Consider the following 111,953-nt stretch of genomic DNA (forward strand, 5'->3'; position numbering starts at 1 on the left):
AACTTCGATGTCATGCCCGAGCTGCACTGGGTCTTCGGCTACCCGCTGGCGATCCTGGCCATGCTGCTGCTCGCGTTCGTGCTTTACTCGGTGTTCAAGCGCAACAAGTGGCTGTGACCGGCTGAGCCCGTGACGGGCCGGGTCACGCGGCGGCGTGCTGCGGGGCGTGGCTGTTCCCGTTCCCGGGCTCCGGGCCGTCGGCCGGCGGCAGGACGGCGCGGTTCCTGAAGTGGCCGGCGGCCATCAGCACGATGCCGAGCGCGATCCATCCGCCGAGCACCAGCCAGGGCTGCAGGGTCGAGGCATCCGGGAAGTAGGAGAGGTCGCGCATCAGCGTGGCGCCCGCTCCCGGCGGGAAGAACTGGCCGATCGCGCCCCAGGGCTCGGGCAGGAACTCCCAGGGCTGCGTGGCGCCCGAGATCGGGTTGCCGATCAGCATCGCGAGCACGGCGCCGATGCCGATCCCCTTGGCGCCGAGGATCGAGGTGAGCCCCACGATCAGCGCGCTGACGGCGAGAACGGATGCTGCGACCGCCAGCGTGTTCAGCACCGCGTCGCCCTGCAGCACGCCGAACCAGGCCTGGCCGATCGCCACCACGATCACGGCGCCCGCGACCGAGTAGAGCACCACCGTGGCCAGCCGGCGCCAGACGCCGACCACGAGCAGGCTCACGACGACACCGCCGATCACGCCGCCGATGACGAGCGGGAACGACAGCGTGGTGAGGCCGGCGCCGCGCGGATCGCTGCTCGCGAGCGGCACGACATCCGTCACCGCGATGGTGGGGACGGCATCGGCGGCGACTCCCTGGGCGGCGAGCTGCTGATCGAACGCCCGCTGCAGCTGCTCGGCGAGGCCGGTGAAGATCTGGCTCACGACGACGCCGTTCGCCGAGGCGGTGAGCACCTCGGGCACGGATCCGGAGGCGTCGACCGCGCCGAAGGCGTCGCGCGAGCGGATGGCCGCCTCGGCCTCGTCGCGGGTCTCGACCCGGCTGACGGTGAAGGTGTCGCCGGCGCTCTGCTCGAGCTGGTCGGCCACCGCGTCGGCCGTGGCGGAATCGCCTGCGACGACGACCGGCACGGCGTGAACGCTCGAGGTGACCGAGGGCCAGGAGAAGGCGAGCACGAAGATGCCGACGATCAGCGAGGCGCCGATGCCGATCAGGGCCACGCGGCTCCACGGGGTGTGCGGACGGGACATGCTCTTCTTCTCTCTTCAACCATAAAAAACGAATAACCGTTCTTTATTGTGAGGTGGCCCGCTACCCTTGTCAAGAACGGTCATTCGTTTTTGGAGTGGAGCATGCCGAAAGTCACCGACGACCATCGCGCCGAGCGCCGGCGCCAGATCGCCACGGCCGCGCTGCGCTGCTTCGCGCGCAAGGGGTTCGAGGCCACGTCGATGGCCGACATCATCGCCGAGTCCGGGCTGTCGGCCGGCGCCATCTACTTGCACTACGCCAACAAGCAGGAACTCGTCGCCCACGTCGTCCGCGACGTGCTGCGGGGCCGGGGGCGCGACCTCGAGGGGTTGTCCACCCGCGACCCGCTGCCGCACCCGGACGAGGTGGTGCGCACCTTCGTGGGGGGCATGACCTCCGAGCTCGGGGGCAGCGCCATCCTGGTGCAGGTGTGGGCGATCGCCGCGCGCGAGCCCGAGCTCGCGTCCATGATCGCCGAGTTCATCGCCGAGCTGCGGCGGCTGTACGCCTCGTACTTCCGCGCCTGGTTCGTGCGGGCCGGGGTCCCGGATGCCGCAGCCTCCGCCCGCGCCGACGCGATCGTCCCCGTGGTGGTCGGCATCTGCCAGGGCTACCTGCTTCAGGCCGCGATCGCTCCGGGCTTCGACCCCGAGCAGTACCTCGCGGCGGTCGCGCTGCTCGACTTCGCGGCGCTCCCCGCATCCTGATCACCCCGTCTCTGCGCCGACCCGTCACTTGGTCCCGCTTACAGGGCCTCAAAGCGGGACCAAGTGACGGGTCGACGAAGGTGGGTAGCCTTGCGGGGTGCCTGACGAGAATCCCCAGCCCATGCCGAGTGCCAGCGAGGGCTCGAGCGCGAGCCTCGAGCTGAGCGCGGGGGGCGTCGGGCCGTGGGCGGGCGAGCTGCCGTCGGGGGCGGATGCGGCGCGGTACGACCCCGAGCTGCTCGAGCGCGGCGACACCCGCAACGTGATCGACCGCTACCGCTACTGGCGGATGGACGCGATCGTGGCCGACCTCGACGAGCACCGGCATCCGTTCCACGTGGCCATCGAGAACTGGCAGCACGACATGAACATCGGCTCGATCGTGCGCAGCGCCAACGCCTTCGCCGCCGACACCGTGCACATCATCGGCCGCAAGCGCTGGAACAAGCGCGGCGCGATGGTGACCGACCGTTACCAGCACGTGTCGAACCATCCGGATGTCGCGACCTTCGTGGCCTTCGCGCGCGAGGCGGGCCTGCCGATCATCGCGATCGACAACGTGCCCGGCTCGGTCGTCATCGAGACCTTCGCGTTCCCGGCGCGCTGCGTGCTGCTCTTCGGCCAGGAGGGCCCGGGCCTCTCGCCCGAGGCGCTGGCGGCGGCGGATGCCGTGGTCGAGATCTCGCAGTTCGGCTCCACCCGTTCGATCAACGCGAGTGCCGCCGCCGCGGTCGCCATGCACGCCTGGATCACCCAGCACGTCCCCTTCGCTTAGTCCATCCCATACCGCAGGATGTCGCGCCCATACCGCAGGATGTCGCGCCAGCCTCTGCTGAGGCGGTGCCGGAGCATCAGGGGGTGAGCACACCGCGCAGCTCGGACCAGACCTCGCGCTGCAGCTCGGGGAGGGAGCGCTGCTCGCCCGGGGCGAGCCAGCGGGCGAAGGCCACGCCGAACACGGTGACGCCCGACTGGGCCGCGAGCGCGGCCTGCGCCTCGGATGCACCTCGGGCGCGCAGGGCCTCGGCGATGCCCTGCGCCAGCCACACCATCTTCAGCGACTCGCGCTCCTGCAGGGGGGCGTTCGCGTCGATGATGCCCTGTCGCACGCGCGAGTAGGGCCGCCGTTCGTCGGGGAAGAAGGATGCCGCGGCCGTGTGCAGCGCGAACTCCACCGTCTGCACCGGCGAGGCGTCGGCGGGTGCGGCCGCGACGCTCTCCACGAAGACGGTCTGGAAGAAGTTCTGGCCGTCGAACAGCACTTCGCGCTTGTCGGCGAAGTGCCGGAAGAAGGTGCGCTCCGTGAGGCCGGACGCCTCCGCGATCTCGGCGGCCGTCACCGCCTCGAAGCCACGCTCGGTGAAGAGCTCGATCGCGGCCGCGCGCAGACGGTCGCGAGCACCGGGTTCCCATCGCACCATGTGTTCAGCATAGCGGTGGTGACAGCGACATCAGGTGTACAGTCATGTCTGTCACTGACGTCGGTCACTGACATCGCATTCCCCTGACCCCCATCGAACGAAGAGAGACATCATGCGCGTATTCGTCACCGGAGCATCCGGCTGGATCGGCTCCGCCACCGTCGACGAGCTGCTCGCCCACGGCTACGAGGTCACCGGCCTCGCCCGTTCCGACGCCTCGGCCGCCGCCCTCGAGGTGAAGGGCGCCGCCGTTCTGCGCGGCGACCTCGACGACCTCGAGAGCCTGCGCACCGGCGCGGCGGGAGCCGAGGCGGTCATCCACCTCGCCAACAAGCACGACTGGTCGAACCCGGCCGAGTCCAACCGCGCCGAGCGCGCCGCCGTGCAGGCCCTCGGCGACACCCTGGCCGGATCGGGCCGGCCGTTCCTGCTCGCCGCCGGAGTCGCCGGCCTCGCCCAGGGCCGGCCGTCGACCGAGAACGACCGGTCGCCGTTCAGCGGCCCGGATGCGCCGCGCGGAGGCACCGAGAACCTCGCGCTGGACTACATCGACCAGGGCGTGAAATCGATCAGCCTCCGCTTCTCGCCGACCGTGCACGGCGCGGGGGATCACGGCTTCGTGTCGTACCTGGTCGCCACGGCACGCGAGAAGGGCGTCTCGGGTTACGTGGGCGACGGCGCGACGGGCTGGGCGGCCGTGCACCGCTCCGACGCCGCGCGGATGATCCGCCTGGGGCTCGAGAAGGCCCCGGCGGGCGCGCTGCTGCACGCGGTGGCGGAGGAGAGCGTCTCGTCGAAATCGATCGCCGAGGCGATCGGCCGCGGTCTCGGGCTGCCGGTGGCCTCCGTCGACCCGGCCGACGCCGTCGCGCACTTCGGATTCCTCGGCGCGTTCTTCGCCATGGACCTCTCGTCGTCGAGCAGCATCACGCGAGACCTCCTCGGCTGGGCGCCCGAAGGTCCGACCCTGCTCGAGGACTTCGCGGCGGGAGCCTACTTCCCCGTCTGAGTCCCTGCGCGATCCGTCCGAGTCCCTGCGCTGTCCGACCGATTCCCTGCGCCGTCCGTGCGCGTCTCCGCGCCATCCGTGCGAGTCTCCGCGCCATCCGTAAGAGTCTCGGCGCCCAGCGCGCCGGCGATGGTCTCGACCACCGCGTCCGGGGTCGAGGCGACGCCGATCGCGACCCCGGCCTCGCCCGTCCCGAGCGGCTCCAGCACCGCGAGCTGCGAGCCGAGCAGGGCGGGCGGCATGAAGTGGTCGACGCGGGCCGAGAGGCGCTGTGCGAGCAGCTCGGATCCGCCGAGCAGCTGCACGAAGAACGACCCGGCGCACTCCGCCGCCAGCAGATAGCGGTAGACGCGCCGCAGCGCCGAGCACGCCACGACCACGCCGCCCGAGTCTCCCGCGGCGTGGTCGGCGGCGCGCCCGACGGCCTCGAGCCAGGGCGCCCGGTCGGCGTCGTCGAGGGCGATACCGGCCGACATCTTCTCGATGTTGGCGAGCGGATGCAGGTCGTCGGCATCCAGGAACGGCCACCCCAGGCGCGCCGCGAGCAGCGCCCCCACGGTGGATTTTCCGGAGCCGGAGACCCCGGTGACGAAGACGGCGCGAACGGGCATACCTCCATCCGACCACACCGCGGGCGTCCGGGCCCGCCCGCTCAGCGGATGTTCGCTCGACCGTCCTCGGCTTCGCGAACGACCGGCGCCGCCGATTCGGCCGCCGATCCCGGCGTCGGGTGCGCGATCCGGGGGCCCTTCCGGCCGCGCACGCCCAGCGTCGCCACGAGCACACCCGCGATCACGACGGCGCCGCCGACGAGGTCGCCGAGGTTCGGCACCTCGCCGAGCACGAGCCAGGCCGCGGTGAAGCCCGCGACCGGCACGAGCATCGAGAACGGGGCCACGCGGCTGGAGGGATTGCGCTTCATCAGCGTGGTCCAGATGCCGGAGCCCACGACCGTGCCGATCAGCACCGTGTACGCGAGGCCGAGCACGGCGGGCAGCGCCTCGAGGGTGAAGCTGGTGGCGAGTGACTCGCCGATCCGCTCCGGACCCTCCGCCACGAGGGCCAGCGCGATCATCGGGATCGGCGGCACCACCGACATCCACATCGTCATCCCGAGCGGGCTCACCGGGTTCGCCTGCCGGCTGCACACGTTGCCGAAGGCCCAGCCGAGTGCGCCGCAGAGGGTGAGGATCACCGGGAGCAGGGCGGACACGCCAGCCCGTTCCGCCGCGATGATGCCGAGACCGGCCACCGCCACGGCGATGCCGATGGCCTGAACCAGGGTGAGCTTCTCGCGCAGCCACACGGCGGCGATCACCACGGTGAACGGGGCGGATGCCTGCAGCACGAGCGAGGCGAGCCCCGGCGGCATCCCGGCCTCCATGCCCGCGTAGAGGAAGGCGAACTGCAGGATGCCGAAGCCGAGTCCGTAGCCGAGCAGCCAGCGCACCTTCACCCCGGGCCATTTCACGAACAGCACGGTCGGGATCGCCAGCAGCAGGAACCGCAGCCCCACCAGGAAGAACGGCGGGTACTGCTCGAGCGAGAAGTGGATGGCCACGAAGTTCACGCCCCACAGCACGGCGACCAGGGCGGCGAGGAGTCGGTCGCGGAGGGGCATGTCCCCACCCTCGCCTGCCGCTTCCCCCCGCACAAGCGGGCGTTGCTTCACCCTCGATGTGGCTGCGCTACACCCCGCTCGCCGCCCCGCCGCTCCCCGCCCGACCCCCCGCCCCCGCCCCACTTCGCCGACCCGTCACTTCGTCCCGCTTTGCCGGGTCCAAAGCGGGACAAAGTGACGGGTCGGCGGCGGCGTGCGGGTGTCTAGACTCGAGCGGTGAGTCGATATGGGCGTTCAGGTGGTCGGACCGTGGTGCTCGCCGGCGTGATCGATGTGGTGCTGGTGCTCGTCTTCGTGGCCATCGGGCGGCGCAGTCACGACGAGGACTCGGCGCTCGTCGGCTTCCTCACCACGGCGTGGCCGTTCCTGGCGGGCGCAGCTGTGGGCTGGCTGCTCGCGCGGGCCTGGCGGGTGCCGCTGCGCGTGGCCCCGGCCGGTGTCGTGATCTGGGGCGCATCCGTGGTGCTGGGGATGGTGTTCCGTCTGCTCAGCGGCCAGGGCGTGCAGCTCTCCTTCGTGATCGTCACCGCGATCGTGCTCGGCGTCTTCCTCGTCGGCTGGCGCGCCCTCGCCCTCCTCGTGCGCCGCCTGCGCTCCCGCGCCCGCCCCAGCACCCGCTAAAGCGCACCCGCACCCGCTCCCGCCCCAGCACCCGCTCCCGCCGGCGCGCGACCGCCGGTGGCGACTTGGCAGAAGTCGCCACTTTTTGCGGCCACTTGCCACAAGATGTGGCAAGTCGCGAGAGCCGGGGTGCGTGAACGCGAGCGCGGGCGCTCGGGGAACGCACGGCGGCCGTCCAGCGCGCGAACCTAGGATGTGCGGATGAGCGGCACGCAGGAGGCGCAGGCCACGCCCGCCACGCAGCGGCCGGGCCGGCCTGCGCGGTCCACGGGCGTCACCGTGTGGGCAGCCGTTTCCGGCGTCGTCGCCGCGGTCGTGGTGCTCGCCGTGGCCGAGGTCGTCGCGGTCTTCGCCGGGTCGGAGACCAGCCCCCTCTTCGCTGTCGGTTCGTTCGTGATCGACCTCGCACCACCGGGTGTGAAAGACCTGGTCATCAGCCTGTTCGGCACCGGCGACAAGGTCGCCCTGCTGGTGCTGCTTGGCATCCTGGTTCTCGCCCTGGCCGCCGCGGCCGGCATCCTGGAGCTCCGTCGCCCGCCGTTCGGAACCGTCCTCCTCGTGCTCGTCTCCGGCATCGCCGTGCTCGCCGTCACCACCCGCAGCGGCGCGAGCGGCTTCTCGGCGCTGCCGACCGTGCTCGGCATGGTCGCCGGTGTGCTGGTGCTCCGGATGCTGCGGTCGAGACTGCGCACCTGGCAGCAGGATGCGGAACGCAGCCCTGCGAATCCGGCCCCGATGGCGACCCAGATCGCGCTCGACCGCCGGCGGTTCCTCGTGGCGGCGGGTGCTTTCGGCATCGGCTCCGCCTTCGCCGGCCTCATCGCCCGTTCGATGAACGCGACCGCCGGAGCCGTGAGCGCCGCGCGCGACGCGATCCTGCTGCCGCGCGCCGCCGCCCCGGCCGCCGCGGTCCCGGCCGGCGCCGACCTCGGCCTGGACGGCCTCACCCCCTACGTCGTGCCGAACACCGACTTCTACCGCATCGACACCGCCCTGCAGGTGCCGCAGGTCGACAGCGCCGGCTGGACGCTGAAGATCACCGGCGAGGTCGAGAACGAGATCGAGATCACATTCGACGAGCTGCTCGCGCTGCCCCTCGAAGAGCATCTCGTCACCCTCAGCTGCGTCTCGAACGAGGTCGGCGGCGACCTCATCGGCAACGCGCTCTGGCTGGGCTACCCGATCCGCGAGTTGCTGGCCCGGGCGAAGCCGCGCGCGGGCGCCGACATGGTGCTCTCCACGAGCGTCGACGGTTTCACCGCCGGAACCCCGCTCGACACGCTGCAGGATGCGGATCGCGTCGCGATCCTGGCCGTCGGCATGAACGGCGAGCCGCTCCCCGTGGAGCACGGCTTCCCGGTGCGGATGGTGGTGGCGGGCCTTTACGGCTATGTCTCGGCCACGAAGTGGGTGTCCGAGCTGAAGGTCACCACGTTCGCGGCCGACGAGGGTTACTGGACCCCGCGCGGCTGGTCGGCGCTCGGCCCCATCAAGACCGAGTCGCGCTTCGACGTGCCCAAGAACGGCGTGTCCGTCGCATCCGGAACCGTCCCCGTCGCGGGCGTCGCGTGGTCGCCGCACACCGGCATCACGGCGGTCGAAGTGCGCGTCGACGGGGGCGACTGGATGCCCGCCCGCCTCGCCGAGACCGCCGGCGTCGACACCTGGGTGCAGTGGGTGCTCGACTGGGACGCCCAGCCCGGCCAGCACCTCCTCGAGGTGCGCGCCACCGATGCCACCGGCTACACCCAGACCCCCGACAAGGCCCCGCCGGCCCCCGACGGCGCCACGGGCTGGGCCACCCGCACGATCACCGTCACCTGACCCGGATCGGTGCCCCCATCTCGCACGTGGTCGACCTGGATAAAGTGAGTCTTTGTCGCTAATCTGAGGAGATGGACATCTTCGCGGCGATCGTATGGCTGCCGCTCTGGGCCTCGCTCCCCCTGAGCTTCGTAGCCATCATCCTGGTCGCTCGCTGGCTGGCCCGTCGGCGCAGTCGCCCCGGGCGACTCCGTGACGGGGTCGACGGCACGGGGCGGATCGTGTCGGTGACCACCTACGGCCGCGGTGGCTCGAGTCAGGGCCTGGTCACCATCGACCTCGTGGTGGAAGCACCCGGGGTGCCGGCGACGGCCGTCCGGTACCAGCGGATGATCATGGTGCCGCGGTGGCCCGAGCCCGGCGACATCGTGCCGGTCTCGATCGATCCTCGGAAACCGGAGCGGTGCGTCATCCTCTGGGGCGAACTCCCCGATCCGCAGACGCTCGGGCGGGAGAGGGCCGAGCGGCTCGCCGACGACCTGCGCCACGGGCGGGCCGGATCGTCGAGGTCGGGGCCGGCCGCTTCGGCGCCGGACGGGTCGAGCCTGTTCGGATCGAGCCTGTTCGGGTCGGGCCTGTTCGAGTCCACGACGGGAACGAGGGCGCCGGCGCGATCGACCGATTGGAGCATCCGTTTCGACACGGGCGGGGCCACTGCGACGGGGCCCGACGGGGTGAGCCGGCGAGTGGATTCGCTCGACGGACTCGATCCGCTCCTGGCCCGAACGGTGCGGAGGGTGTGGGACGAGGCGAACGCCGCGAACCGCGCTTCCTCGTTCAGCGGTCTCTCCTCGTCGGAGCAACAGAAGATCACCGACACGATCGAGCGCCTCGGGCACCTCTTCCGCTGAGAGGCTCAGCCGATGAGGGAGGGGCGGAGGTCGCGCAGGGTGCGGTGGCGGGTGAGGCGGCGGGCTCCGAGGTAGCTGACGAGCAGGGCGCCGATCAGCCAGAAGACGAGCGCACCGGCATCCGCCCCCGCCAGGGAGAGGTTGCCGCCGTACATCAGCTGCCGGATGCCGTCGACCGCGTGGCTCATCGGTAGCACCTGGTGCAGCACCTGAAGCGGCCCGGGCAGCGTCTGCCACGGGAACGTCCCGCCCGCCGTCACGAGTTGCAGCACCATCAACACGAGCCCGAGGAACTGCCCGACGCTGCCCAGCAGGATGTTCAGCGCCAGGATGATCGACGCGAACGTGGCCGAGGTGAGCACCATGAACCCGATCATCCACCAGCCGTGCTGCACCTCGTAGCCGAGCGCCAGCGTGATGATGCCGAACACGGCCGCCATCTGGATTCCGCCGAGAATAGCGGGCGTCACCCAGCCGGCCGTCGTCACGAGCGCCGGCTTCTTCAGCGCCGTGACCGCGCGGCGGGAGAGCGGCTTCACGATCAGGAACAGCGCGTAGATGCCGATCCAGGCCGCCAGGCTGATGAAGAACGGGGCCATGCCCGCGCCGTAGTTGCTGGCCTTCGTGACCGCGCTGGTGTCGAGCGCGACCGGGTCGGAGATGGTGGTGGCCGCGGCCTCGCGCTGGTCGGCGGTCTGGTCGGGCACCTCCTCGAGGCCCGAGGAGAGGCCGTCGCGCAGGGTCGTGGTTCCGGATGCCAGCTGGTTCACGCCGTCGGTGAGCGAGAGCGATCCTTCGGCCAGCTGGGTCAGGCCCGAGGAGAGCGCGGACGATCCGGATGCCGCACTCGCGATGCCGTTCGAGAGCGCCGGCGCCGCATCCGCCAGCTGCTGCGTGCCCGCTGCGAGCTGCGCACTGCCGGCGGCGAGCTGCGCGATCTGCGCATTGGTCTGCTGCACAGTGGTGTTGCCCTGGTCGATCGCGGTGCCGACCTTGTCGAGCTCGGCCAGCACGGCCGCCTTCTGCTCGGGCGTGAGCGTGGAGTCGTCCAGCAGCGCCACGATGTCGGCACGGGCGGCCGGAACCTGGCTCGCGGCATCCTGAACGGCCGTCGCCACCTCGTTCGCCTTCGTGGAGAGCTGAGCGTTGCCGGCCGCGACCTGCTGGGCGCCATCGTTCAGCTGCGCCGTCTGCGCGGGGAGGTCGGCCGAGCCGGCGGCGAGCTGCTGCAGCCCGTCGTTCAGCTGCAGGGCGCCGACGTTCGCGCTGCCCGCCCCTTGCGCGAGTTGCAGGGCTCCGGATGCCGCGGAGGAGGATCCGTCGGCCAGCTGCCCGGCCCCGTCCACCGCCTCGGTGAGGTTCGAGCGCACGGTGGCGAAGCCGTCGAGCAGCTGCAGCGCGGCCTCCTTGCCGACGCGCTCGGTGATGGAGGCGCGCACCTTCTCGGCCACCTGGCCGGCGATGGTGGTGGCGAGGAAGCTGTTCGTGTCGTTCGTGGTGAGGGTGACGACCGCCTGCTGCGGGGCGTTGCCGCTGGCCGAGGTGAGGGCGTTCGAGAAGTCGGGGCCGAGGCTCAGGATGAAGTCGAATTCGCCGTCTCGTACGCCCTCCTCCGCCTGCTCGGCCGTGACGACGTGCCAGCCGACCGAGGCGTCTTTCAGCAGCTGCTCCTGCACGTCCTGGCCGTAGTTGACGGGCTTGCCGTCGAGGGTGCTGCCGGTGTCTTCGACCACGAGCGCGACCGGGACGTCTTTGAGGTTGCCGTAGGGGTCGTTGTTGGCCCAGAGGTAGAGGCCGGCGTAGAGCACGGGGACGAGCATGAGGGCTACCAGGGCCAGTTTGGCCATGCTGGTGGCGGTGAGGCGCTTGAGCTCGGTTCTGACGAGGGTGAGGATCTTCATTTCGACAGCTCCTCGAGGGTGTCTTGGGTGTCAGCGGGGGTGGTTTCGGGCAGCAGGGGCAGCACGATTTCGGCGGAGGGGGCGCCGCAGACTACGGCTACGGCGAAGTCGCGGGCGGCCAGGTCGGTGGCTACGGCCAGCCAGTCGCGGGGGTCGCCGCCGTGGCGGTCGGGGGAGGTGATGACGAGGGCCTCGACACCGCGGCGGAAGGCCGCGAGCTCGGCGAGGAGGCGGAGGCGGATGGCCGGGGGGACGTCGTCTATGCGGGCCTTGGCGTAGGCGGTGGCGCCGGCATCGGCGAGGGTCTGGGCGATCGTGGCGCGGCTGGTGGAGCGGCCGGCGTAGAGCAGTTCTTCGCGGACGACCGTGGTGAGGGGGAGGTCGGCGGCGGGGGCGCTCACCTCGGGGGCGTCGACGAGGGCGACGCGCTCGCGGAGGAGGGCGGGGTCGTCGGCGCCGTCGAGGGTGATTGTGCCGGCGTCGGGGCGCATCCGTCCGCTCAGGATGAGGGCCAGCACGACCGGGCGGTCGCCCACCTCGGCCTCGGCGACGGTGACCCGGCCGGTCTCGTACGAGACGGTGGTGTCGGGGAGCGGGATGCCGTCGTGGCCCTTGGCGATGTTCGTGGCGACGATTCTCATCTCGGGTCCTTGTCGTTGTCGTTGTCGTTGTTGTTCGTGGGGCGCTGGGGCGGATCGTGTGGACGGCTCTGCCCGAGGACGCCCACCACACCGGAGCCATCCACACGATCCGCCCCAGCTCGCGTGCCGGGTTCGGCGGGGAGGGCGTGGATGACGGCGGCGGCGGCTTGCCAGGAGAGGCCGGCGACCGAAAGGCCGACCGCCATGACCAGCCGGCGGGCCTCGGCCTCGGAGAGCTCGGAGCGCACGGCCTCGTCGAGCACCGCGATGGCCGCGTCCTCGATCAGGCGGGCGAGGCTCGGCTCGGGTACGTCGGTGCGGAAGAAACCGGCCGCGATGCCGCCGGCGACCGCGTGGCGCAACGAGCCGCGCACGGGGGCGAGCGCATCCGCCACCGTCTTCTCGAGCGGGCCGTGGATGGCGAGCTGGGCGAGCACGCGCACCTGCTGCACCTCGGTCCAGAGAGCGGCCCCGATCAGGGCGAGATGGATGCGCGGATCGGGGTCGTGTACGCCGGCCAGCGCCGCCGAGATGCGGGTTCCGCCCCGCACCAGCAGCTCGGCGAGCAGCTCGTCGCGCGAGGCGAAGTGGCCGTAGATCGAGCGGCGGGACAAGCCCGCCTGCGTGGCCACGGCATCCAGCGACGCCTCGGGATCGGCGCGGAACACCACGCCCGCCGCAGCGAGGATGGCCTCCCGGTTCTCGAGGGCGTCTTTGCGCGCCGGTCGCGCGCTTCGGAGAGCAGTGGTCACGAGCCCTATCGTACTAAGTTGCACACAACCGTGCAACTTATCGCGATCGCGTGACGAATCGCCCCTGGGATGCGTCTCATCTGTGTAAGCACCTCGGCGGCGGAGCGACCCGAAGACCTGGCCCGAACGCCCCGATCGAGGTAGACAGAGATCATCATCACGGAAGGAGCGCACCATGAGCGCTGGAGACAAGATCAAGAACGCCGCGGAAGACCTCGCCGGTAAGGCCAAGGAAGCCGTGGGCAACGTCACCGACAACGACAAGCTCGTCGCCGAGGGCAAGGCCGACCAGGCCAAGGCCGACGCCAAGAAGGCCGGCGAGAACGTCAAGGACGCGTTCAAGCACTAGAACCCCCGCACCGTCACAGAGAACGTCCCGCTCGGGCGTCTGTGCCGTGTGGCCGTCACCTGAGGGTGGCGGCCACACTTCTGCCCGCACCATCCACGATCACATCCACAGAAAGAGACACACACTCATGGGCTTCTTCGGCTTCCTCCTGCTCGGACTCCTCGCCGGCGCCATCGCCAAACTGATCCTGCCCGGAAAGCAGGGCGGCGGATGGTTCATCACGCTGCTGCTCGGCGTCGTCGGCGCCCTCCTCGGCGGGTTCCTCGGTGGCATCCTGTTCAACGCTCCGCTGCAGGACTTCTTCTCGATCCAGACCTGGCTGCTCGCCATCGGCGGATCCATCATCGTGCTGCTGATCTACGGCCTCATCGTGGGTCGCCGCCGGGCCTGACGACCAGCCCGGCCGCTACTTTCTGACAGGTGTCGGAAAGTAGCGGTAGGCTGGGCGGTGGTCCCACCGGTGCGACGCCGATCTCCCGCGACCTCGACGTGCACACGCACCGTGCGTCACTTGCGAGAAAGGCATCCCATGACCACCACCGCCCACGCCGCCGTCCTGCGCGGCCTCGACTCCCCGTTCTCGTTCGAGGACGTCGTGCTCGACGACATCCGCCCGAACGAGCTGCTCGTCAAGATCGTCGCCACCGGCCTCTGCCACACCGACCTCGCGGTCGTGCACGGCCACATCCCGGCCGCCCTCCCCACCGTGCTCGGTCACGAAGGTGCGGGCATCGTAGAACAGGTCGGCTCGAGCGTCACCGACTTCGCCGTGGGCGACCACGTGGCGGTGTCGTTCGCCTCGTGCGGGCACTGCGCCAACTGCCTGGTGGGCCGCGAGGCGTACTGCCTCAAGTTCATGCAGCTGAACGTCGCCGGCGTGCGTGAAGACGGATCCGGCACCATGACCGCCCCCGACGGCGGCGAGATGCACGGCGCGTTCTTCGGTCAGTCCTCGTTCGCCTCGCACGCCATCGTGGCCGACCGCAACGCCGTGAAGGTGGCCGACGGCATCCCTCTGGAGATCGTGGGACCGCTCGGTTGCGGCATCCAGACCGGAGCCGGCACCGTGCTCAACTCGCTCGACGTGCCCGCCGGTTCGAGCATCGTCGTGAGCGGAACCGGAGCTGTGGGCCTCTCGGCCATCATGGCCGCCAAGGTCGCCGGCGCCACCACGATCATCGCGGTCGACGTGCTGCCCGAGCGCCTCGAGTTCGCCACCAAGCTCGGCGCCACCCACACGGTGAACGGCCGCACCGACGACGTCGTCGCGCGCATCCTCGAGATCACCGACGGCCTCGGCGCCGCCTACGGTGTCGACACCACCGCCGTGCCGCAGGTGGTCGAGAACGTCATCAACGCCACGCGCTTCGGTGCGACGATCGCCCTGCTGGGCGTCGGGAAGCCGGATGCCGTGCTGCCGCTCGGCCTCGTCTCGGGCGCCGGCAAGACGCTGGTGGGCGCGATCGAGGGCGACTCGGTGCCGCAGATCTTCATCCCGCAGCTGCTGGCGCTGTTCGAGGCCGGCGTGTTCCCGTTCGACCAGCTGATCACCCGCTATCCCTTCGATCAGATCGAGCAGGCGATCGCCGACACGCAGTCGGGTGCCGCGGTGAAGGCCGTGCTCACCCTGCCGTGACCCCGCCGCGACTTCGGCGCGACTCCGGCGCGACCCGCGTGCTGGCATGCTGAAGCGATGACCGCCCGGGACCCCCGCACCGCCCGCACCGTGGCCGCGCTCGAGGCGGCGCTGCGGGAGTCCCTGCGCGAGCATCCGCTCGACACCCTCACGGTGAGCGCGCTCTGCCGCGCCGCCGGGGTGCAGCGCACCTCGTTCTACACGCACTTCGAGAGCGTGGCCGAACTGCTCACGGCGATGCTCACCGAGGGCATCGACGCCCTGCTCGATGTTCCGGATGCCCCCGGCCTCGGCATCGCCGACCTCGCCGACGAGTTCCAGCGCACGCTCGTGGCGGCGTTCGAGCTGGTGGTGACCGAGCGACTGCTGTTCCGCGCCGCTTTCGCGTCGGATGCCTCGGCACCCCTCCGCCGCTCCCTCACGACGATGTTCGACGCCCGGCTCGACCGCGCCCTGCAGATCTGGGCCACCCACGGTGCGGCTCAGGATGTCGACGCCCCCGTCGCCCGAGCGTTCGCGGCCGGCGGCCTCACCGCCTCGGTCGAGGCCTGGGCCCTCGCCACCTCCACCGACGCCGAGGCCCGAGCCGCCGCCGTGCGCGACCAGATGGCCCCCTGGTGGCCGCGCGTGGCCTGACGGCGGGCGCGCCGTGCACCGGTCGAACTAGTGAGATCCACCCCTCCGCCGCCCGCACCGTCGCGAACGTGCTCTGTCGCTGCTAGGGAGTGTCGCGCACGCGGCCATGCCCGGGGGCGGAGTGTCCCGTGATGGGGCAGACTCGAGGCGTGACACCTGTCGACCCCAGAGACCCGGCGGGGCCGGAGGGCCCTGACGAGCTGGACGGGCGTGACGGGCTGGACGAGCCTGACGAGCCTGACGAGACGCCGGACCCGCAGACGCCGCCCGAGGATCGCATCCCCGACCCGGGGCCGCAGCACACCGCGCTCTGGGTGCTGCTCTCGCGCTGGCTGCTCGGGCTCGAGGCCTGGCTGCGCTCGCACGGCGGGTCCGGCCTGCGCTTCGGGCTGCGCGCCTTCTGGGGGCTCGTGGCCCTGGCCGGTGTGGTGCTGCTGATCGGCCCCGTGATCAACAAGCCGCTCACGCTCGACGACATCACCGACTCCACCTCGAGCGTCTCCGACACCTGGATCGCCCGCCAGTTCACGGTCGACTACCGCGTCGAGCGCACCGCCGAGGGGCGGATGGACGTGCAGGTCGAGGAGAAGATCACGGCGCTGTTCCCCGAGGGCGACGACGAGTCGGGCATCCAGCGGGCGATCGCCACCAACTACCAGGGGCACGCCCTGAACCCCTCCGGCATCGAGGCGACGTTCGACGGCGAGCCGATCGAGGTGGGTCGATCGGAGGACGCCGAGCAGCTGCTGCTGACGATGAACGCGGACGGCGCGGACGGCGGCACCGCCCTCCAGGGCGACCACGACATCGTGCTGCGCTACACCCTGCACGACCTCGCCTTCGCGTCGACGGACGAGGCGACCGGCCGCGAGGTCGACCTGCTGCGCTGGGACGTGTTCGGTCCGTCCTGGCCGCAGGGCCTCGCCGGCCTCGACGTCACGGTCACCATCCCGAAAGACGTCGACGACCAGCTCGTCCGCCAGCCCCGGGGCAGCCTCGCCTGGCTCATCATCGGCACGGGCGAATGGCTCGATCCCGAACCGGTCGCGGTGACCGGGTCGGCGGATGACGTCTCCTACCGCTTCACGAACGAGCAGAACATCCCGCCGCACGCCAACGCCGGCTTCACGATGTCGTTCGCGCAGGGCACCTTCACGATGCCGCCGCAGACTCCGCTCTTCTGGCTGCAGACCTTCGGGCCGCTGGCCCCGCTCGCGCTCCTGCTGCTCACCCTGCTGTTCGCCCTCGCCGCCCGCGCCGTGGCCTGGGGCGACGCCCGCGGCCGCCCCTGGTTCGTGGCGCAGTACGACCCGCCGAAGGGCGTGTCGGCGCGACTCGCGGCCCAGGTGCTGCGCCGGGAGCGGGTGGCCGAACTGGCTGCCGCGCTAGAAGACGCCCAGAAGGGCGGCGGGGGTGGCGGCAAGAGCCGGGAGAGACGACGCGGGAGGCTTATCGCCGCCGCGAAGGTCGCGCAGCGTGCCGGGCGGATCGGCGACCTGCCGCGAGCACTCACGCGGGCGGCGACGGCGCCCGAGCGTCGCCGGCAGCTGCAGGAGGGACTGCGGCGCATCCCGCGCGGCTTCGTGCGCGACTTCTTCATCGCCGCTCCGCTCGCCCTCACAATCGTGCAGTGGGGTCTGGTGCGGCAGTTGTCGTTCCAGGCGAAGCTCTCGGTGGTGTGGTGGCCGGTGGCGTTCGTGCTGCTGTCCTCGGTGCTCTCGATCGTGATCATCGCGATCGCGCTCTCGGCGCGGCCGCTCACCCGCCGGGGTGCGCTGCTGAAGCAGCACCTGCGCGGCATCGACGTCTACGCCGAGCGCACGCGCCTGCTCGAGCGCGCCCGCTCGAGCGACCGCCTGCTGCCCTACGCGGTGCTGCTCGCGCCGCCGCGTGAGGCCGGCCGGCGGGTGGTGAGCCTGATCGAGGGTGAGCTCGGCGAGGCGGGCGCCTCGCGCTCGTGGCGCACGCCGTCGTTCCTGACGATCCCGCGCATCCTGATCCGGCTGCTCTCGCTGCTGGTCGTGGCCGGTGCGGTCGTGGCGGTGGCGACCCTGCCGAACCCCTTCCCGCGCTCGGTCGACTACCAGTCGTACTGGGGCGACATCTCGGGGACCCTGTACACGAAGGTGCAGGCCTTCGACGCCGTGGCCGAACTCTCGCGCGACGACCAAGGGCGTGGCCGCCTCGACGTGACCGAGACGCTCACCGTCTCGTTCGACGCCGAGGAGGAGGGATCGCAGGTTCCGCAGTTCGCGCAGCAGTGGCGCAACAGCCTCGACGGACAGTCGCTCGGTCTCGCGGTGAGCGCGGTGACGATCGACGGTGACGACGTGCCGTACACGACGGCTCCGGATGCCGACACCCTCCTCATGACGACGCAGCTGCCGCGCGTGCTCCAGGGTTCGCACGACGTGCGGATCGAGTACTCGTTGGCCTCGCCGGTGGTGGCATCCGAGGGCGCCTTCGGCGACGTGGTCGACCGGATGCGCTGGGCGGCCCTGCTGGAGGGCTGGGAGAACGACTCCGCTTGGGGCGACGACCCCGCGCCCTCCCCGCTGACCATCGAGCTGCGGGTGCCCGACGCGCTCACTGCCGAACAGACGGCCGGCGGATGGATCACGCTCGACACCGATTCCTCCGAGCACCCGCGCGAGTGGGCCCCCTCGGTCATCCCCTTCGGCGCGTACGAGCCGAGCCCCGGCGCGACCATCGTCTCCGAGGAGTCGCAGTCGGCGCAGGATGGCTTCACCACGTACGCCCTCGACCTGAAGGAGGACGGCGACTCGGGCTACCCCTTCGAGCTCACGGTCGACGACCTAGGAGCGAGCCTCGACTTCCCGGCGGGCACCTTCACCGGCTCTGACGAGGAGGCGTTGCGGTCCCTGCAGCTGAGTACCGCGGTGCCGATCGCCTCGGTGCTGACCCTCGCAGGCATCGCGGTGCTGCTCGGCCTCGCCGGAGCCGTGGCGGGCCTGCGCCGCACCCCGCGCGCCTTCACGAAGGGCGTCTTCCGCGACCTCGTGCGCTGGCTCGCGCCGGCCACCGCGCTCGCCGCCGTCATCTTCTTCTTCTGGATGACGATCGACATGCCCGCCGACGAACCCTCGTTCTCCCCGCTCGGCCTCTCGGCCGTGGCGGGGGCTGCCGCCGCCATCCTCTCCCTCGTGCTCACGCGAGCGTCGAGGGCTCGCTAGCGGTCAGCAGTCGCCCATCGATGAGACCGGTCTGGGCATCCCAAGGTAAACTAGTCACAAACACACCTTTCGATGTGTAGATAATTTACGTAGACGAGTAGGGGTGACCATGGAAGTGATCATCGTCGAGACATCGGATGAGGCCGGGGAACTGGCCGCCGGCCTTGTCGCGGATCATGCCCGCACCGATCCCGAGTTCGTGCTCGGCCTCGCGACAGGATCGAGCCCCGAGCCGCTGTACCGTGCGCTCTCCCGCCGGGTCGCCGAGGGGCTCGACCTCTCCAGGGCCCGGGGCTTCGCCCTCGACGAGTACGTGGGCATCCCCGCCGGGCATCCGGCGAGCTATCACGAGGTGATCCGTCGCGAGGTCGTCGTGCCGCTGGGGATGGAGCAGGCCCGCGTGCGTGTACTCGACGGGCTGGCCGCCGATGTGCACGCGGAGTGCGCCGATTTCGAACGCGACATCCGTGCCGCCGGCGGAGTGGCGGTTCAGATCCTCGGCATCGGGACCGACGGTCACATCGGCTTCAACGAACCGACGTCGTCGCTGTCGTCGCGCACCCGCATCAAGACCCTCACCGCGCAGACCCGCGAGGACAACGCGCGATTCTTCGACTCGATCGACGAGGTGCCCCGGCACTGCCTCACGCAGGGCATCGGCACCATCCTCGAAGCACGCCGGCTCGTGCTCCTGGCGAGCGGTACGCAGAAGGCGAAGGCCGTGGCGGCGGCGGTCGAGGGGCCGCTCACCTCGTTCGTGCCCGGGTCGGCGCTGCAGCTGCACCCCCACGCGACCGTGATCGTCGACGCGGCGGCCGCCTCCGAGCTCGCGCTCGCCGACTACTACCGCGAGGTCTACGCGGCGAAGCCGTAGAGCGGATGGCCCGGGCCGGGCGGCGTGGCCGATCCGCCCGGCCGCCCTGTCCGCCCAGGGACGCGCGACCCGCTCAAGACGCCCGAGCCGCTCAGGCCGCCCGACGCGCGTGCGGGATCGCGGCCAGCAGCTCCTGCGTGTACGCCTCCTGCGGCGCCCCGAAGATCTGCTCAGGGGTGCCGCTCTCCACGAACCGGCCCCGCTGCATCACGTGCACGATGTCGGAGACCATGCGCACCACTGCGAGGTCGTGGCTGATGAAGAGGTAACTCAGGTCGAGCTCGCGCTGCAGCTCGGCGAGCAGGTCGAGCACCTGCGCCTGCACCACCACGTCGAGGGCCGAGACCGCTTCGTCGAGCACCACGAGCTTCGGCGCGAGCGCCAGGGCGCGGGCGATGGCGACCCGCTGGCGCTGGCCGCCCGAGAGCTCGTGCGGCAGGCGGTCGGCGAGGGCCGGCGCGAGACTGACCTGGTCGAGCAGCTCGGCCACCCGGGCCCTGCGGGTTCCCGCGTCGCCGATGCGGTGCACGGCGAGCGGCTCCGCGATCGACCGCTCCACGGTGAAGCGCGGGTCGAGTGAGGCGTAGGGGTTCTGGAACACGGGCTGCACCCGTCGCCGGAACTCGAACAACCCCCGGCGGTCGAGCGACACGACGTCGGTGCCTTCGAACAGGATGCGGCCGGATGTCGGGGCCTCGAGTGCGAGCACGAGGTTCGCGGTGGTCGACTTGCCCGACCCCGATTCGCCGACGATCGCCACCGTCTGCCCGCGCGGGATGGTGAACCCCACCGAGTCGACGGCCGTGAAGTCGTTCTCCGCCCCGCGCCCGCGGAGGGCGAACACCTTCGTGAGGTCCTCGACCTCCACCAAGGGGTGGTCGGTGCCGGCGCCCGGCTCCCCGGCCGCGCGCTCGGAGACGAGCGCCCGCTCGCGCGGCGACATCCGCTCGGCCGCGAGGCTCGGCACCGAGGCGATCAGCTGCTTCGTGTACTCGTGCTCGGGGTTCGACAGGATGCTCGACGAGTCGCCCGCCTCGACGATCTCGCCGCGTCGCATCACCACGACCCGGTCGGCCCGCTCCGCCGCGAGGCCGAGGTCGTGGGTGATGAGGAACACGGCGGTACCCATCTCCTCGGTGAGCTGGGCGAGCTGATCGAGGATGCGGCGCTGCACGGTTACATCGAGCGCCGAGGTGGGCTCGTCGGCGATCAGCAGGCGCGGCCGGCAGGCCAGCCCGATGGCGATCAGCACGCGCTGCCGCATGCCGCCCGAGAACTCGTGGGGGTACTGAGCGGCGCGCTTCTCCGGCTCGGGGATGCCCACCATCTCGAGCAGTTCGATGGCCCTCGACCTTGCCGCCTTGCCGGTCACCTTGCCGTGCACGGTGAGCGCCTCCTCGATCTGGTGGCCGATGCGCTGCAGCGGGTTGAGGTTCGACATCGGATCCTGCGGCACGAGCCCGATCTGCGCGCCGCGGATCGACGTCATCTCCCGCTCCCGCAGCGAGGCGAGGTCGCGGCCGGCGAAGAGCACCTGACCCGAGGTGATGCGTCCGTTGCCGGGCAGCAACCGGTTGATCGCGGCGGCCGTGGTCGACTTGCCCGACCCCGATTCGCCCACCACCGCCAGCGTCTGGCCGCTCTCGAGCTCGAGGTCCACGTTGCGCACGGCGGCGAAATCGCCCGCACTCGTGCGGAAGCTGACGGACAGGTCGCGGAGCGACAGCAGAGGGGCGGAGGAGGTCATGGTGCTCTCTATTCTCATCTCGTCGTCAACCCGCGGCTGCGGGCGACTCGTCTGCGGGCTGATCGGGGGTGGGATGCGGGGGAGCGGGGTGGGTGCCGGTCTCCGCGCGCCGCGCTCGCGGGGGAAGGGCCTCCGAACGGGCGTTCCGCCAGACACGGGTCGCCCTCTCCCAGAGGTCGGCGTTCGGCACGGGCTCGCCCGGCGCGAGCAACCGGTTCGTGGCGATCATCACGGCCACGGATGCGTCGGGCACGAAGCCGACGGCGACCCCGGTGAACCCCGGGTGGCCGAGGACCGTCACCGGTCCCTCACCGAGATCCGACTCGGAGCGCCGGAAGCCGATCGCCTGCTCGGGGTCGGCGGACGCCGCGAAGAACTGCTCGGCGACGGCGGGGTTCCAGAGATCGTCGTGGTCGCGGTAGTCGCTCAGCGCCGTGGCGAAGGCGAGCAGGTCCCGCGGGGTCGAGAACAGCCCCGCGTGGCCGGAGACCCCGCCGAACGCGTGGAACGCGTTGCCGTCGTTCACCTCGCCCACGAGCAGCTGCTCCCGCCACGACCCGAAATCCGTCTCGTCGAACGGCACCGGGTACGGGATGCCGGTGCGCACCATCCGTCGTTCGACCTCGTCACCCCACGAGGAGGCCGCGGTGCCGCCGCGTTCGGTGTCGACCGGATGCGCATAGCCGGTGGAGGTCAGGCCGAGCGGGGCGAAGACGAGGCGCGATGCCGCATCCGCCAGTCGTTCACCGGTGACGCTCTCGATCACGCGGCCGAGCAGCATGAAGCCGAGGTCGGAGTAGAGCCGCGTCGTTCCCGGGGCCGCGGTCAGAGGCAGCGCCGCGGCGAGCTCGAGGGCATCGGTCGAGGGATGCGCGGGCCCGCGAGGGCGGGTCGCACTCGGCGACGCAGCGTCAACATACAGCGGCCACCACGGCTGCAGACCGCCGCGGTGGGTGAGCAGGTCACGGAGGGTGACGTCGCTCTTGGCTCCGCCCGAGAACGGGGGAACGTAGCGTGCGACCCGGTCGTCGAGCGAGACCGAACCCGCCGAGACGAGGCGCAGCAGACTCGTGGTGGTGGCGAGCACCTTGGTGACGGAGGCGATGTCGAACGCGGTCTCCGGGGTCATCGGCAGGGAGGTCGCCGAAGCGGTCGTCGGCGGAATCCGGGAGCCGGCGCAGCCGAAGGCGTCTCCGGCCGGAGTGTGCAGGCCGAGCACGACGCCGGGGACGCCGGTGGAGAGCAGGTGCTCGGCGCCCGACTGCAGCACCGATTCGGCGGTCATCGCACGCCCCCCTCGGCGACGACGGGCTCTCGCAGCGAGACGATGCCGGCACCGGCTGACGGTGCGAGCACGATGGTGTCGCCGTCGTATCCGGCCCCGCCCTCGACGGCCGCGCCGGCGAGCCAGAGACCGGCGTCGAGGTCGTGAGCAGGGCCGCGGATGCCCGTGTCGCGAGCGGAACTGGCGTCGAGAGCCGACGCGAGGCCGGCGGCGGCTCCGATGCCCACCGTCGACTCCATCATGCAGCCGACGATGACGGGCACGCCGGCCGATGCGGCCAGCTCGGCCATCTCGCGTGCACGGGTGAGACCGCCGCTCTTGGCGAGTTTCAGGTTGACGGCGTCGGCGGCTCGGCGACGGATGATCTCGCGGAGGTCTTCGGTGTCCCACACCGATTCGTCGGCGAGCACGGGGGTGTCGACGAGATCGGTCACTCGGGCCAGATCGTCCAGTTGGCGGGCGGCGACCGGCTGCTCGACGAACTCGAGGCCCACGCCGGCGTCCTCCCAGCCCCGGGTGAGGGCGATGGCCCGGTCGGCGGTCCAGGCCTGGTTGGCGTCGACCCGCAGACCGATGCCCGGGCCGATCGCGTCGCGCACGACACGCACCGCCAGATCGTCGTCGCCGCCGGCGCCGACCTTGACCTTCAGGGTGCGGAAGCCGGCCGCGACGTGGCGCCGGGCGTCGTCGGCCAGCCGTCCGTGATCGGGCGTGGCGGACAGGGTCATGTCCGAGGTCACCGACCCGGACATGCCACCGAGGAACTCGAACAGCGGCGCACCGGCGCACTGCGCGGCGAGATCGTGCAGGGCGCAGTCGACGCCCGATCGCGCACTGGCGTTCTGCACCACACTGCCGGCCACCGCGTCGCCGAGATCGGCGAGATCCATCGGGTCGCGGCCGAGTACCGCGTCGCCCACCGGGCCCGTGACGGCCGTTTCGACGCTCGCCGGGCTCTCGCCCGTGACCCGCCAGCTGACGGGCGACTCGCCCCAGCCGCTCCGGCCATCCGAGTCGACCAGCTGCACCAGCACGGTCTGCAGCGTGGTCGCCGTGCGCACCGCGGTGACGAACGGCCGCCGGAGCGGAACCGAGACGTGGTGCACGACGACGCGCTCGATCGTGCTCACGAGCTGCTCCTCGCGGATCCGGCGAGCGAGGATGCGAGAGCCCGCTTCTGAAGGAGCGTGCCCGCGGTCACCGCCGCCACGAGCATCATGGCGGCGATCATCGCGGGAGCGAAGGGCGACAGGGAAGCCGAGCCCGGCGCGAGGGTCGCGGCGAGCGGGATCGCAGCCCCGCCGGCCGCGCCGAGCGCGACGAGACCGGAGGCGACCGGCACCGAACGCGCTGCCGAGAGGCCTGCCAGGCCGAGGCCGAGCAGGAGGGCGTAGCACGGGCCGGCGAAGAACACCCCCGCGGCCAGCAGCACGATCGCCGCCGTCGGGGCGGTGCCGCTCGTGAGGGTGGCCGCGATCAGGGCTGCGGCGAGGCCGGCCGTCGCGACCAGCGTCACGGGGCGCGGCGTCCAGCGCCGGTCGGCGAGCGCGCCGGCGAACCGCCCGAGACTGATCAGCAACCAGAACGCGGAGGTGCCGAGCGCGGCGACAGCGGCGCTCGTGCCGAGCTCGACGGAGACCGTGGCGGCCGACCACCCCGACAGGATGGTCTCGACCCCGACGTAGCAGAACACGGCGACCGCCATGAGCGCCGTTCGGAGAGGCAGGGCCCGGCCGCCAAACGCCGCGGACTCGTCTAAGCCGCCTCGGGCATCCTCGACGACGCAGCGACGGATCACCAGGGCGACCACGACCTGCAGCACGGCGGCGACGGCGGCCACCAGACGGACGGCACCGAACGACGACGAGACCAGCACGACGACCGGCGTGACGGTGGCCACGAGTGCGACGGCGAGAGTCAGCCGCACGAGCAGGCCCGGAGCGGTCTCCGCGGCGAGCACCTTCGCACTCGCGGTGCCCGCGACCTCGACGAGCCCGAATCCGAACCCCGAGAGCCCCGCGGCGACGATGAACCAGAGCGGCGACGGCGACGCCGCCACGCCGGCCAGGCCGAGCGCCTGCAGGAGGGCGCCGACCAGGATGATCCGCGGCAGTGCGAATCGCATCCGGAGCAGAGGTGCCCCGAGCACGCCGGCCAGCACTCCGAAGAACACCGCGGGGATCGCCGGTGCCACCTCGGCGATCGACACCGAGAACTCCAGCGCCATCGACGGGAGGATGGCCGGCACCGTGGCCGCCGTCACCCCGAGCCCCGCGAACGCGAGCAGCACGCCACGCCGGGCACCGGTCGCCGCGTCGGTCGGGAGTGCTGTCGCCCTGCTCACGGCCGGCGCCCCTCGGGGGTGCTCGGGCGGGAGGGGACGGGTCGCGACATCCGCAGTTCGACCTCGCCGTAGGCGGCCTCGACCCGGGTCGTGCCGTCGTCACGCCAGCCCTGCGAGCGGTAGAAGTCGATCGAGGGGCGGTTCGCCGCGAAGACCCAGAGCCGGGCCTCCTGCGCCGAGGTGGCCGCGATGGAGTCGACGGCCGCGCCGAGGAGCAGCTTTCCGAGCCCGCGGCCCTGTGCGGTGGGCGAGACGTAGAGGGATTCGACGACGGCGACCCGAACGCCGTTCTCGACCGTGGGCTCGAGCGCGTGCCGGGTCATCCCGAGGACGGTGCCCGGAGCGTTCTCGTCCTCGGCCACGAGGATCCGGCTGGCCGGTGTGGCGAGCGCCGTCGACCAGAGGATCCGGGCGCGATCCTCGGGCATCGAGCCGGTCAGCTCCGGCGGGAGCACCTCGGAATAGCTCTCTCGCCAGCACGCCAGGAACACCTCGACCATCGCGTCGAGGTCGCCCGGCGTCGCGTCGCGCACCGTGACGGTCACCGGCCCTCCGGCGTCGGGACGGTTCCGGAGCGCAGCGTCAATCCGGTGAGCGCGCCGACGACGGGCTCCGGCAGCCGCAGAGCACCGGTGCCGGGGGTGATCGTGCCGAGGATGCGGGCCTCGCGGGCCCCCGTGGCCGTGGGCACCGTCGAGGGCACGCCGTGCAGGGTGCACCAGCCGATGAGGGCGAAGGCGATGGCCTCCTTGTCGTCGGTCGGTGCGCCGAAGTCGTCCGAGGCGACCAGGCTCACGGCCGGGAGCCGCGCGGCGAGACGGCTGATGAGCTCGCGGTTGCGCCATCCGCCACCGGAGACCACCAGGGTCTCCACGCCGTGGGCCGAGACGTCTTGGGCGACCGTCGCCGCCGTGAGCTCGGTGAGCGTCGACACGAGATCGGCGGTGCCGACGTCGCGGCCGAGGGTCTCGAGCGCGGAGTCGACGTAGGCGGCGTTGAACAGCTCCTTGCCGGTGCTCTTGGGGGCGGGCAGCCGGTAGTACGGCTCCGCGAGGAGCAGCTCGAGCAGCTCGGCGTCCACGGTTCCGGCGGCGGCGATGCGGCCGTCGACGTCGAAGCCCGACGGATGCGCGCCGCGCGTCACGACGACGGCGTCGATGAGCGAGTTGGCCGGCCCGATGTCGTAGGCGATCGATCCGCCCGCGGCGTCGTCGGGACCCTCGACGACGGTCATGTTCGAGATGCCGCCGAGGTTCAGTGCCGCGGTGCGACCGGGCGCCGCCCGGAGCAGCAGCTCGTCGAGGAAGGACACCAGCGGCGCGCCCTGACCGCCCGCCGCGATGTCACGGATGCGCACGTCGGAGACGACCGGAACCCCGGTGGCCTCGGCGATCCAGGCCGGCTGACCGATCTGCAGCGTGCCGAGCGCGCGGCCGCCCTGCACCCAGTGGAACACCGTCTGCCCGTGCGAGGTGATCACGTCGACGGGCGCGTCGAGCCCGGCGCAGACCGTCGCGGCCGCCTCGGCGAAGGCCTGGCCGATGAGGGTGTCGAGTTCCGCCATCTCGGCGAGCGTCGTCGAGGCCGGGGGGAGGGCGGCGAGGATGCGCGCGCGCAGCTCCGGACGGTACGGAACGCTGGTCGAGTGCACCAATACTCCTGCGAGGGCGCCCCCGTCGAGGAACTCGAAATCGACCACGGCGACGTCGATGCCGTCGTGGGAGGTGCCCGAGATCATGCCGAGAGTCCTCATGCGCCGGCCTCCCCGGCCGATCGGCCGACGGAACGGGCCGCGGATGCGCCATCCAGGGCCTCGCGCAGCCGCCCGTCGGCGGCCTCCAGCACGCGGCGGGCCTCGTCGAGAGCGAGCCCGCTGCGCAGGCGCACGACGGCGGCCTTGAGGTCGAAGCCCGAGTCCTCGAGCATCGCGGCGGCCTGGTCGGCGGAAACCTCGGCGATCGTGGCCACGATCCGCACCGCCCGCGCCCGGAGCTTCGCGTTCGTGGCCCGCACGTCGACCATCAGGTTCCCGTACGTCTTGCCGAGGCGGATCATCACGATCGTGGAGAACATGTTGAGCACCAGCTTCTGCGCGGTGCCGGCCTTCAACCGGGTCGAGCCGCTGATGAACTCGGGGCCCACCACGACCTCGAGGCCGAACTCCGCAGCCGTACTGAGCTCGGTGTCGACGTTGCACGACAGCCCGACCGTCACGGCGCCGCGCCGCCGGGCCTCCTCGACCGCCGCGACGACGAAGGGGGTGCGGCCGCTCGAGGCGATGCCGATCACGCTGTCGTTCGGGCCGACGGCCGCGTCCGCGATCGCCTGCCGGCCGGCCACGGGGTCGTCCTCGGCTCCCTCGATCGGCGACACGATGGCCTCCGGGCCGCCGGCGATGATGCCGAAGACCTGCTCGGGCGGCGTGCCGAAGGTGGGCGGGCTCTCCGAGGCGTCCAGCACCCCGATGCGGCCCGGGGTACCCGCTCCGACATAGATCAGCCGGCCGCCCGTGGTCGACATCCGCTCGGCCACCGCTTCGAGCGCGGGCACGATGCGGGGGAGTTCTGCGGCGATGGCGGCCGGCACGGTCGAGTCGGCCTCGTTCATCAGGCGCGCGAGGTCGGCGATCGGCAGGCGGTCGATCTCCGAGTAGCGCTCGTCGACGGCCTCGGTCGTCAGGCGGCCCGTGGGGTCGCCGTCGAGTCCGGTGGGGTTCATCGTGTACCTCTGTTCCGTGGGTCGAGCGTGTCGCGCAGTCCGTCTCCGAGGAGGTTCAGTCCGACGATGAGCAGCACGAGCACGGTGCCCGGGGCGATCATCGTCCAGGGGGCGACGTAGAGCAGGGTGCGGGCGTCGTAGATCATCGAGCCCAGGGACGGTGCGGGCGGCGGGGTGCCGAGTCCGAGGAAGCTCAGCGACGCCTCGGTGAGTACGGCCCAGGACAGCGAGAGCGTGACCTGCACGATGATGATCGACGTGATGTTGGGCAGCACGTGGGTGACCATGATGCGGGAGCGGCGCATCCCGGTGCTCGTGGCCGCCCGCACGAACTCGATCTCCCGCAACGACAGCACGGGACCGCGGGTGACCCGCACAAAGATCGGCACGTAGACGATGGCGATGGCGATGGCGACGGTGAGCCAGTTGCGCTCGAACACCGACGCGAGCGACAGGGCGAGCAGCAGCGGAGGGAACGCGAAGAGCACGTTGGTCACCCCGCCGATCACGGTGTCGGAGACTCCGCGGTAGAACCCCGCCACGAGCCCGGCGGCGGTTCCGACCAGCGCCGAGATGGCGACCGCCACCACCGCGATCACGGTGGAGTTGGCCACTCCGGCGGCCACCCGCGAGAACATGTCGCGACCGAACTGGTCGGTGCCGAACCAGTGGGCGGCACTCGGCGGCATCAGCCGCGCGGCCGGATCCTGAGCGGCCGGATCGTAGGGCGTGAGCCCGAACAGTGCGAGCAGGGCCACGATCACGAGCAGCGTCGTGACGACGACACCGATCATCGCACTGGGACTGCGGAGGATCGCGCGCACACGATTCGATCGGAGTCCGGTCGCCGCGGGGATGCCCGCGGTCTGCACGACGCCGCTCATGCGGCACGCACCCGAGGATCGATGACCCGGTAGAGCAGGTCGGTGAGCAGGTTCACGAGCACGAAGACGAGAGCGATGACGAGCACGGTGCTCTGCACGAGGGCATACTCCTTCTGTTGGATGCCGATCAGCACGAGGCGGCCGATGCCGGGGAGCGAGAAGATCTGCTCCACCACCACCGCGCCGCCGAGCAGATAGCCGAACTGCAGGCCCGTCATGGTGACGATCGGCACCATCGCGTTGCCGAGCACGTGCGAGACCGCGAGCCGCCGGGGCGGCACCCCTTTGGCCTTCGCCGTGCGCACGAAGTCGAGCGAGCGCACCTCGAGAAGGGCCGTTCGGGCGGTGCGCATGATCGGGGCCGCGATCCCGAAGCCCAGCACGAGCGCGGGAAGCAGCATCTGCTGGAGGTTGAGCAGCGGGTTCTGCAGCAGCGTGGCGTACCCCTGCCCGTTCGGGTTGAACATGAGGGTCGAGGCCAGCACGCTCAGGAGCGTGGTGCCCAGCAGGAAGGCGGGCACGGAGAGCCCGGCGAGGCCCACCACCTGGCCCACCCCGTCGCGGAACGAGTCGGGCTTGGAGGCGGAGAGCATCCCGAGCGGGATGCCGATGACCAGGGCGAGCACGATCGAGATGATCGCGAGCTCGATGGTGACGGGGAGCGCCTGGGCGATCAGGTCGCCGACGCTCTGCTGCGCCCGCGACGAGAACCCGAGGTTGCCCGTGAAGATGTTGCCGAGCCAGCTGAAGAACTGCACGACGAGCGGCTTGTCGAGCCCGTAGTACGACTCGAGCGCGGCCTGCTGGGAAGGGGTGAGCGCGGCGGCCTCGGTACCGAGGCCCGCCGTGATCTGGTTGCCCGGGATGGCGCGGAGCATGATGAAGACGAAGATCGCCACTCCGAGGAGGGTGAGCAGGGCCTGCACCACGCGGCGCACGACGCCGTTGCGGGTGACTTTCTGTAGGAGCATGTGTTGGTCCATCCGTGGGTGGGGATACGACGGCTCGGCCGCATCCCCACCGGATCAGATCAGGCCGGTGTCAACCGACGGTGGTGGTCCGCAGGTACTGCAGCGATCCGTTGGCCATCGGCACGAAGCCCTGCACCGTGGAGTTGGTCGCGGTGTACGAGTAGCTGGTGAACATCCAGATCCAGGCGGCGTTGTCCTCGAGGTCGGCCGAGATCTCGTCGTAGATCGCCTTCCGCGCATCGGGGTCGGAGGTGGCCTTGCCCTCGGCGAACAGCTGGTCGAGCTCGGGCGAGCTGTAGCCCGCGACCTTGTTCAGGTTCCCGGTGCTGGTGAAGTAGCGGCCGTACATCCCGTCGGGGTCGGGCCGTCCGCCGTTCAGGGCGACCGCGGCGTCGAAGTCGCCGGCGACCCAGCGGTCGACGTAGGCGCCCGACTCGAGCACCTCGAGGTTCAGCGTGATGCCGGCGTCGGCGAGCTGCGACTGCAGGTTCTGGGCCTCGTTCACGCTCGTGGCGTACTCGCCCTGCGAGACGATCGTGTCGATTGTGACGCCACCCGACTTGCCGGCCTTGGCAAGGTAGTCCTTCGCCTTGTCGAGGTCGCGCGTGGGGCACGGGCGCGCATCCGGGTCGGACTTGTAGGCGGGCGACGTGATCGGCCCGGTCACCTCGCCCTCGCCGAGCGCGGCGGTCTGCAGCACCTCGTCGCGGTCGACCGCGCACTGGATGGCCAGCCGCACGTTGACGTCGGAGAGCACGTCGCGGCTCGCGTTGAGCTGCAGCGCGTGGTAGCTCAGCTGCGGCGTCTTCGTGATGCCGACCGTGCCGGTCTCGGCCGTCTGAGCCACCAGCGGGTCGTCGAACACCGCGAACTGCACGTTGCCCGACTGCAACGCCGAGACGATCGAGGTCTCGTCGGGGATGACGCGGAACTCCACCGAGGCGAGGGTGGCCGCGTCGCCCCAGTAGTCGTCGAAGCGCGAGAGCGTGAGCGACTGGCTGGCCGTGCGGTCGTCGAACTTGAACGGGCCGGTGCCGTTGGGCGTGGTGTTGAGCGTCTGCTCGGTGTCATCGGAGGAGAGGATGGCCATGTTCACGCTGGCGAGCCCCGCGAGCAGGCCCGCATCGGGCGTGGCGAGGTGGAGCACCACGGTGCCCGCATCCGGAGCGTCGACCGAGGTCACCGACGCCAGGGTCGCAGCGGCGACCGCGGCGGTGGCCTCGTCCTTGATCTTGTCGAGCGACGACTTCACGTCGGCGGAGTCGAACGCGCTGCCGTCGTCGAAGGTGACCCCGTCACGGAGGGTGAACGTGACGGTCAGGCCGTCGTCGGACACCGTCCACGACTCGGCGAGACCCGGAACCACGTTGAGGTCCTGGTCGAACTCGGTGAGCGTGCCGTAGATGTTCTGCAGCACGTTCACCGACTGGAACTGGGTGGCCTTCCAGGGGAAGAGCGTGTCGGGGTCGCTGGTCACGCCGACCACGAGTGCGCCGTCGGTGCTCGTCGACGACGACGAGGTGCTGGTGGGGCTGCTGGCGGTGCAGCCGCTGATCATGAGCGTGATCGCGGCCGCGGCACTGGCCGCCGCGATCCAGCCCGCGGGCCGGGAACCGTGTGACATGACTACTCCCTTGTGGATTCCTGATCGGATGTCTGGTGGTGCGCTGGGTGCGAGAGCCGACGGCGACCCGAGCAGGATCACGGGATGTCGACTTCGAGATCAACCGTACGGCACATACTTACACAGAATATTTCCGATGCGTAACTTAATTCCGTAAAATTGTTTCGTCGGGGAGAAGCGGTGAAGTAGTGTGGCCGACATCGACCTCGGAGGAGTTGGGGAATGACCACAGAGGCCACGTCGCGGCCGGAGTCGCGCACCGTCCTGGTGGCCATGCGTGCCGCGATTCCCTCCCTACCGCCGTCTGAGCGCCGCGTCGCCGAGGTGTTCCTCGACGATCCGACCGCAGCATCCGCCCTCTCCATCGCCGAACTCGCGGACGCCTGTGCGGTGTCCACGACGTCAGTGGTGCGGTTCTACCGTCGAATCGGCTACACGCGATTCAAAGACCTGAGGATGGATCTGACCCGAGAGATCACACGGGAGACCTTGGAGAACTCCTCGTTCTCCGCGGTCTCCGGCGACATCGACCGGGCCGACACGCTCGAGGACATCGTGTCGAAGGTGGCCCTCAACGAGACGCTGTCGATAAGCGACACCGTGAAGACACTCGACATCACCGCTCTCGGCGAGGCCGTGCAGGCCGTGCTCGGCGCCCGCCGCATCGACATCTTCGGGGTGGGCGCCAGTTCGGTCGTCGGCCTCGACCTGCAGCAGAAGCTCTCCCGCATCGGCCGCACCGCCCTCACCTGGCCCGACGCCCACGCCGCCTGGACCGCCGCCACGGTGCTCGGCGAGGACGCGACCGCGATCGCGATCTCCCACTCGGGCAGCACCGTCGACACCATCGACTTCCTGGCGCTCGCGGCGGCATCCGGAGCGAAGACCATCGCCGTGACGAACTTCGACTCGTCGCCGCTCGCTGCCCGGGCCGACGTGGTGCTCACCACCGCCGCCCGCGAGACGCGCTTCCGGTCTGGGGCGCTGGGCAGCCGTATCGCGCAGCTGATGGTGATCGACTGCCTGTTCACCGGGGTCGCCCAGGCGTCGTACGACGAGTCGATCGGCGCGCTACGGAAGACCTACGAGGCCGTGCGCGGTCGCACCGTCGGCTGACAGGTCACATCGCCATGCTGGCGTAGTGGGGCAACTCGGCCAGCCTTTTGCTGTAGTCGAGTCGACTCTCATCGCCGAGTCTTCGCAGCATCACGCCGTCGTCGCGGCCGGTGGTGCCACCTGTGCTCCTGAAGCCTCACAATATGCAGGTAGCTCGCGCATGGTGGCGGGGGCCAGTTGGTAGTAGCCCACGATCACGATGCCGGCGAAGGCCGCCAGCACACCGCTGAGCACGTAACCGGTGATGGCGGGGGCGCTACGGCACACTGTCGTGGATCTTGACATTTCATCATGTTCGAGCGTACCTTTCTGCTACCCCCGTATGGGGGGGCAGTCGAAGGGAATGATCATGCAGAAGATGAGAATCCTCGCTGCAGTTGCAGCACTCCTGATGGTCGGTGCCGCGACCCTGCAACCGGTGATGGCGCAAGCGCACCAGTCAGACGTAGCCGCATCGAGCGACCAGGCGACGATCGACCTACTGACCAAGTTCGGAGTGCCACCGCACCAGCAGATGGCGCTGCTGGAGGTAGCCGCCTCGGGCGCTCCGTGGGATGTCTATCGCGAAGGCGCGGTCCCTTCCCTTGTCGAACGCGCCTCGATAGACGGCGTGGAGTACCAGATCAGGCGGTTCCCTGACGGCTCGTTCTCCGCTGTCGGTGTGGAGACTCCAATCGAATCACGCGGAACAGCACCGTCTTCGGCTGAATCCGACCCGGCAATCACGCAGTGCACCTACACGACCGGGTCAGGCCACCAGAGCGTCACCGGATGTCAGATCGATGGCGTGTGGGGAACCATCGTCGTCGGTGCAATCGGCGTCGGCTACACCCTGGTGGATGGTGGTCTCGACCGCATGACCGACTATGGCTACGGCTATCAGCAATGCCTCATCCCGACCAGCTGTTCATCGCCGAGCCTCGTCATGAGTCAGGACATCGAAGGCAGCACCGCGGCTCACGGCCGCTGGCAGGCCGACGTCTCGGCGCCCTGGGGCTCGTGGAACGTCTGGATTCAACTCAACGTCGGCGATGACTCCGCCTGGCAATCCAACTCGTGAGAAGAGAAGACACATGAATGAGACGGTCTCACCAGTAGTTCCGTTCTTCCCGACGATTCTCGGCTACGGCATCTTCGTGCTTTGGGTCGCGCTGCTCGCGATCGCTGTGTTGACCCTCCTGCGCGCGGGAGGCATGTCTGTCCTCGGCCGAGCACTGTGGTGCCTGGCCATGATCGTGTTCCCCGTACTCGGATGTCTCGCCTGGCTCGTCTACTACGGCCTCAACCGCCAGACCCTGCGTTCGATCAAGACGTGAGCCCGCGAGGCGTCGACGTCGAGGGCTCTCCCCGCCAGCCGGGAGAGCCCTTCTCGTGGGTATGCCGCGACCTCGAGGTCAGGCCGCGCGGCGGCGGCCGTAGAGGGAGATGACGATCAGGATGATTGCGCCGTAGATGAGCTGCTGGATGTTCGCACCGAGGTTGAGCACGGTGACGAGCGTCGAGACCTGGCCGAGCACGAGCGCGCCGCCGACGGTGCCGACGACGGAGCCGCGGCCGCCGAAGATCGACGCGCCACCCACCACGACCGCCGCCACCGAGGCGAGCAGGTAGCTCGCGCCCATGGTGGCAGAGGCCTGCTGGTAATAGCCCACGATCACGATGCCGGCGAAGGCCGCCAGCACACCGCTGAGCATGTAGCCGGTGATGCGGATGCGGTCGACCGGCAGCCCTGCCAGGCGCGCGGTCTCGGCCGCTGCGCCCACCACGAACAGCGAGCGTCCCCAGCCGGTGAACGAGAGCACCAGCTGCAGCACGAGCATCAGCGCGAGCCCCAGCGGCAGCACCGCGGGCATCGTGATGCCGAGCAGCGAGATCTTCGCCGAGGTGATCGCGATCACGAAGTCGGGCGTCACCGTCAGCTCCGAGAAGTTGAACGCGAGCAGGATGACGCCGAACAGCAGCCCGTTCATGGCGATCGTCGTCACGATGGGCGTCAGCCCCAGCTTCGCGATCACGGCCCCGTTGAAGAAGCCGATCAGCGCGCCGGCCGCCAGGGCCGCCACGAAGGCGCCCACCGGACCGAGCGGCCCCACGAGCGTCAGAAACGCCAGCGCCGAGAAGCCGATCGTGTTCGGCACCGAGAGGTCGATGCCCGCCTGGATCACCGCGATCGTCTGCCCGTAGGAGGCGATCGAGAGGATGATCGCGAAGGTCGCCGTGCCGATCAGCGAGTCGACCGTCACGAGGTTCGGCCGGATCAGGCCGCCCACCGCGAACAGCACCACGAAGGCCACGAGCGGCCAGACGGCGCGCGGCACCCGTGACAGGAACGACGCGTGGGAGCCGCGCGGCGAGTCCGACGGCGACGAGGAGTCGGGCGAGGGCGAAGCCGATCCGTCAGCCGGCCCGCCGGTGTCGAGCCCGGGCGCGGTGCCGAGCGGACCGGTCGACGCGGGCGTGCCCACCGTCTCGGGAGTTCCGGTGACGGAGGAGGTTCCGGGCGTGGTCACGAGCGTGCCCCTTTCGCGAAGAACGCGACCCGTCTCCAGACGACCGGGATGCCCACGACCGCGACGATGATGAGTGCGCTGATGACGTACTGCCAATAGGAGTTGACCCCGGCGAAGAACAGCAGGTTGCCGATCAGGCCCAGGGTGCAGGCGGCCAGGATGGTGCCGATGATCGAGCCGCGCCCGCCGGTGAAGGCGGCGCCGGCGAGAGCCACGGCCGCGATCGAGGACAGTAGGTACGGGTCGCCCGATCGGGGGTCGCCGGTCACGGTCGAGGAGGCGAGCATCATCGCACCGAACGAGGTGATGACCCCGGCCAGCCCGAACGCCAGCAGCTTGGTGAGGCGCGCGTTCAGGCCGGCGGCCCGCACGCTCTCCATGTTCGAGCCGACGCCGTAGATGTGCCGGCCGAGCGCCGTGCGCTGCAGCAACAGCCAGAGCAGCACGGCGACGACCGCGAGCCACACCAACGCGACCGGCACGTACGGCAGCAGTTCGCCGCTGGTCGCCAGGTAGATCTCCTTGGTCACACCGCCGCCCGGCCGGTCAAGCACCTCACGGGCGAGCGAGCCGAAAATGAAGGCGCTGGCCAGGGTGACCGCGATGGCCGGCAAGCCGCCGTAGGCCACGAGCAGACCGTTGAACAGGCCACAGGCCAGGCCCACCCCCATCGAGAGCAGGATGGCGACCGGCACCGGCATGGTCTCCAGCTGCACCGCGAACACCACGTTGCACAGGCTCATGATGGCGCCGATGGAGATGTCGATGCCGCCCACCAGCACGATGATCAGCTGCCCGAGCGCCACCAGCGCCAGCGGCACCACGAGGTTCGCCGCGGTCTGCAGCTGGAACCGCGTGAGCAGCGCCGGGTTGATGATCACGTACACCACGAAGAACACCACGAAGGCACCGATCGGGGCCACCGCACCCTCGCGGCGCAACCGCACCACGCCGGTGCCGTTCCACCACCGGGTGGCGAACGAGGGGGAGGGGGAGATGGCGCTCATCGGACGAGCCCTTCCTGTGCGACGTTCGAGTTCGGGGGTGAGGAGATGGGGGCTCCGGATGCCGCGGCCGCGGTCTGCGCGGCGAGGCTGCCGGTGGCACCCACCGCGGCGCCCACCACGTTGTCGGCGGTGAGCCGGTGGTCGATCAGCTCGTCGGCCACCTGCCCCTGGTAGAGCACCACCACGCGGTGGCACACGTGCACGAGCTCTTCGACCTCGGTCGAGAACCACAGGATGCCGACGCCCTGCTTCGCGAGGTCGACGATCGCGCCGTAGAGCTCCTGCTTGGCCCGCACGTCGATGCCGCGGGTGGGGTCGTGCAGCAGGATGACCGTGCGATCGCGGTTCATCCAGCGTCCGAACACGAGCTTCTGCTGGTTGCCGCCGGAGAGCGACCCGGCCAGCTCGTTCGGCCCGCGGGTGCGCACCGAGAGGGCGTTCAGGATGCCGTCGATCCAGCCGCGTTCACGGGAGAGACGGGGTCGCCCGCCGAGCTGGTAGGCCCGGTACCAGGGCGCCAGCAGGTTCTCGCCGACGCTCATCTCGAGGGCGAGGCCCTCTCGCTTGCGGTCTTCGGGAACGTAGCCGAGGCCGTTGGCGACCGCGCGCACGGGGGTGGTGCGGCGGATGCGGCGCCCGCCCACGGTCCACGAGTCGGCCTGCGCCGGGCTCGCTCCGAACAGGGCGCGCAGCAGCTCGGCCTGACCGTGGCCCTGCAGGCCGCCGATGCCGAGGATCTCACCGGCACCGAGCGAGAGGTCGATGCCGTGCAGGCCCTCGGCCCGCAGGTTCTCGACCGATAGCGCCACAGCATCCGTCGTCCTGGCCGGGGGCGAGGGGAAGAAGCGCTCGGCCTCGCGGCCGGCCATCATCGAGATCAGTTCGTCGTCGGTCCAGCCGCCGCGCACGAACTCGCCGGCGACCTTGCCGTCGCGCAGCACGGTGCCGCGGTCGGCGATCTCGGCGATCTCGCCGAGGCGGTGCGAGACGTAGATCACGCTGCCGCCGCGGGCGGTGAGCTCGCGGATACGGGCGAACAGCCAGGCGACGCCGGGTGGGGTGAGGGCGGAGGAGGCCTCGTCGAGGATGAGCAGCTTCGGGTCGCCGGCCAGGGCGCGGGCGATCTCGACCAGCTGGCGGTCGGCGAGGGAGAGGGTGTCGACGGCCGCGCGCGGGTCGATCTGCGGCAGGTGAAGCGTCTCGAGCAGCTGCTTCGCCTTGGCCACCGACTTCTTCTGCGAGAAGCCGCGCAGCGGCGCGCCGTCGGGGAGGGAGAGGTTCTCGGCCACGGTCCAGTCGGGCACGAGAGCCAGCTCCTGGAAGGCGCAGCGCACGCCGGAGAGGCGCGACTGCTTGACGCTGCCCGAGGCGAGCGGTTCGCCCGCCACGGTGATGCTGCCGGAGGTGGGGGTCACGGCTCCCGCCAGCATCTTGGCGACGGTGCTCTTGCCGGCGCCGTTCTCGCCCACCAGGGCGAGCACTTCGCCCGGGTTGCAGTGGAAGGTGACGCCCTGCACGGCCTTGACGGGGCCGTAGCTCTTCACCAGGTCGGTGGCGGCCAGCAGGGGCGCCGCGGCGGTGGCAGGGGCGGTGCCGGGCGCGGTGGGGTCGGACACGAATGCTCCGTTCGAGGGGAGGACGAGAAAGCGGAAGGGATGGCACGGGTGCTGCGGCCGCGAGGCGATCCGCAGCACCCGTGCCGGGGGCGGGACTACGAGCCCGAGTAGTACTCCATGACCTGGTCGAGGGTCAGGTCGAGCCCCGGGAAGTCGTAGCCGAGCTGGAAGTTGGCCGGCTTGTCGTCGAGGCAGTAGTCGCCCGCGTTCTCCTCGGTGATCTCCAGCGGCGGGAAGTACTGCTCCTTCTCGATGTCGTCGCCCTCCAAGAGTGCGACGGCCTGCTCGAGGCCCTTGGCGTAGATGGCGGGCTGGCCGAACACCATGTCGCCGGTCAGGCCCTCGGGGGCGTACTTCTCGAGCGTGCAGGCCTCACCGTTGTAACCGGATCCGCCGACCACCGGAACGAAGGGGAGCCCGGCGGCCTTGAAGGCCTCGGGGATGCCCTGACCGCCGGTGAGGAAGGAGTAGACGCCGCCGACATCCGGGTTCGAGCGCAGGATGGTGCTCATCGCCTCCTGGGCGGTGGCCTCGTTCCAGCCGTTGGTGTCTTGCGCGACGACGGATGCTCCGCCGCCTTCGAGCGTCTCGATCACGCCGGGCATCGTGCCCTCGTTCAGCGGCACGCCCGCGAGGCCCTCGAGCACGGCGATGTTCTTGTCGGTACCGAGGTTCTTCAGCAGCCAGTCGGCGCCGATGGTGCCGGCGCTGCCCCAGTCGGTGGAGACGACGTAGACGTCGGGGTTGTCGTAGGGGCCGCCATTGGCGATGACCGGGATGCCCTGGGCCGCGGCCTGGGTGATGGCCGCGTCGGCACCGGAGGAGGAGGCCGGGTCGAACAGGATGAGGTCGACGCCGTCGGCGATGAGGTTCTGCATGGCCGCGTTCTGCTGGGCGGCGTCGTTGTCGTTGGTGCGGACAATCTTGAGCTCGACCTTGTCCTTGTACTCCGGGCTGTTGGCCAGGGCCTGCAGCGAGGCCAGGCCCATCTCGCGCCAGGCCTGGCCGCCGAGGGGCTGCTCGAAGCCGATCACGAACTTGCCGTCGCCGCCGGCGTCGGTGGAGCCGGCCCCGCCACCCTCCGCCGGGGCGCTGGTGCAGCCGGCGAGCAGGGCGAGGGCCGAGGCCCCGGCCAGAACGGCCGATGCCTTGACGATGCGACGGGTGTGCTGTGTTCCTTGCATGATTTCTCCCTTGAAATCGGTGGGTCACGATGTCGGCGCCTGCGTGTCCGGTCGTGCAACGGTGCAAGGGACAGGTAGTGCGCAACGGGTGTGATTCGGGACACTAGCGCAAAAATGGCAGCGCTACCAGTAGCGCTGCCAGATTTACGACGTACCTGCCCGATTCGTGACATTTCCCCCCGCCGGCACGTCCTATCGGTGTGCCCTCGCCGACTCGCGTCCGCATCCGACCACGTCCCCGACCCGAAAGGACCGGAACCGCCATGAGGTACCGCAAGCCCCGCCCACGCTCGGTCTGGGCCGCCTTCATCACCTCGACGGTGATCTGTCTGCTGATCCTTCTGGGGGTGCTCCTCCCGATCCTCGGACTGATCGGCACGGCGGATGGCAGTACTGCGGGCGCCCTGGATGTGCCCGTCGGTCAGATCGCCCTCGCCATCCTGATCGGCTACCTGCTCGCGCTGGTGCTCCTCGCGATCTGTCTGCGCCTCCGCAACGGCGCAGCAGCCTGGGTTATCGGTGTCGCCGCGGTCATCTCGACGCTGTCGGTGTCGGTCTGGCCGCTCGTCATCACCGCGATCGCCGGCACCGACCAGGCACGCGGCCTGCTCCCCGCCATCCAAGACCTCATCGCCCGGTTCACCGGCTGACCGGTTCCGGTATCCGGTGCGCCTCCGATGTCTCTCGCGATCAGAGGCCGACGTCGGCGGCGCTGACGAAGCCGGAGTCGACGAGCTTGGTCTGCACGTCGTCCTTCACCACCACCTCGGGGTCGAGCTGGTACGACTTCACCGTGGTGGCGCCGTTGTCGAACTCGGTGGTGGTCTCCACCTCGGTGCCGGCCACGATCGAGGCGATCATCTCGGCGGTGCGCTCGCGCAGCACCCGGGTGTCCTTCCAGACCGTCATCGCCTGCTCGCCGCTCAGGATGGCCTTCACGTTCGCCTTGTCGGCATCCTGGCCTGTCACGATCGGCCAGCCCTCACCCGCCGAGTACCCGGCGCCCTTGAGGGCCGCCTCGATGCCGAGCGCGAGGCTGTCGTTGGGCGAGAGCACCACGTCGACCTTCTCGCCGCCGGTGTAGAACGACGACAGCCGGTTCTCCATCTCGGCCTGCGCGTCATCCGAGCCCCAGCCCAGGATGCCGATCGAGGCCCAGTCGTCGTTGCTCGCCGGCGCCTTGCCCGAGGGCACGACCAGCTGGCCGTTCTCGACGTAGGGCAGCAGGACGTCCCAGGCGCCCGAGAAGAAGTAGCGGGCGTTGTTGTCGTCGGGGCTGCCGGCGAAGGGTTCGAAGGTGAACGGCCCCTTGCCCTCTTCCAGCCCCAGGCTGTCGACGATGTAGTCCGCCTGCAGCTCGCCGACCTTCTCGTTGTCGAAGCCGGTGTGGTAGTCGACGGCGTCGCTGTTGTTGATCAGGCGGTCGTAGGCGATCACCGTCACGTCCTGCTTCTCGGCCTCGGCCAAGACCGGGCCGAGCGTCTCGCCGTCGATCGCGGTGATCACCAGGATCTTCGCGCCGCCCGCGATCTGGTTCTGCAGCTGCGAGATCTGCTGGTCGGTCTTGTTGTCGGCGTACTGCAGGTCGGTGGTGCAGCCCTGATCCTGCAGCAGCTTCTGCAGGCCCTCGCCGTCGTTGATCCAGCGCTCGAGCGAGCGGGTGGGCATCGAGATGCCCACGTTGCAGTCGCCGCCGGCCGAGCCGCCCGCGGCATCGGTGCTCTCTGCTCCACCCGCGCTGCAGGCGGCCAGGGAGGCCAGGAGCGTGGCCCCGGCCGTGAGGGCGAGGGCCGTGCGGATGTGGCGGCGGTGAGGTGATCGCATGATTTCTCCCGTGAAACAGACTGTTGACGAAACGCAGGAGCGACACTACCGTGGCAATGGCAGCGCTGCCAGTAGCGCTATCAGTCGCACTTCGCTAGTGTGATCGAACCGTCGCAACGACGCGATAAGGAGACGCCGTGACCATCGCACCCGATGCCCTCGCACCCGACGCTTTCGCCCCGGATGTGCAGATCCGCAGCCGCAGCCACCGCATCGGCTGCATCGGAGCCGGGGCCATCATGGCCGATCAGCACCTCGCCGCGTACCAGCTCGCCGGGTTCCCGGTCGTGGCCATCGCCTCCCGCACCAAGGCCAACGCCCAGGCGGTGGCCGACCGCTACGGCATCGCGACCGTGCACGAGACGCCCGAGCAGCTGATCGCCGATCCGTCGATCGAGATCCTCGACATCGCGTATCCGCCCGACCTGCAGCCGGCGCTCATCCGTGCCGCGCTCGCTCAGCCGCACATCAAGGCGGTGCTGGCCCAGAAGCCGCTCGCGCTCGACCTCGACGAGGCGATCGCGCTGCGCGACGAGGCGGCGGCGGCGGGGAAGATCCTGTCGGTCAACCAGAACATGCGCTTCGACCAGTCGATCCGGGTGCTCAAGCAGCTGCTCGACGCCGGCGCCCTGGGCGACCCCGTGTTCGCGCAGATCGACATGCACGCCGTGCCGCACTGGCAGGGCTTCCTCGAGGGCTACGACCGGCTGACGCTCGCGAACATGAGCGTGCACCACCTGGATGCGCTGCGGTACCTCTTCGGTGACCCGAGCGAGATCACCACGGTGGTGCGCGAAGACCCGCGCACCACCTTCGAGCACGAAGACGGCATCGTCGTCTCCACGCTGCGCTTCCCCGGGAACGTCTTGGCGCTCAGCGTCGAGGATGTCTGGGGCGGCCCCCGCGAGGAGGGCTACGACGACGACTTCTTCATCAAGTGGCGGGTCGAGGGCACCGCGGGCGTGGCCAACGGCACCATCGGCTGGCCCACGGGCGAACCCTCCACCATCCGCTACGCCTCGACGCTCACCACGGGTGGCCAGTGGGTGCAGCCGAGCTGGGACACGCACTGGTTCCCGCACGCGTTCATCGGCGTGATGGAGCAGGTGCAGTACGCGGTCGACACCGCCACCGCGCCCGAGCTCTCGGTCGCCGACAACGTCAAGACGATGGCGCTGATCGAGGCCGGCTACCGCTCGATCGCCGAGAAGCGCCCGGTTCGGCTCGACGAGTTCACCCTCTAGAGCCCACTTCCACTTCGCACGACCACCCACAACCGGAATCACACCAAGGAGCAACGACGCCATGATCCAGCTGGGCATCTTCACCGCCTACTACCCCTACGACCTCAAGACCACCGCCGAGAAGATCCGCGCGCAGGGCTTCAACACGGTGCAGCTCGACCTGCACTTCAAAGACCTCGACCTCTCCGCCGGCCAGATCACCAAGGAGAAGGCGAAGCTGGTCAGCGACACCTTCCGCGACCACGACCTGCCGATCTCGGCCATCTCGGGCTACACCAACATCGTGCACCCCGACCCCGAGCACCGCGCCGCCAACGTGGCGTACCTCAAGGAGATCATCCGCAACGCCCGCAACTTCGGCAGCAAGTACGTCATCTCCGAGTCGGGCACCTTCAACCCCGAGAGCGAGTGGGACCACGACCCGCACAACCGCTCCGAAGACGCCTACGACCAGGTGCGCACGGTGCTCGCCGAGCTGGCTCAGGAGGCCTACGACCACGGCGCCACCTTCCTGCTGGAGACCTACGTGAACAACGTCATCGGCTCGGTGCGCGAGACCGTGCGCGTGTTCAATGACATCCGCACCCCCGGCCTCGAGCTGCTGATGGACCCGACGAACTACTTCGACGCCACCAACATCGACGACCAGGCGCTCGTGCTGAACGAGGTCTTCGACACCCTCGGCGACCGCGTGCGCGTGGCCCACGCCAAAGACGTCAAGCGCGCCGGCGACGACAAGAGCGAGAAGCACGCCGACATCGGCGACGACGACGCGCTGGCCTCGCACACCTTCCGCGGTGTCGGCGAGATCGAGCTGCCGGCCGCCGGCCTCGGCTCGCTCGACTACGAGCTGTACCTGCAGCGCCTCTCCGAGCAGAGCCCGAACGCCCCGCTGATCATCGAGCACCTCGACGAGAGCGACATCCCGCGGGCCAAGCAGTTCGTCACGGATATCCTCAAGAAGTACACGATCTGAGGCATCGGGGAACGGCATTCCAGGCAAGGATCGAACGGAGATTTCAGTGGTGCACGACAAAGTAGCGGTGATCACGGGGGCCGGCGGGGCGCTCGGGCGGGCGACCGCCCTGCGGCTGGCGGCCGACGGGTTCGCCATCGGGGCGCTGGGGCGGCGGAGCGACGAGCTCGCCGAGACGGTGTCGCTGGTGGAGGCCGCCGGAGCGGGAGTCCGGATGCTCGAGGTCGACCTGCGCGACGCCTCGGCCATCGAGGCGGCGATCAGCACCACGGAAGCGGAGTTCGGCCCGGTCGAGGCGCTGGTGAACAACGCCGCGATCTATCCCAGCACGCCGTTCCTCGAGATCCCCCTCTCGGAGTACGACGACGTCGTCACCGTGAACCAGCGGGGCTACTTCTACGCGGCCCAGGTGGCGGCGCGCGGCATGGTCGCTCGGCGCTCCGGGGCGATCGTCAACGTCGGCTCCATCACCTGGAACGGCGGCTGGTCGAACCTGGCCAGCTACGTCTCCACCAAAGGCGCCGCGGTGGCGCTCACCCGCGCTCTCGCCCGCGAGCTCGGCGAATTCGGGGTGCGCGTCAACGCGGTGGCCCCCGGCGCCTTCCCCACGAAGGCCGAGGAGATCCAGGGCGACGCCGCCGAGTACTCGGCGCACGTCATCGAGCACCAGGCCATCAAGCGCCGGGGAACGGATGCCGAGCTCGCCGCCGTGGTTTCCTTCCTGGTGGGCCCCGACTCGTCGTTCGTGACGGGTCAGACCATCAACGTCGACGGCGGATGGGTGATGAAATGACGCGCACGCACCCGATGGCGAACCCGCACCCGCACACGAGAGGGACGACCCTGTGAACATCTTCGGCACCGAGCTCTCGCGGCTCGACCTCGAACGGCGCACCGGCGACCTGTCGGCCGTGGCGGGCATCCGCTCGGTCGTGCTCGACGACGGGGTGGAGCGGGGCGTTCGCGCCCTGCAGCTGCGCACGGCCGCCGGCCTCGAGCTCGAGGTGCTGGTCGATCGGGCCTTCGACCTCGGCTCGGCCTCCATCAAGGGCGTGCCGTTCGGCTGGCGCTCGGGCAACGGCTTCCGCCACCCGGGCCTGCACGAGCACAGCGACGAGGGCGGCCTCTCCTGGCTACGCGCCCTCGACGGGCTGCTGGTCAGCGGCGGTCTCGACCACACGCTCTTCGGTGGCGAGGTCGACGCCACGCGCTACGGCTACCCGCCCAAGCAGTCGGTGACGCACGGCCTGCACGGCCGGCTGACCGCTATCCCCGCGAAGCTGCTCGAGGCGCGCGAGGTGCCGGCCGCCGACCCGTCGGGCACTCCGGTGCTGCGGGTCGTCGGCGAGGTGATCCAGGCCACCTCCTTCGGCGAGCACCTGCGGCTCACCCGCACGATCGAGCTCGACTTCGACGGGCGCGAGATCCGCCTGCACGACGTGGTCGACAACCTCGGTTTCGAGCCGACGCCGCACATGTTCCTCTACCACCTCAACATCGGCTGGCCCTTCGTCGACGAGGGCACCGAATTCGTGGCACCGATCGCGAAGACGCTCTGGGCCTCCGACTCGGCGGCCTCGCAAGGGGTGTCCTACCGCACTCTGCCGGCGCCGATCACGGGCTTCGTCGAGCAGGTGTTCGAGCACGAACTGGTGCCCGATGCCGACGGCCGTCACCACGTGGCGCTGCTGGCGGCCGACGGCGCCCGGGGCGTCGAGGTGAGCTGGACCGCGGCGGGCATGCCGCACTTCTTCGAATGGCAGAACCTGCGCGCCGGCCAGTACGCCGTGGGCCTCGAGCCCTCGACCCACCACGTGGGCGGCGACGGTGCGGCGCGCGACGACGGGTCGATGACCTTCCTCGAGCACGGGGAGAGCCGTGAGTACTCGACGGTCATCCGCATCCTCGAGGGCCCTGCGGAGGTCGACGCGGCTCGCGACGCCATCCGCTCGATCGCCGGCCAGCCCGAATAGGGGCGTCGCCATGACGATCCAAGCCGGCCCTGATACCATGATGTTAGCGCTGCCATCACTTGCGACCACTGCAAGCGGATGCGCGGCCGATGAAGCGCGAGGAACCCACCATGACTGAATCCACCGCCGCAGGCTCCGCTCCCGAAGTGCTGTCGGGCATCCGGGTGCTCGACTGCTCGATCGCCATGGCCGGCCCCTTCGCCGCGCAGCGTCTCGGCGACCTGGGGGCCGACGTGATCAAGGTCGAGCCGACCACCGGCGAGTGGCAGCGGCACGCGGCGGCGGGCGGGGCCACGGGCAACCGCATCAACGTCTCGTTCCTCTCGCTCAACCGCAACAAGCGCTCCATCGGGGTCGACCTCAAGTCGCCCGACGGCAAGGAGATCCTGTACGAGCTGGTGAAGACGGCCGACGTCTTCCTGCAGAACTACCGGCCCGGCGTCGCCGCCCGGCTCGGCGTCGACTACGAGACGCTGAAGGCGATCAACCCGTCGATCGTCTACGTGTCGATCTCGGGCTACGGCGAAGACGGCCCCTACCGCAACCGTCCGGGGCAAGACCTGCTGCTGCAGGCGATGAGCGGCGCGATGCTCTCAGCCGGCAGTGCGGGGCATCCGCCCACCCCGGCCGGGCAGTACCTGGTCGACGCCATCACGGCTTCCACCGCCTTCGAGGGCGTGCTCGCCGCGCTCTTCCATCGGGAGCGCACCGGGCAGGGGCAGCTCGTGTCGGTGAACATGCTCGATGCCATCACCACCCTGCAGATGCAGGAGCTTTCGGTGTTCACCGTGGGGGGCGTGGCGCAGAAGCGCAGTGCCGAACCGCACGCGCACGTCTACATCCGCGCGCCGTACGGCGCTTTCGCGACGGCGGACGGGTACATCGCCCTCGCGATGCCCGAGCTGCACGCGCTCGGCGAGGTGATCGGCGATCCGTTCTTCGCCGGGCTCGACACCGAGACCGACAGCTGGACGCACCGCGACGAGATCTTCTCGCGCACCGCCGCCCGGCTCGCCACCGAGTCGTCGGAGCACTGGCTCGCCGCCTTCTCGGCTGCGGGCATCTGGGCCGGGCCGGTGTACGACTACCAAGACCTCGTCGACGACGAACAGATCGCGCACAACGGCACCTTCATCGAGTACGAGCACCCCACCGAGGGGCTCGTGAAGACCCCCGGGTTCCCGTACAAGCTGTCGGAGACGCCCGCGCGCATCGATCGGGGGGCGCCGCTGACCGGCGAGCACACCCGCGAGATCGTGGCCGAGCTGGGGCTGGATGCGGCGCGCATCGACTCCCTGCTGGCCGCGGGCGTGCTGGCGTCGGAGTCGGCGGAGTCCGCTACGCCTGCTACGGGCTCGTCTGCCGGGCCGGCCGCCACCGCCTCCGCCGGGCCTGCTGCGGGTGGGCCTGCTGCGGGTGGGCCCGCTGCAGGTGGGTCGGCCGAGTCCGCCTCGGTGCGAGAACCCGCATGACGCTGCGCGGCATCACCTGGGACCACCCGCGGGGCCGCGACGCGCTCGAGGCGGCGGCCACCGAGGCCCGGGAGGCCGGCGCTCTCGACCTCGAGTGGAGCGCGCATCCGCTCGAGGGCTTCGAGTCGCACCCCATCGACGACCTGGCGCAGAACTACGAGCTGATCGTGCTCGACCACCCGCACCTCGGCGAGGCGCTCGAGCACGGTTCGCTGCAACCACTCGACGCCGTGGTCGGCGCCGCCGACATCGAGCGCTGGTCGCACCAGGCGGTCGGCCCCTCGTTCGACTCCTACTCCGTCGACGGCTACCAGTGGGCGGTGCCGCTCGACGCCGCCGCCCAGGTGGCCGTGCACGACGCCCGCCTGCTCGCGACCCCGCCCGCCACGTGGGCCGAGGTCGCCGACCTCGCCGGCTCCGCCCCGGTTGCCCTCTCCCTGGCCGGCCCCCACGCCTTCCTCACCTTCGCCTCCCTCTGTGTCGCCCTCGGTGAACCCCCGGCCCAGCACCCCTCGTCCTCCTCGCGACCCGTCGATTTCGGCCCTAGAACCTCGTCCGAAGGGCCAAAATCGCTGGATCGCGAGGAGGGGGCGCTGGTCTCGGACGAGACCGCCGGGCGGGTGCTCGAGCTGATGCGAGGGATCGGAGAGCGGGTGCCCGAAGGTACCGCCGAGCTCAACCCGATCGGGCTGCTCGAGCGCATGAGCACCGTCGGTGACATCGCGTACTGCCCCCTCGTCTACGGGTACGTCACGTATTCCTCGAAGAGCATACGGTTCGCGGATGCCCCGGTGGCGGTGCCCGCCGGCCGGCACGGATCGACCATCGGAGGCACCGGGCTCGCGGTGAGCGCGCGCACCGAGGTGACGCCCGAGCTCGTGGCGCACATCCGTCACCTGATGGATCCCGAGACCCAGCGCGGCTTCATCCCGCGGCACGCCGGGCAGCCCTCGAACCGCGCGGCCTGGCTCGACGACGAGGTGAACCGCGAGAGCGCGGACTTCTACCGCTCGACCCTCGCCACCCTCGACGACTCCTGGGTGCGCCCGCGCTTCGGCGGGTACATCCCGTTCCAGACCGCTGCCTCCGCAATCGTGCGCGAGATCGTCGCCGGCGAGCTCGGCATCGAGCCGGGCATCCGCCGCCTCAACGAGGCCTTCGCCGCCGCACCCACCGACGGCCACGCCGCCGCCGATGCCTCCGTCCCCACCCGCAGCACCGCCGAAAGGGTCTGAGATGACCAGCGAAGAAGCCGCCCTGCCCGTGCTCGCCACCGGCGACATCCTGCTCGAGCTCGACGAGCGCGTGCTCACCATCACGCTCAACCGGCCGCAGAAGCTCAACTCCGTCACGCAGGAGATGTCGGATGCGCTGGTCGAGGCCGCCGAGTGGGCCAACGACAGCGACGACGTGCGCGCCGTGGTGCTGACCGGCGCGGGCGAGCGGGCGTTCTGCGCGGGCTCCGACATCCGCTCGCTCGACAAGTACGCGACGCCGTGGGACTTCCGCAACCGCGTCGACTACTGCGACGCCCTGCGGGAGCTGCGCAAGCCCCTGATCGCCGCCGTCAACGGCTACGCCTTCGGCGGCGGGCTCGAGACCGCGATGATCTGCGACATCCGCCTCGCCTCGACCACCGCGAGCTTCGCGGCGCCCGAGATCAAGCTCGGCTGGATCGGCGGGGGCGGCATGAGCACGTTCCTCGCCCACTCGATCGGCGCGAGCAACGCGGCGCTGATGATCATGACCGGCGATCCGATCAGCGCACAGACCGCGCTCGGCTGGAGCCTCGTCTCCGAGCTCGTCGAACCCGAGGGCCTCGTGGCGCGGGCGCAGGAGCTCGGCCGCACCATCGCCGCGCGTCCGCCGATCGCGGCCGAGACGGCCAAGGCGAACCTCCGTGCCGCGTTCAACCTGCCTCAGGATGCGGCGATCGCCTACGAGCGCGACCTGCAGACGGTCACGTTCGCCACCGACGACGCCGCCGAGGGCCGAGCCGCCTTCGCCGAGAAGCGCGCGGGCGTCTTCCACCGCCGCTAGCGCCACCGGCCGGATCCAATCCGCGGCCCACCTCCCGCACCCCAAACCCACACCTCGCACCCCAACCCGCACCTCGCGGTAGACACCCGAACCGCACCCGGCCGCTTTCCAAACCCTCCCGCACCCCCACTTCCGCCCGCACCCCCCACCCGCACCCCCACTTCCGTCCGCACCCGCACCCGCACCCCCACCCCCACTTCCGCCCGCACCCTCACCGAACGTAGGAGTTCCGATGACCAGCACCACCCCCACCACTCCCTGGGCGGGAACCGCCGCCGAGGCTCTGCCGGGCGACGGCTACGCGGGCGCACTGGTGGGGCGGGTGTGGCTGCCCGAGGCGGACGGGCCCTCGCCCGTGCTCGTGACCGCGGAGGGCGTGTTCGACCTCAGCCACCGCTTCGCCACCGTGAGCGCGCTCACCGAGCAGGAGCAGCCCGCCGCCGCCGCCCGCGAGGCCGCCCGCGACGGCGCGCGGCTCGGCGGCTTCGACGAGATCTACGCCAACACCACGGCGGCCACCCGGGACCAGGCTCAGCCGTGGCTGCTCGCCCCGGTCGACCTGCAGGTGCTGAAGGCCGCCGGTGTCACCTTCGCGGTCTCGATGATCGAGCGCGTGATCGAGGAGCGGGTGCGCGGCGACGCCGAGGCGGCCGCCCGGATGCGGGAGAGCATCCTGGCCGAGATCGGCACCGACCTGCGCGAGGTGCGCCCCGGATCCGAGGCCGCCATCGCCCTCAAGAAGTACCTCGTGGGCGAGGGCCTGTGGAGCCAGTACCTCGAGGTGGGCATCGGCCCCGACGCCGAGATCTTCACCAAAGGTCCGACCCTCTCGGCCATGGGCACGGCGGTTCAGGTGGGCGTGCTCAGTACCTCGCAGTGGAACAACCCCGAGCCCGAGGTCGCGCTCATCGTCGACTCCGCTGGCCGGATCGTGGGCGCCACCCTCGGCAACGACGTGAACCTGCGCGACGTCGAGGGCCGCTCGGCGCTGCTGCTGCCCAAGGCGAAGGACAACAACGCCTCCTGCGCGCTCGGTCCGCTCATCCGGCTCTTCGACGAGAGCTTCGACCTCGACGCGGTGCGCTCGATGACCGTGACGCTCGAGATCACGGGCGACGACGGATTCCGGCTCGACGGCAGCTCGGAGATGGCGCAGATCAGCCGCGATCCGCTCGAGCTCGTCGGGCAGCTGCTCGGCCCGCAGCACCAGTACCCGGACGGCGCGGTGCTGATGCTCGGCACGATGTTCGCCCCGATCGTCGACCGCGACGAGCCCGAACGCGGCTTCACGCACAAGACCGGCGACATCGTGCGGATCTCCTCGGCCCGACTGGGTAGTCTGGTCAATCAGGTCGAGCAGAGCGAGAGGTGCGAACCGTGGCAGTTCGGGATCGGCGCGCTGATGGCGAACCTCGCCAGGCGGCAACTCTTGTGAGCAGCGACGGGGTGGCGGTCGCCGAGTCCCTGGTCGGACCGGCGGATGTGGTGATGGCGGAGTCGACGACGGCGCCCATCACCGAGACCCCGGGCGCGCGCCCGTCGCGCCGCTCCACCAACACGGTCACCCTCGACGACGTCGCCCGGCACGCGCAGGTCTCGCCGCAGACCGTCTCCCGCAGCATCCGCACCCCCGAGCTGGTCTCCGAGTTCACGCTCGAGCGCGTGCGCGCCTCGATCGCCGAGACCGGCTACGTGCCGAACCTCGCCGCCTCGAACCTCGCCTCCAACCGCAGCATGACGGTAGCCGCCATCATCCCGGCCATCTCGGCCTCGGTGTTCGCGGATGCTCTGCACGGCCTCGAAGAGATCCTCGCCCCCGCGGGCTACCAGCTGTTCATCGGCTCCACCAGTTACCGCCCGGCGCACGAGGAGGAGCTGGTGCGGGCCTTCCTCGGCCGGCGCCCCGACGGCATCTTCATCGTCGGCACCGAACACTCGGCCAACACCACGCACCTGCTGCGCGAGTCGAAGGTGCCCGTGATCGAGGCCTGGGATCTCACCGACGACCCGATCGACAGCCTGGTCGGCTTCTCGAACCGCCACGCCATCCGCGCGATCGTGGAGTTCGCCCAGGAGCGCGGCTACCGGCATCCGACGTTCGCCGGATCGCTGCAGCGCGGCGACTTCCGTGCCGCCGCCCGCCGGGCGAGCTTCGAGGAGGCCGTACCCGAGCTGTTCCCCGGTGAGGCGGTACGCGTGGTCGACTCCGGCACCTCCACCGTCGACTACGAGACCGGCCGCCGCCTGCTCGACGAGACGCTGAAGCTGCACCCCGAGACCGACGTGCTGATGTTCGCCAGCGACGTGTTCGCGGCCGGTGCGCTGCTCGAGTGCACGCGCCGTGGCATCCGGGTGCCCGACGATCTGGCGATCACCGGGTTCGGTGACTTCGAGATCGGCCGGCACCTCGTTCCGACGCTTACCACCGTGGCGGTGCCCAACCGCCAGATCGGCACCGTCGCCGGCGAGCTGCTGCTGGCCCGGATGAACCACACCTCCGCCGAGACCGCCGAGGTGGATCTCGGCTTCTCGGTCGTGGCGCGCGAGAGCGCCTGACCTTCCTTCTTCCCTCACCCCCTCGAAGCCCCCACTCCCAAAGGACGCACAATGTTGAAGACCACCGATCCGCGCACCGGTGTTAGCGCTGCCACCACGATCGAGCCCACCACACCCGCAGGGGTCGACGCCCTCGCCGGCCGCGCCGCCACCGCGGCGCACGAGCTGCAGAGCCGCGGCCGCGAGTTCCGCGCCCAGCTGCTGGAGGCCATGGCCGACGCCGTCGAGGCCGCCCGCGACGAGCTCGTGGCCACCGCCGACGCCGAGACGGGCCTCGGCGTCGCCCGCCTCACCGGCGAATCGGGCCGCAGCGCCTTCCAGTTCCGCCTCTTCGCCGAGGCGGTGCGCGAGGGCAGCTTCGTCGAGGCCGCGATCGACCACGCGGGCGACACCCCGCTCGGCCCCGGTCCGGACGTGCGGCGCATGCTGGTGTCGATCGGCCCGGTCGCCGTGTTCGGCTCGAGCAACTTCCCCTTCGCCTTCTCGGTGCTCGGTGGCGACGTGGCCTCGGCCATCGCGGCGGGCTCGCCCGTCATCGTGAAGGCGCACGGATCGCACCTGCTCACCTCCAAGCGCTCGTTCGAGGTGCTGCAGTCGGCGGCCGAGGCCGTGGGTGCGCCCCGCGGCACCTTCGGCATCGTCTACGGCCAGGCCGCCGGTGTCGAGCTGGTGAAGCACCCCGCCATCAAGGCGGCCGGGTTCACCGGCTCGCTCGGGGCCGCCGAGGCCCTGCAGAAGGCGATCGACACCCGCGAGGAGCCCATCCCGTTCTTCGGCGAACTCTCCAGCATCAACCCGCTCGTCGTGTCTCCCGGGGCGGCGGATGCCCGGGGCGGCGCCATCGCGGAGGGCCTGTTCACCTCGTACACCGGCTCGGCGGGCCAGCTCTGCACGAAGCCGGGCATCGCGTTCGTGCCGGCCGGGGCATCCGGTCAGGCCATCGTCGACGCGCTCGCCGCACTCACCACCGACGCCGCTCCGCAGGTTCTGCTGAACGACCGCATCCAGAGCTCGTTCGGCGACATCGAGGGCCGGCTGAAGGCGGCGGGCGCGGTGGAGGTGGCGCACGGCACCGCTGCGGCTGCGGGCGCGGCATCCGGAACCTCCGACAGCGAGGGCCCGGCCGCCGGCTTCTCGGTCGCGCCGACCCTGCTCGAGACCACCGCCGCCGGCCTCGGCGCCGAGCTGGCCGAGGAGTGCTTCGGGCCGCTGATCGTCGTCGCCCGCTACGAGTCGCTCGAGCAGGTGGCGGAGGCCTTCGGCCGCATCCCGCGCTCGCTCACGGCGACGCTGCACGTCGAAGACGAGGAGTCCGACGTGATCGCCGAGCTCGCGCCGTCGCTGGAGGCGAGTGCCGGCCGCATCGTGTTCAACGGCTACCCCACGGGCGTGCGCGTCACCTGGGCCCAGCAGCACGGCGGCCCGTGGCCTTCCACCAACTCGCAGCACACCTCGGTGGGCGTCACGGCGGTGCGCCGCTTCCTGCGCCCGCTCGCCTGGCAGAACGCCCCTCAGTCGGCGCTGCCGGAAGAGCTCCGCGACGCGACCACCTCGATCCCGCGCCGCATCGACGGTGCGCTCGTGCTCGCATCCTGAGCCCGGGCGGGCACCGGCACGTCGGGCCGCCGACCCGGTGCGCGGCGCACGACGACTGTACGACCACTCGACGGTGTTCGGGCTTTCGCTGCGGGGCCGCCGGATGGATGCTGTGAGGGATGAGCGGGCGACGCCCCTTGCCGGTAGCGTCGAGGTGTGACCGATATGGCCGACGCGATTCCCGGGCTGGGTGCTGCCCTGGAACGACTCACGGCGGAATCGGTGCTCTCCCGCTCGGCCGGGCGATACGCGGAGGCGCTCTCCGACGTGAGGGAGTGCCACGAGCTGCTGCACGACGTTCCGGATGCGGCACTCGAGCCGCTGCGCCCGAGCCTCGTGCCGCTCCGCCTGGAGTGGGCGCTCACGCTCGCCGTGGCCGGGCGCTCGGTGGAATCGCTGCGCGGCTACGAGCGCACGCACGCGGAGGCGGTGCTCTACGGGCAGCGCGACATCGCGGCCTCGGCCGCCGGATCGGCCGGCATCGTGCACGCGTTCGGCGGCGATCTGCGGAACGCCGGCGAATGGATCGCCGAGAGCCTCCGGATCGCCGGCGAGAGCGAGCTCCCGGAGTCGACCCGGCTGGCGCAGGCGCTGGTCGGTCTCGCCCGGGCCGACGAGGCGGCGGTCGATGCCGCCCTCGCCGACGGCGTGTTCCTCGAGGCGGCTCCCTCCTGGGCGATCCACAGCTACGTCGAGGGTCTGCAGGCCGTGGCGAAGGGTTCGCCGCAGGCCGGCCTCGCCCGGTTGAACTCCTCGGTGCGGGCGCACTTCCCGCGCACGCTGAGCAGTGGCATGAACGCCTGGCTGACCTGTGCGGTCAGCGCCTACCTGCACCTGGCCGTGGGGGACGTCGACGGAGCGCGAACCGTCTTCGAGACGGCGCACGGCTCCACCGACGAGCTAGGGGGCGAACTGATCGCCTCGGCTCTGGCCTGGACGCGGCTGCGCGACGGCGATCCGCACCGGGCCACCTCGCTCGCCGCCTCCTACATCGACGGCGGCCGGGGGCTCATCGGCACCACCATCAACATGGCGCTGGTGGCGGCCATCGCCAACCTCGACCTCGGCAACGACGACATCGCCGGCGAGCTGTTCCGCTCGGCCTACACGCTCGCCGAGCCCGACGGGCACGTGGCGCCGTTCCTGCGGGCCACCCCGGACGAACGGATGCGCCTGTCCGCGCTCGCCGGCGTGCCGCTCGGGCACCCGGGATTCGATCTGGTGCACGCGCCGGTGACATCGATGCCTTCCCGGGCCCGCCCCCGCCTCACCGGGCGGGAGAAGGTGGTGCTGCGGCACATCGTCGACGGCCGCACCAACGACGAGATCGCCTCGCTCGAGCACGTCACCAAGAACACCGTGAAGTCGCAGGCCAGCGCCCTCTTCCGCAAGCTCGGCGTGAGCAGCCGTGCCGATGCGATCGACGCGGCGACCCGCCTTCCCGGGCTGCTCTCCTAGCGCGCCGAGCCCCCTCGCGACATGCCGTGTCGCGCCGTGGCGGGTGCGCTCGCCCCGGCGCCGCCGGGCGCCGCCGGGCGGCTCAGGGCCGCGGGTCGAGTGCCGTCAGGGACACCGTGGGGAGGGCGACCCAGCCCTCGCGGCGGGCGCGCTCCAGATCATCGGGGCCCGGAGCATCCGCGTGCCCGAGGGCGGCGGCCCGGGTGCCGAGCGCGGCGACCACGGCGTCGAAGGCGTCGCCGGAGGCGATCATGAGCGGCTCGTGGCCGTTCAGCCGGAGCCACGGAGCGCTCGACGCGATCGCGTCCAGCAGCACGGCCCGGCTCTCGGCGCTCGTGCGGTATCCGGTCGTGTCGAAGCCCCAGAGCCGCAGGGTGGCGCCGGGGTAGACCTCGGCGACGAGCCCTGCGCCCGCGCGGTCGGCATCCAGCCCTCGATCGCGCAGCCGGCCGAGCAGCCCGGCGCAGCGCATGGCGGTGAGCCCGAGGCGGTCGGTCGAAACGCTGAGCGGCCAACGCCCCGTCACCTCGCGCACGCGCCGGTCGGTCTCGCGGTAGGCGAGGGTGCGACGCCAGTCGAGGCCGCCGTCGAATCGGGCCCCTGATGCGGGGTCGGAGTGCGCCACGACGAAGTCGACGAAGCCGTCGGGCCAGCCCAGGGCGCAGTCGATGCCGAGTTTGGCGACGGATGCGGCCGTCTCGACGATCTGCTCGTCGTGGACCCCGAGGTGCAGCTCGGTGAGCACGGCGCCCTCGGTGGTCCAGTCGAGCACGGCGAGGGCGGTTCCCTTGCTCTCGGCGGCAAGGTCGACTCCGGCGGTGAGCATCTCCCCAGGCTAGCCCGCCGCCCCTCCCACCCGACGATCCGCGAGGAGCCGGCGTGCTGATTCGGCACGGGATTGTGCTGAGGAGGGCACGGTGCGGCACAGTGGGGCTGTGACCGAACACGACGCCGAGACCCCCCGCCCCGACCGCGAGAACAGCCCCGCGCACGAACCCGCGCACGCCCACCACGAGGAGGGGCACCAGCACGGGGCCGGCGGGCGACCGCCGGTGGATCCGGATGCCGACGTCGCGGAGACCTGGGACGACTTCTACCGGGCCGGCCCGCGCTGGAGCGGCAAGGTGAACGCCCTGCTCGCGTACGCGCTGCCCGACGCGCCGTCGCCCGGTGCCCGCGCGCTCGACCTCGGCTGCGGACTGGGCGCCGACGCGCTCTGGCTCGCGCACCGCGGCTGGGACGCCACCGGGGTCGACGTCTCGCAGGTGGCGGTCGACGGTTCGCGGGCGCTCGCCGAGGAGGCGTTCCGCTCGGAGGAGCTGCCGGCCGGGGCATCCGTTCGTTTCGAGCAGCACGACCTGAACGACGACTTCCCGAGCGGAACCTACGAGCTGGTCACGGCGTCGTTCCTGCACTCGATGGTGCGGCTCGACCGGGAGCAGATCCTCCGCCGTGCCTGGGCCGCCGTCGCCCCCGGCGGGCGTCTCGTGCTGCTCTCGCACGCCACCTTCCCGGCCTTCGCCGGCCCGCCCTCCGACGTCGTGCTCCCCACGGCCGCGCAGACCCTCGAGGCGCTCGCCCTCCCCGAGGACGGCACCTGGATGGCCACGATCGAGTACGCCGCCCAGCAGATGGAGGGCCCCGACGGCGAGCTCGGCACCCGCTCCGACCACCTGATCGTCGTCACTCGCCGCTGAGGCCGTCGGGCGGCCCAGGCTCGGCTCATGACCTCCGCCCGGTCGAACCCAAGCCCCTCCGAACGCAGCGCCCTTCTCGGCACGGTGGAGGAAGGCCGGTTCAGAGGAAGGCCGGTTAGAGGAAGGGCAAAAGGGCATCCAACGCCTGCCGAGTGCGCAGGGGCAGCCAGGCGACCAGGCGCTGCACGGCATCCGTGCGGAACGGCGCCGGCAGAGCGGCCGCGATCTGCTCCACCACGTCGGGCAGCGCCAGACAGTAGCTGGCGGCCAGTTCGAGCAGCTCGGTCGACGGCATCCCGCAGCTGCGCGCGATGGCGCTGAGCTCGAATCCACCGGCATCGCCCGCGCGGTAGGAGGCGCCGTAGCGCATCGCCAGGGTGCGATCCGCGGCCCGATTCCGCACGGACTCGGCGTCGAGCCCGTTCTCGCCGAGATACGGGATGATCGATGACGCGTCGTACAGCGGCGTGAGCAATGCGCCAGACGGATCGAGGAACACCGAGTAGTTCTTGGTGTGCGCGTCGGTGCTGAGCACGATCCAGGAGAACGCCAGCATCCGCACGAATCGTGATCCGGATTGCTCGGCGTACGGCCCACCATGCGCCCGCAGGTGCCGGGCGATCTCCTCGGAGGATGGACCTCGGTCACGTTCGTACTTGCGCAGCCGCGGCCGGCCCAGCGATTGGGCGAGGTCCTCCTGGTGCCGTCGGGGGAACTCCGTTCCCGGAGCGCGATCGAAGCGCTCGACGACGAGGGAGTGCTCGCCCTCGAATGACGCCATCTCGACGCGCGCGGCGGGGATGCCGAGTTCCGCCGCGGCGCGCATGATCACGTATTCCACGATCTCGCCGTCGACCAGACCGGTGACCTGCGGCTTGAAGACGTGAGTCGACGGATGGTCTCCCGCCGTCTCGTACCAGCGCCCATCCTGCAGAGCCAGGGAGAACTTCGCCTGTGTGCCGCCGAGTGAGAACTGGCCGTCCGGTGGGCGGGAATCGTCGTGCCAGGCCGTCGCGTCGAGGCGGGCGATCCGGATCCGCTCGGCCACGTCGGCGTCGCTCAGAGGCACCCTGCTCCCCCCGGTTGCGCTGCCACGAGCGCGGAATGACACGGCGCCGGCGACGTCTTGCCCGTAGTGGGTTGCCAGGGCGAACGGGTCGGTCCTCTCCAGGCCGGCCGCGCGGGCCCAGCGCTCACGGACCTCCGGGTTGTCGGGCAGGAGGTTGTCGAGGTAGTTCCACACCGCTTCGCCACGGTGGCGCCGGCTGCTGAGCGGAAGCGAGAGCGAGAGCGGAACGGCGTCCGGCCGAGCGGCCCAGTCCGGCTGGTATTCCAGGAGGTACTCGTCGGCACGCAGCCGGGTGAGCACGGCTGCATGGGTGCCGTAGAGCTCGACCTCGAGCTCGGCGCTCACGACAGCCTGTCGCGGAGGACCTGTTCGAGCAGGGCCCGGCCACGGCCCAGCGCCTCGGACGTGCCGGAATCCTCCCACTCGATCATCGGGACCTCGGCGCGATCGGCGTGGGTCCGAGGATGCGGTGCCTGCGCTTCGAGTGCCAGCTCGAGCTTCAACGCCGTCAGCACGGCCATCACATTCCGGAGGGACACGTCGCTCCGGCCCTGCTCGAAGCGCACCAGCCACTGGCGGGTGACGCCGGCTGCCTCGGCGACCTCGGCCTGCGATCGTCCTTGGTCTTGGCGGCGCTGCCGGGCGAGGCGCCCGACGTCGTCGGCTGTCCTGGCGCGCATCCGGCCTCCTTAGCGACCCGCCGATCGTATCTCGGAAGGGTGTGACGGAGATCGTACTTCATCCGAATGTAACGCAATTGCGACATATTCAAGATGTACGGTTTGTGTTACACCTCGGAGTGCCCGTCGCGGGGGGTGAACTCGTCGGTCACGAGGAGGTCGCGGCGGAAGTGGTCGGTGCGGTAGGCGGCCCGGCCGGCCATATGGGCTGACGCGGGCGCGGTGAGCGACTGGAAGAACACGATCGCGACCGCCAGGGTGATGGTGCCCAGCGAGGGGTTCGTCACCGCCACATCGGCCACGATCGCGATCAGGCCGAGGATCTGCGGCTTCGTGGCCGCGTGCAGTCGCGAGAGCACGTCGGGAAAGCGCAGCAGGCCGATGCCGGCCGCGAAGCACATCAGCGCGGCGAGCAGCACGAGCACGGCCGTCACGACGTCCCGGAGGCCGATGCCCGGCACGCCGTCCAGGTCGAAGGAGAAGAGATCGGCGGGGGTCATGTGTCGTCCCTCGAGGAGATGAAGCGGGCGACACTGACCGAGCCGACGATGCCGAACAGGGCGAGCCCCAGCATCACGGGCAGGTTGTCGGTGTGGCCGTTGATGGCCATCTCGGCGCCGATCGCGATCATCGCGGTGGCGACCAGCACGTCCGAGGCGATGATGCGGTCGAGCGCGGACGGCCCGCGGATGATGCGCCAGATGGCTCCGATGGCGCCGACGGCCATCAGCAGCCCGGCGATGATGACGACGACGATCACGAGGCGCCCCCTTCCGCCTCGGCCTCGCGCAGCCGCGCGAGATCGTCTGCCGAGCCCGCGGCCAGGATCAGCCGCCGCTCGGTGGCCAGCACCTCCCGCTTGAGCGCCGGGACCTCCGACACCGAGTGCACGTTCAGCGCGTGAAGATAGAGCGTCGCCGACTCGCGGTCGATGTCGAGCACGATCGACCCCGGCACCAACGAGACGGCCTCGGCGGTGAACGTCATCACGAGGTCGGAGCGGGTGCGCAGCGGCACCGCGATGATCGCGTTCGACGGCCGGTATCCCGGCGCAACGGCGAGCCAGGCGATCTGCAGCGAGGCCCGCACGATGTCCCAGAGCAGCCGCAGGAAGAACAGCAGCGCCCACCCGGGATTGAGCCGCCCGCTCAGGCGCACGGCGGGCAGGTAGAAGACCGCCGAGACGAGCATCGCCAGCAGCACCCCGGTCACCAGCGACAGCCAGGTGAACTGGCCCCAGAGCAGCATCCAGAGCAGCACCAGGCCGAGGAAGGGCACGAGACCGCTCACGATCCGCGCCTTCACGGGGTGCCCCCGGGCGTGGACGAGGACGACGACCCCGGTACCCCGTCGGGGAACACGGAGTCGACGTAGTTCTCCGGCGTCGCCACGTTGCCGGCCGCCCGCTGCGCCAGATCGAACAGCGGCCCCGCGAACACCGTGAGGCAGAGCGTGAGCGCCACCAGTCCGGTGGTGGCCGCCACCATCAGCTTCGACGACCCGAGGACCGTACCCTTCGCGGCGCGCACGCCGGTCGCGGTGCCGACCACGGCATCCGGGCTCTCCTGCAACGACTTCAGCATCGGCGACTCGTAGCCCTCGACGTCTTTCGCCGGCCGCCAGAACGCCATGTTCCACACCCGCATGAGCGCATACAGCGTGAGCAGCGAGGTGACGGCTCCGGCGCCGATCATCACGTACACCAGCGGTCCGGGTGCCGCGGCCCCGGCCTCGAACAGGCCGATCTTGCCGAGGAAGCCCGAGAACGGCGGGATGCCGCCGAGGTTCAGGGCCCCGATGAAGAACAGGATCGCCACGAACGGCGAGGCCTTCAGCAGCCCGCCGAGCTTCGTGATCGAGGTCGAGTGTCCCACCCGCTCGATCAGCCCCACCACCAAAAACAGCGCCGTCTGCACCATGATGTGGTGCACGATGTAGTAGATCGTCGCGCCGGTGGCGAGCTCGGTGCCGATCGCCACCCCGAAGATCATGTAGCCGATGTGGCTCACCAGCGTGAACGAGAGCAGCCGCTTCACATCCGCTTGGGCGAGGGCGCCCAGGATGCCGATCACCATCGTCAACCCGCCGACGATGAGCAGCGGAATCAGCAGCGGCACATCGAAGAACAGCAGCTTGTCGGTGCGGATGATGGCGTAGACGCCCACCTTCGTGAGCAACCCCGCGAACACGGCCGTGACCGGGGCGGGCGCGGTGGGATACGAGTCCGGCAGCCAGAACGACAGCGGGAACACGGCCGCCTTCACCGCGAACCCGATCAGCAGTGCGGCGCACAGGATGACCTGCACGTCGAGGGGGAGTTCCCGGATGCGGTCGCTGAGCAGCGCCATGGTCACCGTGCCGGTCGCGCCGTAGATCAGCGCGATCGCCCCGAGGAACAGCAGCGACGACACCAGGCTGACGACCACGTAGGTGGTGCCCGCCCGGATGCGCGAGCCGGTGCCGCCGAGCGTCAGCAGCACGTAGCTGGCCGCGAGCAGCATCTCGAAGCCCACGTACATGTTGAACAGGTCACCCGCGATGAAGGCGTCGAAGAGGCCCGCGGCGAGGATCAGGTAGGTCGGATGGAAGATCGAGACCGGGGTGTCGCGGTCGCGGTCGGCGATGCCCTGGCCCACCGCGAAGATGAGCACCCCGAGCAGCATCAGCGCGGAGACCACCACCATGATCGCCGAGAGCCGGTCGACCACCAGCACGATGCCGAACGGCGGCTCCCAGCCTCCGACCTTCACCACGATCGGCTCGCTGGTGCGGTCGACCACGGCCAGCAGCACGGCGGCGAGGGCGGTCACCAGGGTCAGCGCGCTGACCGAGATGGCGATCTGCAGCCGCGGGTAGCGGCCGAGGATGAGCGTGATGGCGGCACCGACCAGTGGCACGATCACGAGCAGGGGAACGAGCGCGTTCGTCATCGCATCACGTCCCTCTCCTGCTCGCTGGGTTCTTCGGTGGTGGGCGGCCGATCCGGATCGTCGTCGTCATCGTCGTCCGACTCCGCGCCCTCCTCGAGCACGTGCCGCACCGCGAGGTCGTCGTCGTCGAGCGAGGCATGGAAGATCTCGGCCTCGTCCTGCTCGAGCGCATCCTGGTCGTCCTCGTCGGCCAGCACGTCGTCGCCCTCGTCGCCGAGGTTCGACAGCCACCAGGAGCGGTAGATCAACGCCAGGATGAAGGCCGTGATGCCGAAGTTGATCACGATCGCGGTGAGCATCAGCACCTGGGGCAGCGGATCGACCATGTCCTCCGCGGCCACGCCGTCGGCACCCACCAGCGGCGAGCTGCCGGAGCGCCCCGACATCATGAAGATCAGCAGGTTGGTGGCGTTGCCCACCAGCAGGAAGCCGATCAGGATGCGCGTGAGGCTCTTCTCGAGCATCACGTACACGCCGGTGCCGTACATCACGGCCATCAGCACGACGAGGGTGAGGGAGGCGCTCATGCGGTGCCTCCGATCGGGTCGGGCTCCGTGTCGGAGGGGGTGCGGGAAGCGGTCGGCGTGCGGGCCTCGGCGGCGCGGGCACCGCGGGTGCCGCGTTCGGCGCCGTTGGTGTCGCGGCCGGCGACCCGGCCCCGGGTGTCGGCCTCGTCGGCGGTGACCGAGTGGTCGTCGGGCGAGGCGTCCACGTCGTCCTCGGCCTGCTGCCGGTCGACCTCGCCGCCGAGCGCGCGCAGGATGTCGAGCACCACGCCGATCACCACGAGGTACACGCCGATGTCGAAGACGGTGGAGGTGCCGAAGGAGATGTACCCGAGCAGGGGCACCTCGGCGGAGAAGTACGCGCTGGTCAGCACATCCGCTCCCAGGAAGAGCGAGCCCACTGCGGTGCCGGTGGCCAGCAGCATGCCGGCGCCGAGCAGCACGCCGGGCCCGATCGGCAGCGTCTCGCCGAGTTCGTAGCGGCCGCCGGCCAGGTAGCGCGCGATCAGGGCGAGCCCCGCCAGGATGCCGGCCGCGAAGCCACCGCCCGGCAGGTTGTGCCCCGCGAAGAGCAGGAAGATCGACACCACGATCGCGGGGTGGAAGATCAACCGCACCAACACCTCGAGCACGAGGGAGCGGTTCTCGGGCGCCAGCGTGCGGCCGCCCAGCAGCCACGAGTGCTGCCGGTCATCCGGAGCCTCGTCGGTGGTGTGCGGATCGTCGACCAGCTCCGCGCGCTGCGAGCCCTGGCGGCGCCCGCGCGATTCGCGCAGGCGCGGGATGGTGAAGTTGCGCCCCGTGATGAAGATCAGGCTCGCGACGCCGGTGGCCACCACGATCAGCACGCTGAGCTCGTTCATGGTGTCCCAGGCGCGGATGTCGACCAGCATCACGTTCACGATGTTCTGGCCGTGGCCCTCCTCCACCGAGAGCCGGGCGAGCTCGTCGCCGAGGCTGCCGGCCTGCCGGGCGCCGAGGGCGATGAAGCCCACGAGCCCCATGGTCACGCCCACGGCCGTGCCGATCAGGATGCGCCGGCCGCGGCGCACCGGCCTGTTGTGCTGCGCGATCTTGGGCGGCAGCCGGCGCAGCACCAGCACGAACACCACGATCGTGACGGTCTCGACCAGCGCCTGGGTGAGGGCGAGGTCGGGCGCGCCGTGGAAGGCGAACAGCACGACCATCCCGAAGCCGGTGACGCCCACCAGCAGCACGGCGGCGAGCCGGTGCGTGGCGCGCGCGGCCATGATGGCGGCCACGGCCATGGCGGCGGCCACGAACGGCTGCACGGGGTAGTCGAAGAGCACGATCTCGCTCGGCCAGCTGCGGTTGAAGGCGGTGGCCAGGCCCAGGCAGATCACGAACACGATCAGGATCGTGCCGAGGTACTGCGGCAGCCCGCCCTTCTGGGCGAACAGCGTCACGCGGGCGGCCGCGTGGTCGACGGCGTGCACGATCGACCAGTAGCTGCGGGCGGAGTCGACCAGCGGCGGCACCTTCTTCTGCAGGCGGGCGAAGGGCTTGCGCAGGGCGAACAGGGCGAGGCCGCCGGCGATGACCAGGGCCGAGATGCCGAGGGCGGGCTCCAGGCCGTGCCAGAGCGCGAGGTGGTAGGTGCCGTGGCCGCCCTCGGCACCGGATGTCCCCGCCACGAAGGCGAAGTCGTGCGGGACGGTGTCGGCGTAGGTCTCCAGCGCCGGGCTGAGCTGCGAGGCGAGCAGGCCGCCGGCGATGGTGGCCAGCGTCAGCACGATCGGGGCGACCAGGATGCCGCGGGACGGCGCGTGCGCGTGGCCGTCGGCTTCGGCGGCGGCGCGGCGGGCGGCATCCGCGGCGCGCGCCTCGCCCTTCTTGGTGAGGAACGCGCCCCAGAAGAAGCGGGCGCTGTAGGCGACGGTGAGCAGCGATCCGAGGGCCACGCCGATCAGGGCGACCCAGCCCCAGAGCTGCAGCTCGGCCCCGTCTGCGCCGGTGCCGGCCGAGAGGAAGGCGCTCAGCACCGCCTCCTTCGACACGAAGCCGAGCAGCGGCGGGATGCCGGCCATGCTCGCCACGGCGACCAGGGCGACCGCCGCGAGCACGGGCCGGCGGCGGCCGAGGCCGGAGATCTCGCGCAGATCGCGGGTGCCCTCGTCGTGGTCGACGATGCCGACGACCAGGAAGAGTGTGGCCTTGAACAGGGCGTGCGCGAGCAGCAGGGCCGCTCCCGCGAGGGCCGCATCCCTCGTTCCGAAGCCCACGACGACGGTGAGGAAGCCGAGCTGGCTGACCGTGCCGTAGGCCAGCAGCAGCTTGAGGTCGTTCTGGCGGAGCGAGCGCCAGGCGCCGACGAGCATGGTCCAGACGCCGAGCGTGACGAGCACCGGGGTCCAGCCCGGGGTGTCGGCGAAGCCCGGTGCGAGGCGGGCGATGAGGTAGATGCCCGCCTTCACCATGGCGGCGGCGTGCAGGTAGGCGCTCACCGGGGTGGGGGCGGCCATCGCGGCCGGCAGCCAGAAGTGGAAGGGCACGAGCGCCGATTTCGACAGCGCGCCGACCAGGATGAGCATGACCGCCGTGGTGACCAGGCCGCTGCCCGGGGGCGGGTCGGACACCAGCTGGGCGATGCTCGTGGTGCCGGCATCCGCTGTGAGCAGGATGATGCCGACGAGCATCGCCAGCCCGCCGAAGGTGGTCACGAGCAGCGCCTGCAGGGCGGCGCCGCGGCTCTCCTTGCGCTCGGTGTAGTGGCCGATGAGGAGGTAGGAGAGCACGCTCGTGATCTCCCAGAACATGAACATGATGTAGATGTCGTCGACGGTGACGAGGCCGTACATCGTGCCGGCGAAGGCGAGCAGCAGGGCGGCGAAGCGGCCGAGCTGGGGTTCGCTCGGGCTGAAGTAGCGAGCGCAGTAGATCAGCACGAGGGCGCCGACGCCGGTGACGACGAGGGCGAGCAGCCAGCTGAGCGTGTCGACCCGGAACGAGAAGGCGATGCCGAGCTGCGGGATCCAGGGCACGTACTCGGTGACCGTCTCGCCGGCCAGCACGGCGCTCGTCTGCGTGAGCGTGTAGGCGAAGGCGGCCGCCGGAAGGGCCGCGATGACGTAGAAGACCCTCGTGGAGAGCACCCGCGTGAGAGCGGGCGTGAGCGCTGCAAGCCCTGCGAACAGCAGCAGGACCAGGATCACGCGGACTCCTCATGTCGGGGAGAGGGCAGGAATTCCATTCTACCCGGCGCAGGCGGTGCTCGGTCCGGGGCCTCCTCGGGGTCGCTGAGGGCCGATTCGGTTAGCGGATGCAGAAATAACGCAGAGTGAGGCCTTATAGGGCGTCACTCCTCGAAATTTCTGCATCCGCTAACCGAATGACCTCATTCGGCGAGGAGGCCGGCCTCGCGGAGCGCGGCCCACAGGGCCTCGGGCACGGGGGTGTCGAAGAGGGCGGCGTTGCGCGCCATCTGCGCCGCGTCGCGCGCGCCGACGCAGACGGTCGGGACCGCCGGATGCCGCAGCGGGTACTGCAGGGCGGCCGCCGGCAGGGTGACGCCGAACGACTCGCACACGTCGGCGATGCGGTTGGCGCGCCCGAGCAGCGCGGCCGGCGCGGGCGCGTAGTTGTAGGTCGCGGTGGCCGCGGGGCGCGCGCGGGCCAGCAGCCCCGAGTTGAACACCGCGGCCGCCACCACCGAGACCCCGCGGCGCTCGGCCTCGGGCAGCAGGTCGGCGAGCGCACCCTGCTCGAGCAGCGAGTACCGCCCGGCGCACATCACGATGTCCAGGTCGGTCTCCCGCACGAAGCGCGCCAGCATCTCCGACTGGTTCATGCCGGCGCCGTACGAGGTGATGACGCCTTGCGACCGCAGTTCCTCCAGCGCCGGGAACGCGCCCTCCAGCGCCTCCTCGGCGAAATCGTCCGGGTCGTGCACGAACACCACGTCGATGCGGTCGAGGCCGAGGCGGGTGAGACTGTCCTCGATCGAGCGCAGCACCCCGTCGCGGCTGTAGTCGAGACGGCGCACGAGCGGCGAGAGCACGTCGAAGCCCTCGTCGTCCTGCCGCGGCCCGCCGGGGTTCACCTCGAGCACGCGCCCCACCTTGGTGGAGAGCACGAACTCGTCGCGCGGCTTCCCGGCGAGCACCCGGCCGAGGCGCTCTTCGGCAAGGCCCACCCCGTAGTGCGGGGCGGTGTCGTAGTAGCGCACGCCCGCCTCCCACGCGGTCTCGACGGCCGCCTGGGCATCCTCGTCGCTGACGGTGCGGCCGAGGTTCGCGATGGGCGCCGCGCCGAAGCCGAGCGGCCCGACGGTGAGGCCCCCGCGCCCGAACGGCCGGCGGGCGGCGAGGGGTGCCGCGGTCGAGGCGGCACCGGATGCGGCGGCAGCAGTCTGATCGGTCACGAGGTCTCCTCCAGGGCGTAGATACGGCGGGCGTTCCCGGCGAACACGGCGGTGCGTTCGGCGTCGGACAGCGACGAAGCACTCCGCCAGGCGAGGTCGACGACCTCTTCGTAGCGGGCGGCCAGCAGGCTCACCGGCCAGTCCGAGCCGAACAGGGTGCGCTCGGCGCCGAAAGCGTCGAGCACCTCCCGGCCGTAGCGCTCGAGGCCCTGGTCGCGCCAACCGGTCCAGGACGCCTCGGTCACCAGCCCCGAGAGCTTGCAGTTCACGTTCGGCAGCGCGGCCAGCCGGCCGAACCACTCCCGCCAGTCGTCCCACTCGCCCGAGGCGATGGCGGGCTTGCCGGCGTGGTCGAGCACGAGGGTGAGCTCGGGCAGCTGCTCCGCCAGGGCGAGGGCGGCCGCGCTCTCGCGGCGCCGGATGAGCAGGTCGAAGGCGAGTCCGGCATCCTGAACCGCCTTCAGGCCCCGGATGACCTCCGGCCGCCGCAGCCAGTCCGCATCCTCTTCGTCGTGCACCTGGTGCCGGATGCCGGCCAGGTGCCCCGGGTGCTCGCGCAGCTCGGCGAGGCGGTCGGCGACATCCGGAGCGGCCAGGTCGACCCACACCACGGCGCCGAGCACGACGTCTTCGCGCGCGGTGATCTCGGGCAGCTCGAACGACTCGTCCAGATCGTGCAGCGCCTGCACCACCACGGAGCCGGCGACGGGAGTGCCGGCGATGGCCTCCCGGAGGTCGGCGGGCCCGATCGGCCGGTCGATCGCCGCGACCGACTCGTCCATCCACGGATACGCGCGCACCCGGGGATCCCAGAAGTGCTGGTGCGCGTCGATCATCCAGGGAGCGGCGGGTGCCGGCGATGCCGCCCCCGCCGTCATCGCGCCGGACATCAGCCGCGCGGCCGGGGCCGCAGCGAGTACATGCCGCCGTCGACGGCCAGCACCACGCCGTTGGTGCTGCCCGAGCTCGGCGAGGCCAGGTACGCCACCGCCTCGGCCACCTCGGAGGGCTGCACCAGCCGCCCCGAGGGCTGGCGGCCTTCCAGTGCGGCACGCTCGGCATCCGGATCCGTGGCCGAGTCGAGCAGCCGCCCCACCCACGGGGTGTCGGCGGTGCCGGGGGCGACCGCGTTCACGCGCACGCCGAACTCCAGGCTGTCGGCCGCGATGGCCAGCGTCATCGACTGGATCGCGCCCTTCGAGGCCGAGTACAGCACGCGCTGGGGGATTCCGGCCCAGGCGGCGATCGAGGTGGTGAACACCACAGCGCCGTGCGGCGACTCGCGCAGGTGCGGCATCGCGTGCCGCACGGTGCGGGCCGATCCCACCACGTTGATGTTCAGAACCCGCAGCCACTCCTCGTCGTCGTTGGCCAGGATGTCGCCCTGGGCGCCGATGCCGGCGTTGGCCACCACGATGTCCAGGCGCCCCGCCGACTCGACCACCGAGGCGATGGCGGCGGCCACACTCGCGTCGTCTCCCACGTCGCAGTGCACGCCGTGCAGGGGAGCTTCGACCGCGGCCTCGTTCAGGTCGAGCGCGTACACCTCGGCCCCGCGCGACTGCAGCTCGAGCGCGATGGCCGCACCGAGCCCGGAGGCGCCACCGGTGACGGCCGCGACGAGGCCTTTGTAGGCATCCTGAACGCTCATGCGCGCACCTCCGATGCGGCAGCGGCCGCGGGCACCGAGGCGCGCACGACCTCTTGCCGCTGCCGCCCGAGTCCGTCGATCTCGATCTCCATCACGTCACCCGGCACGAGGTACGGGAAGCGTCCCGACAGCGCCACGCCCTCGGGGGTGCCGGTGTTGATCAGGTCGCCGGGCTCCAGCACCATGTACTGGCTGAGCTGGCGGATGACCTCGCCCACGCTGAAGATGAGGTCGCTCGTGGTCGAGTCCTGGCGCGGTTCGCCGTTCACGAACGAGCGCAGTCCGAGCCCCGATCCGTCGCCGATCTCCGAGGCCGGAACCAGCCACGGGCCGAGCGGGTTGAACGTCTCGGCGCACTTGCCCTTGCTCCACTGCCCGCCGGAGACCTCCAGCTGGTAGGCCCGCTCGGAGACGTCGTTCGACACGGTGAACCCCGCGATGTGCTCCAGCGCCTCCTCGGCGGAGGCCAGGTAGCGTGCCCGGCGGCCGATCACCACGGCGAGCTCGACCTCCCAGTCGGCCTTCTCCGAGTCCGGCGGCAGCAGCACCTCGTCGAACGGGCCCACGACGGTGTTGGGGTGCTTGAAGAAGATCACCGGATGCGCGGGCGGTTCCGATCCGGATTCCCGGGCGTGCGCGGCGTAGTTCATGCCGATGCACACCACGGCCTGGGGGCGCGCGATGGGTGCGCCGATCCGCAGCCCCGATCCGTCGGCCTTGTCGTCGATCACCGGCAGGGTTCCGGATGCGACGGCCGCAGCCGCCTCGTCGATGCCGCCGCGCTCGAAGAACGCCCCGTCGAAGTCGGCCGTGACACCGGACAGGTCGTACACGGTGCCGTCGTCGGCGAGGGCGGCGGGGCGTTCCTCGCCGATCGGTCCCAGGCGCAGAAGTTTCATCATCGAATCCTTTCGGGGGAGCTGTCCGCGTCGGTGCGGAGGTCGTGCAGAGGTCGTGCGGAGCTGCTCCGGTGAGAGCTGCTCGGGTCAGTGCTGTCCGGGTCGGCGCTGTCGGGTCGGTGCCGTCCGGTCAGGCGATCCCGGCCAGCACGCGGTCGCGGGACTGGATCAGGTGCGATCGCATGGCGTCCTCGGCCGCCGCACCGTCGCCCGCGATGATCGCCTCGACCACGGCCGAGTGCTCGGTGATCGTGTGCACGCCCGAGGGCCTCCCGTAGGTGAGGCGGAAGATGTGCAGGTGGCAGTGGGTGCGGATGAACGCCTGGCGCACGGTCTCGTTGCCGGCGCCGGAGAGGATCAGCTCGTGCAGCCGCACGTCGTGCGCGGTGAGCGGCAGGTAGTCCTCGTAGCGGTGCTCTTCGGGGATCTCGCCGACCGTGTGCATCTCGGCGCTCAGCGCCTCGGCCTGCTCGTCGGTGATCCGCTCGGCGGCGCGGCGGGCCGAGGGGCCTTCCAGCAGCAGTCGCAGGTCGTAGAGCTCGACGAGCCCGTGCGGCTCGAGCAGATCCGTCGTGCGGTAGCCCTTCAGCGGCAGCTTGACGGTGAGCCCTTCGGACTCCAGCCGGGCGAGCGATTCGCGCACCGGCGTGGGCGAGACCTCGAGCCGGCGAGCCAGATCTTCGATGTTGAGGCGGGCACCGGGCTCGATCGAGCTGTCCATGATGAGCGCTTTGAGCTGCTCGTAGACGTCGTCGCCCAGGATCTGACGGCGGGGCGTCTTGAGGATCAGTGCCATTCCAACATCCTATAGGAATCGAGTTCCAGGCGGAAGAGCGCATGCCGGAAAGCGGACTTGACACGGGCCTCGAGCTCGCGCACTCTAGAGCGTAGATTCTATAGGATCTTGAATATTCGCATTCTGAGAGGCTCAATGATGAGACGAAATGTTGTCGTACGAACTGCGGCCGTCGCCGCCACGGCCCTGCTGGCGATCGGGATGTCGGCCTGTACCGCTCCCACCGGCGGAGGCGATTCCGGCGACGGAACGACCGCCGATCTCGCCAGCGTGAACGTGGCCCTCGTGCCCGGCGGTCCGCACCCCTACTTCCAGCCCTGGATCACCGGCGGCGACGAGGCGAAGGCCGATTTCGGCCTCGGCAACGTCGAGTTCAACGAGACCAGCGGATGGGACCAGTCCAAGCAGAACGACGTCATCAACTCCCTGGTGGCCAACGGCACCAACGCGATCGGCATCTTCGGTGTCTCGCCCACCGACATCAACACCACCTTCGCCACCCTGAAGTCCAGCGGCATCGCCACCGCCTCCCTCGCCTCCTGCCCGGCCGGCGACACCAACGAGGCCGACTTCTGCCTCTCCACCGACACCGGCGTCGCGGCCTACACCGCCGCCAAGGCCACCATCGAGGCGATGGGCGGCAAGGGCGTGCTCGTGCACCTCACCGGCAACAACGTCGACTCCAACACGCAGCGCCGCATCGAGGGCGTGAAGAAGGCCGTGGCCGAGACCAACGGCGCCGTCACCGAGCTGCCCGACGTCACCGACATCGACAAAGACCTCACCACCGCTCAGAAGGCCGTCGCCGACCTGCTGGCCGCCCAGGGCAGCCAGATCAACGGCATCGTCTCCACCGCCTACAACCCGGCGGTCGCTGCAGCGGAGGCCGTCTCGGCATCCGGCCTGCCGATCAAGCTGGTCGCGATCGACGACGACCCCACCATCCTGCAGGACATCACCGACGGCGCCGTCTACGCCACCGTCACCCAGAACCCGGTGGGCCAGGCCTACGTGGGCAGCTACGCGCTCGGCGAGCTCGCCGCGGGCAACTGCACGATGAAGGAGCCCGGCGTGATCGTGGACTCCGGCTCGTTCCTGGTGACCAAGGACAACGTCACCACCTACGACACCGAGCGCCAGGCCAAGACGAAGGAGCTGCAGAAGCAGTTCGCCGACGAGCTGATGACCTGCAAGTAGCAGGCATCGCTCGCCCTCCGATCTGCTCGCCACCGTCGTCGTACCACTGAGAACCGGGACACCCCCATGCCTACCATCACCGCCGCTCGGGCCTATCTGGTCGATCTCGAGGTCGAGACCGTCCGCACGGATGCCGTGCAGAGCTTCCTGAAACAGGAGACCGTCTTCGTCGAGATCGACACGAGCGACGGCCTGAAGGGCACGGGGTACTCCTACACGATCGGAACGGGGGGTCGCGCCGTGCTGTCGATGCTGCGCGACCATCTCGTGCCGCTCCTCCCGGGGCTCGACTCCCGGAACATCGAGCAGATCTGGTACACCCTGTTCGCTTCGACCCGGGCCACCACGGTGGGCGCGATCACCTCGCTCGCGCTCGCCGCGGTGGACACGGCGCTGTGGGACCTCAAGTGCCTGCGCGCCGATGCCCCGCTCTGGCAGGTGGCCGGCGGGTTCCGCCCGGCCGTGCCGCTCTACGACACCGAGGGCGGATGGCTGCACCTCGAGACCGAGGAGCTCGTGCGCGGCGCCCTGGCCTCCCGCGAGGCCGGCTGGGGCGGCCTGAAGCTCAAGGTCGGCAAGCCGAGCGTGCGCGAAGACCGCGAGCGCCTGCTGGCCGTGCGCGACGCCGTCGGCGACCGGATGGACATCATGGTCGACGCCAATCAGTCGATGACCGCGGCCGAGGCCATCCGCCGGGCCAAGGCCTTCGAGGAGGTCGACCTGTTCTGGTTCGAGGAGCCGCTCCCGGCCGACGACGTGGAAGGACATGTGCGCCTCGCGCGCTCGACGAGCATCCCGGTCGCCGTCGGCGAGTCGCTCTACTCGGTCGGCCAGTTCCGCGACTACCTCGAGCGCGGCGCCGCCGGCATCGTGCAGGTCGACGTGGCCCGGGTCGGCGGCATCACGCCGTGGCTCAAGGTGGCGCACCTGGCCGAGGCCTTCAACGTGGCGGTCTGCCCGCACTTCCTGATGGAGCTGCACGTCAGCCTCGTGGCCGCCGTGCCGAACGGGCGCTACGTGGAGCACATCCCGCAACTGCGCAGCATCACCCACGGCGAGATGGCCGTGCGCGACGGCCACGCCATCGCCCCCGAAACGCCCGGCCTCGGCCTCGCCTGGAACGCCGACGCCATCGCAGACAGGACCGTCGCATGACCTCTGAGACCCCCGCATCCGTCCCCGCCGCCGGGTCGCGCACCGCCGCCCGCCGGCCGCACGCCTTCCGCCGCTTCCTGGCGACTCCGCGCTTCTTCCTGATCGTGCTGATCGTGGTGCTCGTGGTCGTGCTCGGCGCCCTCCGCCCCTCCTTCTACAACGGGCCCTTCGTGATCGCCCCGCTGATCACGAGCATCGCCATCTTCACCGTCGTCGGGCTCTCCCAGCTCGTCGTGATGTCGGTCGGCCACATGAACCTCGCGATCGGCCCGATGGCCGCCTTCGGCGCCATGTTCATAGGCATGAGCTACGAGCTCTGGAACCTCCCGCTCTGGGCCGGCCTGCTCGTCGGCCTCGTGGCCGGGTCGCTGGTGGGCGCCCTCTCCGGCTGGCTGATCGCCCGCACCGGCGTCAACTCCTTCATCGTCACGCTCGCCATGAGCTTCGCGCTGATCGGACTGGTGCCCACGATGTACTCCTGGCTGAGCACCGGATCGGCGTTCACCGTGAAGCCGGAGGGTTTCGACCTGATCGGCCGCAGCGCCTTCTCGGTGCTCTGCCTCGGCGGCGTGTGCGGCACCAACGCGGTTCCGCTGATCATCGTGCCGACCATCATCACCATGGTGCTGCTCGGCTACCTCTTCACCCGCACCCGGATCGGCCGCGAGCTCTTGATGACCGGCAGCAACGTGGAGGCCGCCGAGCTCTCCGGCATCCCGACCGGGCGCCGGATCGTACTCGTGCACACCCTCTCGGGGCTGCTCGCCGCGCTCGCCGGGTTCCTGCTCGCGGCGAGCACCGGCTCGTTCACGCCGGGCATCGGCGGCGAGTTCATGCTGCAGTCGTTCGTGGGCCCGATCCTCGGCGGCACCCTGCTGGCCGGCGGCTACGTGTCGATCACCGGCACGCTGCTCGGCATCACGCTCACGCTGCTCATCCGCAAGGGGCTCGACCTGTTCGGCGTGGGCATCGAGACGCTCAACATCCTGCTCGGACTCATCCTGCTGATCGCCCTCTCGGCCGACCGCTTCCGCTCGTTGGGCGGCCGTCGGCGACGTCGTCGCTCACCGGAACCGGACGACCCGGGCGCCTCGCCGCCCACCGCCCCGACGTCCGCCCAGGGCGCCCAGAAGACGCAGGAGGTGTCGGCATGAAGCGCTCGCTGAACTCCTTCGTGCACTCGCAGAACCTGGTGCTCGCCATCATCGTGGTGGTCGGCACGGCCCTGCTCGGCGTGAGCTCGGGCGGCGGGTTCTTCAACCCGATCTCGGTCACCACGTTCTTCCTCTTCCTCGCGGTGCCGATCCTGATCGGCCTGGCGCAGATGATCACCCTCTCGGTGGGGCAGCTGAACCTGGCCGTCGGCTCGATCGGCGGCTTCGCCTCCTGCTTCGCCGGCGTGATCATCGCCGATTGGGGCGTCCCGGCCTGGATCGGCGGCCTCGCCGCCATCCTGGTCGGCGCGCTGGCAGGCCTCGCGAACGGCCTGATCGTCACCGTCACGCGCATCAACGGCTTCATCGTGACGCTCGCGACCATGACGATCCTGCTCGGCATGCAGTACGGCCTGGTGGGTACGCGCACCATCTCGAACACCGAGTGGCCCGAGCTCGCCGACCTCGGCAAGGCCTCGATCCTCGGCGTTCCGGTGATCTTCTGGATCGCCATCCTGATCGCCATCGTGCTCTCGTTCTGCTTCAGCCAGACCGTCACCGGCCGGCGCCTGCTGGCCAGCGGCGGCAACCCGACGGCGGCCGGTCTCGCGGGCATCTCGAACGACCGCAGCGTGATCGTGGCGCACACCGCCTCGGGCCTGCTCTGCGGCATCGCGGCCTTCGTGACGCTGGCCTCGCTCTCGGGCGTCAACCAGTCGATCGGCGGCGACTGGCTGCTCTCGAGCTTCGCCGCTCCGATCATCGGCGGCGTCTCGCTGGTGGGCGGATCCGTCGCCGTGCTCGGCACCGTGCTGGCCGCCACCATCGTGCGCCTGGTCGACAGCGCGCGGGCCGAGTTCCAGCTCGCGCCCAGCTGGGTGAACTTCGTGGTGGGCGCCGTGGTGCTCGGCACGGTGGCGCTCGGCCGGGTGCGCGAGGTGCGCGCCGCCCGGGCCGCGACGGCCCCGCCGCCCAGTGGGGCATCCGTCGACACGCCCCTGGCCACCGATCCGCCCGACGGATCGCGCCCCCTCGTCGATTCCCGGCCCGGAGGAGACCGCTGATGACCACGTACGCCCTGGAGGCCCGCGGCCTCACCAAGTCCTTCCCCGGCGTCAAGGCGCTCGACGGCGTCGACCTCGCCCTCGCTCCCGGCGAGGTGCACGCCCTGATGGGCGAGAACGGCGCCGGCAAGTCGACGCTGATCAAGATCCTCACCGGGGTGCACCGGCTCGACGAAGGCACCATCGCGGTGAACGGCGTGCCGATGACCATTTCCTCGCCCACCGAGGCGATGGCGGCCGGTATCGGCGTGGTGCACCAGGAGCGCAACGTCATCCGCCGCTTCTCGGTGGGCGAGAACATCGTGATGAGCCGGATGCCGAAGAAGGGCGGCCGGATCGACTGGGCGGCCGTGCGCCGCGAGGCGAAGCGCTGCCTCGGCCAGCTCGACCTCGACCTCGACCCCGACACCCCGATGGAGCGGCTCTCCGCCGCGCAGATCCAGCTCGTCGAGATCGCCCGCGGCCTCTACACCGAGACGAACGTGCTGCTGCTGGACGAGCCGACCGCCTCGATCACCGCGAACGAGGCGAACCGCCTGTTCCGCGTGGTCGACCGCCTGCGCGACCAGGGCAAGGCCGTGGTCTTCGTCAGCCACAAGCTCGAGGAGGTCTTCGACCACTGCGATGCCGTGACCGTGCTGCGAGACGGCCGCTCGGTGATGGAGTCGGAGCGCCTGGCCGACCACACCCGGGACGAGATCGTCGACGTGATGGTGGGCCGCTCGCTGGCCGCGCTGCAGGTGCCCGACCGGGTCATCGACCGCAGCGTGCCGCCCGTGCTCGAACTGCGCGGGGCAGGCACCTCGCTCGGCCACCGCGACGTGTCGCTGCAGGTGCGCCCGGGCGAGATCCTCGGCCTGTACGGCCTGGTCGGCGCCGGCCGCACCGAGCTCGCCCGCGCGATGCTCGGTCTCGGCCGCATCACCCAGGGCGAGATGCTGGTGCGCGGCGAACCGGCGAGCATCCGCTCGGTGCGCCAGGCCCTCGAGCGGTACCGGATCGGCTACGTCACCGAGAACCGCAAGGAAGAGGGCGTCTTCCTCGAGCAGTCGGTCACTCGCAACATCACGGTGACGGTGTGGTCGAAGCTCGCGAAGGCCTTCGGTTACGTCAGCGGCAAGAAGGAGCAGACGCTCGCCGGCCAGTACGTGAGCGACCTCGACATCCGCATCGCGGGGCAGTACCAGAACGTCGGGCAGCTCTCCGGCGGCAACCAGCAGAAGGTGTCGCTGGCCAAGTGGCTGGCGGCGAAGACCGAGATCCTGATCATCGACGAGCCGACGGTGGGCATCGACGTGCGCACCAAGCGCTCGTTCTACGACCTGATCTGGCGGTTGGCCGACGAGGGTCTGGCCATCCTGCTGATCTCCAGCGACCTCGCCGAGATGGTGACGCTGGCCGACCGTATCGCGGTGATGGACCAGTTCACCCTCACCGGCACCCTCGACAATACCCACGACTACGACTCGATGAGCCAGTCGATCATCCGCCTCATCCACACCGGCGCCACCGCCGGTACGACCACCGGCGCCGCCGGTCGCGACAAGGAGCACGCATGACCACCATCACCTCGGTCGACGTCGTCGACGTGAGATTCCCGACCTCGCTCACGGCCGACGGATCGGACGCCATGAACAAGGACGGCGACTACTCGGCCGCCTACGTCATCCTGCACACCGACCGCCCCGGCCTCGGCGGTTACGGCTTCACCTTCACGATCGGTCGCGGCAACGAGGTGTGCGTGCTGGCCGCCGAGCTGCGGGCGCGCCCCCTGGTCGGCCGCTCGGTGGAGGAGGTCGTGGGCGACCTCGGCGGCACCTACCGGGAGCTCAAGAGCGACTCGCAGCTGCGCTGGCTCGGGCCGGAGAAGGGCGTCGAGCACCTCGCCATGGCCGCCGTGATGAACGCGGTCTGGGATCTCGCCGCCCGGGTGGCCGGAAAGCCGCTCTGGCAGCTGCTGACCGACATGACGCCCGAGCAGCTGGTCGACGTGGCCGACCTCACCTACGTCTCGGATGCGCTCACCCGCGAGGAGGCGATCGGCCTGCTGGCCGAGCTCGCACCGACCCGGGCGGACCGCGTGGCCGAGATGAGCGCATCCGGCTACCCGTGCTACACCACGAGCGCCGGCTGGCTCGGCTACTCCGACGAGAAGCTGCGCCGCCTGCTGAAGGAAGCGGTGGACGAGGGATACGACCACGTCAAACTGAAGGTCGGCGCGAACCTCGACGACGACATCCGTCGCCTGCGGATCGCCCGCGAGGTGATCGGCTGGGACGCCAACCTGATGATCGACGCGAACCAGGTGTGGGACGTTCCGGTGGCCATCGACTGGGTGGCGGCCCTGGCCGAGTTCAAGCCGCTCTGGATCGAGGAGCCGACCAGCCCCGACGACGTGCTCGGGCACGCCGCCATCCGCAAGGCCGTGGTGCCGATCGGCGTGGCGACCGGCGAGCACGGGATGAACCGGGTGCTGTTCAAGCAGTTCTTCCAGGCCGAGGCGATCGACTTCTGCCAGCTCGACTCGGCCCGGCTGGCGAGCATCAACGAGATCCTCACCGTGTACCTGATGGCGAAGAAGTTCGGCATCCCCGTATGCCCGCACGCGGGCGGTGTGGGGCTGTGCGAGCTCGTGCAGCACCTCTCGGTGTTCGACTACGTGGCCGTCTCGGGCACGCTGGAGAACCGGGTGACCGAGTACGTCGACCACCTGCACGAGCACTTCGTGGAGCCCTGCATCGTGGAGGACGGTGCCTACGTGCTGCCCACCGCGCCGGGGTACAGCGCCGAGATGACCGCGTCGACGCTGGAGGAGTTCGCGTACCCGTTCGGCAGCTACTGGGCGGGCGTCGCCGAGGCTGCCGCCGCGGCATCCGCGAGCCCGGCCGTCTGAGCCGGGTCACTCCAGATGGAAGACCTCGGTCAGCTCCTGCCACTGGGCGCCCTCCGGGGTGCCCGGCACGCGCTGCTGGCACGGGTCGGTGAGCCGCCACCAGTCCTGGGTGCGCGGGTCGGCCGCCAGCGCCGCCTGCGCGGCGGCGTGGTCGTCGCCGACGAACTCGTAGTAGCTGAACAGCTCGTCGCCCTGCAGGAAGATCGTGTAGTTGCGGATGCCCACCTCGGTGAGCTTCGCGAGAACCTCCGGCCAGACCTCCCGGTGCAGCGCCAGGTACTCCTCGCGCTTCTCGGGTCGCAGCCCGATCCTCGAACCGATCCTGAGTGCCATGCCTCGTCCTCCTCGATGAGCTGCCGGATCCCCTCCACCCTAGGGCCGAGCGGCCGGACACCGTTTCCTTCGCCGTCCCGGTCGTCTTCGTCTTCGCCCTCGACAGAAAGCAGTTCTCCGATGTCCTTCCCCATCTCCTGCGGGGGTGGTGCCCGATGACCGGCGCGCTCTCCCTCACGCCCGAGCCGGGGCTGCGGGTGCTCGTCACTGGCGGCACCTCCGGAATCGGCCTCGCGATCGTCACGGCGCTCGAGGGCTTCGGCGCCCGCGTGCACGTCTGTGGCACGAACGCCGAACGGCTCGACGCGCACCTGGCCGCGGTGCCCGGGCGCACCGGCTCGCTCTGCGACGTGAGCGACCCCGCCCAGGTGGCCGCGCTGCTCACCGACGTCGAGGAGGCGCTCGGCGGGCTCGACCTGCTCGTCAACAACGCCGGCATCGCCGGGCCCACGGCGAAGCTCGTCGACATCGACGTCGCCGAATGGGAGTCCACCCTCGCGATCAACCTCACCGGCGCGTTCCTCTGCGCGCAGGCCGCCGTGCCGGCGCTGACCGCCTCGCGCGGCTCGATCGTGAACATCTCCTCGGTGGCGGGCCGCCTCGGGTACGCCCTGCGCGCGCCCTACAACGCCTCGAAGTTCGGGATGGACGGGCTCACCCAGTCCCTCGCCCGCGAACTCGGACCCGACGGCATCCGGGTGAACGCGGTGCTGCCCGGTTTCGTGGACAGTGACCGCTTCAGCCGCACCACCGCCGCGCGGGCATCCGCTCTGGGCATCAGCCCCGAGGAGGCGCTCGACAAGCTGCTGGACAAGACCTCGCTGCACACGATGGTGAGCGAGGAGGAGGTCGCGCTGCTGGTGGCGTACCTCGCCTCCTCGGCGGGGCGCAACATCTCCGGCCAGGCGATCAGCCTCTGCGGGAACGTGGAGTACCTGTGAGCGTCGAGGTGCCCGCGGGCGCGGGGGCAGGCCTGGGCGGAGGCTCCGGATCGCCTTCGGGCGCGGGTGCGGGTAGCGCGGTGGGCGAGGGGTCCGGAACGCCTTCGGGCGCGGCGCTGCACGTGCAGGTCACCGTGATCGGCGCCGGGCTGATCGGCTGCGCCTGGGCCGCGCTGTTCGCCCGGGCCGGGCACGACGTGGTGCTGTTCGACCTCGACGAGGCCGCCCTCGGCCGGGTCGACGGCGTGGTTCGTACCCTCCTCGGCGATCTGGACGCGGTCGACGCGATCGTGCGCGTGCGCACCTCGGGCGACCTCGCCGCGGCCGTGCGCGAGGCCGATTACGTGCAGGAGTGCGTGCCCGAGGTGGCCTCGATCAAGGCCGAGGTGTTCGCGCGCATCGCCGAGCACGCGCCGGCCGACGCGATCCTGGCCTCCTCCACCTCGGCGCTGATGCCCTCCCTGTTCACGGCCGAGGTGCCGGGCCGCGAGCGCACGCTGGTGGCGCATCCGTTCAACCCGCCGCATCTGCACACGGCCGTGGAGCTCGTGCCGGCTCCGTGGACCTCGCCGGCGGCGATGGCGCGGGCCAGGGCCATCCTGGAGAGCGCCGGGATGGAGCCGATCGAGCTGCGCGAGGAGCTCGACGGCTTCGTGGTGAACCGGCTGCAGGCGGCCGTGCTGCACGAGGCGTTCCGGCTGGTCGCGTCGGGCGCGGTGAGCGCGCAAGACGTCGACAACGCCGTGATCGGCGCGCTGGCTCCGCGCTGGTCGGTTCTGGGCGTCTTCGGCACCATCGATCTGAACGCGCCCGAGGGCATCGCGCAATACGTCGAGCGGTACGAAGAGCTCTATCAGCGGCTCGGTGCGGCCCAGACCGAGACCGTCGACTGGCAGGCCGTTCTCGACGGCGGGCTGCTGGCGCAGCGGGAACAGACCTGGCCGCGCGCCGAGCTCGATGCGAAACGAGCCTGGCGCGACCGGCAACTCGTGGAGCTGGCGCGGGCCAAGCGCACCCGGGAAACCGGGTAGTTGACACGGGTCCACAAGAGAGGGTCCACAATAGAGGAGTGACTCGAGAAACGACGCCGATTGTCCTGCACGACCTCATGACGCCCGAGAAGAACGTGCAGCGCATCATGTGGACGGGCACCGCGTGGTTCGCGGTGGCCGCCGGTTCCGCCGCGCTCACGACGGGCATGCTGCTCTCCTCGGGTTGGCGACCTGCTCAGCTGCCGGGCGACCTCCAGCCGCTGTGGTGGATCGGCGCCTTCCTCGTCGCGCTCAGCGTGGGGCTGATCGGCTGGTCGGGCTGCCCGATCCTCGAGGTCGACGTGCCCACGGCGAGCCGCAACAAGAGCCGCACCATGCAGCTGGGCACGCTGCTGTTCATCGTCGGCGGCGCGGTGTCGCTGTTCGCGGTGCTCCTCGGCCCCGCCGCCTGAGCCGCCGGGGCCGAGTCGCCGCTCGCGCCGCCTACGCGCTCAGGCGCGGGTAGTCGGTGTAGCCCTCGGCGCCGCTCGCGTAGATGGTGGCCTGGTCGGGGGTGTTCTCGTCGTGGCCGCCGCGCCAGCGCTCGGCCAGGTCGGGGTTCGCGATCGCGGGGCGACCCACGGCCACGGCATCCGCCACGTCGTCCTCCACCAGCGCGAGCGCCTGCTCGCGTGTGGTCACCTCGCCGAAGCCCGAGTTCAGCACCACGACACCGCCGAAGCGGCTGCGCAGTTCCTGCACGAGCTCGCCGGCCGGGTCGGCGTGCAGGATGCTGAGGTACGCGAGTCCGAGCGGCGCGATCCCGTCGAGCAGGGCGTCGTAGGTGGCGCGCACGTCGTCGGCATCCGTCTCGAGCACGTCCTGGATGTTGTGGCTCGGCGAGATGCGGATGCCCACCCGGTCGGCTCCGACCTCGGCGGCCACGGCGCGCGCGACCTCGATGCCGAACGCCGCGCGGGCCTCGGGGGAGCCGCCGTAGGCATCCGTCCGCTGGTTCGACGCGGGCGAGAGGAACTCGTGCAGCAGGTAGCCGTTGGCCGAGTGCAACTCGACCCCGTCGAAGCCGGCGTCGACGGCACGGCGGGCGGCGGCCACGAACTCGTCGCGGATGACGGGAAGCTCCTCGGTGGTGAGCGCGTGCGGCAGGCCGTACGGGGCCTTCTCGCCGTTCGGCAGGCGGGTCTCGCCGTCGATGGCGATCGCGCTGGGGGCGACGATCCGCTCGGTTCCGGTGATGGCGGTGTGGGTGACCCGGCCGCCGTTCATCAGCTGCATCACGATGCGGCCGCCGGCGGCGTGCACCGCGTCGGCCACCGCGCGCCAGCCCGCCGCCTGCTCGTCGGTGGCGATGCCGGGCTGGCCGGCGTAGGCCTTCGACTCGGCGCTCGGGAACACGCCCTCGCTCACGATCAGGCCGAGGCTCGCCCGCTGGGCGTAGTGCTCGGCGATCAGCGCGCCGGGAACGCCCTGCTCGTCGGCGCGCAGCCGGGTCATCGGAGCCATCACGAGGCGGTTGGGGAGGTCGAGGGCGCCGGCGGCGAGGGGGGTGAAGAGCTTCACGGAGGTCCTGTCTGGTCGTTCGGGTGGTGCGGTGCGGTGGTTCGGGTGGCGCGTGCTTCGCCACATCAAGCGAACCCCGGTTCCGGTTCGCGGATTCCGGCACTCAGCAGATTCCGGGGTTTCCGCGGGGGAGGCCGTCGAGCGGGCCGTGGGTAGGCTCGGCACATGAGCATCCCCCTCGGAACCGTGGCCGTGCATCCCGTCGCCGAGGCCGCCGAGGGGCCGTACGCCGTGGCCGTCACCCCCGACGGCGCGGTGTGGTGCACGCTCGTGCACGCCGGCGCCGTGCTGCGGCTGCCGCCGGCGAGCGGCGCGCTGCAGCGGCTCGAGCTCGGGGCGGTCGACGCCGGCTCGCCCCAGCACGCCCACCACTCCCGTGCGCAGCCCTCGCAGCTCGCGGTCGCCGACGAGACCTCGGTGTGGGTCACCGACACCACGGGAGGTCGGGTGCTTCTGCTGGGCCCGGATGCCGCGGGCGAGGCATCCGTGAAGCTCGAGGTCGCCGCCCCCACCGCCGGCGCCGAGCCCTACGGCATCACCGTGCAGCACGACGGCACGGTCTGGTTCACTGAGCTCGGCCAGGACGCCCTCGGCCGCATCGACATCCTCGGCGCCGTGACGGAGTTCGGCTCGGGCACCGACGAGGGCTTCGTGTCGATGATCGCCTCAGCCGGCGACAGCCTCTGGTTCACGGCCAACCAGGCGAACGCGATCGGCTACGTGCGCGGCGGCGACTCCGCCCCGGTGCTGTTCGAGATCCCCACCCCGCACGCCGGCCCGGTGGGCATCACCACGGCGCCTGACGGATCGGCGTGGTTCGTCGAGATCCTGGCCGGGAAGGTCGGCCGCGTCGACCGCAACGGGCGGTTCACCGAGCATCCGCTGCCCTGGTCGGAGGGCAAGCCGCACGCCATCGTGCCCGACCCACGCGAGGCCGGCGGCTTCTGGTTCACGCTCTGGGGCGCGAACCAGCTCGGCCACATCACGCCGTCGGGCTCGATCGAGGTGCTCGACCTCTCCGACGAGCACTCCGAACCGCACGGACTCGCGGTCGCCCCCGACGGCACGGTCTGGGTGGCGATGGAGTCCGGCGCCCTGGCCGCCATCACACCGCGCTGACCCTCGTTCCTCGCCCTTCGCTGACGTCTCGGGAGAGGACGTCAGGGGAGTGCGGCCGCGAGGGCGGTGAGCACCTGGGCCGTGGTGGGGACTCCGGCGGCGCGGAAGCGTTCGGCGCCGGAGGCGTCCGTCACGAGCACGGTGGGAGTCGCCGCGATCTCCAGGCGCTCGGCCTCGTCGGGGGCATCCGCCACGTTGATCTCACGCCAGGCGACGCGCTCGCCGAGCAGCGGGGCGATCGCGTCGAGGGTCTGCCGGGTGCTCGAGCAGGCGCCGCAGAAGCTCGAGCTCCACAGGGTGACGGTGAGTTCGGGCATGTTCTCCACAACCCCGCTCTCGGTCGGAAGATTCCACAGCCCCGGCGGTCCCCCGGATGCTCGGAGCCGCCCCACGATAGAATCGACTGTCGACCGGCACCGTTCGTCGGGCACTGACATCGACTGCGACTTCGGAACAGTCTGTTTCCGAACCCGGAGGGAATCCACATGCCAGCGATCGTCTTGATCGGAGCCCAATGGGGCGACGAGGGCAAGGGCAAGGCCACCGACCTGCTCGGCAGCCGTGTCGACTACGTCGTCAAGTTCAACGGCGGCAACAACGCCGGCCACACCGTGGTGGTGGGCGACAAGAAGTACGCCCTGCACCTGCTGCCCTCGGGCATCCTCACGCCCGGGGTCACGCCGGTGATCGCGAACGGCGTCGTCGTCGACGTCGAGGTGCTCTTCCACGAGCTCGAGGCGCTGGGTTCGCGGGGAGTCGACGTCTCGCGACTGCTCGTCTCGGCCAACGCGCACGTCATCACGGCCTACCACCGCACGATGGACAAGGTGACTGAGCGCTTCCTCGGCAAGCGCCAGATCGGCACCACCGGGCGGGGCATCGGCCCGGCCTACGCCGACAAGATCAACCGGGTCGGCATCCGGGTGCAAGACCTGTTCGACGAGGGCATCCTGCGCCAGAAGGTCGAGGGCGCGCTCGACCTCAAGAACCACATCCTGGTGAAGGTGTACAACCGCCGGGCCATCGCGGTCGACGAGGTCGTCGACGACCTGCTGTCGTACACCGAGCGCCTGCGCCCGATGGTGGCCGACACCTCTCTGGTGCTCGACCGCGCGCTCCGCGACGGCAAGACCGTGCTGTTCGAGGGCGGCCAGGCCACGATGCTCGACGTCGACCACGGCACCTACCCCTTCGTCACCTCCTCGAACGCCACCTCGGGCGGGGCGGCCACCGGGTCAGGCGTCGCACCCAACCGCATCGACCGCGTGATCGCCGTCGTGAAGGCCTACACGACGCGCGTCGGCGCCGGCCCCTTCCCCACCGAGCTGCACGACGAGTCGGGCGAGTTCCTGCGCTCGAAGGGCTTCGAGTTCGGCACCACCACGGGCCGCCCGCGCCGCACCGGCTGGTACGACGCGCCGATCGCCCGCTACACCGCGCGCATCAACGGCGTCACCGACTTCGTGCTCACCAAGCTCGACGTGCTCACCGGTCTCGAGCGCATCCCGGTCTGCGTCGCCTACGACGTCGACGGCACGCGGGTCGACGAGGTGCCCGTGTCGCAGACCGACTTCCACCACGCCGTGCCCATCTACGAGGAGTTCGAGGGCTGGAGCGAAGACATCACGGGCGTGCGCACCTTCGACGAGCTGCCTCCCGCGGCCCAGCGCTACGTGCTGGCCCTCGAAGAGATGAGCGGCTCGCGCATCTCCGCCATCGGCGTCGGCCCCGGCCGCGACGCCATCGTCACCCGCCACGACCTGCTGCAGTAGCGCGCCTCGCGGAGCGGCGTCCAGCTGCCGCGCCGCGCGAAGCCGCCTCGCAGCAGCCACTCCTGCCGAGTCAGCCACCTCGCTGAAGCTTCTGCTGCCGCCGGACGGATGGAGTGATCCGCTAGAAGCGGGCCGTGAATCCATCCGGTCGGCTCCAGCACCGAGGACTCCAGCTATTCGGCAACGCGGTTCTGGTTGGGCAACGCGTTTCGGTTGGGCAACGCGTTTCTGTAGGGCAACGCGGGATCCGTTGCTCGACGCGGTTCAGGACGCGGCTTCGGGGGATCGGCTATGGGGTGGACGCCTTGGCGGCTGCGGCGAGGTGCCGGCGGCGGCGGGCGAGGAGCGCGCTGGCGGCGAGGCTCACGGCGACCGCTATGGCGGCACCGAGCAGCGTCTCGAGGGTGCGGTCGCGCAGCATGCCCCACTCGTCGACCGGATGCGCGAGCTGCGCCATGATCAGCGCGAGCGGCGTGACGAACACCACCGTGAGCCCGTAGTTGCGCAGCACGAACAGCTCCGCGGCCATCTGCAGCAGCACGACCAGCGCCACCAGCAGCACCGGAGCGCCGCCCGCGACGGCCAGCAGCAGAGCGGCCAGCGCGACCCCGAGCACCGTACCGAGCACCCGGTGGCCCGCCCGCAGCAGGTGACCTGCGGTGTCGGCGGCGCCGAGCGCGGCGACCGCGGCCACCATCGCCCAGTACGGATGGCCGAGGCCCGAGACGGTGGGCACGAACCCGGCGACCAGCACCGCGATGCCCACCAGGAGCATCCGTCGTCCCAGGCCGGAGCCGAGGCGTGCGGTGGCCGCTGCGAACGAGACCCGCCACGAGGTGGCCGCGGCCCGGCGTGCCGCGGGGCGAGCGAGACCCACCACCGACACCAGCATGCCGAAGGCGGCGCTCGCCGCGGCCAGCACGAGGGCGAGCGGGATGGCGGCGGCCGTCGCCGGCACCGAGGCGCAGGCGGCGAGGGCGAACACGAAGAACAGCGAGCCGGGCGGATGCCAGGCGAGCGCATCCGAGAGGAAGGTCGTGCCGACGGCCACCACGGCCACGGCCGGGACGACGATCCACTCGCGGCCGGGCAGCGTGCCGATCGCGGTGCCGGCCACCACCGCGGCGACCAGCGCCACGGCGGCGGTGGCCTGCATCCGCAGGCGTGGCACGTGGCTGTGCGTGCGCCCGTAGAGCACGGTGAAGGCGCCGAACACCGCGTAGAGCGAGAGGTCGAGCCGGCCCGCGGCGAGCAGCAGCCCGAGCGGTACGGCCATCGCGACACCGGCCCGCAGGGCGACCCGGTGCGCCCCCTCGTGCGGCCCGAACTCGATCAGGCGACGCGGATGCGGCAGCGCGCCGCGCAGCCCGGCCGCGGCCGCCGGGTCGGCGGGGGAGGGGATGGAGGCGGTGGAGGCGAGCGGGATGGAGGCGGTGGTCATGACATCTTTCAGCGGTCGGGGTGCGGGCGTCATCGACCGGAGAACGAAACTAGTTTACTCGTGAACTATCGTACTCTGGGTTCATGGGAACAGCATCCGAGGGTCGCGCGCCGGTCGACGACGTCGACGCCATCCGCGCGGACTGGCGGCGACTGGCACCGCAGCTCGACACCGAGGTGATCGACACGGTCGGCCGCATCCTGCGTGCCGCCGCCCTGCTGACCCGCCGGGGCGACGAGTTCCTGGCCGGATTCGGGCTCGCGCGAGGCGAGTTCGACATCCTCTCCGCCCTCCGGCGAGCGGATGCTCCGCAGTCGCCGGGCACGCTGCGCACGGTGTCGCTGGCCTCGGGCCCCGCCGTCACGAAGCGCCTCCGCGGGCTCGAGGAGCGCCGGCTCCTCGAGCGATCCCCGAACCCGGCCGACGGCCGCGGCGCCCTGATCGCCCTCACGCCCGCGGGCGAGGAGCTCATCGACCGCGTCTTCCCCCGCCTGCTCGACCTCGAGAACGCCCTCCTGGCCGGAGTGCCCGCCGGGGCCCGCGCTCACGTGGTGCCCTCCCTGCGCGCCGTGCTGGCCAGCATCGACGGCGCTCAGACCACGGAGTAGCCCTCGGGCATGGTCGCGCGGCCGGTGAGGCTGCGCAGCAGTGCTTCGCCGTCGCCCCGTGCCGCAGCGACGCCGGCGGCCAGGTGCAGGGTGGCCGTCACCGAGTCGGCGGGCTGTCCGTGCGGCACGCCGGTGGCGTCGGCGATGTCGATCGAGTGCATCACGAGTTCGAAGACGCGCGTGCGCAGGTACTCGCCGAGCTCGATGCCGAGCCCGCCGATCGAGACGATGCGCTCGGGCCCCGCGGTGTCCACCAGCGCCATCGCGCGGGCGATCGCGTCGGCCACGGCCTGGGCCGGATCCGCACCCAGCCAGATGCCCGCCTCGACCCCGCGGGCGGCGACCGACGCCGGGTCGGTCAGGTCGCGGTAGACCCGCGCGTAGTAGGCCTCCGCGTTCGCCACGTTGGGGAGGCCGGGGTCGTCCAGTGCCAGGTAGCTCTCGACGGTGAGGATGGCCCGGGTGGTGTGGCCCACGAGCGAGCGGAGGGTCCATTCGCCGAGGGCCGGCTCGTCCCAGCTCTCGGCGGGGATCCGCGTCACGAGGTCGTGGAAGGCCGAGGCGGAGTGGAAGAACATGGCTGCGCTGCTCATGGGTTCATCGTGGCACAGCCCGGAGGTCGTAGGCGTCCACGGGGGTGACGGATGCGGCCGGAACGCGGGCGGGCCGGACCGCCTCGCCGGTGACGGGGGCGGATGGCAGAATCGTGGCATGACCGCCCAGCGCCCCGCTCCCGCCGTCCTGGAGGGCGGATCCATCCGCCTCGAGCCGCTCACCCGGGCGCACCTGCCCGAGCTCTACCGGGCGATCGGGCATCCGGAGGTCTTCGCCGGCGGGTACGGCGGCGGTCCGAAGGGGTACCGCGACAGCGAGGCCGGCTTCGCCGACTGGGCCGAGCGCTACTACGCCTGGGAGACCGGCAACCCCTATGCCATCCGGCTGAAGGGCGGTCCCGACGACGGCACGCTCGTCGGCACCTCCACGCTCGGCGACTTCGAGCTCGCCCGCGAGGCCGCACACCTGGGCTGGACGGCGTACGACCCGCGGGTGTGGGGAACCGTGGTGAACCCCGAGGCGAAGCTGCTCATCCTGGGCCTGGCCTTCGAGCACGGGATCGGGCGGGTGAAGATCCAGGCCGACGTGCTCAACGAGCGCTCGCGGGCGGCCATCGCCAAGCTCGGCGCCACCTTCGAGGGCATCGTGCGCCGCGACGTGCTGCGAGCCGACGGATCGTGGCGCGACTCGGCCGTGTTCTCGGTGATCGTCGACGACTGGCCGACCGTGCGCGAAGGCCTGGTCGAGCGGGTGCGGGTGCAGGGCGGCGGGCGGCCCGTCGTTCTGAGCGAGCGCTGAACAACTGCTGAACGGATGCGCGGCACGCCCGATGCGCGTTTGGCGGCGGGCCGCCGTGGTGGTCAACTAGCACTATGGAAGCTATCTACACCGCAATCGCCCACGCCTCCGGTGGAGGCCGCGACGGCCACGTGCGCAGCGAAGACGACCGCCTCGACTTCGACACCCGCCCTCCCCAGGAGATGGGCGGCTCGGGCGAGGGCACCAACCCCGAGCAGCTCTTCGCCGCCGGATACTCGGCCTGCTTCCTCGGAGCCGTGCACGCCGCCGGCCGCGAGCTGAAGCTCGACACGAAAGACGCGGCCGTCTCGGCCAGCGTCTCGATCGGCAGCAACGGCGAGGGCGGCTTCGGCCTGGCCGTGGAGCTCGACGTCTACGTGCCGAACGTGAGCCCCGACGAGGCCAAGGCCGTCGCCGACAAGGCGCACACCATCTGCCCGTACTCCAACGCCACCCGCGGCAACATCGAGGTCACGGTCAACGTCGTCGAGTGACGGCGGCGGTGGGCTCTGACGCCTGCCGTCGACAAACTGCCGAACTGGCATCCCTGAGAGCCAATTCCGGATGCGCGGCCTACCGCGTGGGTGCGGTGTCGTCCCCACGCGGTAGCCTCGCTGAGTGACACCGAACCGCCTCTCCGTCTCGCTCCAGTTCGCCGCGCTCGGGCTGCTCTGGGGCGCCAGCTTCCTGTTCATGAAGGTGGCGCTGGAGGGCATCTCGTTCGGCCAGGTCGCCTGGACGCGTCTCGTGCTCGGCGCCCTCACCCTCGCGGTGCTGATCGCGGTCACACGCACGCGACTGCCGAAGCAGCCCGTGGTCTACGCGCACTTCGTGGTGATCGGCGCCTTCGGCTGCGCCATCCCGTACCTGCTGTTCGCCTGGGCCGAGCAGTACGTCACGTCCGGGCTCGCGAGCATCTACAACGCGGTCACGCCCATCACCACGGCACTCATGGTCACGCTGGTGTTCCGGGTCGAGAAGCTCAACCGCTCCCGCGTGCTCGGCGTGATCGCCGGCATCGTCGGGGTGATCGTCATCATCGGGCCGTGGTCGTTCGCGGTGAACCAGGCCGCGCACGGCGACCTCGCGCTCGAGTTGGCCGGTCAGCTCGCGTGCCTGGGCTCCGCCCTCTGTTACGGCTTCACCTTCGGCTACATCCGGCGGTTCATCTCCACGCGGCACCCGGTGTCGGGGCTCACGGCCGCGTTCCTGCAGGTGGGCATGGGGGCGGCGCTGTTGCTGCTGCTGACGCCGTTCGTGGCGCTGGGACCGATCACGCTGAACGTGCCGATCACCATCAGCCTGGTGCTGCTCGGGGTGCTCGGCACCGGGGTCGCCTATCTCTGGTACATGAACATCCTGAACGCCTGGGGGCCGACGGCCACGTCCACGGTCACCTACGTCACGCCGGTCGTGGGCGTGTTCCTCGGCATCGTGCTGCTCGGGGAGTCGCTCACCTGGAACGCGCCGGTCGGGGCGCTGCTGGTGTTCCTCGGCATCCTGCTCGCGCAGGGGCGACTGCACCTGCCGTCGCGGCGCCGGGCGGGCGCCGGGGCTGAGGCCGCATCCGCAGCCGCAGCACCCGCAGCGGCGAGCGCTCCCTCGCGTGAGGGCTCGGGCGAAGCTGGCTAGAGTTCTCCTATGGATTCACAGGTGCACCCGAACGGCGGCTTCGACGGCGACGCGGATGTCTACGCGCGGCTGGAGAGCATCCGGCAGTCGATCGACAACATCGACGCCGCCCTCATCCACCTGCTCGCCGAGCGGTTCAAGTTCACGCAGGGCGTGGGCCGCCTGAAGGCCGAGTTCGGGCTGCCGCCCGCCGACCTCGAGCGCGAGGCCCGCCAGATCAAGCGCCTGCGCGGCCTCGCCGAGGAGTCGCACCTCGACCCGGCCTTCGCCGAGAAGTTCCTCAACTTCATCGTGGCCGAGGTCATCCACCACCACGAGAAGATCGCCGCCGCCGACCCCTCCTGACCCCTCGGCCACCACGCGCCCCTCCGCCACGCGCCCCTCCGTCACTTGGCAGAAGTCGCCCGTCTGGGGCGCCACTTGGCAGAAGTTGTGGCAAGTGGCGGCGAGAAGCGACGACTTCTGCCAAGTGGCGGGGGAGGGGACCGGTGGAGGTGAGGGGGCGGGTCAGCCGCCGACGACGGGGCCGAAGGCCGCGGGGAGGGCGCTGCGGTGGGCGCCGCCGAGCTCGGCGAGCGAGACGGAGAACAGGCCCTGCACCTCGAGGGTGTCGCTCTCGGCGTCGGTGACGCCGATGCGCAGCACCGGGTAGCCGCGGCCGGCACACAGGCCCTTGAACTTCACGTCGTCTTCGCGCGGCACGGCCACCAGCACCCGGGCGGTCGACTCGCTGAACAGGGCATCGGATGCCGACACCCCGTCGCGCTCGACGATCTCGTCGAGCCACACCCGGGCCCCGATCCCGAACCGCAGCACCGACTCGGCCAGTGCCTGGCCGAGCCCGCCATCGGAGAGGTCGTGCGCCGAGTCGATCAGCGCCTCGACGGCGCCGGCGCGCAGCAGGCCCGCCAGGTTCTCCTCATCGGCGAACGACACCTGAGGCGGGCGGCCACCGAGGTGATCGTGGATGACGCCGGCCCAGGCCGAGCCGTCGAGCTCGGAGCGGGTGGTGCCGAGCAGGTAGAGGTTGTCGCCCTCGTCTTGCCAGCCGGAGGGGACCCGACGGGCCACGTCGTCGATCACGCCGAGCACGGCGACCACCGGCGTGGGGTGGATCGGCTGCGAGCCGGTCTGGTTGTAGAAGGAGACGTTGCCGCCGGTGACGGGGATCTCGAGTTCGAGGCATCCGTCGGCCAGGCCTTCGACGGCCTGCGAGAACTGCCACATCACCTCGGGGTTCTCGGGCGAGCCGAAGTTGAGGCAGTCGGAGACGGCGACGGGCGTCGCCCCCGTGACGGCGACGTTGCGGTACGCCTCGGCCAGCGCGAGCTGCGCGCCGCGGTACGGGTCGAGCTGGCAGTAGCGGCCGTTGGCGTCGGAGGCCAGGGCGAAGCCGAGGCCCGACTCCTCGTCGACGCGGATCATTCCACCGTCGTCGGGGAAGGAGAGCGCCGTGTTGCCGAGCACGTAGCGGTCGTACTGGTTGGTGATCCACTCCTTCGACGCCATGTTCGGCGAGCCGAGCAGGCGCAGGAACTGCTCACGCAGCTCCTCGCCCGACGTCGCGCGCGGCAGGCGCGAGGCGGAGTCGGCCTGCAGTGCGTCGATCCAGCCAGGGTAGGCCACCGGGCGCTCGTAGACCGGGCCGTCGACCGCGACCGTGCGCGGCTCGACGTTGACGATCTCCTCGCCGTGCCAGTTGATGACGAGGCGACCGGTGTCGGTGACCTCGCCGAGCACACTGGTCTCGACGTCCCACTTCGCGGTGACCGCGAGGAAGCCCTCGAGCTTCTCGGGCGTGACGACCGCCATCATCCGCTCCTGGCTCTCGCTCATCAGGATCTCTTCGGCGGTGAGCGAGGGATCGCGCAGCAGCACCTTCTCGAGCTCGATGAACATGCCGCCGTCGCCGTTGGAGGCGAGCTCCGAGGTGGCGCAGGAGATGCCCGCGGCGCCGAGGTCTTGGATGCCCTCGACCAGTTCGCCCCGGAAGAGCTCGAGGCAGCACTCGATCAGCACCTTCTCGGCGAAGGGGTCGCCCACCTGCACCGCCGGGCGCTTGGTGGGGCCGCCGGCCGAGAAGGTGTCGGAGGCGAGGATGGATGCTCCGCCGATGCCGTCGCCACCCGTGCGGGCCCCGAACAGCACGACCTTGTTGCCCACGCCCCGCGCGTTGGCCAGGTGCAGGTCTTCGTGGCGGAGCACGCCCACCGAGAGCGCGTTGACCAGCGGGTTGCCCTGGTAGACGGAGTCGAAGTAGGTCTCACCGCCGATGTTCGGCAGGCCCAGGCAGTTGCCGTAGAACGAGATGCCGCTCGTGACACCGTGCACCACGCGCGCGGTGTCGGGGTTGTCGATGGCGCCGAAGCGCAACTGGTCCATCACGGCCACCGGGCGGGCGCCCATCGAGATGATGTCGCGCACGATTCCGCCGACGCCGGTCGCGGCGCCCTGGAACGGCTCGATGTAGGAGGGGTGGTTGTGCGACTCGACCTTGAAGGTGACGGCCCAGCCCTCGCCCACGTCGACCACGCCGGCGTTCTCGCCCATGCCCACCATGAGGTTCTTCTTCATGCCCTCGGTGACCTTCTGGCCGAACTGGCGCAGGTAGATCTTCGAGGACTTGTAGGAGCAGTGCTCGCTCCACATGACGGAGTACATGGCCAGCTCGCCGCTGGTGGGGCGGCGGCCCAGGATCTCGCGGATCTTCGCGTACTCGTCGGCCTTCAGGCCCAGCGCCTCGTAGGGCTGCTCCCGCTCGGGGGTCGCGAGGGCGTTCGAGACGGTATCGGCATTGCTCACGCGGCCAGGACTCCTTGAGTTGCGGGGTGTTGTGCAGGGGAGGGATGCGCCTCGATTCTACCGGCCCGGCGCCCGGCGGCGGCCCGCGACGGCGACCTGTGGAGAGAGCCGCGATTGTGGAGAGAATCTGCGGAGGCATCGGGGCGTAGGCTCGCGCCCATGACCGCATCCGCCGCCCCCTCCTCCGACGCGCTGCTCGCCCTGGGCGGCGAGCGCTTCGTGTCGCTCAGCACCTTCCGTCGCTCGGGCGAGGCCGTCTCGACGCCGGTCTGGATCGCGCGCGAAGGCGATGAACTGCTCGTCACCACGCCCTCCGGCAGCGGCAAGGTCAAGCGCCTGCGCAACAGCGGGCGCGTGCGATTGCGCCCCTGCAGCCGCTCGGGCAAGGTCGACGAGTCGGTGCCGCCGGTCGACGGCGTCGCCACGATCCACGACGACCCGGCCGAGGTGGCCGCGGGCGGCGAGCTGTTCGCCCGCAAGTACCGGGCCGAGTACCGCATCTTCCTCTTCATCGAGCGCCTGGTCGCCCGCGGTCAGAAGCCGCGCGTCATCCTGCGCATCCGAAGCTGACTCCCGGATTCGCGGCGTATCGTCGCCGCCACAGCACGCGAGCCGTTCCGGGCCCGCACGAGCAGGAGATGTGATCGGCATGGCGACGACGGCGAAGTGGCAGCGTTGGGTTCCGGCAGTGGCGGTGCCTGCCGTGGTGGGCGTGGTCGTGGCGGGCGGTGCGTTCGCGGCCGGAGCATCCGCAGACCTCCCCGAGAAGACCGCGCAGCAGGTGCTCGAGCTGGCGGCGCAGGCCGACGTGCAGACCTTCTCGGGAACCGTCGAGCAGACGTCCGACCTCGGGCTGCCCGACCTGTCGTCCGTTCCGGGCGGCTCGGGGTCGGGCGGGTCGTCGGCAGGCTCCGGATCGGGCGACTCGAGCGTCGATTCCACCGTCTCCACCGCTCTCGAGCTGCTCACCGGCAGCCACTCCGCCCGTGTCTACGCCGACGGGCCCACGAAGGCCCGCGTGCAGGTGCTCGACCAGCTGGCCGAGCGCGACGCCATCCGCAACGGTTCCGACCTGTGGCTGTACGACTCCGACGACAACACCGTGCTGCACTCGAGCATCCCGGTCGGCGAGGGAGCAGACGGCTCCGCGCAGACCTCGCCCGAGGCATCCGGCACGGTGCAGACCCCGGCCGAACTGGCGCAGGGCTTCCTCGACGCCGTCGACCCCTCCACCGACGTCTCGCTCGGCGCCGACACCGAGGTCGCGGGCCGCAGCGCCTACGACCTCGTGCTGACCCCGCGCGGATCCGAGACCCTCGTCGGCTCGGTCTCGATCGCCGTGGATTCCGAGACCGGGATGCCGCTGAGCGTCGAGGTGCTGGCCCGGGGCGCGTCGTCTCCCGCGTTCTCGGTGGCCTTCAGCTCGCTCTCGCTCGACGCGCCGTCGGACGAGCTGTTCGCCTTCACCCCGCCCGAGGGCGCCGAGGTGACCGAGAAGTCCCTGCCGACGGATGCCGGCGACGGCTCGGGCGACCACTCCGCGGCCCCCGAGGGCGCCGGTGCGCATCCGGAGCCCGTGGTCACCGGTGAAGGCTGGAACACGATCGTCGCCCTCCCGGTGGGCGCCGACACCGCCGATCTCACCTCGTCGCCGCTCGTCTCGCAGCTTCTGACCCCGGTCGACGGCGGTCAGGTGCTGCAGACCGCCCTCGTGTCGGTGCTGCTCACCGACGACGGCCGTGTGCTGGCCGGCGCCGTGCCGGCCGAGGCACTGCAGTCGGCGGCAGCCGGGCAGTGACCGGCCCGGCCTCCGGCATCGCGGGCGCCGGCATCGAGCGGAGTGACGCGGTGGGCGGTGCGGGTACCCGGCCGGCCGGCGAGCCGGACGGCGATCCGCTCGCCACCGGCGACTTCGCCATCCGCACCCGCGGGCTGACCAAGCGCTTCGGGCGGCAGACCGTGGTCGACGGCATCGACCTGGCCGTGCCGCGCGGGGCGGTGTTCGGCTTCCTCGGGCCCAACGGATCGGGCAAGACCACCACGATCCGGATGCTCCTCGGCCTCGCGAGCGCCACCGGCGGCGAGATCGCGGTGCTCGGCGAGTCGATGCCGCGCGCGCTCGGATCGGTGCTGCCGCGCGTCGGCGCCCTGATCGAGGGCCCGGGGTTCCACCCCTTTCTCTCCGGCACCGCCAACCTGCGCCGGCTGGATGCCGCCGACGGCTTCGCGCCGGCCGCCACCCGGCGGGCGCGCGTCGAGCGGGCCCTCGCCCGCGTCGGCCTCAGCCACGCCGCGGGCAAACCCGTGCGCGCCTACTCGCTCGGCATGAAGCAGCGCCTCGGCATCGCGAACGCGCTGCTGGCCCCGCGCGAGCTGATCGTGCTCGACGAGCCGACGAACGGGCTCGACCCGCAGGGCACGCGGGAGGTGCGCAGTCTCATCCGCTCGCTCGCGGCCGACGGCGCCACGGTGTTCGTGAGCAGCCACCTGCTCGCCGAGATCGAACAGATGTGTACGCACGCCGCCGTGATGAGCGCCGGCCGTCTCGTGGCCCAAGGGCGCCTCGACGAGCTGCGCGCCGCATCCGGCCCGCCCCGTCTGACCCTGCGAACCACCGCCGCCGCGCTCGTGCCGGCGGCCGAGGTGCTGCGCACGCTCGGCCTCCGCCCCGATCCCCCCGCCCCCGCCCCTGGAGCTGGTTCCCGCAGCGGTGCGCCCTCGTTCGGTCGCAAAAATGTGTTTAAACCTTCAACCGAAGACACAATTCTGCGACCGAACGGCGGCGCAGGCCTTGAGGGGGACGCACAGCTCGAGGCCGAGCTCGCGCAGGGGGTCGCTCCTGAGCACGTGGTGCAGGCGCTCGTGGCGGCGGGGGTTCCCGTGCGCGGCTTCGCGGTGGAGCAGCCCTCGCTCGAAGACCTGTTCGTGTCGCTGACGGGGGAGGGTTTCGATGTCGCCCAGTGAGACCGCACCGCAGGCCCGGAACGACCTCGAGCTGCGGCGCCCGCGCCGTGCCGTGGGGTTCGGGTTCTTCCTCTCCGAGCTCGGGCTGCTGTTCCGCAGGCGCCGCACCTGGGCGATGCTGGGTGCGCTGGCGGCGGTGCCCATCCTGATCGCCGTCGCCATCCGCCTCACCGACGGGGGCGACGGGCGCGGACCCGCGTTCCTGGACCGCATCACGCAGAACGGGTTGTTCGTGGGGATGACGGCCCTCGTGGTGTCGATCCCGCTGTTCCTGCCGCTCACGGTCGGCGTGGTGGCCGGCGACTCGATCGCGGGCGAGGCGAATGCGGGCACGCTGCGCTACCTCTTGGTGGCGCCGGTCGGGCGCATCCGTCTGCTGGTGGTGAAGTTCGCCGCCGCAGCCGTGTTCTGCCTGGCCGCCACCGTGACGGTCTCGCTGGCCGGCATCCTGATCGGCATCGCGCTGTTCCCGGTGGGGCCGGTGACTCTGCTCTCGGGCGACACCGTGAGCGTGGCCGAGTCGCTCGGCCGTGCACTGCTGATCGCCGCCTACGTGACGGTGGGGCTGCTCGGTCTGAGCGCGATCGGGCTGTTCATCTCGACGCTGACGGATGCGCCGGTGGGGGCGATGGCCGCCACCGTGGTGCTCTCGATCGTGGCGCAGGTGCTCGGGCAGCTCTCGCAGACCGAGTGGCTGCATCCGTGGCTGTTCAGCTACCACTGGCTCGACTTCGCCGACCTGCTGCGGCAGCCGATCGAGTGGTCGTCGTTCGGGGAGAACGCGCTGCTGCAGCTGGCCTACGTGGCCGTGTTCGGGGCGCTGGCGTACGCGCGGTTCTCGACCAAGGACATCCTGTCCTGAGGGAGCACGGACGAGCCGCGGAGATCGGCGCCCGCGCCGGCGCTACTCGGCCGAGCCCTCCAGCGTGCCCGTCGTGACGTGTTCGGGGTCGAACACCGAGCACAGCACGGAGCGGTCGCCCGACTCCCACGAGCTCTCGGTGGGCGAGAGGTACCAGTAGTCCAGGAACGACTCCTCGTACTCGATCCCCACGAAGTCGGCGAAACCGTCGTAGCAGGCGGCATCGGCCGCGACCTGCATCTTGTCGTCGCCCGGGTAGGCGCTGTCGGCGGTGTCGGGCAGCGTGGTCTCGTCGTAGACCTCGTAGTAGTGCGGCTCGGCGCAGTCGACCACGTCGACCTCGAAGAGCGGATCGCCGCCGCCGTCGACCTCTTGGAAGCAGTCGCCGATGCGCAGGTCGAAGACGTCGGTGCTGGTGCCGCCGGGCACCGATCCGTCGGGCCCGGGATCGGGTTCCGGGTCGACGGGGCCTTGGGACGTGCCCGCTCCGGAGCCGGCCGCGATGCCGGCCGCGATGCCGCCGGTGATGCCGACGGCGGCGGCGATCAGGCCGATGACGAGGCCGATGGCCAGAAACGCCGATCCGACGATCACGCCGATCAGGGCGGGGGTGTTGCGGAGGCCGACCGCGCGGGACTGGCTGAGCGCGATCGCCGAGACGATGATGCCCACGATGTTGGCCACGAAGGCCAGGATGAGCCCGACGATGCCGAGGGTGCGGCCGGGGAAGTCGGCGCCGGGCGGCGGCGACTGCAGCGGCGGGCGTCCGGGTGCGCGCGGGGGCGTGCCGGTGGGCGGGGGCGGCCCCTGCGGTGCACCGGTGGGCGGGTACGGCGGCGGGCTCTGGGGCGCGCCGGCGGCCGGGTACTGGGGCGGTTGCGGCGACCCCGGCTGCCCAGACGGCGGCGTGGGCGGCGGGAACTGCTCGGTCATGGTCGTCCCTCCTGGGCGTCCTCGCCCGGGGTCGAGCCGGCGGCGGAGGCCGTCGCCGGAGTCCAGCCGAGCAACGGCGCGAGCCGCTCGGCGATGTCGTGCAGGATCTGCACGTAGTCCTCGGGCTCGAACGAGAACGGCAGCGCGAACGCCACCTCCTCCACGCTCCGGAAGGCCGGATCGGCCCGCAGCCGCTCGGCGATCTGCTCCGAGGTGCCCACCAGGTCGGCGGCGAACAGCATCCGCTTGGGGCCGTGCGGCACCCCGACCCGACCTGACCGGCTCGCGGCGTACGCCTCGTACTTCTCGCGCTGGGCGGCGCTCGCCGAATCCGTCGGCACCACCACGAGCCCTTGCGACACACGGGCCGCCTCGCCCGCCGGATGCGCGGCCCGGTAGGCCTGCACCGTCCGGTACTGGTTCTCGGCGAAGTCGTCGCCGTGCTCGCCCTGCACCACGCTGGAGGTGAGCAGGTGGAATCCGTTCTCGCCCGCCCACTCGGCCGAGCGGATGCTGCCCGCCCCGTACCAGAGGCGATCCACCAGTCCCGGCGAATGCGGCTGCACGGTGTCGGCGAAGACCTCGATGCCCTCGGTGCCCTTGAAGTCGGACACGACGTCGCCGCGCACGAAGTCGCGGAAGCGCAGCAGGCGCGCGTAGTCGAAGTCCTCCTGCTCGAAGGTGTGCGGGTAGATGGCGTCTTTGAAGCGGTCGACGTTCATCGGCCGGCCCGCCGAGAAGCCGGGGTTGATGCGGCCGTGCGAGAGCAGGTCGACGGTGCCGAGGTCTTCGGCCAGGCGGAACGGGTTCTCCAGCCCGATCGGCACCACGGCCGTGCCGAGCTCGATGCGCGAGGTGCGCTGCGAGGCGGCGGCCATCACGGTGGCGGGAGAGGAGATGCCGTACTGCAGGTGCCGGGAGCGCAGCCAGGCGCTGTCGAAGCCGAGGCGCTCGCCGAGGGCGATGGTCTCCAGCGTGCTCTCGTGGCCGGCGACCGGATCGGCGGGGTCGAACACCCCGATGGTCAGAAAGCCGAGGCGCCGCAGCGGCCGGTTCGCAGGGAGTTCGCTCACCCGCTCAGCCTAAGTCCGCTGCGGCCGCCGGCGCGCGTGTGCGGGTGTCAGTCTTCGTCGTCGAGACGGAAGCCGACCTTCAGGGTCACCTGGAAGTAGGAGATCGTGTCGTCTTCGAGCTCGCCGCGGGTGGAGACGACCTCGAACCAGTCGACGTTGCGCAGCGTCTTGGTGGCGCGCGCGAGACCGTTGCGGATGGCGGCATCGGTTCCCTCGGGCGAGGTTCCGACGATCTCGGTGATGCGGTAGGTGCGGTTGCTCATGCGTTTTCCCCTTCGGATGACGGCCGGATGACGGGCCGTTCGATCGGACAGCGGCCCACCGGGGGCCGTTCGTTCGCGAGCCTATGCCGATCCGCCGACCTCCGCTCCGCAGATGACGCTGCGTTCCGATCGGGCTCCACCCCGATCGCGACCGGCCCGGCGGTGCCGCCGCCGCGGCGGCCGCAGACCCTCTAGCCTGCAGAGGTGACTGCGAAGAACCAGCCCATCTCCGCCCGGGCCTGCGCCATCCTGAGCGTGCTGATCGCCGCCTTCTCGCTCTACCTCGTGAGCTCGACGGCCCGCGACGGCGGGCAGTGGACGTTCTCGGTGCTGGCCTGCTTCGTGCCCCTGCTGTTCGCGGCCCAGGGCATCCGGATGAGCCGGGAGCCCGGCGCCCCGTGGGCGCGATTCAGTCTGGTGCTCTCGATCGTGGGCGCCGCGCTCGGGGTGGTGTCGTTCGCCGCCTTCTTCTGGTTGCTGGTGCACTCCTCGGCAGCCTGAACCCGCCGTCCGCTAGCCGCGGGTCGCGGCGGCGAGCAGCTCGAGCACGTGCTGGTACTGCTCGCCGGTGGCGCGGGTCATGCCGAGTTCGCAGGTGCGGTTGCAGCTGGCGTGGGCCGAGGCGTTCGCGGCGCGCACCTCCGCGGCCTGCACGCGGGTGGCCGAGGCGGTGAGTTCCGGATGCAGCATGCCGCGGTCGCCGGCGAAGGCGCAGCATCCCCAGTCCTCCGGGATCACCACGGTCGAGGCCACCGCCCCCGCGACCGCGGTCAGCGAGGCGTTCAGGCCGAGACGGGTCGACGAGCAGGTGGGATGCACCGCGAGCGACTCGAGCTTCTCGTGCTCGGGCAGGGCGGGCAGGATGCGCTCGGCCACGAAGGCCACGGCGTCGATCACGCGCAGCCGGGGCAGGGCGGTGTCGGTCTCGACGATGTGCAGGAAGCCCTCGGTGCACGAGGAGGCGTCGCTGACGATCGGCAGCTCGCCGTCGCGGGTGGCCCGGCGCAGCGACCCCAGCACACGGTCGCGCATGATCGCGGCTCCCTCGGGGAGGCCCTTCGACGACCACGGAGTGCCGCAGCAGAGGGAGTCGATGTCGGTGGGGACGGTGATGGCCACGCCCGCGCGCTCGCAGAGCTCCTCGAAGCTCTGCTGCACGCCGGGGCCGCCGCCGGCCGGCCCGAACATGGTGTTGACGCAGGCGGGCACGTAGACCGCCTCGGGCGCAGCATCTGTTCGCCCGAGCGAGCCCGAGCGCGAGCGCTTGCCGCCCCCGCCCGGCAGCTCCGGCGACCACAACGGCAGCACGTCGTCGCCCACCACCGCGCGCGCCAGCCGGTTCGGCCCGGTGAGCAGCGGGGCGGCCGCGTCCGGCAGCGTCGAGGTCACGGTCAAAGCCGCACCCGCTAGACGAGTGGTCGCATCCCAGTGCTTCGCCGCCGTCTTCCACACGGTCTTCTCCGCGCCGGAGTGCTCGGTCTTGCGCAGCCGCCGCACCAGGTCGCCGGTGTTGATCAGCACGGGGCAGGCCGTCTGGCACATGCCGTCGACGGCGCAGGTCTGCACGCCGTCGTAGGTGTAGTCCTTCTCCAGCTCCGCAGCCAGGGCGGTGTCGCCGTCGGCGGTCGCGGTGGCGATCGCGCGCTTCACCACGATCCGCTGCCGGGGCGTCAGGGTGAGGTCGCGGCTCGGGCACACCGGCTCGCAGTAGCCGCACTCCACGCAGCGGTCGGCCTCCACCTCGATGGTCGGCGTGCGCTTGATGTCCTTCAGGTGCACCTGCGGGTCGTCGGTGATGATCACGCCGGGGTTGAGCATCCCGCCCGGGTCGCAGAGTGCCTTCACCTCGCGCATCACCGCGTACAGCTCGTCGCCGTACTGCCGCCGCACGTAGGGCGCCATCACGCGGCCGGTGCCGTGCTCGGCCTTCAGCGAACCGCCCTCGCCGAGCACGAGGTCGACCATGTCCTCGGTGAAGGCCGAATAGCGCGACAGGCCCGCCCCCTCGAAGAGGTCGGTGAGCATGAAGTGGATGTTGCCGTCCTTCGCGTGCCCGAAGATCACGCTGTTCTCGTACTCGTAGGCCTCGAACAGGCGGATCAGCTCTTCGCAGGTGCGCGCCAGGTTCGGTACCGGCACCACCACGTCTTCCAGCAGCGCGGTCGTGCCCGAGGGGCGCGCGCCGGCGACGGTCGCGTACAGGCCCTTCCGCAGGTGCCAGAGCGAGGCGCGGGTCGCCGCGTCGCTGGAGAGCACGGCCGGCGCCTGCAGTCGCAGCCCGCCGAGCTCGCGCTCGCCGCCGGCCTGCAGCCCGGCGAGTTCCTCGGCCGTCGCCGCCTGGTACTCCACGAGCAGCGCGGCCTGCCGGTCCACCACGAGGTCGCGGATGAGCGGATGCGCGTCGGCCTCCTGCTTGCCCACGCGCAGGGAGGTCGCATCCATCAGCTCGACGGCCGACGCGCCGGTGGCGACGATCCCCGGCAGCGCCTCGTTGGCGGCCAGCAGGTCGTCGAAGAGCACGAGGCCCGTGGCGGCGTGGGCGTGCAGCGGCAGCGTGCGGAACACCGTCTCGGCCACGAAGCCGAGCGTGCCCTCGCTGCCGATCACGAGGTGGGCGAGCAGCTGCGCCGGGTCGTCGTGGTCGAGCAGGGCGTTCAGCCCGTAGCCCATGGTGTTCTTCATCGAGAACTGGTGGCGCAGGATGCGCACCGACTCCGGGTTGCCGCGCACGCGGTCGCGCAGGCGGAGCAGGCCGTCGAACAGGGCCGGTTCGTCGTGCCGGAGCCGGGCATCCGCGTCCGCAGTGCCCGTGTCGACGACGGTGCCGCTCGGCAGCACGATCGTCATCGACTCGAGGGTCTGGTAGGTGTTGCCGGTGGTGCCGCAGGCCATGCCGCTGGAGTTGTTGGCGACCACGCCGCCGATGGTGCAGGCCGACTCGCTCGCCGGGTCGGGCCCGAGCTTGCGGCCGAAGCGGGCCAGGCGCGCGTTCACCTGGCGCACGGTGGCGCCGGGCTGCACGCGCACGCGCAGGCCTTCGTCGAGGATCGTGATGCGGCGGAAGTTGCGGCGCACGTCGACGAGCACGCCGTCGGTGACGGCCTGACCGCTGAGGCTCGTGCCGCCCGAGCGCAGGGTCACGGGGGTACCCGTGCGCGTGCCGGTGCGCAGCAGCCGGCCCACTTCGGCGGCGTCGTTCGCGATCACCAGCGCCTCGGGCACGAGCAGGAAATGCGAGGCGTCGTGCGCGTTGGCGTGCAGGTCGATGGCGCGGGTGCTCACCCGGGCGGGGTCGGCCACGCCCTCGCGGAACAGCTCGGCCACGGTCGTGCCGTGCGGGTTCGCCGGCGGGTTCGCTGCGTTCGGCCTCGCTGCAGGGGGTGCGGATGCGCCTCGTTGCGCCATGGACGTTCCTCTCGCCGTTGTCCGACAAGTTTACATAGATGACGAGTCGACGCCAGTAAGATGGGGTCATCCGGTGGTCGGATGCGGGAGGGTGGCAAATGGTCCGGCGAATCGAAGCGGTCTCGGTGGTCGAGGCGGTCGGCGACGACATCCGCGGCCGGCTGTTCGCCGGAGAGCTCGTGGGCGGCACCTCCCTCACCGAGACCGTCGTCGCCGAGGAGTACGGGGTGTCCCGATCCACCGCGAAGGCCGCGATCGAGAAGCTCACCGCCGAGGGTCTGCTGCAGCGCGACGCCCACAAGCCGGCCCGGGTGCCCGTGCTCGACGCCGACGACGTGCGCGACGTCTACCGCACCCGGATGCGCCTGGAGAGCGGGGCGATCCGCGAGCTGGCGGCGGCGCGCTCGGTTCCGGCCGCCGCCACCGAGGCCAACGCACGGGTGCGGGCGACCGGTGCGGCGGCATCCATCGACTCGGTCGAGCCCGACATGCGTTTCCACGCGGCGCTCGTCGTCGCCCTCGAGAGCCCGCGCCTGGAGCGCATGTACCTCTCCCTGGTCGACGAGGTGCGCCTGTGCATGGCGCAGGTGCAGGGCCGCCGCCTGCTCGACGTGCGGCAGATCGCCGACGAGCACCAGCAGATCCTCGACCACATCGCGGCGGGCGACGCCGAGGCCGCCGTCACCTGCCTGCACGGCCACCTCACCCGCGCGAGCGACCGCCTCATAGCCGCGCTTGCCGCGGAACGACCACCTTCTTGACGATCAGCAGCACCGAGGCGGTCACCGGGCAGGCGATCAGCGCGCCCAGCAGCCCGAGCAGGGTGCCGCCCACCATGGCGCCGATCAGCACCAGCGACCCCGGGATGCTGATCGCCTTGCCCACGATCCGCGGGGTGAGGAAGTACGCCTCGAACTGCACGTAGACGAGCATCACGATGCCCACCGTGAGCGCGGTCTCCGGCCCGGCGAACAGCGACACCACGGTCACGATGACGAGGTTGATCACGCTGCCCACCAGCGGGATGAGCGTGATCGGGAAGGCCAGCGCGGCCAGCACCGGGGCGAACGGCACGCCCGCGATCGTCAGCAGGACGAACGTGAACACCGCGTTGATGGCCGCCAGGACCACCATGCCGCCGAGGTACTTGCCGACCGACTCCATGATGGTCTCGCCGAGCTCCATCACACCGGCCCGGCGTGAGGCCGGCACGAGCGAGTAGAGGCTCGTCTTGATGGTCTCAAGGCCCGCCACGAAGTAGATCGTCAGCGCGATCACGAAGATCACCCCGAAGACCCCGTTCAGGATGCCCGCCCCCACCTTGAGTGCGCCGCCGCCCACGGCCGCCCAGGTGCCGGGATCCGTCACCGCGCTGCGCAGCCCGTCCAGCGCGGGCGTCAGTGCGCCACCGAAGGAGGCGTTCACGTCGATGAACCACTGCTGGTCTTCGATGTGGCCGAAACCCTTCGGCAGATAGCCGAAGAGCTGCGTCAGCTGGTCGACCACGATCGGCACCACGAGCCAGGCCAGCAGGCCCACCACCACGATGAAGGCGGCGATCACGGTGAGCACCGCACCGGTGCGGGAGAAGCGGCGGGCCTCCAGCCAGCGCACCGTCGGGTAGAGGCCGAGGCACACGAAGAAGGCCACGAAGATCAGCGTGAGCGCGGTGCTCAGCGAGGCCACCGCGGCGCCGAGCAGCAGCGCCAGAAGCACACCGAGCGTGGCCACGAAGGCCACTCGGAACGGGCCGCCGCTCAGCAGGGTGCTCCGCCCGGGTCCGTCGTTCGTCATGGTCCTCCGATCACAGGGCCGTCGTTGCACCATCGTAGGGGTGGCCGCGAGGCGGATCGTCGGCCGGCAAGCGCAGCGTTGCCTCAGTTCTTGCTCAGGAAACGGATGCGGCCGAGGTGCTCCCGCGACAGAGAAAGCCCTGGTCGGCTGTAGTGATTCGGCGTCGCATCCGCTCGGCCTGGGCGCGGCTGGCCCGCTTGCGCCGGCGCGCTGCGGCGGTAATGTTTCAAACGCCCCCGAACGGGCCGCTGCGGTACCCCAAGAGCGCGCGGATCACCCACCCTGACGGAGGCCACGGCGTCTACCCGGACGCCGTCCGTGTGATGCGCGCAGCTTTTGAGCGCCCCCGAGCTCGCTGCGCGCATCACACCTCTCCCCGGCTCGGCGCTGTGCGCCCCGGCGGGCCCGAGCGGCTCGCGGGCGAACTACGCTTGTGCGGTGAGCCGCGCATCCGAAACCCTCCGCCGTACGCTGTGGGGGCGCGGCGCCGGGCTCCCGCGCGACGTGCTCGTGCTGGGCGTGGTGGCGTTCTTCGTGATGCTGGGCTTCGGCGTGGTCGTGCCCGTGCTGCCCGTCTACGTGCGCAGCTTCGGCGTGGGCTACCTCGAGGTGGGCGCCGTCGTGTCGGCGTTCGCCGTGATGCGGCTGGTCGCCAACCCCTTCGTGGGCAAACTGATCGACGTCGGCGGCGAACGGGTGATCCTCGCCGTGGGGATCGGCATCGTCGCGCTCTCGAGCGCGCTCGTGGGCCTCGCCGAGACCTACCCGCAGGTGCTGCTGCTGCGCGGGGCGGGCGGAGTGGGATCGGCCATGTTCTCGGTCTCGGCGATGAGCCTGCTGCTCGGCTCGGTCGACCCCGCGATCCGCGGCCGGGCCGTCGGCTTCTACCAGGGCGGCTTCCTGATCGGCGGCATGGCGGGCCCGGCGGTGGGCGGACTGCTCGCGGGCATCTCGCTGCACGCCCCGTTCTTCTTCTACGCGGGCACCCTGGTGATCGCCGGCACCGTCGGGCTGGTGCTGCTCGAGCGGCGCACGCACGATCCGGCGGCGCCCCCTCCCGAGCCGCCGAAGCCGTTCCGGGAGGTGCTGCGCGACCGCCGCTACCAGTCGGCGCTGCTGGCGAACCTCGCCCAGGGCTGGTCGGCGCTCGGGGTGCGCAGCGCCCTCATCCCGGTGCTCGTGGTGGAGGTGCTGCACGGCGAACCGGCCTGGACGGGCATCGCCTTCGCGGTCGCCGCCGTCGCCCAGACCCTCGCGCTGCTGCCGGCCGGCCGCTTCGTCGACTCGGTGGGGCGCAAGCCCGCCATCGTCGGCGCCTTCGCGATCGGCGCCGTGGTGATGCTCGCCATCCCGCTGGTCACCTCGCTCTGGCTGCTGATCCTGCTGCTGTGCGTCTACGGGGTGGCCGCCGCGTTCATGGGTACGGCCCCCGCGGCCTCGGTTGGCGACGCCGCCGGGGGCCGCGGCGGCCAGCCGGTGGCGGTCTTCCAGGCGGTGGCGGATGCCGGTGCCATCGCCGGTCCGCTGGTCGCCGGTCTCCTCGTGGACGCCTTCTCCTACGAGGCCGCGTTCGCCTCGGCCTTCGTGCTCATGGCGGCGGCCTCGCTGTTCGCCCTCCGGATGCCCGGCCGCACGCGCCCCGCGCCGGTCGCCACCCCGTCCCCGTCCCCGTAGCATCCGGCGCCCGCTGCTCGCACCTTCGCCGACCCGTCAGTTCGTCCCGCTTTGAGCACTGGATAACGGGACGAAGTGACGGGTCGATGGCGGTGAGGGGCGGGGCTAGTGGAGGGCGGACTGGGCCTCGAGCACCTCGGCGTAGCGACCCTCGGCGGTAGCGAACCGCTGCCAGCGCACGCGGTCGACGACGATCTGCTCGGCGGCGGGATCGGCCGCGAACAGCGCCATGACCTCGTCGAGGAACTGCTCGAGCGGCATCGCGTAGTCGGTCTGGTCCAGTCCCATCAGGGTGGTGCCGACCGCGGGCGGAACCAGCTCGACCACCTGCACGCCGGTGGCCTGCAGTTGCACGCGCATCGCATCCGTGAAGGAGTGGATGGCGGCCTTCGTGGCGCTGTAGGTGGGCGTGGCCGGCAGCGGAACGTAGGCCAGGCCCGAGGAGACGGTCACGAACGCGGGATGCGCGCCGGCCGCCGCCCGGGCGATCAGCTGGGGCAGGAACGCGGAGGCCAGACGGATCGGCCCGAGCAAGTTCGTGGTGACGGTGCGCTCGGCGATCTCGAGCGAGGCGGGGTCGGTGAGGTCTTCGGGCAGCATGATGCCGGCCATCGCGATCACGGCGTCGAGCTGGGGATGCGCGGCGAGCACCTCGTCGCGGGCGGCCAGGATCGACTCCGGGTCGGTGGTGTCGATCTCGACGGTGTCGATGCCGGGGTGTTCGGTCGCGATCTGCTCGAGCAGCTCGCGGCGGCGGCCGCCCACGATGACCGTGTTGCCGGCGGCCTGGAAGCGGAGCGCGAGACCGAGGCCGATGCCCGAGGTCGCGCCGGGGATGAAGAGGGTGTTTCCGGTGATGTCCATGCCGATAGTCCACTCCGGGCCGCGAGGGGGCGCCAGGACACGCTCATCCGCTGAATGCCAGGCAGTGGATAAGCGCGCGGCGACCCGTCAGAGTGGAGGGGGCGGCCGGATGCGCCGCGGCAGCCGCCGGAGGCGGCGCAAGAGGCGAGGAGCGCAGATGGATCGCACGGCTTTCGGAGAGTTCCTCCGCACCCGCCGCGAGGCGCTGCAGCCCGAAGACGTGGGCCTTCGCCGCGGCAGCCGCCGGCGCACGAGCGGACTCCGGCGCGAGGAGGTGGCCGAACTCTCCGACATGTCGGCCGACTACCTGGCCCGGCTCGAGCGCGGTGACGGCCCGCAGCCCTCCGAGCAGATGGTGGCGGCGATCGCCCGGGGTCTCCGCCTCACCATCGACGAGCGTGACCACCTGTTCCTGCTCGCCGGCCTCCGCCCGCCCGGCCGCAGCGCCTCGAGCGAGCACGTCAGCCCCGGGCTCATGCGCATCCTGGACCGCCTGGCCGACACCCCCGCGCAGATCATGGGGTCGCTCGGCGAGACGATCGTGCAGACCCCGCCCGCGGTCGCGCTGCTCGGCGACCAGACGCGGCACACCGGGCGGATGCGCAGCTCGGCCTACCGCTGGTTCGCCGACCCCGCCTCGCGGGACATCTATCCGCCGGAGGACCAGCCGCGGCACGCCCGCGTGCAGGTGGCCCAGCTGCGGCGGGCCGCCGCCCAGCGCGGGGCGGACTCCGAGGCCGCCGAGATGGTGCGGCACCTGCTGGCCACGAGCTCCGACTTCGCGGCGCTCTGGGCCGAGAGCGAGGTCGGCCTGAGGTACACCGAGGAGAAGCGCTTCGCGCATCCGGAGGTCGGCGAGCTCTCGCTCTACTGCCAGGTGGTGTACGACCCCGACCAGGCGCAGTCGCTGCTCGTCTTCACGGCCACACCCGGCAGCCCCAGCGCCGATAAGCTCGCCCTGCTCGTGGTGCTCGGCGCCCAGGTGGTGGCCGCCGGCTGAGCGGGTGACCGCAGACCTGCCACTTCTCAGAAGTCGCCGCATTCCGCGCTGACTTGCCAGAAGTTGTGGCAAGTCGCGGGGTGCCAGGGGCGGGGAGTAGTCTCCGGGCCCGGGCACCCGACCCGGAGTCCTGAGCTCAGAGCTCGCGGGCGAGGAAGTCGCGCATCGCCGCGATGAGACGCAGGCGCGAGTCGGCACGGCGGTACTCGTGGCCCTCGCCGGAGAGCTCGAGGTACTCCACCGGGCGGTCGAGGGCGCGCAGGGCGGCGACGATGCGGTGCGCCTCGCCGATGGGCACGTTGGTGTCGAGCTCGCCGTGCACCACGAGCAGCGGGGCCCGGATGCGCGCGGCGCTCCCCAGCGGCGAGATCGTCGCCAGGAACTCGGCGTCGTCGACCGGATGCCCGTACTTGGTGACGGCGGCATCCGCGATCCACGGCTCCGTCTCGGCGTAGAAGTGGTGCAGGTCGGACATGCCGCAGACGTCGACGCCCGCCGCGAAGACCCCGGGCGTGAAGGCCAGCGCCGCGAGCGTGAGGTACCCGCCGTACGAGCGGCCCGTCACGGCGATCCGCCCCGGATCGGCGATGCCCGCGGCCACCAGGAACTGGGCGGCCGCCGTCACGTCGTCGAAGGCGCCCTGCCGGCCCCGCACGTCGTCGGCGTGCCCGAACTCCCGCCCGAACCCCGACGAGCCGCGCACGTTCGGCGCGAACACGGCGATCCCGGATGCTGCGAGCACCTGGTGCTGCGGGCTGAACGTCGGCCGTTCCTGCGACTCGGGGCCGCCGTGCAGGTGCAGCATCGCGGGGCCGGGAACGGGCTCCGCCGGCGCGGGGAGCAGCCACGGTCCGGTGCGGGATGCCCCCGCACGGGCGGAAGTGGTCCCGGCGCCCCCGCCCGAGCCCGGGTCCGTGCCGGAGTCCGTGGCATCCGTCGTCGCCGCCCGGTACAGCCAGCCGGTGATCTCGAGTCCGTCGAGCGAGCGGTAGGTCTCCAGGGTCGGCACCACGAGCCGCACGGCGGGGAGCACCGGGACGGCGGTCACGCGTGTCCAGGCGAAGCCGGCCGTGTCCAGCCGCCAGATCTCGCGAGGCCGCTGCGGGCCCTCCACCGCGAGCAGCACGCTCGACCCGTCGCGGCTGAGCACCGGGCTCGTGGCCACGGCGCCCGGCAGGCCGGGAGCCGGCTCGAAGCGCCCCGTCGCGGTGTCGTAGAGCTCGAGTTCGCTGCGTCCCGCCACGTTCCACACGAGCAGCAGCAGGCGCCCCGCATCGTCGGCGTCGAGCGCCTCGAGCTCGGCATCGGCCCGGTCGGCGAGCACTCGCGGCGCCCGCCCCCAGTCGGCGGGATCGACGGGGATGGCCACCAGCTGCCGGCGCGGCAGGCCCACCTCGGTGGCGGCGTACACGACCGCGGGAGCGCTCTCCCCGGGAGGCGCGGGCCGGATGAACGCCACATCGGTGCCCCCGGTGGCCGGATGCGGCATCACGGGGTGGTCGCGGTCGGTCTCGCGGTCGACCACGACGCAGAACTCGTGGCCACGCGGGCCGTCGCGCATCACGAGCATCCGCTCGCCCGCCGAGAGGTCGAGCACGTGGATCAGCGCCCCCTCGGCCAGCGGTTCGAGCGCGCCGGTGAGCGGATCGGCCAGGAACGCGCGGGTGGGCTCGCCGGGCGCCGTCGCGGGCACGGTGAGGATGACGCGGTGCCCGCTGCGGGTCCACGGCCCGAGCTCGGCGTGCCGCTCGGGGTCGCCCGAGATGCGCCGGGCGTCGCGGCCGTCGGGCCGCACCACCCAGACCTGCGTGCGCACGCCGCCGTCGGTCGCGACGGCGCAGGCGAGCCAGGCGCTGTCGGCCGACCAGCTGACGGCGATCACCGGGTCGTCGGAGACCCGCACGCGCTGCGCCTCGGGGATGTCGGTCGCACCGGGCTCGGGCACGTCCTGCACCCAGACCTCGGGCGAGCCGCCGCGGTCGCTCACGAAGGCCACGCGGCGCGCATCCGGGGTCATCGACGGACCCCAGCTGCCCCAGGCGCCCACGAGCTGCTCGGCCAGGACGCCGCCGTCCGCCCCGGGAGCGCCGGGCGTCCCCGCAGTGCCGGCGAAGCCAGCCACCGCGCTGTTCACCGCGCCGCTCATCGGATCCCGTTCTCCTGCAGCCACATCTCGAGCAGGGCGAGCTGCCAGAGCGCGTTCGAGCCCAGCGTGGTGCGGGTCTCGTTCGGCGCGGCGAGCATCCGCTCCACCGTGCCGGCGTCGAACAGGTCGCGCCGGCGCGCGGCCGGATCGGTGAGCGCCGCGCGCACGCGCTCGAAGTACGGGCCCTCGAGCTGGCGGATGGCCGGCACGGGAAAGTAGCCCTTGGTGCGGTCGATCACGGCATCCGGAACCAGGCCGCGGCTGGCGCGCTTCAGCACGCCCTTGCCGCCGTCGGACAGTTTGAGCGACGGCGGGATCGCCGCCACCAGCTCCACGAACTCGTGGTCGAGGAAGGGCACCCGCGCCTCCAGCCCCCAGGCCATGGTCATGTTGTCGACGCGCTTCACCGGGTCGTCGACGAGCATCACGGTGGTGTCGTTGCGGAGGGCGGCGTCGACCGCCGTCTCGGCACCGGGCTCGCCGAAGCGCTCGCGGATGAACGCGGTGGGCGCATCCGTCTCGTCCAGCCAGGCGCGGTTGAGCAGCTTCTCGAGCGCGGGCCGCCGCCGGTCGAAGAACACCGAGGAGTAGGCCTCGACGGCCTCGTCGCGGGGCACCGAGGCGAGCGGTGGGTACCAGTCGTAGCCGCCCAGCACCTCGTCGGCGCCCTGGCCCGACTGCACCACCTTCACGCTCTGCGAGACGTCTTCGGAGAGCAGGTAGAACGCGACGCAGTCGTGGCTCACCATCGGCTCGCTCATCGCGGCGACCGTGCCATCGATGCCGGGGAGCAGCCGCTCGCTGTCGATGGCGATGCGGTGGTGGTCGGTGCCGAAGTGCTCGGCCACCAGGGTGGAGTACTCGAATTCGTCTCCGGACTCACCGCCCGCGGAGTCGAAGCCGATGCTGAAGGTGGCCAGGTCGCTCTGCCCGGCCTCGGCCAGCAGCGCCACCACGAGGCTCGAGTCGATCCCGCCGGAGAGCAGCACGCCCACGGGCACGTCGGCCACCATGCGGCGTTCGACGGCGGTGCGGAGGCTGCCGATCAGGGCCTCCTGCCAGTCGGCGTCGTCCCAGTCGGCGCGCGAGGCGTCGCGCTCGAAGGCCGGCGTCCAGTACACGTGCTCGGTGAAGCGGCCGTCGGGTTCGATCATCCGCACCGTCGCCGGCGGCAGCTTGCGCACGCCGTTCAGGATGGTTCGGGGTGCGGGCACCACGGAATGGAAGGTGAGGTAGTACTCCAGCGCGGTCCGGTCGATCGAGGTGTCCACGTCGCCCGCGGCGAGCAGCGCCGGAAGCGTGGAGGCGAAGCGCAGGCGGTCGGGCCGCTCGTCGAGGTACAGCGGTTTGATGCCGAGACGGTCGCGCGCCAGCATCACCCGGCCGGAGGCGTGCTCCACGATCACGAACGCGAACATGCCGAGGAGGTGGTCGACGCAGTCCATTCCCCATTCGGCATACGCCTTGCCGATCACCTCGGTGTCGGAGGTGGAGAAGAAGCGGTGGCCGAGGGCCTGCAGCTCGGCCCGGAGCTGGTGGTGGTTGTAGATGCAGCCGTTGAAGACGATCGACAGGCCGAGGCCGGAGTCGACCATCGGCTGGGCGCCGGCATCCGAGAGATCGATGATCGCCAGGCGGCGGTGGCCCAGCGCGACCCGTTCGTGGGCCCAGAAGCCCGATCCGTCAGGTCCGCGATGGCTCTGGCAGGCGGTCATCCGCTGCACCGCATCGCCGTCGGCCACCCGCTGGTCGAACCGGATCTCGCCCGCTATTCCGCACATCGCGTCCGCCCTCTCGATTCGGCCTATCGCGGGGCGGAAAGGATCCAGGTGTCTTTCGAACCCCCGCCGCGCGAAGAATTGACCACCATACTCCCGGGCGGTGCGACCCGCGTGAGAGCGAGGTCGGCGACGCTCAGACCGTGCTGCCCGTCGCCCGTGGCGTAGACGAACACCCGCAGGTCGACGTGCCGGGGTTCCAGCACGGGCGATCCCTCGTCCCCGGCGCCGTCGGCGGCACCGGCCTCGGCCTCGGCCGGCGCCACGAATGTCGGATGCGACGACAGCGCCACCACCTCCTGCGCCACCCAGTTCTCCGGATCGGCCGCGATCTCGGCCCGCCGCTCGGCCACGGCCGCCGCGCCCGAGGCCGGACCGATCAGCACGCCCTCTCCGCCGTGCCCGTCGACCGGCTTCGTGACGAGCTCGCCCACGCGTTCGAGCACGCCGCGGCGCTCGGTCTCGTCGCTGGTGCGATACGTGGGCACCTGCTCCAGCAGGGGCCGCTCGTCGAGGTAGTAGGTGATGAGGCTCGGCACGTTGCAGTACATGGCCTTGTCGTCGGCGATGCCGTTGCCCGGCGCGTTGCCGAGGAACACCTGCCCGGCCGCGGCCACCGTCATGATCTCGCGGCCGATCGGAGCGCCCGAGCCGGCCACGGCATCCGGGAGCTCGGTGTCCAGCCGCAGGTAGAGGGCGTGGATCGGGGTGCGGCCCTCGCGGGTCACCACCCGGCCGTCGTGCACCTCGACCTCGTCGAGCGTGAGCAGCAGCAGGCCGGCGCCCTCGGCGAGGAGCCGGTGCTCGAACCAGGCCGTGCTGTCCGGCCCGCTGCTCAGCAGGGCCAGCACGGGGGCGTGGGACGAGTCGTCGGTCGGCGCACCGGCGCGGCGGGCCCCCGCCAGCAGCGCGCGGCGCAGCGCGGCGAAGGCGCCGGCCGGGTCGAGGATGCCCGCCGGCCGCGGCACGTCGGTGGCCACGGCATCCATCAGCTGACGGATGGCCACGGCGTAGGCGGCGCCGCTGGGATTGCGCACGTTGTCCTCGAGCACGCGCCAGCCGCCGAACTCGTTGCGCACCAGGTCGAAGCCGAAGACCGCCGAGCGCACCGTGCCCTCGGGCAGCCGGCGGGCGTCGTCCTGCCAGCCGGGTGCGCCTTCGACCACGCTGCGCGCGATGACGCCGTCGCTCAGGATGCGCTGCCGGCCGTACACGTCTTGCAGGAAGGCCTCGAGGGCGCGGGCCCGCTGGGTGAGGCCCGCCGCGATGTCGCTCCACTCGTGGGCCGTGATGATGCGGGGCACGAGGTCGACGTCGAAGGGCCTCACCTCGCCGTCGACGCCGAACGTCAGCTCGTGCTCGCTCGCCCAGGCGCGACTGGCGCGCATCCGCTCGCCCACCTGCGCGGGGCTGAGCTCTTCGACGTGCCGCACGATCTGCTCGTAGGCGGGGCGTGGGCGCGACCCCGGGCCCACGGCCTCGTCGCCGGCCCGGGTGCGGTAGCTGCGCAGGGCGGGGGCGGCCGGGGCGAGCCCGCCGGCGGGCCCGTGCGTCTCGGCCACGACGAGCTTCACCACGGCGTCGATCTCGCCGCGCTCGGCGAAGGTGGCGCGCTGCCGGTCGGCCGAGTTGCCCCGGGCGAGCAGGGTGTCGGCCAGGTCGACGACCTCCTCGTAGTCGCCGAGCTCCTCCAGCTGCGGGCGCAGGCGGCGGATGAGGTGCCGCACCGCGTGAGCGGCGGCGGTGGGCCGCGGATGCACGGTGTCGTCGAGCAGGTCGCCGGTGAGCCCCGAGCGCGCGGCCTGCCACATGGCGGCGCGGTGGATGGGGGCGGCCTGCGGGTGGTACGGCCGGCCGGCCTCGATGTCGAGCTCGGCCGCCCGCACGGTGGCGCGGAACAGGCCCGCGATCAGCACGGCGTCGTCGACGATCGGGCAGGCGTCGCACACCCGCAGCTCCAGGGTGGGCGCGTGCGAGGAGGGCCGCACCTCGAAATAGGCCATCTTGGAGTCGGCGATCACGCCGGTGGCGATGAGGTCGGTGAGCAGCTCGTCGTACTCGGCCGCCGATCCGATCTGCCCGGTGGCGCCGGCGCTCGGCCAGCGCTGCCAGATGATCGAGCGGATGCTGGAGTAGCCGGTGTCGTGCCCGTTCCAGTAGGGCGAGCTGGCCGAGATGGCGAGCAGCGCCGGGAGGTCGCGGGAGATGCGCTGGGCGATGTCCACGGCGACGTCCCGATCGGCGACGCCCACGTGGATCTGGGTGCCGCAGATGAGCTGTTCGTCGACGAGCAGGCGGTACTGCTCCTGCATCCGGCCGTAGCGCCCGCTGGTGGTGAGCTCGAAGTCGGCGAACTCGCTGCGCGGGGCGGTGCCGACGCAGGCGATGCCGATGCCGTCGGGTGCGGCGGCGTCGATCACGCCCTTGCGCAGCCGCAGGATCTCCTGCCGCAGGCCGTCGAGGCTCGTCACCACGTCGGTGTTGGTCTCGACGGTCGTGCGCTGGATCTCGGCCGAGTAGTTCTCGCCGGGCAGCCTCGACAGGATCTGCGGCGCGCGCGCCGACAGCTTCCCGCTCTCGAGATCGATCAGGTGGAGCTCTTCTTCCGCGCCAAGCGTCAACTCCGCAGCCATGGCCACACCCTACGGTGCCCGCCCCGCGCGCGCCCAGATTCCCGGGAACATCGACAGGCATCCGAAACAGGCGCGCAATCTCGTGCACGGCGATCAGCGCCAGGGCCGCGGCGGCGCGGGGAGTGACGACGGCGTCGGAGTACCGGAGCCTGGTCAGTGGGCCAGGAGCGCCCGCGCCGCCTGGGTGACCAGGGTGCGGTCGGTCGTGAGCACGAAGTCGTAGAACCCCTCGGCGTGGCGGGACGGGTCGATCTCGCGAGCGGTCAGGGCGGCCGCGTAGTCCGCGGTGAAGACGATCACGTCCCACTCCGCGGCGAGCGGGTCGTCCACGGCGACGACCCGGCTGTGGCTCTCGGCCGGAAGCGCGGACGGGGCACCCACGGTGTAGACGGTGAGGAGGCAGCCGCTGTCGGCCAGCCGCTGATAGCGCCGGGCCGTGGCCGGTGTGACGTTCGAGTCGTGCTGGAAGGTCGCGAGCACGACCGCGGTGTCCCCGCCGACCCGGGCGCGCTCCTCGAGGAACTTGCTCACCTGCACCAGCAGGGCCCGGCC

106 protein-coding genes (2 of these 106 running past the window's edge) are annotated in these 111,953 nt (G+C 71.1%); 53 read left to right on the forward strand and 53 right to left on the reverse strand.

Features of this window, described 5'->3' with window-relative positions:
- Positions 1-117 carry the 3' portion of a magnesium and cobalt transport protein CorA gene (locus tag ACN4JJ_RS08020; protein WP_440709384.1) on the forward strand. 942 nt of this gene lie to the left of the window's left edge, so only the last 117 of its 1,059 coding nucleotides appear in the window; the start codon falls outside the window, past its left edge; the stop codon is at positions 115-117.
- Between the two features lie 25 nt (positions 118-142).
- On the opposite strand, the gene ACN4JJ_RS08025 is transcribed toward ACN4JJ_RS08020, so the two are convergent.
- Entirely contained in the window at positions 143-1,204 is a 1,062-nt protein-coding gene (locus ACN4JJ_RS08025; protein ID WP_440709385.1) for a hypothetical protein, read from the reverse strand.
- A 102-nt stretch (positions 1,205-1,306) separates the two neighbouring features.
- On the opposite strand from ACN4JJ_RS08025, the gene ACN4JJ_RS08030 reads away from it, so the two are divergent.
- Both ACN4JJ_RS08030 and ACN4JJ_RS08035 read left to right on the forward strand, forming a co-directional pair.
- Complete coding sequence (locus tag ACN4JJ_RS08030) at positions 1,307-1,912, forward strand: TetR/AcrR family transcriptional regulator (protein ID WP_440709386.1); 606 nt, start codon at positions 1,307-1,309, stop codon at positions 1,910-1,912.
- Between the two features lie 121 nt (positions 1,913-2,033).
- Positions 2,034-2,687, forward strand: coding sequence for a TrmH family RNA methyltransferase (locus tag ACN4JJ_RS08035; RefSeq protein ID WP_440709569.1), 654 nt, complete (start codon positions 2,034-2,036; stop codon positions 2,685-2,687).
- Positions 2,688-2,763: 76 nt separating this feature from the next.
- Here ACN4JJ_RS08035 and ACN4JJ_RS08040 read toward each other — a convergent pair whose 3' ends face one another.
- Positions 2,764-3,333, reverse strand: coding sequence for a TetR family transcriptional regulator (locus ACN4JJ_RS08040; protein WP_440709387.1), 570 nt, complete (start codon positions 3,331-3,333; stop codon positions 2,764-2,766).
- A gap of 112 nt (positions 3,334-3,445) precedes the next feature.
- On the opposite strand from ACN4JJ_RS08040, the gene ACN4JJ_RS08045 reads away from it, so the two are divergent.
- Complete coding sequence (locus tag ACN4JJ_RS08045) at positions 3,446-4,342, forward strand: SDR family oxidoreductase (RefSeq protein ID WP_440709388.1); 897 nt, start codon at positions 3,446-3,448, stop codon at positions 4,340-4,342.
- On the opposite strand, the gene ACN4JJ_RS08050 is transcribed toward ACN4JJ_RS08045, so the two are convergent.
- Both ACN4JJ_RS08050 and ACN4JJ_RS08055 read right to left on the reverse strand, forming a co-directional pair.
- Complete coding sequence (locus ACN4JJ_RS08050; protein ID WP_440709389.1) at positions 4,327-4,953, reverse strand: gluconokinase; 627 nt, start codon at positions 4,951-4,953, stop codon at positions 4,327-4,329. The two genes, ACN4JJ_RS08045 and ACN4JJ_RS08050, sit on opposite strands and share 16 nt — an antisense overlap.
- 41 nt (positions 4,954-4,994) lie before the next feature.
- Complete coding sequence (locus tag ACN4JJ_RS08055; protein WP_440709390.1) at positions 4,995-5,963, reverse strand: EamA family transporter; 969 nt, start codon at positions 5,961-5,963, stop codon at positions 4,995-4,997.
- 216 nt (positions 5,964-6,179) lie between these two features.
- Between ACN4JJ_RS08055 and ACN4JJ_RS08060 the strand changes: the two genes are divergently transcribed.
- The 3 genes from ACN4JJ_RS08060 to ACN4JJ_RS08070 all read left to right on the forward strand — a co-directional run bounded on the left by ACN4JJ_RS08060 (position 6,180) and on the right by ACN4JJ_RS08070 (position 9,259).
- Complete coding sequence (locus tag ACN4JJ_RS08060; protein WP_440709391.1) at positions 6,180-6,584, forward strand: DUF3054 domain-containing protein; 405 nt, start codon at positions 6,180-6,182, stop codon at positions 6,582-6,584.
- Positions 6,585-6,785: 201 nt separating this feature from the next.
- Positions 6,786-8,408 carry a molybdopterin-dependent oxidoreductase gene (locus ACN4JJ_RS08065; RefSeq protein WP_440709392.1) on the forward strand — a complete coding sequence of 541 codons (1,623 nt, stop codon included), beginning with the start codon at positions 6,786-6,788 and terminating at the stop codon, positions 8,406-8,408.
- 71 nt (positions 8,409-8,479) lie between these two features.
- Entirely contained in the window at positions 8,480-9,259 is a 780-nt protein-coding gene (locus ACN4JJ_RS08070; protein WP_440709393.1) for a hypothetical protein, read from the forward strand.
- A 5-nt stretch (positions 9,260-9,264) separates the two neighbouring features.
- Here the strand turns inward: ACN4JJ_RS08070 and ACN4JJ_RS08075 are convergent, their stop codons facing one another.
- The 3 genes from ACN4JJ_RS08075 to ACN4JJ_RS08085 are packed head-to-tail and all read right to left on the reverse strand — an operon-like array spanning position 9,265 to position 12,553.
- Entirely contained in the window at positions 9,265-11,160 is a 1,896-nt protein-coding gene (locus tag ACN4JJ_RS08075; RefSeq protein WP_440709394.1) for a YhgE/Pip family protein, read from the reverse strand.
- Positions 11,157-11,801 (reverse strand): P-loop NTPase family protein, encoded by a 645-nt coding sequence (locus tag ACN4JJ_RS08080; protein WP_440709395.1) that lies wholly within the window; start codon positions 11,799-11,801, stop codon positions 11,157-11,159. The genes ACN4JJ_RS08075 and ACN4JJ_RS08080 overlap by 4 nt, the downstream gene beginning before the upstream one ends.
- The gene (locus ACN4JJ_RS08085; protein ID WP_440709396.1) at positions 11,798-12,553 is read right to left on the reverse strand and encodes a TetR/AcrR family transcriptional regulator; all 756 of its coding nucleotides are present in this window, start codon (positions 12,551-12,553) and stop codon (positions 11,798-11,800) included. The genes ACN4JJ_RS08080 and ACN4JJ_RS08085 overlap by 4 nt, the downstream gene beginning before the upstream one ends.
- Positions 12,554-12,728: 175 nt before the next feature.
- Here ACN4JJ_RS08085 and ACN4JJ_RS08090 point away from each other — a divergent pair, with 175 nt between their 5' ends.
- The 6 genes from ACN4JJ_RS08090 (at position 12,729) to nagB (ending at position 19,242) form a co-directional block, all read left to right on the forward strand.
- A complete protein-coding gene (locus tag ACN4JJ_RS08090; RefSeq protein WP_440709397.1) occupies positions 12,729-12,902 on the forward strand; it encodes a CsbD family protein in 174 nt (57 codons plus the stop codon).
- A 127-nt stretch (positions 12,903-13,029) separates the two neighbouring features.
- Positions 13,030-13,293: a GlsB/YeaQ/YmgE family stress response membrane protein gene (locus ACN4JJ_RS08095; protein ID WP_440709398.1), complete on the forward strand. Its 264-nt coding sequence runs from the start codon at positions 13,030-13,032 to the stop codon at positions 13,291-13,293.
- A gap of 138 nt (positions 13,294-13,431) precedes the next feature.
- The gene (locus ACN4JJ_RS08100) at positions 13,432-14,538 is read left to right on the forward strand and encodes an NAD(P)-dependent alcohol dehydrogenase (RefSeq protein ID WP_440709399.1); all 1,107 of its coding nucleotides are present in this window, start codon (positions 13,432-13,434) and stop codon (positions 14,536-14,538) included.
- Positions 14,539-14,595: 57 nt separating this feature from the next.
- Complete coding sequence (locus ACN4JJ_RS08105; protein ID WP_440709400.1) at positions 14,596-15,174, forward strand: TetR/AcrR family transcriptional regulator; 579 nt, start codon at positions 14,596-14,598, stop codon at positions 15,172-15,174.
- Positions 15,175-15,323: 149 nt separating this feature from the next.
- Complete coding sequence (locus tag ACN4JJ_RS08110) at positions 15,324-18,368, forward strand: DUF2207 domain-containing protein (RefSeq protein ID WP_440709401.1); 3,045 nt, start codon at positions 15,324-15,326, stop codon at positions 18,366-18,368.
- A 109-nt stretch (positions 18,369-18,477) separates the two neighbouring features.
- Positions 18,478-19,242, forward strand: a complete 765-nt coding sequence (nagB, locus tag ACN4JJ_RS08115; RefSeq protein ID WP_440709402.1) for a glucosamine-6-phosphate deaminase — start codon at positions 18,478-18,480, stop codon at positions 19,240-19,242.
- Positions 19,243-19,333: 91 nt separating this feature from the next.
- On the opposite strand, the gene ACN4JJ_RS08120 is transcribed toward nagB, so the two are convergent.
- The 10 genes from ACN4JJ_RS08120 to ACN4JJ_RS08165 all read right to left on the reverse strand — a co-directional run bounded on the left by ACN4JJ_RS08120 (position 19,334) and on the right by ACN4JJ_RS08165 (position 30,815).
- Positions 19,334-20,989, reverse strand: coding sequence for an ABC transporter ATP-binding protein (locus tag ACN4JJ_RS08120; RefSeq protein ID WP_440709403.1), 1,656 nt, complete (start codon positions 20,987-20,989; stop codon positions 19,334-19,336).
- 25 nt (positions 20,990-21,014) lie between these two features.
- On the reverse strand, positions 21,015-22,274 hold the full coding sequence (locus tag ACN4JJ_RS08125) for a serine hydrolase domain-containing protein (protein ID WP_440709404.1): 1,260 nt from the start codon (positions 22,272-22,274) through the stop codon (positions 21,015-21,017).
- Complete coding sequence (locus ACN4JJ_RS08130) at positions 22,271-23,404, reverse strand: dipeptide epimerase (RefSeq protein ID WP_440709405.1); 1,134 nt, start codon at positions 23,402-23,404, stop codon at positions 22,271-22,273. The genes ACN4JJ_RS08125 and ACN4JJ_RS08130 overlap by 4 nt, the downstream gene beginning before the upstream one ends.
- Positions 23,401-24,618: an MFS transporter gene (locus ACN4JJ_RS08135; protein WP_440709406.1), complete on the reverse strand. Its 1,218-nt coding sequence runs from the start codon at positions 24,616-24,618 to the stop codon at positions 23,401-23,403. The genes ACN4JJ_RS08130 and ACN4JJ_RS08135 overlap by 4 nt, the downstream gene beginning before the upstream one ends.
- Positions 24,615-25,163, reverse strand: coding sequence for a GNAT family N-acetyltransferase (locus ACN4JJ_RS08140; protein ID WP_440709407.1), 549 nt, complete (start codon positions 25,161-25,163; stop codon positions 24,615-24,617). Before ACN4JJ_RS08140 ends, ACN4JJ_RS08135 begins: the two co-directional genes overlap by 4 nt.
- Entirely contained in the window at positions 25,160-26,371 is a 1,212-nt protein-coding gene (locus tag ACN4JJ_RS08145) for an anhydro-N-acetylmuramic acid kinase (RefSeq protein ID WP_440709408.1), read from the reverse strand. The genes ACN4JJ_RS08140 and ACN4JJ_RS08145 overlap by 4 nt, the downstream gene beginning before the upstream one ends.
- Positions 26,368-27,336 carry an N-acetylmuramic acid 6-phosphate etherase gene (gene murQ / locus ACN4JJ_RS08150; RefSeq protein ID WP_440709409.1) on the reverse strand — a complete coding sequence of 323 codons (969 nt, stop codon included), beginning with the start codon at positions 27,334-27,336 and terminating at the stop codon, positions 26,368-26,370. The genes ACN4JJ_RS08145 and murQ overlap by 4 nt, the downstream gene beginning before the upstream one ends.
- Complete coding sequence (locus tag ACN4JJ_RS08155) at positions 27,333-28,220, reverse strand: ABC transporter permease (RefSeq protein ID WP_440709410.1); 888 nt, start codon at positions 28,218-28,220, stop codon at positions 27,333-27,335. Before ACN4JJ_RS08155 ends, murQ begins: the two co-directional genes overlap by 4 nt.
- A complete protein-coding gene (locus ACN4JJ_RS08160) occupies positions 28,217-29,191 on the reverse strand; it encodes an ABC transporter permease (protein ID WP_440709411.1) in 975 nt (324 codons plus the stop codon). The genes ACN4JJ_RS08155 and ACN4JJ_RS08160 overlap by 4 nt, the downstream gene beginning before the upstream one ends.
- 70 nt (positions 29,192-29,261) lie before the next feature.
- Positions 29,262-30,815 (reverse strand): ABC transporter substrate-binding protein, encoded by a 1,554-nt coding sequence (locus ACN4JJ_RS08165; RefSeq protein WP_440709412.1) that lies wholly within the window; start codon positions 30,813-30,815, stop codon positions 29,262-29,264.
- 222 nt (positions 30,816-31,037) lie between these two features.
- On the opposite strand from ACN4JJ_RS08165, the gene ACN4JJ_RS08170 reads away from it, so the two are divergent.
- Entirely contained in the window at positions 31,038-31,931 is an 894-nt protein-coding gene (locus tag ACN4JJ_RS08170; protein WP_440709413.1) for a MurR/RpiR family transcriptional regulator, read from the forward strand.
- 90 nt (positions 31,932-32,021) lie between these two features.
- On the opposite strand, the gene ACN4JJ_RS08175 is transcribed toward ACN4JJ_RS08170, so the two are convergent.
- Positions 32,022-32,216: a hypothetical protein gene (locus tag ACN4JJ_RS08175; protein ID WP_440709414.1), complete on the reverse strand. Its 195-nt coding sequence runs from the start codon at positions 32,214-32,216 to the stop codon at positions 32,022-32,024.
- Positions 32,217-32,280: 64 nt separating this feature from the next.
- Here ACN4JJ_RS08175 and ACN4JJ_RS08180 point away from each other — a divergent pair, with 64 nt between their 5' ends.
- Positions 32,281-32,991, forward strand: a complete 711-nt coding sequence (locus tag ACN4JJ_RS08180; protein ID WP_440709415.1) for a hypothetical protein — start codon at positions 32,281-32,283, stop codon at positions 32,989-32,991.
- Positions 32,992-33,004: 13 nt separating this feature from the next.
- Positions 33,005-33,247, forward strand: coding sequence for a PLDc N-terminal domain-containing protein (locus tag ACN4JJ_RS08185; RefSeq protein WP_440709416.1), 243 nt, complete (start codon positions 33,005-33,007; stop codon positions 33,245-33,247).
- Positions 33,248-33,325: 78 nt separating this feature from the next.
- On the opposite strand, the gene ACN4JJ_RS08190 is transcribed toward ACN4JJ_RS08185, so the two are convergent.
- The 4 genes from ACN4JJ_RS08190 to ACN4JJ_RS08205 form a co-directional block, all read right to left on the reverse strand.
- Entirely contained in the window at positions 33,326-34,441 is a 1,116-nt protein-coding gene (locus tag ACN4JJ_RS08190) for an ABC transporter permease (protein WP_440709417.1), read from the reverse strand.
- Entirely contained in the window at positions 34,438-35,448 is a 1,011-nt protein-coding gene (locus tag ACN4JJ_RS08195) for an ABC transporter permease (protein WP_440709418.1), read from the reverse strand. Before ACN4JJ_RS08195 ends, ACN4JJ_RS08190 begins: the two co-directional genes overlap by 4 nt.
- Entirely contained in the window at positions 35,445-37,064 is a 1,620-nt protein-coding gene (locus tag ACN4JJ_RS08200; protein WP_440709419.1) for a sugar ABC transporter ATP-binding protein, read from the reverse strand. The genes ACN4JJ_RS08195 and ACN4JJ_RS08200 overlap by 4 nt, the downstream gene beginning before the upstream one ends.
- A 95-nt stretch (positions 37,065-37,159) precedes the next feature.
- On the reverse strand, positions 37,160-38,248 hold the full coding sequence (locus ACN4JJ_RS08205; protein ID WP_440709420.1) for a substrate-binding domain-containing protein: 1,089 nt from the start codon (positions 38,246-38,248) through the stop codon (positions 37,160-37,162).
- A gap of 263 nt (positions 38,249-38,511) precedes the next feature.
- On the opposite strand from ACN4JJ_RS08205, the gene ACN4JJ_RS08210 reads away from it, so the two are divergent.
- Positions 38,512-38,898: a hypothetical protein gene (locus tag ACN4JJ_RS08210; protein ID WP_440709421.1), complete on the forward strand. Its 387-nt coding sequence runs from the start codon at positions 38,512-38,514 to the stop codon at positions 38,896-38,898.
- Between the two features lie 40 nt (positions 38,899-38,938).
- On the opposite strand, the gene ACN4JJ_RS08215 is transcribed toward ACN4JJ_RS08210, so the two are convergent.
- Positions 38,939-40,072: a substrate-binding domain-containing protein gene (locus ACN4JJ_RS08215; protein ID WP_440709422.1), complete on the reverse strand. Its 1,134-nt coding sequence runs from the start codon at positions 40,070-40,072 to the stop codon at positions 38,939-38,941.
- Positions 40,073-40,209: 137 nt separating this feature from the next.
- On the opposite strand from ACN4JJ_RS08215, the gene ACN4JJ_RS08220 reads away from it, so the two are divergent.
- The 11 genes from ACN4JJ_RS08220 (at position 40,210) to ACN4JJ_RS08270 (ending at position 53,387) form a co-directional block, all read left to right on the forward strand.
- A complete protein-coding gene (locus ACN4JJ_RS08220; RefSeq protein WP_440709423.1) occupies positions 40,210-41,316 on the forward strand; it encodes a Gfo/Idh/MocA family protein in 1,107 nt (368 codons plus the stop codon).
- A 61-nt stretch (positions 41,317-41,377) separates the two neighbouring features.
- Complete coding sequence (locus tag ACN4JJ_RS08225; RefSeq protein WP_291048456.1) at positions 41,378-42,292, forward strand: sugar phosphate isomerase/epimerase family protein; 915 nt, start codon at positions 41,378-41,380, stop codon at positions 42,290-42,292.
- 49 nt (positions 42,293-42,341) lie between these two features.
- Positions 42,342-43,085, forward strand: a complete 744-nt coding sequence (locus ACN4JJ_RS08230) for an SDR family NAD(P)-dependent oxidoreductase (RefSeq protein ID WP_440709424.1) — start codon at positions 42,342-42,344, stop codon at positions 43,083-43,085.
- Between the two features lie 52 nt (positions 43,086-43,137).
- The gene (locus ACN4JJ_RS08235) at positions 43,138-44,265 is read left to right on the forward strand and encodes an aldose 1-epimerase family protein (protein ID WP_440709425.1); all 1,128 of its coding nucleotides are present in this window, start codon (positions 43,138-43,140) and stop codon (positions 44,263-44,265) included.
- 110 nt (positions 44,266-44,375) lie between these two features.
- Complete coding sequence (locus ACN4JJ_RS08240) at positions 44,376-45,737, forward strand: CaiB/BaiF CoA transferase family protein (RefSeq protein WP_440709426.1); 1,362 nt, start codon at positions 44,376-44,378, stop codon at positions 45,735-45,737.
- A complete protein-coding gene (locus ACN4JJ_RS08245) occupies positions 45,734-46,972 on the forward strand; it encodes a hypothetical protein (protein WP_440709427.1) in 1,239 nt (412 codons plus the stop codon). The genes ACN4JJ_RS08240 and ACN4JJ_RS08245 overlap by 4 nt, the downstream gene beginning before the upstream one ends.
- A gap of 1 nt (position 46,973) precedes the next feature.
- Complete coding sequence (locus ACN4JJ_RS08250; RefSeq protein WP_440709428.1) at positions 46,974-47,777, forward strand: enoyl-CoA hydratase/isomerase family protein; 804 nt, start codon at positions 46,974-46,976, stop codon at positions 47,775-47,777.
- A 232-nt stretch (positions 47,778-48,009) separates the two neighbouring features.
- Positions 48,010-49,212, forward strand: coding sequence for a fumarylacetoacetate hydrolase family protein (locus ACN4JJ_RS08255; protein ID WP_440709429.1), 1,203 nt, complete (start codon positions 48,010-48,012; stop codon positions 49,210-49,212).
- Positions 49,209-50,333 carry a LacI family DNA-binding transcriptional regulator gene (locus ACN4JJ_RS08260; protein ID WP_440709430.1) on the forward strand — a complete coding sequence of 375 codons (1,125 nt, stop codon included), beginning with the start codon at positions 49,209-49,211 and terminating at the stop codon, positions 50,331-50,333. The genes ACN4JJ_RS08255 and ACN4JJ_RS08260 overlap by 4 nt, the downstream gene beginning before the upstream one ends.
- Positions 50,334-50,384: 51 nt before the next feature.
- Positions 50,385-51,929, forward strand: a complete 1,545-nt coding sequence (locus ACN4JJ_RS08265; RefSeq protein ID WP_440709431.1) for an aldehyde dehydrogenase (NADP(+)) — start codon at positions 50,385-50,387, stop codon at positions 51,927-51,929.
- 165 nt (positions 51,930-52,094) lie between these two features.
- A complete protein-coding gene (locus tag ACN4JJ_RS08270; RefSeq protein ID WP_440709570.1) occupies positions 52,095-53,387 on the forward strand; it encodes a helix-turn-helix transcriptional regulator in 1,293 nt (430 codons plus the stop codon).
- 82 nt (positions 53,388-53,469) lie between these two features.
- Here the strand turns inward: ACN4JJ_RS08270 and ACN4JJ_RS08275 are convergent, their stop codons facing one another.
- Complete coding sequence (locus tag ACN4JJ_RS08275) at positions 53,470-54,213, reverse strand: DUF429 domain-containing protein (RefSeq protein ID WP_440709432.1); 744 nt, start codon at positions 54,211-54,213, stop codon at positions 53,470-53,472.
- A gap of 109 nt (positions 54,214-54,322) precedes the next feature.
- Between ACN4JJ_RS08275 and ACN4JJ_RS08280 the strand changes: the two genes are divergently transcribed.
- Positions 54,323-55,084, forward strand: coding sequence for a class I SAM-dependent methyltransferase (locus tag ACN4JJ_RS08280; protein ID WP_440709433.1), 762 nt, complete (start codon positions 54,323-54,325; stop codon positions 55,082-55,084).
- A 115-nt stretch (positions 55,085-55,199) separates the two neighbouring features.
- Here ACN4JJ_RS08280 and ACN4JJ_RS08285 read toward each other — a convergent pair whose 3' ends face one another.
- The 13 genes from ACN4JJ_RS08285 to ACN4JJ_RS08345 all read right to left on the reverse strand — a co-directional run bounded on the left by ACN4JJ_RS08285 (position 55,200) and on the right by ACN4JJ_RS08345 (position 67,996).
- Positions 55,200-56,498, reverse strand: coding sequence for a HipA domain-containing protein (locus tag ACN4JJ_RS08285; RefSeq protein ID WP_440709434.1), 1,299 nt, complete (start codon positions 56,496-56,498; stop codon positions 55,200-55,202).
- Positions 56,495-56,833: a helix-turn-helix domain-containing protein gene (locus ACN4JJ_RS08290; protein WP_440709435.1), complete on the reverse strand. Its 339-nt coding sequence runs from the start codon at positions 56,831-56,833 to the stop codon at positions 56,495-56,497. The genes ACN4JJ_RS08285 and ACN4JJ_RS08290 overlap by 4 nt, the downstream gene beginning before the upstream one ends.
- Positions 56,834-56,940: 107 nt before the next feature.
- Positions 56,941-57,333: a monovalent cation/H(+) antiporter subunit G gene (mnhG, locus tag ACN4JJ_RS08295; RefSeq protein WP_440709436.1), complete on the reverse strand. Its 393-nt coding sequence runs from the start codon at positions 57,331-57,333 to the stop codon at positions 56,941-56,943.
- Positions 57,330-57,593: an MrpF/PhaF family protein gene (locus ACN4JJ_RS08300; RefSeq protein ID WP_291048425.1), complete on the reverse strand. Its 264-nt coding sequence runs from the start codon at positions 57,591-57,593 to the stop codon at positions 57,330-57,332. Before ACN4JJ_RS08300 ends, mnhG begins: the two co-directional genes overlap by 4 nt.
- Positions 57,590-58,123, reverse strand: a complete 534-nt coding sequence (locus ACN4JJ_RS08305) for a Na+/H+ antiporter subunit E (RefSeq protein WP_440709437.1) — start codon at positions 58,121-58,123, stop codon at positions 57,590-57,592. The genes ACN4JJ_RS08300 and ACN4JJ_RS08305 overlap by 4 nt, the downstream gene beginning before the upstream one ends.
- Before the next feature lie 11 nt (positions 58,124-58,134).
- Entirely contained in the window at positions 58,135-59,763 is a 1,629-nt protein-coding gene (locus tag ACN4JJ_RS08310; protein WP_440709438.1) for a Na+/H+ antiporter subunit D, read from the reverse strand.
- Positions 59,760-60,290, reverse strand: a complete 531-nt coding sequence (locus ACN4JJ_RS08315; RefSeq protein ID WP_291048420.1) for an NADH-quinone oxidoreductase subunit K — start codon at positions 60,288-60,290, stop codon at positions 59,760-59,762. Before ACN4JJ_RS08315 ends, ACN4JJ_RS08310 begins: the two co-directional genes overlap by 4 nt.
- Entirely contained in the window at positions 60,287-63,442 is a 3,156-nt protein-coding gene (locus ACN4JJ_RS08320; protein WP_440709439.1) for a Na+/H+ antiporter subunit A, read from the reverse strand. The genes ACN4JJ_RS08315 and ACN4JJ_RS08320 overlap by 4 nt, the downstream gene beginning before the upstream one ends.
- 182 nt (positions 63,443-63,624) lie before the next feature.
- Complete coding sequence (locus ACN4JJ_RS08325; protein WP_440709440.1) at positions 63,625-64,650, reverse strand: aldo/keto reductase; 1,026 nt, start codon at positions 64,648-64,650, stop codon at positions 63,625-63,627.
- Positions 64,647-65,486 (reverse strand): amidohydrolase family protein, encoded by an 840-nt coding sequence (locus tag ACN4JJ_RS08330; protein ID WP_440709441.1) that lies wholly within the window; start codon positions 65,484-65,486, stop codon positions 64,647-64,649. The genes ACN4JJ_RS08325 and ACN4JJ_RS08330 overlap by 4 nt, the downstream gene beginning before the upstream one ends.
- Before the next feature lie 53 nt (positions 65,487-65,539).
- Positions 65,540-66,301 carry an SDR family NAD(P)-dependent oxidoreductase gene (locus ACN4JJ_RS08335; protein ID WP_440709442.1) on the reverse strand — a complete coding sequence of 254 codons (762 nt, stop codon included), beginning with the start codon at positions 66,299-66,301 and terminating at the stop codon, positions 65,540-65,542.
- On the reverse strand, positions 66,298-67,200 hold the full coding sequence (locus tag ACN4JJ_RS08340) for a fumarylacetoacetate hydrolase family protein (protein ID WP_440709443.1): 903 nt from the start codon (positions 67,198-67,200) through the stop codon (positions 66,298-66,300). The genes ACN4JJ_RS08335 and ACN4JJ_RS08340 overlap by 4 nt, the downstream gene beginning before the upstream one ends.
- A 130-nt stretch (positions 67,201-67,330) precedes the next feature.
- Positions 67,331-67,996 carry a GntR family transcriptional regulator gene (locus ACN4JJ_RS08345; protein WP_440709444.1) on the reverse strand — a complete coding sequence of 222 codons (666 nt, stop codon included), beginning with the start codon at positions 67,994-67,996 and terminating at the stop codon, positions 67,331-67,333.
- Positions 67,997-68,134: 138 nt separating this feature from the next.
- Between ACN4JJ_RS08345 and ACN4JJ_RS08350 the strand changes: the two genes are divergently transcribed.
- The 6 genes from ACN4JJ_RS08350 (at position 68,135) to ACN4JJ_RS08375 (ending at position 75,459) form a co-directional block, all read left to right on the forward strand.
- Positions 68,135-69,193, forward strand: a complete 1,059-nt coding sequence (locus ACN4JJ_RS08350; protein ID WP_440709445.1) for a sugar ABC transporter substrate-binding protein — start codon at positions 68,135-68,137, stop codon at positions 69,191-69,193.
- A gap of 66 nt (positions 69,194-69,259) precedes the next feature.
- A complete protein-coding gene (locus tag ACN4JJ_RS08355) occupies positions 69,260-70,348 on the forward strand; it encodes a mandelate racemase/muconate lactonizing enzyme family protein (protein ID WP_440709446.1) in 1,089 nt (362 codons plus the stop codon).
- The gene (locus ACN4JJ_RS08360) at positions 70,345-71,502 is read left to right on the forward strand and encodes an ABC transporter permease (RefSeq protein WP_440709447.1); all 1,158 of its coding nucleotides are present in this window, start codon (positions 70,345-70,347) and stop codon (positions 71,500-71,502) included. Before ACN4JJ_RS08355 ends, ACN4JJ_RS08360 begins: the two co-directional genes overlap by 4 nt.
- On the forward strand, positions 71,499-72,566 hold the full coding sequence (locus tag ACN4JJ_RS08365; RefSeq protein WP_440709448.1) for an ABC transporter permease: 1,068 nt from the start codon (positions 71,499-71,501) through the stop codon (positions 72,564-72,566). Before ACN4JJ_RS08360 ends, ACN4JJ_RS08365 begins: the two co-directional genes overlap by 4 nt.
- Positions 72,566-74,125, forward strand: coding sequence for a sugar ABC transporter ATP-binding protein (locus ACN4JJ_RS08370; protein WP_440709449.1), 1,560 nt, complete (start codon positions 72,566-72,568; stop codon positions 74,123-74,125). The genes ACN4JJ_RS08365 and ACN4JJ_RS08370 overlap by 1 nt, the downstream gene beginning before the upstream one ends.
- A complete protein-coding gene (locus tag ACN4JJ_RS08375) occupies positions 74,122-75,459 on the forward strand; it encodes an L-fuconate dehydratase (RefSeq protein WP_440709450.1) in 1,338 nt (445 codons plus the stop codon). The genes ACN4JJ_RS08370 and ACN4JJ_RS08375 overlap by 4 nt, the downstream gene beginning before the upstream one ends.
- Before the next feature lie 6 nt (positions 75,460-75,465).
- On the opposite strand, the gene ACN4JJ_RS08380 is transcribed toward ACN4JJ_RS08375, so the two are convergent.
- Positions 75,466-75,792 (reverse strand): L-rhamnose mutarotase, encoded by a 327-nt coding sequence (locus ACN4JJ_RS08380; protein WP_440709451.1) that lies wholly within the window; start codon positions 75,790-75,792, stop codon positions 75,466-75,468.
- A gap of 155 nt (positions 75,793-75,947) precedes the next feature.
- On the opposite strand from ACN4JJ_RS08380, the gene ACN4JJ_RS08385 reads away from it, so the two are divergent.
- Genes ACN4JJ_RS08385 through ACN4JJ_RS08395 form a run of 3 tightly spaced genes read left to right on the forward strand, consistent with a single transcriptional unit; the run spans position 75,948 to position 78,177 of the window.
- Positions 75,948-76,733, forward strand: coding sequence for an SDR family oxidoreductase (locus tag ACN4JJ_RS08385; protein WP_440709452.1), 786 nt, complete (start codon positions 75,948-75,950; stop codon positions 76,731-76,733).
- On the forward strand, positions 76,730-77,764 hold the full coding sequence (locus ACN4JJ_RS08390; RefSeq protein WP_440709453.1) for a 3-hydroxyacyl-CoA dehydrogenase: 1,035 nt from the start codon (positions 76,730-76,732) through the stop codon (positions 77,762-77,764). Before ACN4JJ_RS08385 ends, ACN4JJ_RS08390 begins: the two co-directional genes overlap by 4 nt.
- 38 nt (positions 77,765-77,802) lie before the next feature.
- On the forward strand, positions 77,803-78,177 hold the full coding sequence (locus ACN4JJ_RS08395) for a hypothetical protein (RefSeq protein WP_440709454.1): 375 nt from the start codon (positions 77,803-77,805) through the stop codon (positions 78,175-78,177).
- Positions 78,178-78,208: 31 nt separating this feature from the next.
- Here the strand turns inward: ACN4JJ_RS08395 and ACN4JJ_RS08400 are convergent, their stop codons facing one another.
- Entirely contained in the window at positions 78,209-79,285 is a 1,077-nt protein-coding gene (locus ACN4JJ_RS08400) for an alkene reductase (protein WP_440709455.1), read from the reverse strand.
- 165 nt (positions 79,286-79,450) lie between these two features.
- On the opposite strand from ACN4JJ_RS08400, the gene ACN4JJ_RS08405 reads away from it, so the two are divergent.
- Positions 79,451-80,404 (forward strand): Vgb family protein, encoded by a 954-nt coding sequence (locus ACN4JJ_RS08405; RefSeq protein ID WP_440709456.1) that lies wholly within the window; start codon positions 79,451-79,453, stop codon positions 80,402-80,404.
- Positions 80,405-80,445: 41 nt separating this feature from the next.
- On the opposite strand, the gene ACN4JJ_RS08410 is transcribed toward ACN4JJ_RS08405, so the two are convergent.
- Positions 80,446-80,721 carry a thioredoxin domain-containing protein gene (locus ACN4JJ_RS08410; protein ID WP_440709457.1) on the reverse strand — a complete coding sequence of 92 codons (276 nt, stop codon included), beginning with the start codon at positions 80,719-80,721 and terminating at the stop codon, positions 80,446-80,448.
- A gap of 168 nt (positions 80,722-80,889) precedes the next feature.
- Between ACN4JJ_RS08410 and ACN4JJ_RS08415 the strand changes: the two genes are divergently transcribed.
- Positions 80,890-82,176 carry an adenylosuccinate synthase gene (locus ACN4JJ_RS08415; RefSeq protein ID WP_440709458.1) on the forward strand — a complete coding sequence of 429 codons (1,287 nt, stop codon included), beginning with the start codon at positions 80,890-80,892 and terminating at the stop codon, positions 82,174-82,176.
- A gap of 289 nt (positions 82,177-82,465) precedes the next feature.
- Here the strand turns inward: ACN4JJ_RS08415 and ACN4JJ_RS08420 are convergent, their stop codons facing one another.
- On the reverse strand, positions 82,466-83,617 hold the full coding sequence (locus tag ACN4JJ_RS08420; RefSeq protein WP_440709459.1) for an FUSC family protein: 1,152 nt from the start codon (positions 83,615-83,617) through the stop codon (positions 82,466-82,468).
- Between the two features lie 83 nt (positions 83,618-83,700).
- On the opposite strand from ACN4JJ_RS08420, the gene ACN4JJ_RS08425 reads away from it, so the two are divergent.
- Positions 83,701-84,225, forward strand: coding sequence for a MarR family winged helix-turn-helix transcriptional regulator (locus ACN4JJ_RS08425; protein WP_440709460.1), 525 nt, complete (start codon positions 83,701-83,703; stop codon positions 84,223-84,225).
- Here the strand turns inward: ACN4JJ_RS08425 and ACN4JJ_RS08430 are convergent.
- Positions 84,210-84,818 (reverse strand): maleylpyruvate isomerase family mycothiol-dependent enzyme, encoded by a 609-nt coding sequence (locus ACN4JJ_RS08430; RefSeq protein WP_440709461.1) that lies wholly within the window; start codon positions 84,816-84,818, stop codon positions 84,210-84,212. The genes ACN4JJ_RS08425 and ACN4JJ_RS08430 overlap by 16 nt on opposite strands.
- Positions 84,819-84,936: 118 nt before the next feature.
- Here ACN4JJ_RS08430 and ACN4JJ_RS08435 point away from each other — a divergent pair, with 118 nt between their 5' ends.
- The 4 genes from ACN4JJ_RS08435 (at position 84,937) to ACN4JJ_RS08450 (ending at position 87,555) form a co-directional block, all read left to right on the forward strand.
- Positions 84,937-85,578: a GNAT family N-acetyltransferase gene (locus tag ACN4JJ_RS08435; RefSeq protein WP_440709462.1), complete on the forward strand. Its 642-nt coding sequence runs from the start codon at positions 84,937-84,939 to the stop codon at positions 85,576-85,578.
- A 74-nt stretch (positions 85,579-85,652) separates the two neighbouring features.
- Positions 85,653-86,072: an organic hydroperoxide resistance protein gene (locus ACN4JJ_RS08440; protein WP_291048338.1), complete on the forward strand. Its 420-nt coding sequence runs from the start codon at positions 85,653-85,655 to the stop codon at positions 86,070-86,072.
- 124 nt (positions 86,073-86,196) lie between these two features.
- Positions 86,197-87,210: a DMT family transporter gene (locus ACN4JJ_RS08445; RefSeq protein ID WP_440709463.1), complete on the forward strand. Its 1,014-nt coding sequence runs from the start codon at positions 86,197-86,199 to the stop codon at positions 87,208-87,210.
- Between the two features lie 9 nt (positions 87,211-87,219).
- A complete protein-coding gene (locus ACN4JJ_RS08450) occupies positions 87,220-87,555 on the forward strand; it encodes a chorismate mutase (protein ID WP_440709464.1) in 336 nt (111 codons plus the stop codon).
- A gap of 162 nt (positions 87,556-87,717) precedes the next feature.
- Here the strand turns inward: ACN4JJ_RS08450 and purL are convergent, their stop codons facing one another.
- Entirely contained in the window at positions 87,718-90,012 is a 2,295-nt protein-coding gene (gene purL / locus ACN4JJ_RS08455; protein ID WP_440709465.1) for a phosphoribosylformylglycinamidine synthase subunit PurL, read from the reverse strand.
- 159 nt (positions 90,013-90,171) lie between these two features.
- Here purL and ACN4JJ_RS08460 point away from each other — a divergent pair, with 159 nt between their 5' ends.
- From ACN4JJ_RS08460 to ACN4JJ_RS08475, 4 genes are all read left to right on the forward strand, one after another.
- Positions 90,172-90,582 (forward strand): PPOX class F420-dependent oxidoreductase, encoded by a 411-nt coding sequence (locus ACN4JJ_RS08460; RefSeq protein ID WP_440709466.1) that lies wholly within the window; start codon positions 90,172-90,174, stop codon positions 90,580-90,582.
- A 79-nt stretch (positions 90,583-90,661) separates the two neighbouring features.
- Complete coding sequence (locus ACN4JJ_RS08465; protein WP_440709467.1) at positions 90,662-91,810, forward strand: LolA family protein; 1,149 nt, start codon at positions 90,662-90,664, stop codon at positions 91,808-91,810.
- A gap of 119 nt (positions 91,811-91,929) precedes the next feature.
- Positions 91,930-92,976, forward strand: a complete 1,047-nt coding sequence (locus tag ACN4JJ_RS08470; RefSeq protein ID WP_440709571.1) for an ABC transporter ATP-binding protein — start codon at positions 91,930-91,932, stop codon at positions 92,974-92,976.
- Positions 92,963-93,838: an ABC transporter permease gene (locus ACN4JJ_RS08475; RefSeq protein ID WP_440709468.1), complete on the forward strand. Its 876-nt coding sequence runs from the start codon at positions 92,963-92,965 to the stop codon at positions 93,836-93,838. Before ACN4JJ_RS08470 ends, ACN4JJ_RS08475 begins: the two co-directional genes overlap by 14 nt.
- A 42-nt stretch (positions 93,839-93,880) precedes the next feature.
- On the opposite strand, the gene ACN4JJ_RS08480 is transcribed toward ACN4JJ_RS08475, so the two are convergent.
- Genes ACN4JJ_RS08480 through ACN4JJ_RS08490 form a run of 3 tightly spaced genes read right to left on the reverse strand, consistent with a single transcriptional unit; the run spans position 93,881 to position 96,107 of the window.
- A complete protein-coding gene (locus ACN4JJ_RS08480; RefSeq protein WP_440709469.1) occupies positions 93,881-94,771 on the reverse strand; it encodes a DUF4190 domain-containing protein in 891 nt (296 codons plus the stop codon).
- A complete protein-coding gene (locus tag ACN4JJ_RS08485) occupies positions 94,768-95,844 on the reverse strand; it encodes an LLM class flavin-dependent oxidoreductase (protein WP_440709470.1) in 1,077 nt (358 codons plus the stop codon). Before ACN4JJ_RS08485 ends, ACN4JJ_RS08480 begins: the two co-directional genes overlap by 4 nt.
- A 47-nt stretch (positions 95,845-95,891) precedes the next feature.
- The gene (locus tag ACN4JJ_RS08490; protein ID WP_440709471.1) at positions 95,892-96,107 is read right to left on the reverse strand and encodes a dodecin; all 216 of its coding nucleotides are present in this window, start codon (positions 96,105-96,107) and stop codon (positions 95,892-95,894) included.
- Positions 96,108-96,311: 204 nt separating this feature from the next.
- Between ACN4JJ_RS08490 and ACN4JJ_RS08495 the strand changes: the two genes are divergently transcribed.
- Positions 96,312-96,608, forward strand: coding sequence for a hypothetical protein (locus tag ACN4JJ_RS08495; RefSeq protein WP_440709472.1), 297 nt, complete (start codon positions 96,312-96,314; stop codon positions 96,606-96,608).
- 12 nt (positions 96,609-96,620) lie between these two features.
- On the opposite strand, the gene ACN4JJ_RS08500 is transcribed toward ACN4JJ_RS08495, so the two are convergent.
- Complete coding sequence (locus ACN4JJ_RS08500) at positions 96,621-99,512, reverse strand: FAD-binding and (Fe-S)-binding domain-containing protein (protein WP_440709473.1); 2,892 nt, start codon at positions 99,510-99,512, stop codon at positions 96,621-96,623.
- Positions 99,513-99,610: 98 nt separating this feature from the next.
- Here ACN4JJ_RS08500 and ACN4JJ_RS08505 point away from each other — a divergent pair, with 98 nt between their 5' ends.
- Positions 99,611-100,273 carry a GntR family transcriptional regulator gene (locus ACN4JJ_RS08505; protein WP_440709474.1) on the forward strand — a complete coding sequence of 221 codons (663 nt, stop codon included), beginning with the start codon at positions 99,611-99,613 and terminating at the stop codon, positions 100,271-100,273.
- On the opposite strand, the gene ACN4JJ_RS08510 is transcribed toward ACN4JJ_RS08505, so the two are convergent.
- Positions 100,236-101,306, reverse strand: coding sequence for an AI-2E family transporter (locus ACN4JJ_RS08510; protein WP_440709475.1), 1,071 nt, complete (start codon positions 101,304-101,306; stop codon positions 100,236-100,238). The genes ACN4JJ_RS08505 and ACN4JJ_RS08510 overlap by 38 nt on opposite strands.
- Before the next feature lie 438 nt (positions 101,307-101,744).
- Here ACN4JJ_RS08510 and ACN4JJ_RS08515 point away from each other — a divergent pair, with 438 nt between their 5' ends.
- Positions 101,745-102,980 carry an MFS transporter gene (locus ACN4JJ_RS08515; protein WP_440709476.1) on the forward strand — a complete coding sequence of 412 codons (1,236 nt, stop codon included), beginning with the start codon at positions 101,745-101,747 and terminating at the stop codon, positions 102,978-102,980.
- A gap of 105 nt (positions 102,981-103,085) precedes the next feature.
- Here ACN4JJ_RS08515 and ACN4JJ_RS08520 read toward each other — a convergent pair whose 3' ends face one another.
- A complete protein-coding gene (locus ACN4JJ_RS08520; RefSeq protein ID WP_440709477.1) occupies positions 103,086-103,844 on the reverse strand; it encodes an SDR family oxidoreductase in 759 nt (252 codons plus the stop codon).
- A gap of 157 nt (positions 103,845-104,001) precedes the next feature.
- On the opposite strand from ACN4JJ_RS08520, the gene ACN4JJ_RS08525 reads away from it, so the two are divergent.
- On the forward strand, positions 104,002-104,844 hold the full coding sequence (locus tag ACN4JJ_RS08525) for a helix-turn-helix transcriptional regulator (RefSeq protein WP_440709478.1): 843 nt from the start codon (positions 104,002-104,004) through the stop codon (positions 104,842-104,844).
- Between the two features lie 136 nt (positions 104,845-104,980).
- Here ACN4JJ_RS08525 and ACN4JJ_RS08530 read toward each other — a convergent pair whose 3' ends face one another.
- The 4 genes from ACN4JJ_RS08530 to ACN4JJ_RS08545 form a co-directional block, all read right to left on the reverse strand.
- Positions 104,981-106,990, reverse strand: a complete 2,010-nt coding sequence (locus tag ACN4JJ_RS08530; RefSeq protein ID WP_440709479.1) for a S9 family peptidase — start codon at positions 106,988-106,990, stop codon at positions 104,981-104,983.
- Entirely contained in the window at positions 106,987-108,771 is a 1,785-nt protein-coding gene (locus tag ACN4JJ_RS08535; RefSeq protein ID WP_440709480.1) for an N-acetylglutaminylglutamine amidotransferase, read from the reverse strand. The genes ACN4JJ_RS08530 and ACN4JJ_RS08535 overlap by 4 nt, the downstream gene beginning before the upstream one ends.
- Before the next feature lie 23 nt (positions 108,772-108,794).
- Positions 108,795-111,401 (reverse strand): glutamate--cysteine ligase, encoded by a 2,607-nt coding sequence (locus ACN4JJ_RS08540; protein WP_440709481.1) that lies wholly within the window; start codon positions 111,399-111,401, stop codon positions 108,795-108,797.
- 153 nt (positions 111,402-111,554) lie between these two features.
- Positions 111,555-111,953 carry the 3' portion of a sensor domain-containing phosphodiesterase gene (locus ACN4JJ_RS08545; RefSeq protein ID WP_440709482.1) on the reverse strand. The gene runs 822 nt beyond the window's last position, so the window shows 399 of its 1,221 coding nt (coding positions 823-1,221); its start codon lies off the right edge, out of view — the gene reads right to left on this strand; its stop codon occupies positions 111,555-111,557.

The sequence above is a fragment of the Herbiconiux dendrobii genome, from assembly GCF_052048175.1.
Classification (GTDB): domain Bacteria; phylum Actinomycetota; class Actinomycetes; order Actinomycetales; family Microbacteriaceae; genus Herbiconiux.

Bases quoted from the DNA above. Each gene is read 5' to 3' on its own strand.
- ACN4JJ_RS08035 (WP_440709569.1), top strand. From the start codon at position 2,034: ATGCCGAGTGCCAGCGAGGGCTCGAGCGCGAGCCTCGAGCTGAGCGCG.
- ACN4JJ_RS08520 (WP_440709477.1), bottom strand. From the start codon at position 103,844: ATGGACATCACCGGAAACACCCTCTTCATCCCCGGCGCGACCTCGGGC.
- ACN4JJ_RS08080 (WP_440709395.1), bottom strand. From the start codon at position 11,801: ATGAGAATCGTCGCCACGAACATCGCCAAGGGCCACGACGGCATCCCG.
- ACN4JJ_RS08030 (WP_440709386.1), top strand. From the start codon at position 1,307: ATGCCGAAAGTCACCGACGACCATCGCGCCGAGCGCCGGCGCCAGATC.
- ACN4JJ_RS08500 (WP_440709473.1), bottom strand. From the start codon at position 99,512: ATGGCGCAACGAGGCGCATCCGCACCCCCTGCAGCGAGGCCGAACGCA.
- ACN4JJ_RS08095 (WP_440709398.1), top strand. From the start codon at position 13,030: ATGGGCTTCTTCGGCTTCCTCCTGCTCGGACTCCTCGCCGGCGCCATC.
- ACN4JJ_RS08070 (WP_440709393.1), top strand. From the start codon at position 8,480: ATGGACATCTTCGCGGCGATCGTATGGCTGCCGCTCTGGGCCTCGCTC.
- ACN4JJ_RS08310 (WP_440709438.1), bottom strand. From the start codon at position 59,763: ATGACGAACGCGCTCGTTCCCCTGCTCGTGATCGTGCCACTGGTCGGT.
- ACN4JJ_RS08045 (WP_440709388.1), top strand. From the start codon at position 3,446: ATGCGCGTATTCGTCACCGGAGCATCCGGCTGGATCGGCTCCGCCACC.
- ACN4JJ_RS08525 (WP_440709478.1), top strand. From the start codon at position 104,002: ATGGATCGCACGGCTTTCGGAGAGTTCCTCCGCACCCGCCGCGAGGCG.
- ACN4JJ_RS08440 (WP_291048338.1), top strand. From the start codon at position 85,653: ATGGAAGCTATCTACACCGCAATCGCCCACGCCTCCGGTGGAGGCCGC.
- ACN4JJ_RS08490 (WP_440709471.1), bottom strand. From the start codon at position 96,107: ATGAGCAACCGCACCTACCGCATCACCGAGATCGTCGGAACCTCGCCC.
- ACN4JJ_RS08055 (WP_440709390.1), bottom strand. From the start codon at position 5,963: ATGCCCCTCCGCGACCGACTCCTCGCCGCCCTGGTCGCCGTGCTGTGG.
- ACN4JJ_RS08090 (WP_440709397.1), top strand. From the start codon at position 12,729: ATGAGCGCTGGAGACAAGATCAAGAACGCCGCGGAAGACCTCGCCGGT.
- ACN4JJ_RS08175 (WP_440709414.1), bottom strand. From the start codon at position 32,216: ATGTCAAGATCCACGACAGTGTGCCGTAGCGCCCCCGCCATCACCGGT.
- ACN4JJ_RS08050 (WP_440709389.1), bottom strand. From the start codon at position 4,953: ATGCCCGTTCGCGCCGTCTTCGTCACCGGGGTCTCCGGCTCCGGAAAA.
- ACN4JJ_RS08420 (WP_440709459.1), bottom strand. From the start codon at position 83,617: ATGACCACCGCCTCCATCCCGCTCGCCTCCACCGCCTCCATCCCCTCC.
- ACN4JJ_RS08370 (WP_440709449.1), top strand. From the start codon at position 72,566: ATGACCACGTACGCCCTGGAGGCCCGCGGCCTCACCAAGTCCTTCCCC.
- ACN4JJ_RS08415 (WP_440709458.1), top strand. From the start codon at position 80,890: ATGCCAGCGATCGTCTTGATCGGAGCCCAATGGGGCGACGAGGGCAAG.
- ACN4JJ_RS08160 (WP_440709411.1), bottom strand. From the start codon at position 29,191: ATGCTCCTACAGAAAGTCACCCGCAACGGCGTCGTGCGCCGCGTGGTG.
- ACN4JJ_RS08330 (WP_440709441.1), bottom strand. From the start codon at position 65,486: ATGATCGACGCGCACCAGCACTTCTGGGATCCCCGGGTGCGCGCGTAT.
- ACN4JJ_RS08040 (WP_440709387.1), bottom strand. From the start codon at position 3,333: ATGGTGCGATGGGAACCCGGTGCTCGCGACCGTCTGCGCGCGGCCGCG.
- ACN4JJ_RS08105 (WP_440709400.1), top strand. From the start codon at position 14,596: ATGACCGCCCGGGACCCCCGCACCGCCCGCACCGTGGCCGCGCTCGAG.
- ACN4JJ_RS08145 (WP_440709408.1), bottom strand. From the start codon at position 26,371: ATGAGGACTCTCGGCATGATCTCGGGCACCTCCCACGACGGCATCGAC.
- ACN4JJ_RS08425 (WP_440709460.1), top strand. From the start codon at position 83,701: ATGGGAACAGCATCCGAGGGTCGCGCGCCGGTCGACGACGTCGACGCC.
- ACN4JJ_RS08185 (WP_440709416.1), top strand. From the start codon at position 33,005: ATGAATGAGACGGTCTCACCAGTAGTTCCGTTCTTCCCGACGATTCTC.
- ACN4JJ_RS08155 (WP_440709410.1), bottom strand. From the start codon at position 28,220: ATGAGCGGCGTCGTGCAGACCGCGGGCATCCCCGCGGCGACCGGACTC.
- ACN4JJ_RS08335 (WP_440709442.1), bottom strand. From the start codon at position 66,301: ATGAGCGTTCAGGATGCCTACAAAGGCCTCGTCGCGGCCGTCACCGGT.
- ACN4JJ_RS08210 (WP_440709421.1), top strand. From the start codon at position 38,512: ATGAGGTACCGCAAGCCCCGCCCACGCTCGGTCTGGGCCGCCTTCATC.
- ACN4JJ_RS08215 (WP_440709422.1), bottom strand. From the start codon at position 40,072: ATGCGATCACCTCACCGCCGCCACATCCGCACGGCCCTCGCCCTCACG.
- ACN4JJ_RS08195 (WP_440709418.1), bottom strand. From the start codon at position 35,448: ATGAGCGCCATCTCCCCCTCCCCCTCGTTCGCCACCCGGTGGTGGAAC.
- ACN4JJ_RS08125 (WP_440709404.1), bottom strand. From the start codon at position 22,274: ATGACCGCCGAATCGGTGCTGCAGTCGGGCGCCGAGCACCTGCTCTCC.
- ACN4JJ_RS08350 (WP_440709445.1), top strand. From the start codon at position 68,135: ATGAGACGAAATGTTGTCGTACGAACTGCGGCCGTCGCCGCCACGGCC.
- ACN4JJ_RS08505 (WP_440709474.1), top strand. From the start codon at position 99,611: ATGGTCCGGCGAATCGAAGCGGTCTCGGTGGTCGAGGCGGTCGGCGAC.
- ACN4JJ_RS08480 (WP_440709469.1), bottom strand. From the start codon at position 94,771: ATGACCGAGCAGTTCCCGCCGCCCACGCCGCCGTCTGGGCAGCCGGGG.
- ACN4JJ_RS08355 (WP_440709446.1), top strand. From the start codon at position 69,260: ATGCCTACCATCACCGCCGCTCGGGCCTATCTGGTCGATCTCGAGGTC.
- ACN4JJ_RS08540 (WP_440709481.1), bottom strand. From the start codon at position 111,401: ATGGCTGCGGAGTTGACGCTTGGCGCGGAAGAAGAGCTCCACCTGATC.
- ACN4JJ_RS08025 (WP_440709385.1), bottom strand. From the start codon at position 1,204: ATGTCCCGTCCGCACACCCCGTGGAGCCGCGTGGCCCTGATCGGCATC.
- ACN4JJ_RS08225 (WP_291048456.1), top strand. From the start codon at position 41,378: ATGATCCAGCTGGGCATCTTCACCGCCTACTACCCCTACGACCTCAAG.
- ACN4JJ_RS08530 (WP_440709479.1), bottom strand. From the start codon at position 106,990: ATGAGCGGCGCGGTGAACAGCGCGGTGGCTGGCTTCGCCGGCACTGCG.
- ACN4JJ_RS08475 (WP_440709468.1), top strand. From the start codon at position 92,963: ATGTCGCCCAGTGAGACCGCACCGCAGGCCCGGAACGACCTCGAGCTG.
- ACN4JJ_RS08535 (WP_440709480.1), bottom strand. From the start codon at position 108,771: ATGTGCGGAATAGCGGGCGAGATCCGGTTCGACCAGCGGGTGGCCGAC.
- ACN4JJ_RS08315 (WP_291048420.1), bottom strand. From the start codon at position 60,290: ATGAGCGCCTCCCTCACCCTCGTCGTGCTGATGGCCGTGATGTACGGC.
- ACN4JJ_RS08275 (WP_440709432.1), bottom strand. From the start codon at position 54,213: ATGCTCACCGCCGGAGTCGACCTTGCCGCCGAGAGCAAGGGAACCGCC.
- mnhG (WP_440709436.1), bottom strand. From the start codon at position 57,333: ATGACCCCCGCCGATCTCTTCTCCTTCGACCTGGACGGCGTGCCGGGC.
- ACN4JJ_RS08360 (WP_440709447.1), top strand. From the start codon at position 70,345: ATGACCTCTGAGACCCCCGCATCCGTCCCCGCCGCCGGGTCGCGCACC.
- ACN4JJ_RS08180 (WP_440709415.1), top strand. From the start codon at position 32,281: ATGCAGAAGATGAGAATCCTCGCTGCAGTTGCAGCACTCCTGATGGTC.
- ACN4JJ_RS08405 (WP_440709456.1), top strand. From the start codon at position 79,451: ATGAGCATCCCCCTCGGAACCGTGGCCGTGCATCCCGTCGCCGAGGCC.
- ACN4JJ_RS08245 (WP_440709427.1), top strand. From the start codon at position 45,734: ATGACGCTGCGCGGCATCACCTGGGACCACCCGCGGGGCCGCGACGCG.
- murQ (WP_440709409.1), bottom strand. From the start codon at position 27,336: ATGAACCCCACCGGACTCGACGGCGACCCCACGGGCCGCCTGACGACC.
- ACN4JJ_RS08435 (WP_440709462.1), top strand. From the start codon at position 84,937: ATGACCGCCCAGCGCCCCGCTCCCGCCGTCCTGGAGGGCGGATCCATC.
- ACN4JJ_RS08165 (WP_440709412.1), bottom strand. From the start codon at position 30,815: ATGTCACACGGTTCCCGGCCCGCGGGCTGGATCGCGGCGGCCAGTGCC.
- ACN4JJ_RS08290 (WP_440709435.1), bottom strand. From the start codon at position 56,833: ATGCGCGCCAGGACAGCCGACGACGTCGGGCGCCTCGCCCGGCAGCGC.
- ACN4JJ_RS08270 (WP_440709570.1), top strand. From the start codon at position 52,095: ATGGCCGACGCGATTCCCGGGCTGGGTGCTGCCCTGGAACGACTCACG.
- nagB (WP_440709402.1), top strand. From the start codon at position 18,478: ATGGAAGTGATCATCGTCGAGACATCGGATGAGGCCGGGGAACTGGCC.
- ACN4JJ_RS08100 (WP_440709399.1), top strand. From the start codon at position 13,432: ATGACCACCACCGCCCACGCCGCCGTCCTGCGCGGCCTCGACTCCCCG.
- ACN4JJ_RS08120 (WP_440709403.1), bottom strand. From the start codon at position 20,989: ATGACCTCCTCCGCCCCTCTGCTGTCGCTCCGCGACCTGTCCGTCAGC.
- ACN4JJ_RS08380 (WP_440709451.1), bottom strand. From the start codon at position 75,792: ATGGCACTCAGGATCGGTTCGAGGATCGGGCTGCGACCCGAGAAGCGC.
- ACN4JJ_RS08075 (WP_440709394.1), bottom strand. From the start codon at position 11,160: ATGAAGATCCTCACCCTCGTCAGAACCGAGCTCAAGCGCCTCACCGCC.
- ACN4JJ_RS08265 (WP_440709431.1), top strand. From the start codon at position 50,385: ATGTTGAAGACCACCGATCCGCGCACCGGTGTTAGCGCTGCCACCACG.
- ACN4JJ_RS08340 (WP_440709443.1), bottom strand. From the start codon at position 67,200: ATGAAACTTCTGCGCCTGGGACCGATCGGCGAGGAACGCCCCGCCGCC.
- ACN4JJ_RS08375 (WP_440709450.1), top strand. From the start codon at position 74,122: ATGACCACCATCACCTCGGTCGACGTCGTCGACGTGAGATTCCCGACC.
- ACN4JJ_RS08460 (WP_440709466.1), top strand. From the start codon at position 90,172: ATGACCGCATCCGCCGCCCCCTCCTCCGACGCGCTGCTCGCCCTGGGC.
- ACN4JJ_RS08510 (WP_440709475.1), bottom strand. From the start codon at position 101,306: ATGACGAACGACGGACCCGGGCGGAGCACCCTGCTGAGCGGCGGCCCG.
- ACN4JJ_RS08065 (WP_440709392.1), top strand. From the start codon at position 6,786: ATGAGCGGCACGCAGGAGGCGCAGGCCACGCCCGCCACGCAGCGGCCG.
- ACN4JJ_RS08430 (WP_440709461.1), bottom strand. From the start codon at position 84,818: ATGAGCAGCGCAGCCATGTTCTTCCACTCCGCCTCGGCCTTCCACGAC.
- ACN4JJ_RS08250 (WP_440709428.1), top strand. From the start codon at position 46,974: ATGACCAGCGAAGAAGCCGCCCTGCCCGTGCTCGCCACCGGCGACATC.
- ACN4JJ_RS08410 (WP_440709457.1), bottom strand. From the start codon at position 80,721: ATGCCCGAACTCACCGTCACCCTGTGGAGCTCGAGCTTCTGCGGCGCC.
- ACN4JJ_RS08450 (WP_440709464.1), top strand. From the start codon at position 87,220: ATGGATTCACAGGTGCACCCGAACGGCGGCTTCGACGGCGACGCGGAT.
- ACN4JJ_RS08255 (WP_440709429.1), top strand. From the start codon at position 48,010: ATGACCAGCACCACCCCCACCACTCCCTGGGCGGGAACCGCCGCCGAG.
- ACN4JJ_RS08170 (WP_440709413.1), top strand. From the start codon at position 31,038: ATGACCACAGAGGCCACGTCGCGGCCGGAGTCGCGCACCGTCCTGGTG.
- ACN4JJ_RS08365 (WP_440709448.1), top strand. From the start codon at position 71,499: ATGAAGCGCTCGCTGAACTCCTTCGTGCACTCGCAGAACCTGGTGCTC.
- ACN4JJ_RS08385 (WP_440709452.1), top strand. From the start codon at position 75,948: ATGACCGGCGCGCTCTCCCTCACGCCCGAGCCGGGGCTGCGGGTGCTC.
- ACN4JJ_RS08465 (WP_440709467.1), top strand. From the start codon at position 90,662: ATGGCGACGACGGCGAAGTGGCAGCGTTGGGTTCCGGCAGTGGCGGTG.
- ACN4JJ_RS08345 (WP_440709444.1), bottom strand. From the start codon at position 67,996: ATGGCACTGATCCTCAAGACGCCCCGCCGTCAGATCCTGGGCGACGAC.
- ACN4JJ_RS08205 (WP_440709420.1), bottom strand. From the start codon at position 38,248: ATGCAAGGAACACAGCACACCCGTCGCATCGTCAAGGCATCGGCCGTT.
- ACN4JJ_RS08240 (WP_440709426.1), top strand. From the start codon at position 44,376: ATGACTGAATCCACCGCCGCAGGCTCCGCTCCCGAAGTGCTGTCGGGC.